This is a genomic window from Paenibacillus durus (genome assembly GCF_000756615.1).
Lineage (GTDB): Bacteria > Bacillota > Bacilli > Paenibacillales > Paenibacillaceae > Paenibacillus_AQ > Paenibacillus_AQ durus.
Genome location: NZ_CP009288.1, coordinates 173,015 through 288,357, shown reverse-complemented (window position 1 = coordinate 288,357; position 115,343 = coordinate 173,015). Strand labels below are relative to the sequence as shown.

Genomic DNA, 115,343 nt, shown 5'->3' with positions numbered 1-115,343 from the left:
CGGGTCCGCAGTCCGGGAAATACGCCGGTGCAGAGCAGAAGAATCTGGCGGATGCCTTCTGCCTCCATAATGTCAATCTTCTCTTGAAGGATGGGAAGCACCTTGTCGCGGGCAACGACGGCTGCACCGCCATCCGCCAGTCTGGACGTTAGAGCGTAATCCCCCGGGCCGGGCGCAAGCCTGTCCTTGATCTCCTCCTCGCTCCATCCGTCAAGCACTCCCGCCTGAATGAGCCTGGCTCTGCCTTCAAGCTGCCGCAACAGGTAGGGAGCGACATCGTTTCTTGGCGCCTGTCCAATCGTAATCATCCCCAGCGCGGCGGATGCTTCGAATCCCGTGCGTATCATCAGCCGACCTGCGTCCCTTCTCCCTGAGTCTGAAGCTTCTTCATGGAACCGTACAGCGCCGTAATGCGGCTGAACTCTTCCGGATTATAGAAGCTGCAAGTGCCGGACGTCACTTCCTTGGCCGTCTCCACCGCAAAACGTACGGCCGAGGCGATATCGACCTCATGGCTGGCGCCGGTTCCGCATCCCGGAACAACAGACTGCGCCGTAACAGCCACTCCAACCACTGGAGCATCCGTGGCAACCGCCGGCTGAAGAATCGAGTTGATATGATACAATCCGTTCCCGTAAGGCGTAATGTCCTGAGTCGTTACAGGGAAAGTGACGGGCGGAATGCCCGTGGTCATCTCCATAATACGCAAAAGATCCTCACTGACGCGAAGAATATAACCCTCCTTCACCGTCGGTGAGATGGCAATACCTTTATGATTGACGACCCGATTGCCTTTGGTCGTGTCAATGGACAAAATCGCTTCCATCTCCGGCATGATTTCATAGCGGTTCATCACAAGAATATCTACCGGAGAATCCATGAAATCAACGGGTTCATGCGGCAGCGTAGGGGCATCCGGACAAATATGCGTCGTGATGATTACATCTCCGGGCAGCGAATCTCCTTTAGCCTGCATGGCCGCTAGCTTCAAAGCGGACGCGACCGCCGCGACCGCGCCGTCCGCATCGGAGACAATACCAATCCGGCTCGGCCGCGCGCCGATTCCCCCGAGACGGCCCACAATACCGAATGTCGGGGCGCTGCCGCCCTTGCTTTTGCCATCCTTACCCGGAATCAATATTTTAATAAAATCGGTGCTGCCTTTGTCGCCTTTCACCGTGGTTACGCTAACGGAAACTCCCGGGAAACCGGCGAACAGTCTGCCCACCGCCTCCCCGTTCACGAATGCACTGTCGAGCGCTTCAAGCACAGTCAATGTCTGCATTAATGCCATGAGGGTTCCTCCTATGCTCCTGGTTAGTATCCCATTTTTTGTTCACCGTTATAGCAGTCGATTTCCATCTGAAAGCAACGGAATAATGAGTTTAACCCATGGTACCGCAGGAGAAAGAACCCGGACAATGTGCCCTCTTACCAAAAGCGAATGGGGTTTCTTGTCCTGTGAGGATAAAATCCGGCGATTTCCTCTCATTTCATTTCATATGATGTTAAATAATATACCACACAAAAAAACAGGGCCCTCCCTTTTACCTTGAAGGTTTCGGGAAGTCCCTGTTCGTTTGAGGATATGTCTGAGCCGGTGTTACGCTTTGCCAATCGGCGCCGCTTCCGGCTTCTCGATTACGACCGTCAGTTCTCCGTCCGACTCGCCGACCTTCAGTACGGAGCCTTCGCCCGCTTCGCCGGAGATCAGCGCCCGGGCGACCCGGGTCTCCAGGCTGCGCTGGATGAACCGCTTCAACGGTCTTGCGCCGTACACGGGATCGAAGCCCTCCTTCGCGATAAAGCGCACCGCTTCGTCCGTCAGGACAAGGCCGACCTGGCGCTCGGCCAGACGTCCCCGCAGGCCGTCCACCAGCTTGCCGACGATCTGCCGGATTTCATCAAGCGACAGCGGCTTAAACATGACGATGTCGTCCACCCGGTTCAGGAACTCGGGGCGGAAATGACCGCGCAGCTCGCGCATGACGCGCTCCTTGACCGCAGGCGTGAGATCGCCGTTGTCGTCGGTGCCCTGAATCAGATGAGGCGAGCCGATGTTCGAGGTCATGATGACAATCGTATTCTTGAAATCGACGATCCGCCCTTGCGAGTCGGTCAGGCGGCCGTCATCGAGCAACTGCAGCAGGATGTTGAACACGTCCGGGTGGGCCTTCTCCACTTCGTCCAGCAGGACGACCGTGTAAGGCTGGCGCCGCACCGCTTCCGTAAGCTGGCCGCCCTCCTCGTAGCCGACATATCCCGGAGGCGCGCCGACGAGACGGGACACGCTGTGCTTCTCCATGTACTCCGACATGTCGATGCGGATCATGCCGTCCTCGCGGTCGAACAGCGCCGCCGCCAGCGCCTTGGCCAGCTCGGTCTTGCCGACGCCGGTCGGGCCGAGGAACAGGAATGAACCGATCGGCCGGTTCGGGTCCTTGATGCCCGCTCTCGCCCGCAGCACGGCATCGGACACGAGCGACACCGCTTCGTCCTGGCCGACGACGCGCTGATGCAGCGTCTCTTCCAGCCGCAGCAGCTTATCTCGTTCGCCCTCGACGAGCCTGCTGACGGGAACGCCGGTCCAGCGCGAGACGATATCGGCGATTTCGTCCTCGGTTACCGCCTCGCGCAGCAGCCGTGACTCGCCGTCCTGCTGCGCCGCTTCCTCCGCCGCCTTTACCTGCCGCTCAAGACCCGGGATGATGCCGTAGCTCAGCTCGGCCGATTTGTTCAGGTCATATTCTTCCTGGGCACGCTCCAGATCCATGCGCGCCTGCTCCAGCTTTTTCTTCAGCTCGCGGACGCCGGAAATGGCCGACTTCTCCTTCTCCCAGCGGGCTGTCATTTCAAGGTGCTTCTCTTTGAGATCGGCCAGCTCCCGCTGGAGTGACTCCAGACGGCGCCCACTGGCGTCGTCGGTCTCTTTTTTGAGCGCCGCTTCTTCAATCTCCATCTGCATCAGCCGCCGCGTCACTTCATCCATTTCGCCCGGCATGGAGTCAATCTCCGTCCGGATCATCGCGCAGGCCTCGTCAACAAGGTCAATCGCCTTGTCGGGCAGGAAGCGGTCGGTAATGTAGCGGTTCGACAATACACCCGCCGCGACCAGCGCACTGTCGTGGATTTTGACGCCGTGATGCACCTCGAACCGCTCTTTCAGGCCGCGCAGTATTGAGATCGTATCCTCGACGTCTGGCTCGCTGACCATGACCTGCTGGAACCGGCGTTCCAGCGCCGGGTCCTTCTCGATGTACTTGCGGTATTCGTCGAGCGTCGTCGCGCCGATACAGTGCAGCTCGCCCCGGGCCAGCATCGGCTTCAGCATGTTGCCCGCATCCATCGCGCCTTCGGTCTTGCCCGCGCCGACAATCGTGTGCAGCTCGTCGATGAACAGGATGATCCGGCCGTCGCTTTCCTTGATCTCCTTCAAGACAGCCTGAAGCCGCTCCTCGAACTCGCCCCGGTACTTCGCTCCAGCGACAAGCGCGCTCATGTCGAGGGAGAAAATCGTCTTGTCCTTCAATCCCTCCGGCACGTCGCGGCGGACGATCCGGTGGGCCAGGCCTTCCACGATCGCCGTCTTGCCGACGCCCGGCTCGCCGATGAGCACCGGATTGTTCTTCGTCTTCCGGGAGAGAATCCGGATGACCCGGCGGATCTCGCCGTCACGGCCAATGACGGGATCAACCTTGCCCGCGCGCACTTCGGCCACGAGGTCGCGGCCGTATTTCTCCAGCACCTCGTAGGTCGCTTCCGGCTCCCGGCTCGTCACCCGCTGGTGGCCGCGAATTTCCGCCAGAACCTGAAGCAGCTTCTCGCGCGTCACGCCCTGGGCTTCGAATATACGGCGGATATCCGCATTCCCGCCGCTGCCGGATACCATCGCCAGCACGGCATGCTCCACCGCCACGAATTCATCCTGCATAGCCGCCGCTTCCTTCTCGGCCTGTTCCAGCGTGGCGATCAGCGCGGGTGAGGCGTACCGCCGCACCGTTCCGGCACCCGCGCCGCCGACAGAGGCCCTGCGCCGGAGCAGCTCATCCGTGCGGCGGAGCAGTTCGTTCACCGGCACGTTCATCTTTTGCAGCAGCCGGGGAAGAAGCCCCTCATGCTGTTCAAGCAGCTCTTTAAGCAGATGCGGGTTATCGATTTCCTGGTGACCTGCCCCCGCAGCCAACGACTGCGCAGAAGCGACCGCTTCCTGCAGCTTTTGCGTTAATTTATTGAAGTCCATTCTGCCTCATTCCCTTCTTGGATCGTTGTTCTTCAGTCCGCCTGCTGTATCCGTTCACCCGGCCGCTGTCCTTCCGCGCCTGGAATCCGTACTCCGCTTCTTGGCCCCTGCCTGAAAACCGGAGGTCTGCTCAAGCTGCCGGTACAGCTGCTTCTCCGCCTCGCTTACCGATTCGGGAACCGTGATCTCGATATCAAACAGCACATCGCCATTCGTTCCGTTCTCCCGCTTCAGCCCTTTACCCGGTATCCGCAGCGTCCTGCCGCTCCGGATGCCTGCCGGAATCTTCAGCTTAACCGCGCTTCCGTCCGGCAAAGATACCTTCGCTCCACCGCCAAGTACGGCCTGCCATGGAGCAATTTGCAGGATTCCCCGCAGGTCCCCGCCGCTTACTTCATAAGTGTCATGGGCGCGGATATGCAGGACGATCAGTATATCGGCTACTCCTTGGCGTTCGCGTTCTCCGCTTCCAGGTACAGGAACCGCTGAACCGTCACCCGAGCGCGGCGGGATGTTCACGGTCACCGTCCGCCCTCCGGCCTGAACGGTGACGCTGCCGCCTTTATAGGCCTGCTCCAGCGTAATGTCGAGCTGGGCTTCCATCATGCCGCCCATACCTTCCATAGCGCCCATGCCGCTGGCTCCCGGACCTCTTCCGCCCGAGAAAAAGTCGAAGCCCGCCCGGCTGTCCGCTCCCCTGCCGCCGAAGAACATCTCAAACAGATCGCCGCCCGGAATGTCCTCGCCGCTGAAAGAATAGCTGCCGTTCCAGCCCTCGCCGAACGGCGATTCCCACCCGGCTCCTCCGCCCGATGGTCCGCGCCCGAAGCCGTATTTTAGAGCTTCGTCGTAGGCTTTCCGCTTCTCCTCGTTCCCAAGCGTTTCATACGCCTCGGCTATTTTTTTGAACCGTTCCTCCGCTTTCGGGTCCTTGTTCACATCGGGATGCCACTGCTTGGCGAGCTTCTGGTACGCCTTTTTGATCTCCTGTTTGGGCGAATCCTTGCTGACGCCAAGCACACTATAGAAATCGGATTCCGCCATCCGGGCCCCCTCCCTTCTCCTCTATTCATTATTTCCCCGTTTTCCCGGCACTGTAATCCGAATCCGCGTCAATGCTCGAACCGCTTCCCAAGAAGAAACGGCGGCGCCGTCCTCGCAAGAGAGGAGGGCATCCGTTTCTCGTAGAAATATAAGACCAAACGATAGGCGCGGAGCTTATACAGTCTTATATTTTAAAAAAAGCGCATTATAGCCGGAAATCCATCTACAATGCGCTCCTCGTATATATTATTCAACACTTTACATGTCTTTCATTACCGCTTTCGGCATTATTCGCCGTCCTGAATCTCAATGTGTCTGCCCTGCGGTTTCTGCCGCTTCGGCACTTCAAGCATCAGCAATCCGTCCTTCAGCGAAGCGCGGATGCCCCCTTCTTCGATGTCCTGCACATAAAATCTACGCACATACTCGCCGTACCGGCGTTCTTTGCGGACAATCTGCCGTCCTTGATTTTCCTCGGAGGTTTCTTCCTTCCGCACAGCCTTAATCGTCATATACGGCGCTGTGTAATCAATCGCGATATCTTCTTTGGCAAAGCCCGGCAGCTCAGCTTCGATATGGTAGGCATTGTCGCTTTCGCGGATATCGGTACGGAAAGACAAAGTGGAATTCTTGAACGGAGCAAAAAAGTCATCCCCGAACATGTCATTCAAGGACTTGGTCAGTTGGCCAAAAGCCTCTTCACGCCGTTTACCAAAAGGAACCAAATCAAACATCTTTCATTCCCCTTTCTTGACTTTGACTTTATTTGACCTTATGCCTTTATTATAGACCCTGCCCCTCTGATGCTCAAAACCGATTTCAACGCAAAAAACGCCGAATTCCGGCGTCTTCAGGCATTTTTAATGCAAAATTTTAGTGTATTGATTGATTTGACCTTTTTTGACCTTTAGTGCGGAACTTCTTCCTGTATTCATCTTCCAGCAGGCTCATCGTAATGATGTCATGGTATTCATGATCATAATACAGAGCTTCTCGGCGCACGCCCTCTTTCGTAAAACCGAGTCTCTCGTACACATGGAGCACGCGTTCGTTGTACGAATATGCTTCAAGCTCAATCCGGTGCAGATTCAAAATGCCGAAGCCGTATTCCAGCATTAGCAGCAGCGCTTCCCTCCCATAGCCCTTGCCCTGCTGGTGCTCTTCGCTTACGGCAATGCGGATATTTGCGTTCCGGTTCATCCGGTCGATGTCCTGAATCGCGATATCGCCGATCGTCTTGTCATTTTCGTTCAGAGCGATGAGCAGCAGCACGGCGGAGGCATCATCCGCTTTTTCCAGAACATAGCGTTCGATCTGCTCCTTGGTGTACATCTTCTGCGTCCCCGTCAGTCTTCTCGTCTCACTGCCTTCTAGCTGATGATAGTACCACTCCGCGTCTTCCGCATTAATCGGGCGTAAATAAACCCGTTCTCCCGTCAAAAATCTGGCTGCCGCATGCATTAAGTTCATCTCCCATTTTCTAAGATAATGCTATGGTATTACATAACTGCATCCCTTAAAATGTACAAATCCGATAAATTTTAAAGGACAGATGAAGGAGAAAAAGATATGCTGATCTTCCCCAGCTTGAATGATCCTGGAAACGAACCCCTCTATATTCAGCTCTACGAATTCCTCAAGGGGGAAATTATGAACGGCAGCCTTCCCGGAGGCGCGCGGCTCCCCTCGATCCGGTCGGCCGCTGCCCAGCTTCATATCAGCGCCACGCCGATCGAAACCTCCTACCAGCAGCTCCTCGCCGAAGGCTTTATCACCAGCAGGCCTAAGAGCGGCTATTATGTGCGGGCCATGCACACCTATGATTCAGCGGAACCGCGAAGGGCCGCTCCGGTGTCCTATCGGGTCACAGCCCGGGATGACCGGGAGTATACCTATGATTTTCACCAATCCAAAAATGACTTTACCCTATTCCCGCATAAAATCTGGAGAAATCTGCTGCAGGAGCAGGTAGGGCGGGGAGATATTCTGCATTACGGCGATCCGCAGGGCGAACCCGCCCTGCGGGACAGCATCTCCTCTTATCTGCGCCAATTCCGCGGGCTTCGCTGCACTCCGGAACAAATTGTGATCGGCGGTGACCAGTATACGCTGTCCTCCCTGCTCGCCCTGATGCTTAGCGAGCGTTCGGACAGTCTAGGGTTCGAGGACCCCGGCTATCATCTGGTCCCTTCCACCTTTCAAAGACATGGGTTTCGCACCGTGCCGCTGCCGCTGGACAAGGACGGCTTGAATGTGGAGCACCTGATCGGGAGCGGAGCGCAAGTCCTGTATGTCTCGCCTTCTCATCAATTTCCCTGCGGGATGACGATGCCGATTGCGCGCCGGATGCAGCTGCTGGAGTGGGCGATGAACAGCGGCGGCATTCTGATCGAGGATGACTACGACGGTGAATTCCGCTATCATGGAAGGCCGGTTCCTTCCATGCAGGGACTGGCGGAGCACAGTCCCGTCGTTTATATGGGCAGCTTCGCGCAATCTGTGTCGCCTGCGCTCTGCCTGCATTATATGGTTCTGCCCGAAGCTCTCCTTCCGGCCTATTACCGCCTGAAGAACGAACTGTACCTGGAGCACTCGGCTTCCAGGCTGAATCAAATGGCGCTGCATGATTTTATGGAGCGGGGACATTTCGGCAGGCATCTGCGCCGGATGCGCCAGCTCTACGAGCGCAAGCACGACGCCGTCATCCGGTCGGTGAAACGCCATTTCGGAGAAACGGCGTCACTGTCCGGCAGGAACGCCGGGTTTCACCTGCTGCTTACCGTCAAGAGCAGCGGCGCAGAGGAGGAGCTTGCAGCGGCGGCGAGGGAGGCCAATGTCCGGATCGCTCCGATGGGCTATACCTGGTGGAACCAGCCAGCCTGTACGGAGCCATCGTTTATTCTTGGCTTCGGAGGAATACTTGAGGAGCGCATTGACGACGGCATCAAGGCGCTGAAAGAAGCGTGGCTGGAATGAACAGATCTGGTCACCCCCTCGTTATGAAAGCATTTAAATTAAGTTTAAATATGGTGTTGCATTATTTAATGGAGTATGATATGGTTAATTCATTGGAATTTTGACCTGAACTCACATATTGCAGAGGGTTATGATTTGAGTGCATAACCTTGCGCAATATGTGATTTTTTATTTTTAAGGAAATAATAAGGTCATGTTCAAAAATGAGGAGGTTTTCTACAATGGAAACAGGAACAGTTAAATGGTTTAACGCAGACAAAGGCTTTGGCTTTATCGAAGTTGAAGGCGGCAGCGACGTATTCGTGCATTTCAGCGCAATCGTAAGCGAAGGCTTCAAGACCCTTGATGAAGGTCAACGCGTCGAGTTCAATATTGTTCAAGGCAACCGCGGTCCGCAAGCCGAGAACGTAGTTAAGCTGTAAATCAGAAAACACGCCCCGAACCTAGCGTTTGGGGCGTTTGTTTTTTGGCTGCAATCATTCCGGGAGAGAAAGAGGGATGCTTCTTGTACTATTCACGGAAAAGGCCTCTGGATGATATTCCAGAAGAACTCACGGCTATATGGTCCTGTACGAACGAAAGCTGCAACGGTTGGATGAGAGACAATTTTGTCTTTTTAGTTCAGCCCACCTGCTCCTTGTGTAACTCACCGATGGAAAAAGGCGAGAAAATGCTCCCTGCGGTAGCCAATACCAGCCCCACACAGTCCAAACAGTGAAACAGAATATTACTCGGGCGCCCTCAAGCTTCGGCCTTTGCCGAAGTTTATTTGTCTTTTCCAGTTCCGCTCTCTTCCCCGCAGCACAGATAAGGCGCCTTTCCCTCTATCAATACAGCACCCGCCACAAATAAAAGGTCGCATATGCTTCCCAGCCCTGCCAGGCCGCGAACTGGTCCCGCAATTCGGGAAGCGTCGGCTTCCGGTCCATCCCAAGCGCGGACTTAACGGCATTGTGCAGGCCGACATCCCCGATGGGAAAAGAGGAGGCGTCGCGCAGGCAGCGCATCCTCACATATTGGGCGGTCCAGGGGCCGATGCCCCGCACCGCCGTAAGCCTCGCCTCGGCTTCCTCCGGCGAGCCGAGGGCCAGCAGCTCCTCCCGGCTCAGATCGCCCCCGGCGATGAGACCGGCGACGACAATAATCGTCCGCGCCTTGCTCCGGCTAAGCTGGAGAGCGCACAAATCCGCCTCCGCCGCTCCAAGCAGCGACTCCGGCGTCGGGAACAGATGATACCGGTGTCCGGCCCACTGGACGGAATCGCCGTAGCTCTCCGCAAGCCGCGCCTTCAGCTTGTACGCGAAGGCGAGGTTGACCTGCTGCCCGAGAATCGCCCAGCACAGGGCCTCGAACAAGTCGGGGATGCCGACTATGCGCAGGCCGCAAAAGCGTTCCGCTAGCGGACCAAGCAAGGGATCGCCCGCAGACAGCTTATAGAACGGCCGTAAGTCACGGTCCAGGTCGAACCAGTCGCGGATATAGCGCGTCAGGCTCACCTTTGCCGCTTCCACGGGATACTCTCCTTCCAGCAGCTCCGCCCGGAGCCGCCCTGGCTCCGGTGCCGTCAGCCGGACCAGCAGCTGATGCCCGTCCGCCCAAATCAGGCGGGTCACCCCTTCATTGTCCGTCCTGTACAGACATTCCAGCGGTGAGCGCGCCATATATTCCAGGCAGGCTTCCCAACTGAACAGCTCTGGAAGCGGCAGCTCAAAAAGCAAATCGTTCATGTCCGCCCGCCGCCACATGGGCGATTCCCTCCAGTTCGAGCAGCTCCTGCTTGAGCCGAAGCCCTCCGGCATAGCCCGTCAACGTACCGTTCGCCCCGATCACCCGATGGCAGGGAAGAAACACCGGCAGCGGGTTTCGGCCGTTCGCCGCGCCTACGGCGCGCATCGCTTTGGGCCTGCCGATCCTCTCGGCCAGCTCCGCATACGTGATGACCGCGCCATACGGGATATCTGCCAGCGCCGTCCATACCTGCCGCTGAAACGCCGTTCCCCTGAGATCGAGCGGCAGCTCCCGGAAGTCCGGCCGCCGCCCGGCAAAGTAGTCCTCCAGCCTGCGAATTACTCCCCATTCCTCAAACGGCCGCATATCGTCAGCCACGCCGCTGCCCGGAGCGTAGCGGTCCAGCCAGGCCTTCGCCGTCTGCTCCGTATCATGCTGAAAGGACAGGCGGCACAGCCCATCCGCGCCGCCCCACAGCGTCCATGTCCGGCCCCCAAAGCTAAGGGTGTGCCGGTATATTGTCTTCTGGCTCATCCGCCGTACCTCCTTGAACCCGTTCTCTGTATTCCGTGGGCGACGCTCCCGTATGCCGATGAAACCAGGCGGCAAAATGGGAAGCGCCGCGAAAGCCGACCGCCCTGCCGATTTCGGACACGGGCATCCGGCCACGCCGTAGAAGCCCGCGGGCCTTGTCCAGCCGCACCCGTTCCAGCTTGGCCGCCGGTGTGAGGCCTGTCACTTCCTTGTATACCCGGTGAAGATGGGAAGCGCTAACCTTCAGCCGCTCGGCCAGGCTGCTTAACGTCAGCCGCTCTCCGTACCCGGCGCTGATTACGGCATCGGCCTGAGCCGCCAGAACAGCGTCCGGGCGCAGCGGCCCGCCCTCTTCGGGACGGCATCTTTTGCATGGGCGGAAGCCCGCCTGAAGCGCCTCCTCCAGCGACGGATAGAACGTCACATTGTCCGGCTTGGGAGTTCTGGCCCGGCAGGATGGCCGGCATACGATGCCGGTGGTCCCGACCCCGGTATAGTAAACCCCGTCATACCGCGCATCGCGCTGGATGACAGCCTGATAGACAAGATTGAATAATGCCTGATCCATGATGCATCCCTCCACACCGCCATTATACCCGATTGCCCTTCCGCGGGGCAGGCTTGACGGATAAGAGAGCAAGAATACGACAGTGTCTTTTTCAAGAAGAGACGGCTGCGCCGTTCTCACAGGAGGAGGCAGCCGTTACCCTAAATAAACAAGACCAAGAATATTCATCCGTACTTAACCTGAATACCGGAGCGGGCAACCTCTTCCCATATACATCCCCAGACCGAGCGCAGAATCGGCCAGCGGACGGTTTGGGCTGTTTCGGCCCCGGCTTATAATAAAGTCGAAGTTTAGAGAGACGGAAGCTATCAGGAGGGGTACCGATGCCGCGACTCGCGGAGACGGCGGAGACTTCAAGGCGAAGGTGACGCCGATTGAGGGCTGCCGGCGGCCTTAGGAGATTCATCGGAAGCCGGTCTAAGGAAAGCTGTTTATATTCCGTTTAAAGTATTGCTGTAATTTGGCAGTAGCTTCATTAGGTGTAAGACCATTCTTTTCATTCGAGGTGAGTTCCCATTAATACCAATGTTCTTGGCAACAACAAGTATCTGGTGTTGGCCGCGCTGATGATCGGCCTGATCTTTACGGAGCTGGACGAGACGATTGTGGCGACGGCGATGCCCACGATTATCCGCCAGCTGCACGGCCTTGCCCTCTACGGCTGGGTGGCGGGCATCTATATGCTGGCCGTCACGATGTTCATGCCCATTCTCGGCAAGCTGGCCGATCTGTACGGACGCAAGCGGGTGTATTTAAGCTGCATGGCGCTCTTTATCGGCGGCTCCATCGTCAGCGGATTCGCGCAGTCCATGACGATGCTGCTTGTCGGCCGGGGCATTCAGGGCGTCGGCGCGGGCGGCCTGATGCCGCTTGCGCTTGTCATTATCGGCGAAATTTTCCCGCTGGAGCAGCGCGCCAAAATCCAGAGCCTGGCCGGCCCGATGATGATTATTCCGCAGCTGCTCGGCCCGACACTCGGCGGCTATATCGTCGGACACTTCAGCTGGCACTGGGTGTTCCTGATCAATCTCCCGGTCGGCGTCCTCTCCGCACTCCTGCTGGCCAAGGGGCTGAACGAATCGCGGAGCGAAGAGAAACGGGCCATCGACTGGGCCGGGGCCGGCACGCTAATGCTGGCGCTCTTGTCCCTGCTGCTTGCGCCTGTACTGATTGACAATCAGGGTTACGGGTGGTTCTCTCCCGTCATTATCGGGCTGCTTGCGGCCTCCGCCCTTCTGATCGCCCTGTTCATCAATATCGAGCGCCGGGCGGAAGAACCGGTCATTCCCATGCATTTATTTAAGAACCGGAATGTCGTCGTTCTCTCCATTCTTGTGTTCATCCTGATGCTGGGCATTATGGGCGGGATTGCCCTCTTCCCGTTCTTCTCGCAAAATGTCATGGGCCTGACGCCGACCGCCTCCGGCTATCTGTCGCTGGCGTTCATGGCGGGTGTGATCCCGGCCAGCATTGTGTTCGGTTCCCTGATCACGCGCGTCGCTTACCGGAACCTGTTTATCCTGTTCTTCACGCTGCCTATTGCCGGCTTTTTCCTGCTGTCGCGCATCAGTATTCATACAAGCGTTCTCTACATCATCGTCTGCTTTGTGATCCTGGGCGTCGGCATGGGGGCGATGTTCGGCGGAAATACGCTGATCGTTCAGGAATCGGTGGATAAAAAACACAGCGGCATCGCCTTGTCCACGGTTCAGCTGTTCCAATCGCTCGGGGCGACCATCGGGCTCAGCGTGTTCGGCAGCCTGCTCTCCGGCCACATTAGTAAAGGCGTTGAACCGCTTAGCAGTCAGCTGCCTCCCGGCACATCGGAGAATCTGGCAGCGGGCGGCATCCCGCCAGGCATCTCGCCGCAGCTGCTGACTGAAGTGAAAACGGTGTTCACGCAAGCCTTCCAGAATGTGTTCTCCATTTCGCTGGTTTTTGTAATTCTTACTTTCTTCATCTGCTGGTTCCTTAAAAAAGAGGTGCTCTCTCCAAAGAAAGAGGATTCCACCGAGACCATCGCAAAGACGATCCCCGAAACCCTGTAGTCTTCCCATAGCCATAGCATTGCGCAAAAAACGGCTGCGCCGCCCAAATGTTGGGGGCGCAGCCGTTTCGCGTAAAAACGTTCTCATCCTGAGGCTTCACAGGCAGCAAAATTCGATCCGATTCGACGGGGCACTGTGATAAAAATCTCGTTTTTCTTACAATCTAACAGGATTATTGTTCCATGCCGTCGAATACGTTCTTATGAAAGAACAAAGGATCAAACCTACTCTGGGAGAGATAACATGCAAAAAATACCATATTTGGAAATACAATCGGAGCTGCGGACGGGCGATTTGATTCTGTTCAGCGGACAATATGAAATCAGCAAGCTTGTCGAAAAACTGGAAGGCAGCCTCTGGTCCCATGTCGCCATGGTTGTGCGGATTCCCGAGCTTGAGGCTCCGCTCTTGTGGGAATCTACGGCTTTGACGAATCTGCCGGACGTCTTAATGAACGATCATCTCACGGGGCCGAAGCTGGTTGATTTGCAGAAAAGGCTGGAAACCTATGGAAGCGATGTCACCCCTTATGTTCCGCCCCGATACGCCGTAAGACCGCTCGAAGTTGAGCGGAGCGAAGAGATGATTTCGAGCCTGCTCGCCCTGTTTACGGAGCTGCATGGCATCCCGAACCCCGGCGAATGGGAAATGATACTGGAGGTCCTTGAAGGGCGGATCTTCAAGATTCGTTCCAAACTGGATAACTATACCTGCAGCGAGCTTGTTGCCGAGTCTTACATCAAGATGGGCCTGCTCGATCCAAATGCCGTTATCAACGGATTTATGCCGAGCGATTTCTCCTCGGACGGACATCTGCCGCTGCTTAAAGGCTCATTCAGGGAAGAAATCGAAATCGATCTCACCGGCATCAAATCGTCCACCTGACCGAAGAAAATGAAGGCCACATTAACTGCATCTTCGGCAGCTTCAAAATTCCGTATAGGCCGGATGGGATTGCTCGTGTTCGGACTGGTCATCGCTCTGCTTATGCTGAGCCAGACGGTGGAGTCGGCCCGTATGGAAGAGGTCGCCGGAACCGGCAGCCTCCGTACAAATACGGATCTTCAGGACGATTTAAAAATATGGGAGGACAAAGACGGACAGCTCACGATCAAGGATGTTGCAAGTCCGGCAATGGATTCGTTATTCATGCCGTACAAGACCAGCGGACTCAGCGGCTCGATTAAAGGTTCAACCTATTGGGTCAAGCTGGACCTGTTCAATGCCTCTTCCAAGGCAAGAGAGCTTCTGCTTGAACTCAGTAAACCCCAGCTCAGCCGGGTGACCCTGTACCAGTTCGATGATGAACGCCATTTTTTGCGCCAGACCCGAACAGGAAGAAGTCTGCCTTTTAATGAGCGAACCTTCAACCATCGAAATTTTATTTTCGAACTTTCGTTCCCCCCCGAATCCGGGCAGCGGCTGTATTTTCAGATTCAAACCGACAGTTATCTTCAGCTTCCAATGAAGCTGTGGGAGACACAGAGCTTTATCGAAAGGGAGCAGCGCTCGGGTCTTCTGCTTGGCATGTATTATGGGATTATGTTCGCAATGGCGCTTTACAACAGCTTTCTTTTTGTGTCGATTAGGGACAGGGTTTATCTGTACTATGTGCTCTTTATCGTTTCTTTTGCAATCATGCAGGCCGTTTGGGACGGATTCGCCTACCAATATTTATGGCCGGGGCATCCCGCTTGGGAGCTGAAGTCCAATCCCGTCTTTATCGTGTTGACCTGTCTGTTCACATGCGCGTTCTCACGAACCTTTCTGTCGGTTCCTAAATATTCGCCGCGAGTGGACAAAGTGATTTGCGCCTTTATTACCGGACTTGTTCTGACGCTGCCTAGTATGATATTTATGCCGCCGGGCTTATGCACCAAATTAGCCGTCTACCTTGCGTCCGCCAGCATTTTGCTCTGCCTGTCGGCGATAGCTGCCGTGCGGTTTCGGATGCGGTCTGTCTTTTTCTATATTTTTTCATGGCTGGTTCTGTTTGCGGGCTCCACACTAAATATTTTGGCTGCTTACAAGCTGCTTCCCTTGAACTTTCTGTCGCTGTATTCTGTACGGTTCGGCTCGGTGGCCGAGACCATTCTCCTGTCAGTAGCACTGGCGGACCGGTTTAACCTTATCAAGCAAGAAAAACTTCTGGAAGAGAAGCAGGGAATTCTGCTCAAGAGCCTGCATGAAACGACGAAAAAGCTGACTTCTACTTATGATTTAGACAAGCTTCTTCATTACACTCTGATCAGCCTTTCCGATATAACAGACTGCGAGAACGGCTTTATTCTGTTAAAGAACGGGGAGGGGTACGTACTGAATACCTCGGTTGGCAGCGGAATGTGGGAAGGTCTGCACCTGACGGAGCTTGAAACGGAACCGTTCTTCGGCGCGTTGATCCGTGAAAAAAGGCCGGTGCTCCACTCCGATCCGGGTGTATCCTCCCGCCGCCTGAGCCCAGGCTTCAAAACCTGTATCGGAATCCCGGTCCTGTACCGCGACCGTGTGCTGGGTCTGATCGTGCTGTACAGCTATTCCTTCAGGAACTTTGCTGAGAGCGAAAGAGAAATCCTCCGCGATTTTGCCGGGCAGGTCGGCATCTCCATTGAAAATGCCCGCCTGTTCTCGGAGATCAACCGGATGGCCTCAACGGACGGTCTGACAGGGGTGTATAACCGCAGCTATTTTATGAGTCTGGCCAACAGGCACTTGTCCCAATGCTGGAGCATGGACAAGCCTTTGTCGCTGATCATGGTCGATATCGACCACTTTAAGAGCATCAATGACCGGTATGGCCATTTTGCGGGTGACAAGGTTATTCAGGAAACGGCGAGACTGCTCGCCGAATTGGCTCAGCCCCGCGGCATTATCGGCCGGTACGGAGGCGAGGAATTCGTAATCCTGCTTCCCGGTACCGCAGCCGATCAGGCGTACCGCTTGGCAGAGATTATGCGGAAAAGCATCTCGGCGTCTCCCGTCCAGCTCGAGCAAGCGGGCAGCATCCGGTACACGATCAGCTTAGGCGTCGCATCGGCCTCACCGGACACAAGCGGCATTACATTGCTTATCGATCAGGCGGATCAAGCGCTGTACAAAGCCAAAGAGAGCGGCCGAAACTGTGTGAAGGAATTTGGAATCACGGAGAACTTCGCTTAGAGCTTTTTCGGGGCGGATATATATTTCAAACCAAGGACACCTTCGCGGGTGTCTTTTTGCCCAAATATAAGAATTTATAAGCTGAGCGCTTATTATTTTGTCTTATATTTCTACGAGAAATGGATGCCCTCCTCCTGCGGGGACGGCGAAGCCGTTTCTTCTTGGGTCTGACTCGCAGAAGCAGAAATGATATAATTAATTCACTATAGGCTTACAGGAGAATAACCGACATGCCATCGATACCTGCCCTCGATGACGCCGGGTGGGCTAGGCTCATCCAAGATACGGCGTATTATTTTGACGACCTGACCCTTAAACGGGGATTCCAATATTATAAGCAAAACCGGGTTTCCGGATTGACAGCCGCATCTCCCGGACTCGTCACGGCCTTCGTTGACGGAAAAGAACGTTACAGTGTCGAGATTATTCTCGGCGCTCTCCCGATCAGCAGCTGCAGCTGCCCCGTCCTCGGGCCTTGCAAGCATATGGCGGCCGTCCTGATGGACTACGCCGGAGCACAGGGCCGGCCAGTTCAACTGCTGGCTAACGCCAAGTCGTCCGCCCAGGTTAGGGCGGTAATGAACTCCGCTCGCGCCGTACCTGACGCCGGGAGCAGATCAAGCGGCATACAGCACGACAGCTCGGCTTCCGGTACCCTGGCCGCCGGAAACAGCGAGCCAGATAGCGGTGGCGGTTCAAAAAGCAGTAACGTGACGAACGCTGACGATAGAGGGGAAAGCTATCCTGATAGAGGGGAAGCAGGGTATCCCGGAGGATCGGTCCGTAGCGGAAGAATGGACAATAGAATGGGCGGTGACAGAAGCAGCGGCAGGCCTGGCAGCAGCGGAGCGGAAGGCGAAGCCCTGCGCAGCCGCCTGGATGCCTTGAAGGAGCAAGGCCGCCTCGTCCCGGTCATGAACGTCGCCGAGTGGCATGAACTGTTCGCCCGTTGTGTATCCCCTCTGGCCGGAGAGACCCGGAACCCGCAATATGCAGATGAAGCGCTCGCGGCAATCCTTCGTATCAAGCCGCCCTTGTCCCCAGAACTCGAGAAGCTGTTCGGCTTGCATGCCCGTCTCTTTGTTCTGGAAACGCTGACCGCCCGGGTGGCTGGAAAGACCGGGACGTTCACGCCTTCGCTCGGATACTACACCCACCTGGCCGTAACGGAGCTTCAGGATGATATCGAGCACTTCTTTAATACGGAACCGTCCCCCCCCTCCAAGCCGGAGCAGTGGAACCGCATATTGGACACGCTGGGGGTTCTCCGGCGGGCGCTGCTAGCAGAATCAAAGGAGCAGGCCTTCTATTCTACTCTTTATTATTTGCTGTGGAGAAAATGGATTATTCCAGAAATGCGCAATACTGCGCTGTTCGAAGAAGAACTGCGGCGGCTGGAAGGGGAGGAAGACAATCGGGCGGCGGCTCCGTCCCGGCAGCCCCTGCTGACCGCCCGGGCCTGGATGCATTTCTGCCTGTCCGAAGACGGCGAGGCCCTAAGCCTGCTTCGGGAAGCGGCTAAACGGCCGGGATTCCTTCCGGAAGGGCTGGATATTTTCTGGGAGCCTTTATCGGAAGCCGGGGAAGCGCAGCGGCTTGTGAGCTGGCTTACGGAGGCTGGCGAACTGCTGCAAGGACATCGCCGTCATAGCCTTGACAGCTACGCGCGGCACTGGGAGGAGGCTATCCGGCTTCTGCCGGGCGCCGAGCCGCAAATGTGGCGTGTACTGGCAGACATGCTTCCTTTAAGCGGCGGCATTTACGAAGAGATGCTGCTGGCTCACGGCCGCTGGCGCGAGTGGATGGATTACCAGCTCAGCTCCGGCAGGGACCCTGCGGACTTCCGGGTGCGGGAGCTTCAGCCGATAGAGAAGAATGCGCCGGAGCTGCTGCTTCCCTTCTATCATCAGGCGGTCGAGCGGCATGTCTCGGAGAAGAACAGAAGCAGCTACAAAGCGGCGGTAAAGCTGCTGAAGCGGCTAAACAAGCTGTATAAGAAAATGAAAGCAGAGGAGCGCTTTGAGCATTTTCTCGGCTCTTTCACTGCCCGCCACAGCCGGCTTAGAGCGCTGCAAGAAGAGCTTCGGAAAGGAAAGCTGACACCATGAACGGACAATTGCGGAATATTGCGGTCCGGATCGGACTGAGCGAATACGGAGACGCGCTGTTGTACGGCTTGACGGATGACGGATACGGCCTTCCTGGTATGACTTTGAAGCAGCTGCTCTTTGCCTGGCACGAGGAGTCGTTCTACGGTACCGAGCTGGCTATTCACAAAGCCGGAGAGATCGAACTGGTCGTTCTGCCCGCCGAACAGGTCCTGTCCTTCTTCGCCGACGGGCAGCTGCTGTCGCATATCGGCTGGTCATGGGACGGCGAAGCGGCACCGCTCGCCGATCTGGCCCCAAGTCTGGAATTTTGTCTCGAGGAAGGGCAGTATGTGCCAAGTCTTGCCGCATACCGTGAGGGGCGGCTGGAGTGGATCTGGGATGACCGAGCTCTTCGGGCTGCGGCGGAAGCGGCGGGCCGGAAAGCGTCCGCTCGGGAAACTGGAGTGCGGGAAGCGGCGGAAGTCATGCCGCAGGATACTGCTGACGACGCGGGCCGCGCCAGGGCGTGGAGCGGCGGAGCGGCTATTGCCACACCGGACGCGCTTGCCGCGCTTCACCTGCTGAAGAATGACACCGGCCTCATGGCAGGCGTCCGGGCGGCCTTCTCCGCCGCCGTATCCGCGCGCTGTTACGGCACGGAAGAACAGGCCGCCGATCTGCGGCGCGAGTACCCGATGCTCTTCGAGCATAAGCGCCTGGCGGCAGCCGGCATGGACGCGGAAGCCTGGCTTGTCTCCATCGGCTGGAAGGCCGATGTATCGCCGTTCCGCCCCGCGCTCCAGCTGCTGGAGCCGTGGAAAGCCGAATCCTCCTGGCGGATTCGGCTCGTCCTGCAGGACAAGGCCGACGCTTCGGCGCTTGTCCCTGTGAAGCTGGCGGCGGACGGCGCCGCCCATGGCGCCTGGCCCGCGGCGTGGTCGCCGCATGTAGCTGGCCGCTCTTCCGGCTGGCTGGAGCGCCTGCGCGCCTGCCTGCCGGAAGGGCGCTTTGACAGCGGCGGCGACGTGCTGGGCCGGCCGCTGGACAGCGCGGCCGCCTGGACCTTTCTGACGGCGGACAGCCGCCGTCTGCTGGATGCAGGCTGGCTTGTGCTGCTGCCGGCCTGGTGGGAAGCGGCGAGCCGCAGGAAGCCGCGCCTGCGGGCGAAGCTCCGCCCGGAGAGCGAGAACCGGAGCGGCCGCTCGCTGATGGGCCTGGATGCGATCATCGACTTCGATTGGCGCATCTCAATAGGGGACGCCGACCTCACGGAGGAAGAGTTCGCGGCACTGGTCGCCCGGGGCGAACGTCTGGTGCGTTTCCACGGCCAGTGGGTACCGCTTGATCCCGCGCTGCTCGCCCAAATCCGCAGGGCGATGGATGGCATGGACAAGCGTCAGGGATTGTCCTTCCAGGACGTCCTGCAGCTGCATCTGCTGAATACACAAGAGGAAGCCGGGGATGAAGCGTCGGACCCGGTTTCCGAAGAGGCGAACCGGTTGCAGCTTGAGGTCGAACTGAACGAGCAGTTCGTCAAGCTTATGGGGCAGCTTGGCGGCAGCGAGGCCCTGCCGCTGCCCGGACCGCCCGCCGGTCTGCACGCCGAGCTGCGCTCGTATCAGCTGGAGGGCTATGCCTGGCTCACCTTCCTGCGCCGCTTCGGGCTGGGCGCCTGCCTTGCCGACGATATGGGTCTTGGCAAGACCGTCCAACTGATCTCTTATTTGCTCCACGTGAAGGAGGAATTCATGGAGCGGCCGGAGGGCCTAAGGCCGTCGCTCATCGTCTGCCCAACCTCGGTGCTCGGCAACTGGCAGAAGGAACTGCAGCGGTTCGCCCCTTCTCTCTCGGTCATGCTCCATTACGGGAGCAGCCGCCCTGGCGGGGAAAGCTTCCAAGCCGCCGCAGCCGGGTCCGACGTTGTGCTCACGTCCTATGCAACGGCGGCGCTGGATCAGGAGCTGCTGGCAAGCTTCACCTGGTCGGCGTTATGCCTGGATGAAGCGCAGAACATCAAGAATGCCCAGACCAAGCAGTCGCTAGCCGTCCGCAGCTTTCCCGCCTTGCACCGGATCGCGCTCACCGGAACGCCGATCGAGAACCGGCTGGCGGAGCTGTGGTCGATATACGATTTCATAACGCCGGGCTTTCTCGGACCGCTGCGCGCATTTCAGGAGCGGTTCATCCATCCGATCGAGAAGGACGGCGACGCCAAGCGGACAGCCGATCTCAGGAAGCTGATCAAGCCGTTTATGCTGCGCCGCAAGAAGAAAGATCCGTCCATTCAGCTCGACCTGCCCGACAAGAACGAGATGAAGACTTATGTCCATCTGACAGCCGAGCAGGCCGCACTTTACGACCAGACGGTGAACGAGCTGATGGATAAAATCCGCAAGCTCGAGGGCATCGAGCGCAAAGGCGCCATTCTCGGCGCGCTTACCCGGCTCAAGCAGCTGTGCGATCACCCGCTGCTTATCACCAAGGAAGCGGCGCCGCACGAAGGAGCGGCTGACGAACCGGCGGATACCGGCCTGCTGATCGAGCGCTCCGCCAAGCTTGAACGGCTGCTCGCCATGGTCAGGGAGCTGCGCGAAGAGGGAGAGCGCTGCCTGATTTTCACCCAATATGTCGGCATGGGCCAGATGCTTCAGCGCGTGCTGCGGGAGGAACTGCGGGAGCCTGTGCTCTACCTGAACGGAAGCACCTCCAAAACAGCGCGGGACCGCATGATCGAAGACTTTCAGTCCGGACGCGAAACGCCTCTGATCCCGTCAGGCATAGCAACACCCGCTTCCGCAGGCGGAGATCAGCCGATCATGCGCGCGTCCTCTTCGCTGAACGGACAGCTGCAAGACACTTTTCCGGACGGCCCGCATCCGCCTTCTTCACTTACGGCGCAGCGGCCCGCCGTGTTTATCCTGTCCCTGAAGGCCGGCGGCGTCGGCCTGAATCTGACGGCAGCCAACCATGTGTTTCATTTTGACCGCTGGTGGAACCCCGCCGTGGAGAATCAGGCTACGGACCGCGCCTACCGGATGGGCCAGACTCGGGATGTTCAGGTGCATAAATTCATTGCCCTCGGAACATTGGAAGAGCGGATCGACGAGATGCTGGAGAGCAAGCAGCAGCTTAGCGACAGTATCATTACCAGCTCAGAGGGCTGGATTACCGAACTGTCCACCGAAGCCCTGAAGGATCTGTTCACCCTGCGGCGCGAATGGTCGGAAGCCTGACGGCTCCCGGCCCGAAGCGCCAGAAAGCCATCCTCCGCTTAAGTGCGGAAAGATGGCTTCTTTTTTAACCCTACCACTGCGCTGTAGCATTTGCCTGATTTCAAGCTCACTTCTAATGCTTCCATACATCCTCATATTCCGGATTTCTTCTAAACTGGACACCAACATATGAGCACTGGGGTATAATTTTGACCCCCTTCTCTCTCGCTTCCTCCGCAAGCCTATTTAACAGCCTTTTGGCTATATTTCCTCCCCGGTAATGAGGCGACACATACGTATGATCGGCTACCCAGGTATGCTCGTCTTTTGGCACGTAGGTAATTTCTCCGATCGGCCCCTCGTCCGTACGGACAACGAAGGCGTTGCGCTCCTTGTAGATAATGCCGATTTCATCGGTTTCCTTGTTACTCATAGCCTCTACCTCCTTATTGCTTTCCCTCGGGCTCCAATATTACTTTACCCACTCAGCCCATTTTTCTTCAAAATTCTGCAAAAGGATACACAATCGTCTACAGATTGACGATAAAAATCTAGTAGATTCATTCATTTTCACGCTGAACTTGCGTAAAAAATGAATTTTTCTCTGGATTTTCCAATTTACCGGTGGTAGAATCTTCTTAATCTTTTTCCCTACTAATCTAGGTGGAAATAAAGAGAGAATTACTAGGAAAGGAGAATTCTACATAAGCTTCACCCAAGCGGCAGGGGAAATCAACATTATACAGAACATTTGGGAGGGATTTTATTTGAAGTTGGTCAAATTAACACGCAAGCTGTCCATCGTTTCTCTGGCTTTGGGACTAACAGCCGGGACTATTCCGGGCGCGGCATTCGCGGCCGACAGCTTACAATCGCACTTATCGCAGTTATCTCCTAAAAGCACCTCTTTGCTTCAAAGCTCGAAAGGAACGTATATTTCACCCAAAATCAACACCAAATCATCTGCGGAAGTCCGCGTTATCGTACAGCTTAGCGGCCAACCGGCGGCCGTAGGCAAATACGCGGCGAAGCAGGGCATTTCCTCCCTGGCTAAATCCGCTACTGAAGCGGCTGTCGCGAGCGAGCAGTCGACAGTTCTGGACAAAGCCGAGGACGAGGGCCTGGACCTTGAAGTCAACTATCGATACAACACCGTATTTAATGGCTTCGAAGTAACTGTTCCCGCCAACGAGATTCCGGAGCTTGCCGAAATTCCCGGCGTCAAGTCGATCTATGAGAACAGCACCTGGTATCCGATTCCTGTTGATGAGGCTGACGCTACGATTAACGGAACGTTTCAGTACGGCGCAGCTCCTCTGCACCAAATCGGGGCGGATGCTGCTTGGGAAAAAGGGTACACCGGCAAGGGTCTTAAAGTAGGTGTAATCGATACTGGCGTCGATTATAAGCATCCCGATATCGCTCCCGCTTATAAAGGCGGCTGGAATTCCTTCTACAACAACGATGATCCTTATGAAGAAGCTCCCAATCCGGAAGCGGGTTATGAAGGTTCTTATCACGGCACTCACGTAGCCGGCACCATTATCGGCAGATTCGCCAATCCTACAAGCGAGATTGTGCAAAAAGGCGTTGCTTATGAAGCTGATCTGTATGCATACAAAGTACTCGGTTATAACGCCGACACCAATTCCGACAGCGGTTCTTCCGCTCAGGTTATCGACGGAATCGAGCATGCGGTCAAAGACGGCATGGACGTAATCAACCTCTCGCTCGGCTCCGACGCTGAGAAGGACGTTAATTCTCCGGACGCTATAGCGATCAATAACGCTGTCCTTTCAGGCGTCACTGCGGTTATTGCCAACGGCAATGCTGGACCGGGTGAATACACACTTGGCTCGCCCGCAACCTCACAATTAGGTATTTCGGTCGGTGCAGCTACAAGCCCGGCGAAGAACTTCCATGTTAATTTCCAACCGACATTTGACCCTGGAACGGTGACGAGCGTTACTTATACCACTTACAGTGACTTGAATGTCATGTCTTGGGAATTTGGAAAAAGCAATTTTAAGGACATCATCGGAACGGCGCCTGTAAAAGCGGGATTTGCGGGCTTGGGCACGGAAGCCGATTTTAACAACCTCCTTTCTCAACTCGACCTGCAAGAAAACGAGCCATACATTGCATTCGTTTCACGCGGTGAGCTCGCCTTTACCACCAAGATCGCCAACGCCAAAAAATATGGCGCCGCAGCGATTGTTATCTTTAACGGTATCGGTACAATTTCGGAAGATAACACATCCGTAGTCGATTTGAGCGAAAGCATTCCGGGTCGCGACGATTACATCAGCAACAATATCGGCGACGTCTATAACAGCATTCCAACGTTTGACATGAAAGGGACCGAGGGGCGGCTGCTCGCCAAAACAATCATTGCCAACCCCAATGTTACTTTTACCTTTGGAGATAACTACAATGAAACTGATTTTGCGGGAGACACTCTTGCCAGCTTCTCTTCCGAAGGACCTAACGTCGATGCGAATTTAAGCATTAAACCGGACTTCGTTGCTCCGGGCGTTGGCATTCTGTCAACCTGGCCTGCTTACCAAAAATACGATGAGTTTAATGGCGCTTCCTATGACTTTGCCTACAACCGCATCAGCGGAACAAGCATGGCTACGCCGCATGTGGCCGGTCTCGCTCTGCTTCTGAAGCAAGCCCATCCGACCTGGGGGCCGTTTGAGATTCGGGCGGCACTTGCCAACACGGCTGATGTACTTGGCCATTATAACGTTTATCAACAAGGAGCCGGCCGCGTAAATGTTGCCAGCGCCATTGATACACCGGCGGTCCTTGAATCTATTGAACCGATCACGATTCTCGACAAAAACTTCAATCCGCAAAATGTCATCAACTATAACGATTCCGCCAACTTTGGTGTCGTCGCTCCTGGCGCATCCAAGATTGAAAATCTGCAAATTAAAAACACGGACAGCTCCAGCTTAACTTATACCGCTGCCGTAAAATGGCATGGTGACGCTCCAGCCGGAATTACAGCCGATTTAAGTCAAACTGAATTGGCAGTTGTAGGGTACCAGACCAAAACATTCTCTTTGAATGTGAATGTCGGTAATGATGCAGAATCCGGCTTCTATGAAGGACAGGTTACTTTGACTCCTCCTAGCGGTTCTAATCTGCCTGCACTTCACCTTCCTTTCTCAGTATATGTAGGCACTGAGCTGCCTGACAGCCCAGTGGGCATTCAGGAAATCGCTCTGACGAAACCGGTGATTTATCCAAATCTGCCAACGCCGGTTACAAGCGATCTGAGCTATAAGCTGACAGCGGACAAAACAAATGTTTATGAGCTTGACGTTTACAACCTGGACGATGAGCTTATCGGATTCATGGATTACGACGACACAGTGACCAGCGCTACCTATCTTGAAACAGGCGTTCACACTGTCGAAGGCATTGATGGCTCCTACATCAAGTATGATGCCGACGGCCATGTCGTATTTGACGAAAATGGCGAACCGGTTATCGGGCATCTTACAGACGGAACTTACAAGCTGAACATCTTCTATGGATATTACGATGCATCGACCGAAAAATTAACAGACTATTACGACGGCTTTATCTCGCTGCGTGTTGACAACTCCACAAGCATCAGCAGCGGAGGCGGTTCGGCTGGCGGCGGTGGAGGCGGCGCAGTTACACCGACTACACCACCTGCACCAACGATTCCTGAAGCGGCTGCTATTTTGATCAATCAAGGCTCCAAGCAAGTGATCGTTACGCCAGCAACGACTGTGCAAAACGGCGTTACCACCATCACAGTATCGGATAGCGACCTGAAGGCTGCTTTGGCTAACATCACTGCTAACCAAAACGCTGTCATCATCTCGGCTCCTTCAGTTAGCGGTTCCGCCGCCAAGATCACCCTGACTGCGGATCAAGTGAAGCTGCTGGCAGCTCTCTCTTCCGCTACCAAGGTAATTCTTAGCACGAAAGATTCCGCGGTTTCCCTGCCGGTAACGCTGCTGAGCGGCGCTCCTGCAGGTGCAAGCTTCGATCTGTCGATTAAGCCGGCTTCGGAAGAAGCGGGCAAATTCACGGCAGGCGCAGCCGGTTCGTCTGTTATCGGAGCTCCGGTATCCTTTGAAGGAAGCTGGACAACGGTAACCGGCAGCACGTATCTGACCGTGCCAAGCAATACGTTCATCAAGAGATCCTTCACCGTTCCTGGAAGCATCGCCGCGAATACGGCCGGCGTTCTCTTCGAAGAGAACGGCAAGATCACTCCGGTATCTTCCGTATTCAAGACACAAGCGGGCGGAACAACACTCGTTACCGTTAACCGTCCGGGCTTCTCGACTTACGCCGCTGTAAGCCGTCCGGTAACGTTCACCGATATCGCGGGATCGCCTGCGGCATCGGACATTACAGCCCTCGCTAACAAGCTGATCTTCAAAGGCACTTCGGCAACGACCTTCTCGCCGAAGAGCAACCTGACCCGCGCCGAATTTACGGCATTGCTCGTACGTACGCTCGGTCTGCGCACCGACGCAGCGGCAACCTTCTCTGATGTGAAGGCGACCGATTGGTATGCAGCCGATGTTGCAGCCGCTACGAAGGCCGGATTGATTCTGGGTGTTGGTAATGGCAAGTTCGCACCGAAGGCCAAGGTCTCCCGTCAGGAAGTGGCCGTTATTCTGGATAGAGCCGTGAAGCTGGCCGGTATCGAACTGACCCCAGCCAATCCGTCCTTCACCGCCTATACCGATAACGCCAAGATCGCAGGCTATGCGAAGGACAGCGTACAGTCTCTGTCCGCCGCAGGCATCCTAACCAGCGATTCCGGTTCGGTATTCAATCCTACCGCACCGGCAACCCGCGAGACGATTGCTGTAACACTTCATCAATTGCTGGTCAAAGCTGGACTGGCTGAATAACACTTAATAATAGTAACGGGCCGGTCAAGGATTGCTCCTTGACCGGCCCGTTTTTTTTCACATAGCGGCACTGATTAAACTATCGTTCTCCGTTAGAGTTTAACGAGGCAAGTTATCCAACTTTAGTTCCCAATGTTCCTCCACAAGATCTAGCCCCCACATGAATTGCTCATTTGCTTTAGTTAGCTCAAATCCGAATTTACTATATAATCTTCGAGCTGTTTTCAGTTGACTTACCGTTTCTAAAGATATTTTTTCATATTGCGTTTTTTGGCAATAATTAATTAATGTTTGGATTAATTTCGTTCCTACACCTTTTCCACGAGCAGACGTATCAACAATGAACCATCTTAATTGAGCTGTTTTATCATCTTTTTTGACTAAACCTATGCATCCAGCAAATTCCCAATCTACTTCTGCAATCCATATCTTTTCGATTTCTGCTTCAAAAGTACTACGGAGATACTCTAAAAACTTTTCATCAAATCCATAGTTGTCTATAAAAAATTCTCTTTGTTTCTCAATCATTATTTCCTTATCATCATCTGTATAATGATCTCGTATAGTAACAACCGATTCATCTTCATTATGTTGTTTGGTTAATATATTTTCAATTGTCACCATTGATTCCAAAAGTTTTTGTTGATCTCTCAAACTAATATCTTCGAAAAGCTTCATTACTTGTTGATTAGCTTTATTTTCTAGACTCTGATAAATATCTTTTCCTTCTGAAGTCAAATGGAGGAAGAAAACACGACTATCATTTTCGCATTTTTCCTTATAGATAATATTTTTATTTTCAAAACTTTTTAATACTCTACTGACATATCCCTTATCTAATTTTAATTGTTCTTGTAGTACTCTTGCTGTACAAGTATTTATTTTATTAATTTCATATAACATTCTAATCTCTGTTAAAGATAAAGAGTCATCATATACATGTTGATTAAATAAAGATTGGTAGTTGAAATAAAAATGATTAAATTTTCTGATTCCTTTGATTATAGAAAGATTAGGTTGTGGCATGCTAAAAAAGCTCCTTCAAAATAAATTAGTTGCCAAAATCAACTTTTTTAAAATTATAGTTAAAATAGTTGTCAAAATCAACTGTTTTCTGAGCTTTTTTAAAATCACCGTCTAAAACGACGTCAGACGCGTCCGCGATCGGCATGGAATGGAGTTCTGGGTATTGCTTGGTAACCTCGCTAGTCTACCACAACCCAAACAAAAGGCTGTCCCGAGGGTCCCACAGACCCATAACGGAACAGCCTTCTACTATTTAACCTCACGCGTAAGCCGCGGTTTCTTTGAAACCTTACTCCCCGCCATCTCCCAGCAGCGTCAGCACCGTTTCCAGCATCACATTTACGCCTTTTTCGCAATCCTCGTACGAGGTCAGTTCTTCTTCGCAGTGGCTCTTGCCCTTCACACTCGGAACAAAAATCATCGCTGACGGCAGGTAGCTTGCGACGAACTGGGCGTCGTGTCCGGCGCCGCTGGCTATTTTTTTATGGGAATAGCCGAGCGACTTCACCGAGCTTTCAATCGCGCCGCATACCCGCTCGTCGAACCAGACGGTATCGCGTCCCCAAAGCTTCTTCTTGGAAACGGAGCAGCCCGCCTGCATCTCCGGAAGCGAGTTAATGACCGACACCACTTCGGCGATAACCTCTTCATTCTTATGCCGCGCCTCGACGGTGAAGACGACTTTATTAGGGATTACCGTGTGGATGTTTGGGTACACATTGACCCGTCCCATCGTATAGACCAGTTCAGGGTCCAGCTCGCCCAACTTGCTCCGCAGCTCCGCCACCAAATCGGTTGCGGCGAAAAAGGCGTCGTTCCGCATGCCCATCGGCGTCGTTCCGGCGTGATTGGATTCCCCAGTAACTTCAATTTCATAACAGACCATACCGACTACACAGTCTACGAGTCCGATCGTTAGGCCTTCTTTTTCAAGCACGGGACCTTGTTCGATATGCAGTTCCAAATAAGCGGACGCTTCCTTGATGCGGTTGTCGATTTCGCCTTCGTATCCGCTGGCCTTCAGCGCTTCCCCGAAGGTGACGCCTTTCGGGTCCTTGCTCTTCAGCATGACCTCTTTATCGAATTTGCCCGACAGCACGCCGGACGCCATCATCGAAGGCTCGAACCGAGCGCCTTCCTCATTCGTGAAGTTCATGACCGTTACCGGAATCCGCGGCTTAATGCCATGGTCCACAAGGGTTCGTACAACCTCAAGACCCGTGATTACGCCCAGAACGCCGTCGAAACGTCCGCCTTTCACTACGCTATCCAGGTGGGAGCCCATTACGATTGGGGGCTTATCCTCGGTGCCTTCCAGCGTCGCGTACATACAGCCCATATCGTCCACTTTGACGGTCATTCCCAGCTCTTCGCAGCAGGAACGGAAGTATTCCCGCACCTTAATGTCCTCTTCGCTTAAGCTCAGCCGGGTAACGCCATTCGCAGGCGTACGTCCGAAATCGGCGAATGCCTCGATGGTATCCTTCAGCCGGGCTCCGTTAACGAATATGTTTTGCGTCTGCATTCCTATCCCTCCGTCCATGATCTGGTCATTCCTAAACACTATGTTACGACCCGTATCCTCACTTTTCATTGTACAGAGTGTAATAAGATTGGCGCAGTAATACCCGGTTTATGTTACATCCATGTATATGTTTTCTGCCATTCAATTCGCTCAACCGCCATACCTTCCATCAATCTTCCGCAAACCACTGATTCAACTGCCGGGTCTCTTCCGTCAAAATATCCATATAGATCGAGAAGCGGTAATGGGTATCCTTTAGATTTTTCCCCGTAATTTCGGCAATCCGGTTCAATCTGTACATTAAGGTATTCGTATGAATATGCAAAAAAGCGGCCGACTCCTTCAGATTACCATTGAATGTAAGGTAGGCGGCAATGGTCTTGACAAAGTCGGTCTTGTGTACCCGGTCATGCTCCTTCAGCGGATTAAGCAATGGACTTCTGCGGCCCCGGCTTCGCTTCTGCTCGATAATCGCCGGAATATGCGCCCAAAACCCCATATCCTCGTAGAGCAGCAGCTCACGGGCTTGAAAAGGCAGCAGCCGCTTGATTTCGACAATGGACACCGCCTCCGTATAGGCAACGGCCGCAGAGAGATATTCCCCGTAATACAGACTGCATCCCCCCGATATCCGGCAGCCTTCGCTCTTGTTCAGCTGATCTGTGAGCAGCGTCATAAAGGAGGACAGCGTCTGCGTCCCTTCTATTGAATAGAGAAAAGAAAACAGGATAATAATCCGGTTATGCTCCGTGGTTAGGAACACTAACGAGACACCGGAATAGCTTTCGGCGGTCTGGCGGAATTTGAGCAGAAAATGGTCGTCCACCGTCCGGTCGGGTTCAAATACGCCGAGAAAATATCCAGGCGGCAGCATGATGTTATCCAGCTCCGCATCCCGCTTAATATCCTGCTCCGTCCCGTAATGCGAGGTCAGCAGCTTCCAGAAAAAATCCTCCTGCGCCCGCGTCTGCTTCGTCTTCCAGCCCCGCTGCTTGAGCAGATACCGCGCGGCGATTTGCGCCGCTTTTTCCACGACGCTTTCCGCGTATCCCTCCGACAGATTGCCCGCATCCACGACCCAAATATAGCCGAGAACTTCCTTCTGGTGCTTGATGCACATCGCCAGGCGGGGCCCCAGCCCCACCTCCATTACACCCGATATCCGGATAGGATGCGGTGTATTCTCCAACTGGCGCATGATGCCCTTTTTGCGCAAACCGATAATGACGGAGTCGGGCACACGCTTACCGATGATCGTTGAGATCCGGGCAGGATCGCTTTCAAATTGATGGGAACTGTAGCCGATGACATGATGCTTGTCATCTTCAATCGTCACTTGGGATTGCAGCGATTCGCTGATCGTATCCGCCAGAGACTCCATACTGTCAAAAAAACGGTCAAAGATCGATCCTGTTTCTACCATTTTTTCCACTCCAACCTTCAGAATAGCCGAGTCATACAAGTTTACAGGTTATTATTATTCATAAGGTTTTTTCATTATATTATGCTTCATCTTCGCTGACTATAGGTAGCGGAAAGTTATGACAGAAAACCTGCCATCAGAGACCCGCCTCGTAAGAACGGCACAGGAAAATTAAAGCTAAAAAAAGAACAGTCCCGTATTTAACGGGCACTGTTCCATCATTGGGGTTCCTCTTCTTCATTGGGAAACGTCGTATCTCTATCAGCCGACTTATCTTTTCTGTTTTCTTTCTATAATTTAGATCAGCGTAGACTCTTGGGACATGGCTTGGGCTACCGTGAAGTATTCTTCGCCGAGCGCTTCGGCCACAGCTTTGCAGGTGATTTTACCGTTTGCGATATTGACGCCGTTCAGCAGACCTTCATTTTCTTGTACGGCCTTCAGTGCGCCCTTGCCGGCGATTTGCAGCGCGTAAGGAACGGTAACGTTCGTCAGAGCAATCGTCGACGTTTTGGCGACAGCACCCGGCATGTTGGCTACGGAATAGTGCAGCACGCCGTGTTTTTCGAATACCGGATTGTCATGTGTCGTCACCTTGTCGATCGTCTCTACGATACCGCCTTGGTCGATGGCCACGTCAACGATTACAGAGCCCGGTTTCATCGTCTTCACCATTTCTTCCGTGACGAGCTTCGGAGCTTTCGCACCCGGGATGAGCACCGCGCCTACCAGCACGTCCGCTTCAGCAACGGCCTTGGCAATGTTGTACGGATTCGAGATCAGCGTGTTGATTTGTGCGCCAAAAATATCGTCAAGCTGGCGCAGTCTGTCAGCGCTCAGGTCGACAATCGTAACGTCCGCTCCGAGTCCGATGGCCATCTTGGCCGCATTCGTGCCGACAACGCCACCGCCGATGATGCTGACCTTGCCTCTGCTCACGCCGGGAACGCCAGCCAGCAGAATGCCTTGGCCGCCATAGTTTCTTTGCAGGAATTGAGCGCCCAATTGAACGGACATCCGGCCAGCCACTTCGCTCATCGGCGTCAGCAGCGGCAGTGTGCGGCCTTCGGTAACCGTCTCATAGCCGATGGCGAATACGCCTTTTTCTTGCAGCGCCTTTGCCAGGGCAGGCTCCGGAGCCAGATGCAGGTAAGTGAACAGTACAAGACCGGGACGGAAATAGCCGTATTCGCTCTCCAGCGGTTCTTTAACCTTCATTACCATTTCGGCGCTGCTCCACACCTCGGCGGCTCCGTCGATCAATTCCGCTCCGGCTTTCGCATATTCTTCATCCAGGAATCCGCTGCCCAGGCCCGCACCCTTCTCAATTAATACCGTGTGACCTTCTTTAACAAAGCTAACTACTCCGGCAGGGGTAATGGCTACACGATTTTCATTATTTTTGATTTCCTTTGGAATTCCGATGATCATTCTTAACATCTCCTGTCTGGTGAATGTTTTCTATGTAAAGAATGATAACATACATTGCAGGCTTGCCATTTGGTGAAAATTCAAAAGTTTATCTATCATGATTGTGTTTTATCACAATACAGCGGCCAGTTTTTCATCCAATATGGCAAACGCCCGGTGAAGCTCTTCCTTAGGAATAAGGGCATAGCGGTCGCCGACACTAATCTCGAAATAGCAGGAAGTTTCGCCAGTTTCCCTTAAATAATGCGTTAATCCGACGCCCGTTTCCTCATATAATTCGATCAGCAAAGGCTCCAGCCGTTCTTTAGACAGCGCCGCGTGAACATGGAACATATTCGAGACAGGCTCCGCCGGAAGAGTGGAGATTTGTTGGCATTTGTTAAACAGACCGGCCAGTTCCACCGCCTCCTCATAGTACCGCCCCATGTTAGGTAATCTCTCTTCAAAATAGTAATCGGCGGATAGAATGTACGGGTACAGGCTGATCAAATCCCCGCCGTGCCGTCTTTTCCATATCTTAGACTCTTCCGCAAGTCCGGCATCGCCTGCGAGAATCGCTCCGGCAATCCCGCCAATCCCTTTATAAAAAGAGATGTATACGCTATCAAATAACGCGCAGACTTCAGCCGCAGATTTCTGATAGTAGGGCAGAACCTCGAACAGTCTTGCTCCGTCCAGGTGAAGAGCAATTCCCCGCTCGCGGCAGCAGGCCGATATCGCTTCCAGCTCGCCGAAATCCGGCAGTTGCCCGCCGATCTCACGCTGGGGCAGTTCAAGCAGCAGGCATGCGACTTTGCCATACAGCTCCTGCACATCGCCGAGACTGATCAGCCTATCCTTGCCGCCAAGCAGCACCGGCTCAATTCCGTGAAGCTCGTGAAGCCCCCGCTGCTCGTGAATCTCCAGATGACATAGCGGGTGGTACGCCACTCTCTTGACGCCTTTCCGGTCACACCAGATCCGCAGCGCAATCTGCTGCGCCATCGTGCCGCTGGGGAAGAAGACGGCTTTATCTTTTCCGAGAATCCCGGCCATTTTGCCTTGAAAACCCTCGATTATGCTGCCCTCGCCGTATATGTCGCTGTCTAGATCGCCATCATACGCGTTCAGCGCATCCTTCAATACTCCAATATTCCGTTTGCCGTGGCCGGTTATCGGGTACGCGGTCCGGTTAAACGCCTCATGAAGCGGTTTGCCGTTCATATGATGTATTTCTCCTTTCAAATGGCTCTGGCCGCCGCTGTCCCTCGGGCCAATATTCTAGGATAACGTGATCACTTCATACTGCGCCGACAGCTCAATAAAATGTCCCATGCTCGATACTTCTCCCGCATACAGCTGATCGCCCACTCCGTAGTAGTTCACGCAAGTGGCACAGGCCAATACCGGAACACCGCGATCGGCCAGTTCTTTTAAGTGAAGGGAGGCCATCGATTTGCCCGTTAGTGCGAGCACGCCCCGATTGACGCAGAACACTGCGGCCGGAAGCTGCTCCTGCTGCTTCAAAAGCGTAAAGTAGGACTCCAATAGCTGTTCTCCAAGCCGAGTGTCCCCGTTGCCCATGCTGTCAGTCGTAAGAAAAATAATTTTTCGATTCATCTTCTTCATCCTTTCTTATTTGAGCATTATGTAAAATACTGGGTTGTACAGCGGAATGTATGCGCTTGTTGCGCTCTACGTTGGTATAAATAGTATATAACAATCTCTGAATTGGCCGATATGCATAATGGCATGAAACGGCCTAAGAGTTTTTCCGGACGGGACATGGTGAAAAATTAAGGCCGCTGTGCTACAATACTTGAATTGACAAAGGGAACACGTTAGGGAGGTTTACGAAAACGCTATGCTTATTATAGGAATTGCCGGCGGAACAGGCTCCGGCAAAACAACGGTGGCCCGCTCCGTCATCGACCGTCTCGGTCCGGGCAAAGTCACTTTTATCTCTCAGGACAATTATTACAAAGACCATTCGCATCTCAGCCTTGCCGAGCGCGAGGCGATCAATTATGACCATCCGTTCGCCTTCGATAACGAGCTCTTGATCGAGCATCTGAAGCTGCTGAGAACGGGGCAGCCCGCTCAGGCTCCGGTGTACGATTTTACCGTTCATACCCGCTCCACGGAACTGACGGTTGAGCTGCTGCCAAACAATATCGTCATTATCGAAGGGCTGCATGTGCTGTCCGACGAGAACCTGCGCGCGCTGCTCGACATCAAAGTGTTCGTTGACACTGACCCTGACGTCCGCATTCTGCGCCGGGTCCTGCGGGATATCGAGGAACGCGGCCGCACCATCCAGTCGATTCACCAGCAGTATTTAACGACAGTCAAACCGATGCATGAAGCGTTTATCGAGCCATCCAAGAAATACGCCGACCTGATTATTCCCGAAGGCGGGCAGAACGAGGTCGGCATTCAGCTGCTGTCCGTTCTGACCGAAAAATATTTGACCGGCGCTAACTGGACCGGCGCCTAGCGCTATCATGCAACAATCACGACACGAATGATTTGCCGCCCTGCGATTTCGCGGATACAAAAAGAAACGGCTGCCACACCCTGTTAAGGACGGCAGCCGTTTCTGTTAGCAACAACAGACTATTCTTCGGAATCCACGTTATGATACACCTGCTGCACGTCTTCCAAATCCTCCAAAACATCAATCAGCTTCTCGAACTGAGCCTCAGAATCCTCCGGAATCGCAACATAGTTCTGGGGAAGCATAGTCAGCTCGGCTACCGTAAATTCGGATACGCCTGCATTCTTGAACGCTTCCTGCACGGCATGGAACTGGTCCGGCTCGGCGTAGACGATGACGGCTTCGTCTTCTTCCAGAATATCGCGCGCGTCCACATCCGCTTCCATCAGAATTTCCAGCACATCATCCGCACTCTTGCCGACCAGACCGATGACCGCCGTCGAATCGAACATATAGCTGACCGATCCGCTAACGCCCAGGCTGCCGCCGTTCTTGCTGAATGCGGCGCGCACTTCGGAGGCGGTGCGGTTGACATTGTTGGTGAGCGCGTCGACGATAATCATCGAACCGTTCGGTCCGAAGCCCTCATAGCGAAGCTCATCGTAAGTCTCATCCGAATTGCCTTTCGCTTTCTCAAGCGCGCGGTCAATGATCGCTTTCGGCACATTGTAGGTCTTGGCGCGCTCCAGCACGACCTTCAGTGCCCGGTTCGATTCCGGATCAGGCTCGCCCTGCTTGGCCACTACATAAATCTCACGCCCGAATCTTGCATATATGCGACTTGTGTTGGCATCCTTGGACGCCTTCTTTTCCTTGATATTATTCCACTTACGGCCCATACTTTATCGCTCTCTTTCAACAGTGATTAAACGCAGTCCCTTATATTATACTCCTCTCATTATATCTATTAAAAGGGGGGCGGGGCAAATAAGCGGGCTTCCGGCTTGTTAAATTGAAAATCCTGTGAAATTGAAAATCCCGTGAATAAGCCGCCAAATTACAGCCGCACATATTTCCGGTATACGGAATCGGAGGGCAAGGCGCTCCCGATCCGGTGCATGCAGGCAAACAATTTCCAGGAATAGTAGAAAGGTTTCCCGGTCATCTGACGGGGGCGTTTGGCTTTTGACAGAAAATCGACAAGGAACCCCTCTTCCTTCTCAATGTACGTTCGGTTGATCTCGTCCAGCGGACAAATTCTCTGGATTTCAGTTTTCTCTGCACGTTTATCCGGCACGCAGCACAAAAAGGTATTCCAAAGCCGGAACCATAAAATACCTTCAAATTTGACAATAGCATAGCAAAACCACGATCCATAGATTAACTATATTAGAGGGCAGCGGTCTGACTACTGTTCCAACTCAATGATTGACGGTCCCAGTCACAAAAATACTCGTTTTCATCCAGCACATGATCATAGATCGGTTTGAGGAAGGTATGAATGAGTTCCATAACCTCCTGGAATGTTGGCGAATGATCCAGATATAAATTCCTAATAAATGCATCCCACATAGCAACTCTACGCCTGTCCGTATAGAACTCAGCTGTGAAAATGACATGCTCTCTTTCGGTATGGGTTGCCCTTCCCTTAAATGTCTCAGACACGGCCTCGTACAAGCGAAGCCCTTCAAATGGGGTTGTACAGGCCAATATGTAGATATCAAAAAAATCCTTCATCCGACTGTTCGCCAGGGAAAGAGATATCATGGCTTCAAATTTTTCTGCAATGACGGAATCGTTCGTGTATACCAAGATTTCCGGCCTCTCCATGCTAGATAAGAGAACAGGGAAGTCTATCGTTTGCGGACTTGGTGCTATCACATCTCCAAAACCAATATCGAGCTGCAACACTTCCCTCATTTTTCCAAGCGAGCAAGGTATCTTTATCCGTACGCCTTCATATTCTGCATCTTCTTTAATGATTTCGGAAACAATTTGATCCGTATGAAAAACAATGCCGTCCTCAGAGACGAATCTCGTCTTCGCTATGGGCATCACCATGCTCGCTGACAGGCTTCATCCCGAAACATGCGGATTGCTCGCCCCCTTTTCACACGCTTTTGTCAGTCGATAGCGTAATACTCTACAATTCTATCACGTGCTGTTACAGTGTATACTCCAGAGTAAGATTCGTGATGGAATAATATTTATAATCATGGAATTAATTGTACATTTAGTAAAATAATAAAAAATATTTGCTTATATATTCCAATTATTGAATATTAGTGTTATATTAAAAAAACCTTAATGGATCCTTAAGATTCTAAGTTTAATAATTGGCCAATTATTAATTTATGACATTAGGAGGAAATATGTTTAAAAAAATTATTAGTATTCCAATTGTATTTACAATAGTTACTTCCCTTTCCATGAGTGCGTATGCCTCAGGTAGTATTCCTCAAAATGATAAGACTGAAATTCAAAGTTTGAAAATTAACTATAACTTGGATAAGGGTCATAATAATAAGTCAAAACAAGAACTCATTGATGGAATGGTAAACGAAGGAGTTAATTCTGAAGATGCCGATTATTACGCAAAATTAGATATCCTTGCAGCAAAATTAGAAAAAGAGAGTAAAAAAATCAATTTCGATGAAATTTCATCTTATAGTGATGAAGATACAAATTTTAATATGTTTGAAATCAGAAGTAAGGCATTAAACTTAGATGAAAGAGCAATAAAAACCATTTTTGAACATAGTTCTGTTATTGCAAGAGGAACAAAAGACATGCAAGAGCTTCAAAAAAGTAACAAGTCAATAACTAGTTTAAATAATGCCACGATAAAATACCCCGACGGTAGTTCTGTTACAAGAACAGGCGAAGTTGTTAAAATTAAACCAGAAACTGATGAAAGCTATACTACAGATACTTGGTATCCTGGACCTTGGAGTGGTGCATTTGGTGAGGATGATATGTATCAAGAAGTAAATCTGACATCATCTGGATACTATTACGATACTAACGACATTAAATTTGAAAGTAGTTCGTATTGGGCAAAGGTAAATAACACATTTACCTATCAAATTAAGAATAACGGTTATACGGATCATCAGAAGTGGTCAGTACACTACATAAATAGTCAAGGTGCTTCATCTAGTAGTGGTTTTATTACTGTCACTGACTCTGCTACACATCAAGGAGAATCAGCTACTGGTGATGATTATATCCAAGGATATACTGCTGCAAAATTTACCATAAGCTCGTCAGTAGGTGGGGAGATTGGTTTTTATGGTATTGCACTAAACTTCAGTGTTAGCGGAGGTGACTCCTGGAACGAATACGCTATTGTTGAAGTATGTGGAGCCGCAGTGGTACTTTTCTGGGAAGCTTACTTCAAATAACTGTAATGAGAAGGGAGCACTTTTGCTTCCTTCTCTATTTAACAAGGGGTAAGAAATGAGAATTACTTTATTATTAATCGTGATGTGTTTAATTACTATAGCATTCCCACAAGAAAAGACGTTTGTATTAACGAGCGTCTATAACGGGTCACAACTTAAAATGCTCGGGACCAATTATTTAATTATACCGATAAAATCAAAAAAAATAAAAAAAATTAAGATAGGAATTATTGATGTTGGGATTACGAAACATCCAAACCTTAATATAATTAATTTATCCAACTCATGGAGTAAAGAAATTGGGCATGGTTCAATTGTATCTGCAATAATTGGTGCTAAACCGACGAAGACAAACAAATATAAAGGATTAATTCCCGGTATACAAATGTATTCGTACAACCTTGAGGAAAATTTTACCGCGGAAAAATTAATCAATGGCATAAAAGCAATGCTTAAAAAAGATGTCGATGTTATTAGTTTATCGGTAAGCACAAAAAAGTATAATCAAGAATTAAAAGATACTATAGAGTATGCCATCTCCCAAAATATTGTATTTGTTGCTTCAGCTGGAAACTCGGGGTTAGAGCAAGAATTATATCCGGCTTCATACAAAATTCCTGGAATAATCTCAGTTGGTTCATTAGATAATCATTATAATATATCGAGTTATTCGACCTTTAATAAAAATATTGACTTGTTCTTCCCTGGAGAAGATATTCTATCTATAGGAGAAGGTGAAAATCAAATTAGTTCTTACTCAGGATCGTCTGTTGCGGTTCCTTTTATAACATCTATCGTTGCCTTAACTAAGGCTATGTATCCAAATTTACCAAGCTCTGAGATAACTAAATATCTTTATGAACATACAGAAACATACATGGCGCATTGGAAAAATACCGATAGGCTTGTTCGCATCTTAGAATTAGATCAACTGTTTAAGGAGTAAAATAAATGAAAACAAATATTATTAAATGCTTTGTAATATTAACCGTGGTAGTTTTGCTTTCGAGTTGTGGCCTATTTAAAGATAATAGTTCCTCGAATCAAAATATCAACTTCCAAGGAAGTGGTAAAGGAACGGTATATAAAGCAGAAAATTACGCTGTGAGCGCTACGGATCTTAAAAAATTAGTCAAGGATGGGATTGAGAAAAGACTTAATAAAAATATTGATAGTAAGTATATCAATCTTGATTATCCATATTATAATAGTAATTCTATATTTTCTACTTTTTATATTACCGGTGAAAATAATGCAATTGGAGTTATTTATGCTGACTGGAAAGAGGATCAATATGTGTTACAATTTATTGATCTTTATCCCATCGATGAAAGTAAACCTTTTAGTGTAATTAATTTATCTAGTAAAATGTCAGATGGAAAGAGGAACTTTACTGCGTTTTTGGGATTTATAAACGACAAGTCTATTTCAGAAGTAAGATTGAATTATCAAGAAGATTTTAATGATATAACTAATTCAGTTAGATTAAAGTCTGACAACAAAACATTTTTAGATGTTGTAATAGGTGGAGAAATGAAAATTAGGAACATTGAAGGACGAGATTCAAAAGATCAGGTTATTTTTAAATATGATTACTAAGGTTTGGAGTAGAAGGAAATAATCAATCTTAGATTCCGGTCACATTCTTTTGATGCTTCTGGACGATGTCGGCTTATATTCGCCCATCAGATCCCCGGGAAAGGAGTCTCAAGGGCATTAGTCAGGTACCGCAAAGAAGCCTTTATTGAAGAGCGTGCTCGAGAAGTCAGCCGCATTCAAAAAGTGCTGGAAGGCGCTAATATCAAGCTCTCGTCGGTTGCCAGCAATATGCTTGGAAAGTCGGGACGCGCCATGATTAAAGTAATGATTTGACGGCGAAACGGATTCGGGCATCTTGTCCGAACTGGCGAAACGAAAGCTAAAAAGCAAGAAAGCGGATTTAAAGCGTGCACTGAACGGCTTGATGGGTCCTCATCAGAAGATTTTGCTGGGCGCCCAACTCCGGCACATTGATTATTTAGATGAAGAAATAAGTAGACTAGATGAAGAGATTAAGAAGCGCATGCACCCATTTGAGGAAGACCTGGAACTGCTTGACACTATTCCCGGCGTAGCAAGACGAACGGCAGAGACTATCGCGGCCGAAATCGGTCTGGATATGAATCAATATCCCTCTGCCGCTCAGTTATGCTCTTGGGCAGGGCTGTGCCCGGGTCAGAATGAAAGCGTCGGAAAACGAATCTCCGGAAAAACACGCAAAGGGAATAAAAATTTGCGAAGTACGCTCGTCGAAGCTACCAAAGCGTAGTTCGAACGAAGATATGCTTATCTATTCAGTCAAAACCGTCAACTTGCAGCACGCTGGGTAGCTAACCGTGCTACGGTTACCATAGCTCACAGCATTTTGTCTATGGCCTACTTATCCTCAAGCGAAAGCAACCTTACATTGAACTACATAAATACAAGGCCTTCCAAGGATATATGTCCCCATCCTCGACTACTCTACCCACTCACCCCACTCCGCAAGATACATAGATGTGGTAATATTAAGTAAATAGTCTGTATGTTTAAGGAGTGACCAACTTAATGCATGGCAGCTTAATTTATATCAGTTCGTTGCAGCACGAAGATATCATAAACGAGTTCGAGAATGTTCTGAAGAAGGAAAAATACGCCTGTTTCCCCGCGCCGGATATCAAGAATATTGGACGGATCTTTGGTTACTTGCGATACCATTTAATAAGCACATTCATTGGTTCATTGCTCAAGAGACTGCGAATGATGGTGAAATTGCGACCTTAACGACTATTGACAAGCATGTTCTCGACGGGACTCCCGTAAGTAAAGACATAACCTTACCAGTCAGGGAAAGAAGAATGCTCGATAACACTGCATATTCTTTTTATGGAGATGTAGATAGAGATAACAGTGACTTGAAGATGATCATTGCTATTCGCAAGAATTCGATGGGTGATTTATGATTTCCACTACTTACATGATAATATTTTCAAGATAATCCCTAGGAAATCTCATGCCATGTTCTGAGGAAAGACGACATAACAGCAAAATCAGTATGCCTGAATTGAATGGGGATTATTGAAAAAATCAGTGATATTCCTAAGTGAGACAAATATGAGCCTGACGTTCAGCACTACTATTCCTAACCGACAATTGTAACGGCATCAGCATCTAAGATAACAGATGTTTATCGTACATTTTGTACTGGAAGGGCAAGTTTTATTTATTACGATTGTGATGAATTATGAATTTGGACAGCTTGTTCCACACGAAAATAATAAGTAAGCTTTATTTTAGGTCAATTCTTATGTACAATGCTCTAAGCTCATCGCCAGGGTGCAACTGGCATATAGCAATAACGATATTGACCAATACTGAGGCATCATTGTTCATTCTACGGCCTGAGAAATCCATATCTCTCGTTGGCCTGGATTTGAACTGTGTTACGGAATATAAGTATAAGCCACCCTTAAGAATAAAATTATCCTTATAATTGGACAGCGATAATCGTTTTAGGAAACGCTCCTGGTAATAAAGGATGGAGATGACATTGAACGCTTTTTTATTAGCTCTGGCAACGTTCTTTAGTTTGTCAATGACTGAAGCAGCAACATTTGAAACCATCTATAACACCTCAAGGTAATTATTCAGGATAGACTTTACTCTCAACTTCTCTGCATATTTAAGCAGTTGGGTATAATTCCTCTTCCTGCTGTTAGAGAAGTTATTTAAACTTTCCTTAACGACATTGGCATCAAGTTTGTTCCTGTATTTTACAGTGTCACAAATTGTTCGCTCCATATCGTATACTTTTATAACATGACCATCCTTCTCTATCTTTTCAATCCCCATGTCAAAAGTATCGTCATCATAAGAAAATAACCGGATCGGCGGATAGTCTGGGAGAGCAGGTTTTCTCTCTTTTCGGGATACTGCAAAATGGTACTCACTCGGAGTATAAGTAGTTAGCTCATGATGGGCAAGGGCAGAGTATAGGCATAGGACACCTTTAGGCACAAAAAGAGCGGCTTCTACAATCTCATCAACCATGTAATTGATATCTTTAAGAGCATAGAGTCCACGTTTAAGTTTAACAATCTTACCCAATGCTTCAAGCTTGTTGAGCTGATAGTAATTTATCTGTTTTTCTTTAAGAATGTTCGTATTGACAATCCCATTATAGTCCCTAAACAGCTCTATGATATCCGGATAGATTGCCGCCTCTTTCTTACTTTCGCATTCAGTTTTAATAACTGCTATAAGATCGTCTAGTTTATTGATATTGGGATAACGACGAACCAGATTAAAAAATTCTTCTTCGTGCAAGCCTAACTGTTGAATAACATTCAAAAAACCCTTTTTTATATAATCAAAATCTAGATCCCCCAAGTTAAGACACCCCCCACCTATTTTAAAATATGTAATCATATACAGTTAAGTGTAGACGTTTACTTGAAAAATATACTTCAATTACTCGTTTGTTTTCAACAAAACATATACACTTACATAAAAATGATTACATTTTTTTAAAAAAACACCCTAGCTCCCGGATTTTGTACACTAGAAGCACGTTAAGCTAACGGGGAAACTATAGCTAAAAAACAGCGGAGTCTAAGACTTTCATTTTTTGAGTCCTAGTTCGCCGCTGTTTCCTTTTGAGGTCAGTCCATTATTTTATTTTCCCTGTACACATACACTCGCTTGCCGCGAACTCGCGGCAGCATGCAGTCGCCCGCTCACTCCCCGTCCGGCAGCAGCCGGACGCTCATATCGAGCGGCTTCGCGAAGAACAGGCTCGTGGTCACCAGCACATCCACGCCGGAAGCCGCGTAAGCTTCAGCATTATGCTCGTCGATGCCTCCTGCCGCCAGCAGCACCACATTCGGATTCGCGGCCCGAAGCTCCGCACTTCCCGCAAGCAGCACATCCGGCGGCAGCTTGTCGAACTGCAGGCAGTCCACCCCGGCGCGGCACAGACGGAGACCATATTCAATGGAATCCGTCTCGACGACCAGCTTCTTCTCCGGGACCTTGGACTTCAGCTCACTGATCCGCTCAACGAAAGCATCCGGTCCGCCGCAGAAGCTTGCATGCTCCTTGAAGACCAGCACCGTCTCAGACAGCCCCAGGCGATGGGGTGCTGCGCCGCCGCACAAAATCGCTTTGACGCTCATCGCCTTGGTTCCGGGAAAGCTTTTTCTCGTACTCACCACGGAAACGTTCGGATTGACCGACTTCACTTTGTCCACAATCCGTCTTGTCTTGGTTGCAATGCCGGAGCAGCATTCCAGCAAATTTTGCGTTACTTTCCAGGCCATATGCAGCGAACGGGCCGTGCCTTTACCTGACAGATATATCTGCCCGGGCTCAACCTTCGTTCCCGACGGAAGGCTGAATACCGGGGTTACCCCCAGTTTGGCGAACATGCGCAGCACCTCCTCGGTTCCACACAGCACCGCAGCTTCTCTCGAGAAGTACTCGATGGTTCCCGGCTTCTCGCCGATATCTAACGCCCAGGTCGTCAGATCGACGTACGGAACATCTTCCCCGATCATCCGGTCGATCGCTTCATCGGAAATGTAAATCATAGCTTCATCCTCCTGTTCAGACGAGAGCCCCTCATCTATGTCCGCCTATACTGCCTCGAACAGCTCATTCGCCAACCTTAATATTTTTAAATGAATATGGCGCTAATTGTATTCGTTATTCCGTATTGAACAAATGAAGAAACTCATAGGGGCGGCGCACTCTTTGTCATTTTACATAACACAACACAGGCGTATGAAGACTCTTTTTCTAAATTTTTCATCAAAATGTCAATTTACATATCAAAGAAACCTTAAAATTGTTTAAAATTTTTGTGAATATTCCTGTTTACTCCCTGTTTCTACTTCCCGTATAACATTTTTGTTGTCGCTAGATGATAGAGTTTATGCTACACTTTATAGACAACTAAATAAGCAAGAACTATGTCTCTACTGCTCTGTCGGAATGGACGCGCTGTCTTTATACACTTGCGCTGCATCTGTCACCTTGATCCTTTCACGAATGACATTAAAAGAGGGAGGCGGTAAGCATGACGTTCTTGGAAAAATTACTAACGTATCGGGACAAGGAGAATGATCTCTTCTGGGAAGGCTCCTTTCTCGATTACCTGCAGCTTGTTAGAGAGAATCCGCGAATCGCCGGGACAGCGCACGAACTGGTCTACCGGATGATCGAGGCGGCAGGTATAACCGAGCTGGGGGACGGCCGGCGGGAGTACGCTTTTTTCAGCGGAACCCTGTTCGGGCTTGAGGATGCCGTTCAGCTGCTCGTGGAAGAATATTTCCGTCCTTCGGCCCAGCGGCTTGATGTCCGCAAGCGTCTTTTGCTCCTCATGGGTCCGGTCAGCGGCGGTAAATCAACACTTGTCACCCTGCTGAAGAACGGTCTCGAATCTTTTACACGCACGCCCGAAGGCGCGCTCTACGCCATTAAAGGCTGCCCGATGCAGGAGGAGCCTCTCCATCTTATCCCCCGCGAGCTGCGCGAGGAATTCCGCAAGGAGTACGGGGTGCATATCGAAGGCGATCTCTGCCCGGTCTGCCGGATGAGGCTCGAAAGTGAATACGGAGGCCGGATTGAGGACATGCCCGTTATGAGGGTTCTGTTCTCGGAGAGCGACCGGACAGGAATCGGAACCTTCGCTCCGTCGGACCCCAAATCGCAGGATATTGCCGATCTGACGGGCAGCATTGATTTTTCAACCATTACCCGTTACGGTTCCGAATCCGACCCCAGGGCCTACCGTTTTGACGGCGAACTTAACAAGGCCAACCGCGGCCTGATGGAATTTCAAGAAATTCTGAAATGCGATGAAAAGTTTCTGTGGAATTTGCTTTCATTGACGCAGGAAGGCAATTTTAAAGCGGGACGATTTGCGCTCATCTCCGCCGACGAACTGATCATAGCCCATACGAACGAAACCGAATACCGCGCATTTATCTCCAATAAGAAGAATGAAGCCCTCCACTCCCGCATGATTGTCATGCGTATACCCTATAATCTGAAAGCCAGCCAGGAAGAACGGATTTACCGCAAGCTTGTTGACGCCTCGGGCCTGAACAATCAGGTGCATCTGGCACCCGGAGCACTCTTTGCCGCCTCTGTCTTCACCGTGATGTCCCGTCTCAAAGAACCAAGAAAGCCCGGCATTGATCTTGTCAAAAAAATGTACCTCTACGACGGCGTCGAAGTCGACGGCGTGAAGAAGGGCGATGTGGACGAGCTGCGGCGGGAGCATCCCGACGAGGGCATGTCCGGGGTCGACCCCCGTTATGTCATCAACCGCATTTCCAGCGCGCTGATCAAAGGCGGCAAGTCCTGCATCAACGCACTGGATGTGCTCCGCTCCCTCAAAGAGGGGCTCGACCAGCACCCTTCGATCTCCAAGGAAGAACGCGAGCGGCTGATGAATCTGATTACGCAGGCCCGCAAGGAGTACGATCATAAAGCGAAGACCGAGGTGCAGCGCGCTTTTGTCTACTCGTTCGAGGAATCGGCCCATACGATGCTCAACAATTATCTGGACAATGTCGAGGCGTACTGCAGCGGTCACAAGATAAAGGACCCGATCACCTCCGAAGAGCATGATCCGGACGAGAAGCTGATGCGCTCCATTGAGGAGCAGATTGGCGTGACCGAGAACCAGAAGCGGGCGTTCCGCGAAGAAATTCTGATCAAAATCTCGTCGTTCGCACGCCGCGGCCGGCAGTTCGAGTACACCTCGCATGAGCCGCTTAAAGATGCCATTGAGAAAAAATTGTTCGCCGATCTGAAAGACGTCATCAAAATTACAACCTCGACGATCAACCCGGACGAGAGCCAGCTCAAGCGCATGAACGAGGTCTCCCGGCGCCTGATCGACCATCACGGCTACTGCGCCACTTGCGCCAATGAGCTGATGAAATACGTCGGCAGTCTGCTGAATCGGTGACGAGGCGGGTTTGCCCGGTATCGTATTCAGATTGAAGAACCGGTTACGAGGCGGGTCCGCCTCAGAGCGTTGAAGTCTGCTGAATCGATAGTCAGGGGCAATTGCCCGTATCGTATTTAGCTTGCTGAAGCGGTAACGGGGAACAGACAAGCCTTGGCAGCGGACGTGTTCGCCGTTACAGCAGCGTTTCTCTTTAAAGAGCGGGAAGGAGCAGTCCTGCTGGAACTCCCTCCCGCATCAACCTGTGGGTGACGGCCATGAAGGCCGTACGCCCCTTTTCCTTGTTCCTCTTCTGTACGATTGCACGCCGGATCAACTGCATTTTCAGTGAAGAATCCATTTATTCCAGGAGGTGGGCGGCATGGACAAGCGATTGTTCGTGATCGCGCGCGACGACTGGTCGCTGCACCGCAAGGGAGAAATCGACCAGGAGCGTCACAAGCGCAAAGTAAAGGAAGCGATACGTGAAAATCTCGCCGACCTTGTCAGCGAAGAGTCGATTATAATGCCCCAGGGCGATAAAGTGATCAAAGTTCCGATCCGCAGCCTGGATGAGCCGAAGTTCCGCTACAATACCCAGGACAAGCCGCAGGTTGGACAGGGACAGGGCGGCACGCAAGTCGGTGATATTATCGGCAAGGCGGGAGACGGCGAGGCGGCGGGACCTGGCAAGGGACGCGAAGCGGGCGATCAGCCGGGCGCCGACTATTACGAGGCGGAGCTGACGATCGACGAGCTCGCCGAGCTCGTGTTCGAGGATTTGAAGCTGCCGAAGCTGAAGCCTAAGGCCGCTCCCGATCTGACTGTTGAAGACGTCCGGTTCGAGGACGTCCGCAAGCAGGGCATGATCTCGAACGTGGACAAAAAGCGCACGCTGTTCGAGGCGATCAAGCGTCAGGCGCTAAGCGGAGGACTGCCGGGAGCGGCAGGCGCGGCGGCGTGGTCGGAATCCACCGCCGATTATGGCGGCTATGACGCGGATGCCATGGGCGGAGCTGCCGGAGCCGTTCCAGCTCCGGGCACGAATGATCTCGCCGGAACGGCGGCGCGGCTCGGACTGACCCTTGGGCTGCACTCGGCGGAAAGCGCAGGGTATATTCCGGATTCCGGCGCGTCCGTTCCGGTCCTTGGCCCGATCATCGGCGACGATCTGCGGTTCAAGACATGGGAGGATATCCGGAAGCCGCAGTCCTCGGCCGTCGTGCTTGCCATGATGGATACGTCGGGATCGATGGGCAGCTTCGAGAAGTACGTGGCCCGCAGCTTTTTCTTCTGGATGGTCCGTTTCCTGCGGACCAAGTACGAGAATGTGCAGATCCGGTTCCTGTCTCACTGCACGGAGGCGAAAGAAGTGGACGAGGATTCCTTCTTCCGCAAAGGAGAGAGCGGCGGAACGAAATGTTCCTCGGTATATGAACTTGCGCATACGATTTTGGATGCGGACTATCCACCGGGCCAGTTCAACGCCTACGCCTTCCACTTCTCGGACGGGGATAATCTCGACAGCGATAATCCGGCAACCGTGAAGCTGGCGGGCGACCTGCTGGAGAAGGTCAACATGCTGGGCTATGGTGAAATCCGGCAGCATATCTACGGCAGCAAGCGGCTCTGGGAGTCGCTGGCGAGCTTGAATTCTCCCGCCTTTGTACAGGCGGTTCTGAAGGAAAAGGAAGATGTATTTAAGACGCTGAAGGCGTTCTTCGGCGACGAGGTGGCGGCAAGCTAAAGGCATGGCAATCTCTTACGTCAGGAGGAGGCGGCACTTATGATCGATCAAGAAGCGGAACAGCTGGAACAGGCGGCGGAGCGCCTGACGGAGCTTGCGCTGGAGCATGGGCTCGATTTCTTTCCGATGCGCTACCAGGTATGCCCGGCCGAGGTGCTGTACTCCATCGGCGCATACGGCATGCCAACCCGTTTTGCGCATTGGAGCTTCGGTAAAGCCTACCAGCGCATGAAGACGGAATACGACCATGGACTGAGCAAAATTTACGAGCTGGTGATTAACTCCGATCCCTGCTACGCGTTTCTGCTGGACAGCAATACACTGCTTCAGAATAAGCTGATTGTGGCGCATGTACTGGGGCACAGCGATTTCTTCAAAAATAACGCCATGTTCGCGGGCACCGACCGGCAGATGGTTGAACGCATGGCCGTATTCGCCGACCGCATCGAGCGGTTCAGCCATGAATACGGCTCGGACGAGGTCGAAGCCTTTCTGGACGCGGGCATCGCCATTCAGGAGCATGTTGATCCGTTCGTGCGGTTCGGCCGAGCCGAAGGCTTCCGGGAAGCGGACGGCGGAGTGAAGGATGTTATCGGCTATATCGCGGGCCATAGCCGGTATCTTGAGGAATGGCAGAGGGAAATTCTGTATATGCTCCGTGCCGAAATGCTCTATTTCTGGCCGCAGATGGAGACGAAGATTATGAACGAGGGCTGGGCCAGCTACTGGCATCTGAAGCTCGTCCGCGAGCTTGACCTCAGCGATTCGGAAATTGTCGAATTTGCCAAAATGAATGCAGGCGTCATCCAGCCTTCCCCGGGACGGATCAACCCGTACTATCTGGGCCTCATGATGCTGCGGCATATCGAGAAGAAGGAAGGACTTAAAGCGCTGTTTGAAATCCGGGAGACGGAATCGGACGTGTCGTTCATCCGCAACTATCTGACGAAAGAGCTGGCGGAAGAGATGGATCTGTTCGTCTTCAAGCAGGAGGAGCGGGTATACAAAGTAACGGCCAAGGACGTCGCCGAAATCAAGGATAATCTGATCCGTTCGCGGACCAACGGCGGCTTCCCCTACTTGACCGTCAAGGACGACGACCTGCACGGCCGGGGCGAGCTGCTGCTCGACAACCGGTATGAAGGACTGGAGCTCGACCGGAAATACGTCGAACGCACCCTTCCGCTCGTTCACCGGCTGTGGGGCCGGAACGTGCATTTGCGGACCATCGTGGACGGACAGGAAAAGACGTATATGTACGACGGCAAGCAGCTCGCTGGATAAGAGAAGCCGTTGACAAAATGAGGGTGCTCCAGAAGTGGATTTTAAGTCTCAAGGACACAACCATTATGTAAAAAAAGCAAGCCGGCCGGTCAAGGGATTCATCCTTGACCGGCCGGCTTGGCATTTGGGTCAACCGTATAATTCTTCAGTAAAAGTAGATGCGCCGGATATAGGCGTAGAGGATGATTTGTTGAGAAGTCTAGGGTGATAGCGGTGTCTTCATCCTATCTTTTTGTTTTCCCAGAGCTAAAAAATTGAGGCAGCCTCCCAGGTCACTTCATTACCTTTTGGGATACTCCCGTTCGGGACGCCCCGCTGTTGAGATGTACTGCTGCGGGCATGGTGCGTACTTCTTGACGCTCCAAAATCAAGGGATGAGGCCACGCGCTGTAATTGAAGTTCAGCGTCTGGCAAATGGGCTAAAAGTGCAGGTTTTTCAAATCCAAATCTTTCATACATAGAGAAATCCTGAATTTATGCAGGAATTTAAGGCCGTATCAGCTGAATACAAGACTGAACATAGGAAAAAACTGTATATCCGCAGGTGTGTGATACAACGGGTTTTCTCACGCGGCCAAAAGATGCATAATTTCAGGCTTTCTGCATGATCCGCTTCATGGTCGCACCTGGATTCTCTGAATAACGGTCGGTCCCCCGTCTCCCCCCCCCCCCGGCTACTATTTAATATCTTTGCATGGGAAACGCCATTATGTTACTTGATTCATAAATAGCCGAAAAATAAGGCATACTGCCGAAAAGACAGTACGCCTTAGAGAACAATCCATATGTACCAAAGTGCAAGGGGAGCAGCCGAACCTATTGGTTCGGCTGCCTCTTGGCTTTTATGTTCGCCCGGCCTCATGCCGGTATCATGATCCCTACTCCCTTATTCCTGCAAAAATCAGACAACCGAAGGTTCGCCCTTGAATACCGGCAGCCGCTCCTCCTCAATTTTGTAAATATCATTCCATAATCCGTCTGCAGAGGCGCTGGAATCATACAGCTGCTCATAGGTAAACCCGGCGCCGCGGAAAATATCGACGATTTTATACGCAACGTCCAGATGCCACTCCGGAAGCGGCGACCGATGGCCCTCATATTCCGAACCGAGATTCGGAATCCAGGCTCCGGCATAGGCGATTACCCCTTGGGAGGCAAGATATTTCACGCCTTCCAGCGTTGATTTCTTGGTCTCCATGCCGCCGACAAAATTGGAGCGGACACGGCCATGGCCGAAGACGACCGCAGCCCGTTCCAGCGCTTTCACCCAATGATCCCAGCCGCCGCAGTGAATCACCTTTCCGGGGCAGACCGAATTAAAAATATTTTTGTCCCATATCTCCAGATTCATGGCTATTGTACGGTAGCCGGCATCTTTGTAACGCTCAAGGATGCTAAGATCCAGCGGCGCGCCGATTACGGCTGTACCGTTGAAGTCCTCAAGCCCAGTATGCTCTTGAATCGCCTCGGCCACGTCGAAGTAGTAATCAATCTCCCGCCGCTCAGGGATAAATCCTCCGCTGATGGTAATATGCTTCGCTCCCTCTTGGTAAGCGACCGCAGCGGTTTCGCCAATCTGGCGCGGGTATTTCCAGCTTACGCCATGCTCTTCCCCATACGTATCATGCGTATAGTTGATGTTGCAATATTTGCAGTCATGCCCGGTTTCCTTCAGAAAGCACTCGTTGCTGTAGGAGACGAAGATGGCGCCTTCCCCGTTGTGAGTCGCAACCTGATTCATATTGGCGCCGTCCGACGTCTTCAGGCTGTAGTACTTGGGGCGCTTTTTCAAGCTTACCGGAAACAGTTCCTTGCGCTCATGGTACAGGATGAAATGGTTCCCCTCTTTGCGCAGCTTGTAAGGAGACCGGTCGTTCCAGCGGTAGCCCACCCGCAGTCCTCCTGGAGTATAGAAGCACACCGGCAGAACAACACCCGTATGATTATGCAGATTGTAATCGAACAGCGTTTGGATTTGTTCCTGGTATTGGTCACCCAGCCCTGCCCCTTCAAAAATGGCGGGATCGGCGTTTATCCCCTCAACCTGGCACGCATTCTTGATGGCAAGCTCCTCATGCAGCCGATTTTTCAAATCGCTCATTGTATGCATCTCCCTTATTTTTATTTAGCAGTCACTTTATCCGGAAAAGCTTCCTTTAATCCTTCCAGCGCCAGCTTGTCGTCAAGCTTGAAATCCTGCTCGATATAGCCGTTGTCAACGCTCCATTTCTTAATCTCTTCCAGTTGGTTCAAATCTTCCTGGGAGAAACGGATGTCGAATTCCCATTCATTCTTAATTTCCCGCAGCGCGTTATCCTTTGGAATTTTCACCTCTTTGAAGGCCAGCTCGGCGGCCTCTTCCGGATGATCGGCAATATACTGGGAAGCCTCCGCCAGCGCCTTGTTCAGTCCCTCCGAGATTTGAGGATTATCCTTGATCAGAGCTGCTTTTGCGACCAAAAATCCCTTTGTTCGGATGTTGATTGCGGATAGATCGTTAAGCGCTTTGGAGCCCTCTACCTTTTCCGCCTTGTCGAAGAACGCGGTGCCGAACCAGGCGGCCTGAATGTCGCCTCTGTCGTAAGCCGCCAGGATCTCTGCCGTGGATTGCAGCGGAACGAGAGTAACATCCTTCTTGTCGATATGGAACGTCTCAAAATACTTGCCCCAGATGTATTCGTTCACCGTCCCCTTTTGTACGCCCAGCTTCTTGCCGATCAGATCCTCGGGCTTACTGATTCCGTCTCTGGCGAACAGCTTCGAACTGGTCTCTTTCGGCGAGGAGAACAGGGACAGCACCTTTAAATCTCCCTTCGACAGCGCGCTGAGCGCCGCATAATCCATCGCTTCCCCGACATCCACCCGGTCGGTCAGTACCGCATTGAGTGTGTCAATACCGAAGGAAAATGTCGATATTTCAGCATCGATTCCATTTTTCTCGAACAGGCCCTGCTCTTTGGCTACCCGAAATTGCAGCGAGAACAAAGAGGAATCTCCCCCGATTCGCACTTTCTGCAGCTTGGCGCCATCCGCCGTCTCTTCCGACTTCGCCTTGGCGTCTCCGCAGCCTGACAATGAAATCACGATTCCCATTAACAAAACTGCTGCGGCGACTGCTTTCCATACCTGGCTTTGCTTGCTTTTCACTTGTCTTGTCCCCCCATGATTACAGTTCAAGTTTACTTCCCAAACCTTTTTACTTTCCAAATCTAGTCTCTTTGGCAATTCCATAGCGCCCCAGCGTCGTCTTCCCCATCCAGCGCAGCAGCTGGTCCCCGGCAAAGCCCATCAATCCCAGCAGCAGAAGGCCGACGAAAATCCAGTCCGTCTTGGAATACAGCCGCGAGGTCCAGATCAGATAACCGACTCCCTCATTGGCTGCTATCATCTCCGCCCCGACAATGGCCATGAATGAGTTCCCCATAGCCAGCCGGACCCCGTTGAAAAAGGCGGGAACGACAGCGGGAATAATCACATGAATCAAAATCTGCCGCTCCGAGGCTCCCAGCGACCGTGCCGACCGGATTTTGTCATCCTCCACATTCACTACACCCGCAGCCGTGTTCAACACGACAATGAACAGCGTCGCATACATGATAAGAATGACTTTTGACTGCTCTCCGATCCCAAACCACAGTATAAACAGGGTAATAAAGGCCAGCGCCGGAATGAACCGGAAGAAGTTCAGATAAGGCTCGACCAGTTCCCGCAGCCATCTGAACCTGCCGATCAAGAGGCCGGCCGGAATGCCCAGCAGACTGCCCAGCAGCCATCCGAGCACCACCCGCTTAAAGCTGATTAAGACGTAAGAGACCAGTGAATTGTCCGTGAACAGTTCCACCGCCCCCTGCAAAGTCTGGATCGGAGTGGGGAAATAGTCCGGATTTGAGTTCATGGCCACCAGCTGCCACACGATCAGGAACAGCAGCCAGGAAATAAGGCCGGCCTTCAATCCTTTCCGAACATAACGCATCGTATTTTTGCCTCCTTTCAGAGTGGCTTATAAATGAAAATACAGATCGTCCTGGAAGATGCTTTGGAGCTTTTTCTGCATTAAATTGAACTCCCGCGAGGTGATGTCACGGGGATACTCAAGACGGTTATCCATAATTTCGAACACGCGCGAGTCCGGACCTATGGACATAATGCCGATGCGGCCCCCGAGCAGCACCGCCTCCTGAATATCATGCGTTACAAAAATGACCGTCTTCTTGGTCTCCGTCCATATCCGCACCAGTTCATCCTGCATTATTCTGCGGGTGAACGCATCCAGGGCCCCCAGCGGTTCATCCATCAGCAAAAGCTCCGGGTCATTCGCGAGTACCCTTGCGATCTGAACCCGCTGCTTCATGCCGCCCGACAGCTCACGAGGAAATTTACGCTCATGCCCCGTTAGGCCCGCCAGTTCGATATACCGGTCGGAGACAGCCTTGCGTTCCCCGCGGCTCACCCCCTGCATACGCAGGCCGAATTCGATGTTCTCCCGGACATTCAGCCAAGGGAACAGGGAAGCATCCGGATGCTGGAAAACCATGGCCCGCTCTTTTCCAGGCCGGTCAATGGTCTGTCCGTCCACGAGCAATTCGCCTTCGGTCTGCTTCTCAAAACCGGCGATCAGGTTAAGCAATGTGGACTTGCCGCAACCGCTAGGACCCAGAAGGATAAAAAACTCCCCCCTCTGAATGTTCAGATCGACATCTTTCAGCACCTGATAGCGAACTGCCCCCTTGCCGCTGCCGGATACAAAAGATTTGCCGAGCTTCCGGATCGAAATGATCGACTGCTTAGTATTCTCCTCTGGGGAAGCATCGGTTATCGCGTCCGTGGAGATCAATGGATAGCGGGACATCTGCATTACTCCTCTCGTTAAATTAAGATAAAGCTGCGGCGCAGGCCTTTCGTTAAACACAAAAGGCCGCTTCTTTCTTCCGGGAGAAGAAAGAATACGGCCTGCGGCTGTCCGCTCGACTTTATTTAAGAATTGCCTTTGATTTCGCCAAAACTTACAATTCCGAGTTACTTGATAGGATTATATTGTTTTGCTTTTATTACGTCAATATTCTTGTTTAAAAATCCTGAATATTTCTATCACATTGTTACAATTTTGTGTTTCGGTTTGGCCTCGCAATCCGGCCGGCGTATCCGCCATTCACGCACTCATTCAAAAGGATGAATATAAGGTGAACTATTGAGGTATATACACTAGTTTAACTTTGGGATTAAACTAAACCTAAAACCTATTATTCTCTGGAATTATAAGAAGTGAAGCGTTAGACCCGGACAACTTAACATAGCGGTAACCGCCAAAAAAGAGGTGAACTAAACATTGACTGACAGCAAACGATTGTCCGTTGTGATTATCACACAGAACGAGGAAGAGAAGATTGAGCAGGCCATTCTCTCCTGCCGTCCCTTTGCGGACGATATCGTCGTCGTCGATGGAGGCAGCACCGACGGAACGGTCCTCATTGCGAAGCGGCTCGGCTGCACCGTCTACCATAATCCCTGGCCGGGATATGCCAAACAGCGAATATTCGGGGCGGATCATGCGCCCAGCAACTGGATCTTTTTTATCGACTCAGATGAGGAGGTAAGCGAAGAGCTCCAGAAGTCGCTGATGGACTGGAAAAAGGAGCCGGAGAATAAGGTGAAAGCCTATACAGTGTACCGGATCGGCGATTTTCTCGGCAAGTGGATGCCAAAGGGCGAGCATCTCGTGAGGCTGTACAAAAAAGATGAAGTGCGGATGAAGGACGTCCTCGTTCACGAAGGCCCGGATGTCGATCCCTCCGCAGTCCCTTGTTTGGATGGAACACTCTGGCATCACGGCTACCGCAGCATTCAGGACCATGTACAGCGCTTTAACAAGTACACCGATCTCGAAGCCCGAAAAGATTATGATCGAAGAAAAGCCTTCAGTCTGATGAGACTTCTGTTCAGACCCCCCGCCAAGCTGATCTATACCCTGTTCGTCCGCAAAATGATTACGAAAGGAGTTGCCGGTTTCAGCGTCGCCTTTTTCTGGATGTATTATGAGTTTCTCAAGGAAATCAAACTCTATGAACTTTACGGCCGGGAAAAAAAACGTGAGAAGCCGGTCTATGTCATCGAAAGCGAGAAACGCCCAGTTTAAAGGAGGGAACCTCGTGCGTATTCTTCATATCGCCAATCATGTGAAGGAAACGGGTAACGGAATCGTTAACGTTATGGTCGACCTGGCTTGCGAACAGGCAGCAAGAAATCATCAGGTGTGCATCGTATCGGCGGGCGGACAGTATGAAGAGCTTATTGCCAGGTACAACATCCGGCATTACTATCTGGACCAGACAAGAAGGCCCGCTCAGCTGATGCGGGCTGTTTTTAATTTCAGACGGGTAGTCGCAGACTTCTCACCCGATATCATTCATGCGCACATGATGACCGGAGCGATACTCGCCCGCTATCTGAAAGGCTTCCGTAAATATAAGGTCGTGACTCATGTTCATAACGAGTTTCAAAAAAGCGCGGACTACATGAAGGTTGGCGACAGAGTGATCGCCGTTAGCCAGGCAGTTTCCAAGGCCATGGCTGGCCGGGGTGTCGGCAAGGACAAGCTTCGCGTCATTCTGAACGGCACCATTGGAAGCCCGCGCGATTCTGATTCCGGTCCTATCCCCTTGGAAGGGCAGGCTATCATCACGGTTGCCGGTATGTACGAGCGTAAGGGGATCTCCGATCTCATCGACGCCTTCGATCTTCTTGCGGGCGACCATCCGCAAGCAAGGCTCTATATCGTAGGCGACGGGCCGGACCGTGCCAAGTTCGAGGAGCGGGCTGCGGCCTCGCCTTTTTCCGGCAGAATCCGGTTCGCAGGCTTCCAGGCCGAGAGCCGCCGCTGGATGAAAGCCGCAGATGTATTCGTCCTGGCTTCCCATAAGGAACCGTTCGGGCTTGTCCTGATCGAGGCCCGGGAATCGGGCTGCGCCATCGTAGCCACCGATGTGGACGGCATCCCCGAAGCACTGGATTATGGAGAAGCGGGAATTCTGGTTCCTCCCCGGGACGCCAAGGCGCTCTCCGCAGCAATTGGGGAGTTTCTCTCCAATGAGGCAAAGCGCCAGCACTACCGCACCCAGGCCGGGGCAGGACTGGACTATTACCGCGTGGGGCGCGTGGCGGAAGAAATGCTTGGGGTTTACGATGAACTGCTGTTTGGAACGTCTGTGCTCGCAGGGGCTGCGGGTAACAAGTGAGGAATGAGTTAGAGAGTGAAAAACAACCAACCCGCTGCTACAGCGGGTTGGTTTCGTTACTGACCAACTTTTTGATAGCATCCCAAGTGTATTGTTAACAGCTCCAGCAGCGAAGGATCAGGTGGTAATAAGCTTCTCCTGAGCATGCTTAAGCGAGATATAATCGGTGCTGAACGCTATCCCGCGCTCCTTAAGCTCCTCGCCGACCCCCATGCCGATCCGGCTGACAAGCACTGTGCTGCAATCGGATAAAAGGCCTATTATTTTGTTCAACTGCTCCTGGCTGTGTCTGCCGGTGAGGCCGTCATTTCCTGTCTTGCGGACTTCCGCCAGTGTCCACTCGCCCTCCGCGGATACATCATAAACCATAAACTGTTCGCAGCTGCCGAAATGCTGGTCAATCCATTGCCCATCGCTGCTGCCTATCGCAATCCTGCTCGACATTCGTATCCCCCTCCTACTGTAAGTGCCGGCATATTAACAACACTATACTGCCTGCCTGAAAGAATACCAAGGCTGTTCATTAAACATTTGGAAACTGCGGGAGCTAAGTTAACATTGGAATAGCAGGCTAGGCTACGGTAATGCAACGGGAATCAGGCGGCAAAACTAAAAAAGAGCGCCTGTTAAGGCACTCTACTCTCACCACAGCGTCACTATTAAATCCGGCAAAGCTTGTTCACGACCCGGAAGCGCAGGCGCCGCCCTGATCCTGGCTATGGCAGCCTGTATTGTAACCGGAGGGAACTTCACAGAGGCCAATCTCCTTCAGATGTTCCGCATCGAAACCTGCAAGAACCTGACCGCCGATATTCATGAGCGGGCGCTTAATCAGGATGGGATCGCTGCATAACAACTCCAGCGTCTCCTCCCGGGAAAGGGCTCCCGGAATGACCTGACCCGATTTGACCGCAGGGGCGTTCGGGTTGAACCAATCTTTCAGCTCCAAGTCTGCAAGATAGGGCTGCAGCGTCTCGGGTGTCCACTCCGTACTCAGCAGCGACCGTTCCTCCAGCGTATGACCGTAACTTTCCAGCAGCGACTTTTGGCGGACCGCTCCCATACAACCGGGCTTGGTATAGAAAATGATATGCGCCATTCATGTACCTCCTTAAGATGGAATGTTTAAATCCATAATAAGGCAATCCCTCTATGCTGGCAATGAATCTCTTTACAACATAAATAGAAGGGAACACCCAGCTGGCACCAGACCTGACAGTCTGCCTATTAGATAAGGCGGTGCTGGTACCATTTTTTTCCGAGGAACCGTTTGAGAAAAATCCCGCCCCGTACTGCCCATTCACAGTCCATCGCAAGCCAGACGCCAAGAACGCCTAAGTCCAGAACAATGCCCAAAATATAACCAAGCACGACGCGGAACAGCCACATGGACAGCATGGAAACGATCGAGGTAAACTTGGAGTCGCCCGCCGCCCGAAGCCCCGAAGGAACAATAAAGCTAATAGACCAGAGTGGAACTTGGAGAATCGTATTGATAAGTACAATCAAGAAAATATCGTCCACAATTTCTGCAGGAGGATGAAACAGCGAGACGAGCGGCTTGAAGAACGGCAAAATCAACAACCCCATGAGCACAAAGGACAGCGACGACGCCACAATAAAGGACTTGATGAACTTTCTCGCATCTTTAACATCCCCCCGCCCCATGCATTGACCGACCACCGTAATAATAGTCAAAGCCAGCGCATTCGCGGGAATTTGCATAACTCCGGCAAAAGCGGCGCCAATCGCATTGGCGGCAATCGCGTACGTGCCTATGCTTACGATAAAGATTTGGGTCAAAATCTTGCCCCCGTTAAAAAACATTTGCTCCGCCGCAAACGGAAAGCCGATGAACATAATTTTTTTCAACATGGATAGATTCAGTGACAGGATGTCGCGGAGCTTGATTTGCAGATTGCTGTCCAGCCGGAACAAATAGTACAGGGCGCAAAAAGCCGCTAAATACCGGGCTATATTAATGGATATGCTCATACCGAGAACGCCCATATTCAGCAAATTAATAAATACGAGATTTAAGAGGACGTAAATCAGATTCATGATCAGCGACAGAAAGAGCGAAGCCCGCGTACTGCCGATCCCCCGAAGGGCCCCGCACACCGCTTCCACAACCGCAATGCCTAAGAATGAGATGCTGCTGCCGATCAAATAGGTCCTGCCATTGGCCATAACATCCGGCGCCGCGGCGCCGAACAGCAGGTTAAGCAGAGGGCCGTGAAACAGCACCCCGAACAACCCGACGCAAAGCGCCAACAGAGACACGGAAGATACCGCACCGGCTGTCGCTTTCGAGACCATAGCATTGTTGCCGCTCCCTTTATACTGGGCTACTACAACCGTTCCGCCTGTCGCAACGGCGATAAATACACTAAGCAAAAAAATGTTAATGGAGTCGATCATATTCACCGCACTGATCGCCGCCACTCCAGCCGAGCTGATCATGGCCGTGTTCACGAGATTAAGCCCCACCACGAAGGCCTGGTCAATCAGAATCGGAATAAATAGCGCGATCATCTGGCGGTAGTCCATAGACTGCCCGGAGAAATATTTTTCAAGTAAGCCCTGCTTCACGTTCACATTAGGCTGTATCATATGTCTTCACTTCTCTTCCAAATAAAAACTTTGTCCCCAAAAAAAGAAAAAGGCTCTTCATAATTGAAGAGCTGTTGCTAAGTAACTTGGACTGCATCGTCATTTATCTATCTTGTATGCGGTCGAGAGGACTCGAACCTCCACGGGGGGTTAGCCCACACGGACCTGAACCGTGCGCGTCTGCCAATTCCGCCACGACCGCGTATGAATACAAAAATAATACAGCCACAAAAAGTAATATACCATGGATTGATTGAGAGGACAACCATAATTTTAAGATAACCTCCATTATCCCAAGAAACGCGGACAATGAAGGCTCGTTAGATCCGCCCCCTCATAAACGCACAAATTCAACAAGAGGTTACATTATTTAAAGCTTTATAGACTTAATCTCGTCTTCAGTGAGACCGGTTGCTTTGGCAATTGTAGCAATGTCCAAGCCCATAGCGAGCATATTTCGAGCTACTTGCATTTTGCCCTCGATAATACCCGCCGACTTCGCCCCCTCAACCATGGAAGCTTCATCATGTAAATATTTCTGTCTAGCCTCATACAATCGTCTGGCCTCCGAATCCTGGCTCAAATATTGCAGGGTGTCCATCGCCTTCTCCAACCCAGGCTCATTCATCTTCAGCACCTCCCAATAGGATGTATCGGCGTTCGCTTCTCATTATCGAATTTGAACTTCAGGCCCTACCTCTTCATTATTCTCATTAACAGGGATAAGCGAATAGGTCTCTTTCTCTAAATCAATCGGTACATAACGGGTATATGAAGTGTCTCCAATATCGCTAGAGCCATAGCCTTCACTAAAAGGAACTTCCTTGCCATCAGAGGAAATAAGTTTGAAACGAGTCGATTCCGATGCCTCTGTCGTATCATAATAGATTAATGTCGAAACGGGGGTGACAATCACCTTTTTAAGCGTTATTTTTTGTCCATTATTGAGTGTGATGGTCTTGTCGATAGTAAAGGTTTTTGTATCTTTCTCTAACTGACTTGTTGACACCGTTATATTAAATACCCACGGCTCTTCAATCGCAATCCTTTTACGTTTACTGATTGTATCATAAGTAATTTTGATTTGAAGCGGACCATCATTCGGTAAATGACTCATCTTTATATCCCCATAAATCGTATACATGCCATCATTTACTTTAATCGACTGTGCTCCTCCTGATTTTTGAAGGTCTTCTCCGTTGACAAGGACATGTGGAGACAGAAAAGTTTGATAATCAAAAGAGACACCTTTAGCCGGCTCAAATGTCGAGCTTATGAGGAGCCTGTCCGCATCGACTAGCACTTCATTCAGTGTCAGCTTGCCATATGCATTTTCAGCCGTTTCACCGATTGCTGTTTTATAGGCTGAATAATTGGCTGGTTTATCTCCATTAATAAAATGTTCGATGAGTCCCGCCACAAATGGCATCTGTGCGAGCGATACTTTTCCAAGAGGAATGGTTACACCTATTGCCAGAAGGAGGGCGGCAGCTAGCCCTATCCATTTTTTTGAGTAGTTATGTTTGCGTTTATGAAGCTTTATTAATACACGTTTTTCCCATTTTTTTCGTTCAATCTCTGTTAAAGGCATTTCCTCATATTCTGATACATCAAGCTGCAAATCATTTAACTCTGTATACATTGACATGGATTCACACCTCATTCTTAGGAATAAAAATCTGTTTCAGCTTCTTGCGCCCGCGTGAGAGCTTGTTATGAATCCAGGACGCCTTCACATTCATTTGCAGTGCTATTTCACGAGATGATACCCCCTCTAAATAGTACTTCTCAAAAATGGCCCGTTCTTTGGAAGATAAGTGAGCTAACACTTCCTCCACATCTTGTTTCGGGGATATCGGCTGCTTTTGGTATAGATGATCGGATATTTCCGCACTGATAAATTGCTGCCGGTTTCTCATCATTCTTCGCTGGTAATCAATTGCGCGGTACTTTGCAATGGCGGCAATCCACTGCTTAAATGTATTTTTCCTTTCATCGAATGCGTCGATATTATGCCAAATGGCCAGCAGCACATCATCTAAACATTCTTCATAATCCAGCTGACTGTTCTGTATATGACGTTTAATAATCGCCGTGAGTAATCCCCCGTAACTTTGAATGATGAATGCAATGGCCTTCTCGTTGCGGTTTTTAGTTTGTTGTACAACATTATCTTCTGTTATTTTCACAAATGCTGCCCTCCCTCACACTATTGTTCGGTACCTACTATGTAATACGAATCAAAAGGCATAAACCTATCAGAATGTTGCTTCTTAATTAGAAGGACCTTACCCTCTTATACTTTATTAATCAAATACTCATGACACTCCCTTACCATTGCCGTATCCAACCCGATCCGGAGTAACGCTCTTCCGCTTCACCTCGGCCATCAGCACCCCAAGTAGAATCAATGCGGCTCCAACGTAACCTCTCAGGGGCAGCAGTTCGTTCGCGAACAGGTAAGCGAATATCGCGGCAAAAACGGGCTCCAGCGAGAAAACAAGTCCCGTATGCGCTGGTGTGGTATATTTTTGCGCGATGGACTGAACGATATAGCCGATTGCGCTGCATACGACGCTTAGTATCAGGATCGATACCCATCCCCCAGTTGATTCAGGAAGGCGGGGATGTTCGAACATGAACGAGAATACCAAGCCGAAGCCGGCCGCGAATCCTAATTGCAGAATTCCCAGATTCAGAGTGTCCGCAGTCTTCGCCGCCGCTCCCGTCACCAGAATATGGGCAGCGTACAGCAGCGCAGCCAGGATGCACAATAAATCCCCAGGCTTTATGCTCATCGGACCGCTGATCGTGAGCAGCCCGATACCGATAAGCGCCGAGCAAGCGCCCGCGATCAGCTTCGCTTCCGGCTTCTGCTTCAGTACAATCGCAGACAATGCCGGAACGAAGATTACCGTCAAGCTGGCAAGAAATCCTGCATTGGACGTCGAAGTGCTTCCGAGACCGAAGATAATGGAGGCAGATACGGCAAACAGGATAAACCCTAGTACGAAGGCATACATTAGCGTCATTTTATCCGTCGAACGCAACCGTTTGAACCATATGGCCGCACATAGCACAAACGCCAAACCGAATCGAAGTGCGACCAGGTTGAACGGGGATACGGAATCCAGTCCGGTCTTCATAAATAGATAAGACGAGCCCCAGCTCATCGTTACGAGCATCATCAGCAAATCGGCGTTTCTGGCTTTCATTCATTCTCTCCCCTTTGTGTTCTGGTGAAATCGCGAGGGAAGTCCGCTTTCCTAAACCGGCACTGGACGTATCCCGGATCTAAGGTTAGTATATAACTGAACAAAGGATAAATAAAATGAATGTTTATAACTATATAGTTGAATAATATTCATGAAAAAGAGGCGGAAATTATGAGCTTGATCAAATACGAAGTCTTTCAGAAAATTGTTGAGCTTGGGAGTCTCACCCGTGCAGCTGAAGCGCTGGGACTTACTCAGTCCGCGGTCAGTCATGCCATCAGCAGCCTTGAAGATGAGTTCGGCTTCGTTCTGCTGATCCGCAATCGAACGGGCGTCCGATTGACATTGAACGGTGAGCGGGTGCTGAGGCATATTCGGAATCTGCTGAACTGTGACGAACAGCTTAAACAGGAGATCGATGCGATTAAGGGGGTGGAAGCCGGAACCATCCGCATCGGCACCTTCTCCAGCGTCTCTATCAACTGGCTGCCGGGAATCATCCGCAGCTTCCGGCAGGAGCATCCGCTCATCGAAGTAAAGCTTATTAACGGCGATTACGATGAGATCGAAGGCTGGCTAAAAAACGGGGAGATCGACTTCGGCTTCATGTCCTTGCCGACTTCGGACAGCTTCGAGGCCATTCCTCTGTGGATGGACCGAATGGTCTGTATCGTTCCCAAGCAGCATCCGCTTAGCGGATGCAAGCACATATCTTATGCTCAGATCGAGCAAGAGTCGTTCATCATGCCGACGAAGGGCTGCGACCAGGACGTCAGACGCGTATTACGCACACTGCCACATCAGCCGCGAGTTCAGTTCGAGGCAGGGGACGATTATGCCATTATCGCCATGGTGGAGAATGGACTCGGCATCAGTATTATCTCGGAGATGATTCTAAGCAGCCGGGACCACCAGGTCTCCATGCTGGAACTTGAGGCTCCCAACTCCCGGTCGCTCGGAATCGTCATCCCCTCCATGAAGCATGCTTCCCCTGCGACAAGCAAATTCATCGAACTAACTAAGCTATGGGTGGACAATTGGAGGCTCTCGCACGAGGAGTTTCCGCTGGGCGAACTCCATCCGTAGCGTACTTCAGGCTTCCCATTGCCTCAAAAGTTGAAGTTGTCGGGGTCCGGCCCCCAGCGGGCATTACGGTTTAACGCATCGATGGCTCTCATATCTTCCTCGGCAAGTTCAAAATCAAAAATGTCGGCATTCTCCCGAATCCGGCTGTCATGAACCGACTTGGGAATGGTGATGATTCCGTGCTGCAAATCCCAGCGGAGAACAATTTGCGCAGGCGTCTTGCCGTATTTTCTTCCCAGTTCCCACAGCACGGGGATGTTTAACTGCCCCCGGATCAGCGGGGCCCAGGCCTCGATTTGAATGCCGTTGTCCCGGCAAAAAGCGCGCAGCCGTTCCTGCGACAGCAGCGGATGCAACTCCACCTGATTGACCATCGGCACGGTCTCATAATTTTGCATAATCACGTTTAAATGCTGCTCATGGCAGTTGCACACCCCGATGGCGCGCACATAGCCTTCCCGGTATAATTTTTCAAAAGCCCTCCAGGCTTCCAGATACTTTCCTCTCGCGGGCCAGTGGATCAGATAGAGATCAATATACTCAAGACCGAGCCTTTTTCTGCTGTTCTCAAACGCTTGAAGCGTCGTTTCGTAGCCCTGGTTGGTATTCCAGACTTTTGTCGTGACGAATAGCTCTTCCCGAGGTACGCCGCTTGCCCTAATCGCTCTTCCCACTCCGTCTTCATTAAAATAGGCTTCTGCCGTGTCGATGCTTCGATAGCCCGCGCGCAGTGCGGACAGCACCGACTGCTCCACCTGGCGACCGTCCTCAACCTGATATACGCCAAACCCCAGCCGCGGCATTTTGACGCCGTTATGGAGCGTTACGGTATCCGTAATTTTGTTCATAGGATCGACATCCTTTCCATTGATATGTTCAAGTATGCTGGCTGGCCTGCTCCCGCCACAGATTTGGAAGATCCGGCTGATGGATCAGGGGCCGCGAGATGGCAAAATATTCGATGTCCGTCGTACCCAGTATTTCTTCCATCACGGCCGGTGTTCGGTTCAGCCCAACCAATATAACGGGAACCTGAACATCCTTAGCAATGAGCACCGCATCGTCTCGAAGCACGGATTCCTTGTAGGGAAACGCTCGGCCTGGCATGAACGGACCGTATCCCCCGCTGATTTCAATTCCGTCTATGCCTCGGTCAGCGAGCTGCTTGCACAAATATCGGCATGACGTGAACACCTCATCGTCACCATCCAAATCGGTACTGTTCAGCTTGATAAACACACCGAAGTCTTCGCCCGCCCGTCTCCTTATTTCATCGTAAATCTCTATAATCAGTCTCGATCTGTTCTCCAGGCTCCCGCCGTATTCATCCTGCCGACCGTTCTTGCTTGGACTAAGAAGCTGGCTTAGAAAATACCTGTGGCCTGCATGAATTTGCACACCGTCAAAGCCGGCCCGTTTCGCTCGCAGGGCACTCTCCCCAAAGGGCTCAACAATAGCTTTGATTTCTTCGTTCGACGGGGCATCCGCCGTCCACATTTCACCGTCTTTGGCGGCATACGCAAGCTGTATGATGATCGGGCAGTCATTGTCATGCGCGACATCCGTCATTTTCCGGTACTCCGGAATAAGAGAGTCATCGTAGAACCCCATCATTCCGTGCAAATACTTCGAGTCTTCGGTAATATAAGCAACCCCCGTAATAATCAGACCGACGCCTCCCTCGGCGAGATCTTGATATACCTTCAGGACTTCATCCGTCAGGTGACCGGACTTATCCGCCAACCCCTCATGAGTAGCGGACCGGATCAGCCGGTTTTTCAGTTTGATGCCGTTAATGCGGGTCTCATCGAACAGGGTTTTCATCGTCGATATTCGCTGCTCCTTCCGGATAATATTTGCCTGATGCTATATGATCTAAAACCTGCAACGTTTGTTCAGCGTCCAATTACACCTTAATTATAAAAGAAATAACCTCATGTTCCGTAGCATAATACTCGTTATTTATTGCCTATTCCTTCACGATTCAATATAATTGTATAAGTTTAATTCGAAAAAACGACATCAGGTTAAGGAGTAACGAAGGGGAAGTTTGGAACTGTAGGAGCGACAGCGATCGCCTTTGTCTCCGGATTTCATCCGCGAATAGCGGTTTCAATTAAGAAATCTGGAGACAACAGCGGCCGGAAGTCCAAACATTCCTCGAAGTTACGAACGATACCTAAATAGAAAAGAGGATGTGAATGAGCGTGCAGGAGACAGATAGCGAGGTAAAAGAGAAGCAGCAGGAACTGGCGAGATGCATCGATCGGCTGGTGCATACAGACGGAACGCATCCGACAGCCATTCCATCCTTGCGTTTGATTCGCACGTCGACCGTGTCCGAACCGCTGCATACCGTCCATGAGCCATCTTTATGCGTGATCGCGCAGGGGTCGAAATTTGTTGCACTGGCGCAGGAAACCTTTCAATACGATCCGGCATCCTACATGATTGCCTCCGTGCATCTTCCGGTGTGCGGCCAGATTATTCAGGCTTCCGAGGATTCTCCCTTTCTAGGCATCCAGCTTGGCATAAGCACCGATCAGGTTCTCGATATGATGAAAGAAACAAGCTCGGCATGGCGCGGAAAAATCAACTCCGGACGTGGAATTTCGGTCAGCAAAACCAAGCCGCTGCTGCTTGACGCCATTATAAGATTGGTTCGCCTGCTGGAAATGCCGCAGGATATTCCTGTGATTGCGCCGCTGATCATCCGTGAAATTCTGTATCGGGTTCTGCAGGATGAACAGGGTGATCTCGTCAGACAATTCGCCGTCATCGGCAGCCATGCGCAATGCGTGGCCAGAGTCATCCAGCTTATCCACTCCGGCTATGATCAGCCTCTGCGGATTGAAGATCTGGCCAAGGAGGTCAACATGAGTCCCTCTTCGCTTCATCAATATTTTAAAAAGGTGACGGCCATGAGTCCGATCCAATACCAGAAGCAGCTTCGCTTGCAGGAGGCCCGCCGCCTGCTCATCTCCGAATCCATGGATGCGACGCACGCCGCCTACAAAGTCGGTTACGAAAGCCCTTCCCAGTTCAGCCGCGAGTATACACGTATGTTCGGCCTGCCTCCTAAAAGCGATGTCAAGCAGCTCCAGGATTCGCTATATCAGGGAATATGAGCACACAGCAAACCCAGTACCATGACGGCACTGGGTTTGTTTTTATATTATCGGGATGGCTAGCCCGCCAATTGCCTGCGAGCTGCAGCCCGTTAAATAGGATTGGCAAAAGTTAAGTTGTCTTGGCGGCGCGCTGCCGCCGGTATTCCAGGGCGGGCAGCCCGCCCCATCCCCAATTCTCCGGCTCAACCTCTTCGATAATGACGTAGGTGGAGTCAAGCGGCTTGTTCAGCACATTAAGCAAAAGCTCGCTGGCGCCCTTGATGAGCGCGGCCTTTTCTTCGGCTGTAACCGACTGCCGGTCCGGCGCGGTACCCTCACGGGTCACCTGAATGGTCACGATAGGCATGTTCATTCTCCTCCTGTTTCAGATTTCACCAGTGTCCGGCGTTTTGGCCGCCATCGACGTGAAGAATCTCTCCGGTCACGAAGCTGGCCGAGTCCAGATACAGGATCGCTTCGACGATCTCTTGAACCTCGCCCATACGGCCCACAGGATGCAGCTTATTCAGAAAATCATGAGCTTCCACCGGATGCATCGGCGTTTTGATGACCCCCGGCGAGACCGCATTTACGCGAATGCCATTAGCCGCATACTCGATCGCCAGCTCTTTTGTCGCGGAGTTCAGACCGCCTTTGGTCAAGGAGGCGAGTACGGCCGGCACCCCAGCGATCGGCTGGTCAACCAGGCTGGTCGTAATGTTAACGATGTGGCCCGAGCCCTGCTTCAGCATCTCGGTTACCGCACTTTGAGTGACATGAAAGAAGCCTGCGACATTGATCGACATGACCGAGGCAAAATCCGCTTCGGAGTATTCCGTGAACGGCTTGGCCACAAAGACCCCGGCATTGTTGATCAGCGTGTCGATACGTCCAAAACGGGCCAACCCTTCGGCAATCACGCGCCCGGCCGTTTCAGGGTCCGCAATATCGCCAGCTACACTTAGCACATGCTTTCCGGTTGGGTCGATTTCCCTCGCAGCCTCAGCCAGCGCCTGTTCGCGGCGGCCATTGATGACGACGTTCGCTCCCTGTTTCACGAATTCTATGGCCGTTGCTTTCCCGATCCCGCTGCTGCCGCCCGTAATTACGACTACTTTTCCTGCTGCTTTTCCTTGAGCATTCATTGGTTAGTCCCCCTCTAGTTATTCATCAATCTTTCTTCCAAAAAATGCTTGATCAAGCTGACGCTGACATCCAAATCCTCTTCGAGCGGAAAATGCCCGGTATTGAGCAGATGAACTTCAACATCGTCCAAATCCTGTTGGTAAGCGAGTGCACCGTCCGGGCCGAAGAAAATATCGTTTTTCCCCCAGGCCACCAGCGCCGGCGGTTGATAGGTACGGAAAAATTCATGCCAGCTCGGATACTGCTTCAAATTGTTCTGGTAATCATAAAAGAGCGCCAGCTGGATGTCGCTGTTGCCGGGGCGATCCAGCACGAATTGATCTACATTCCACGTATCCGGGCTGATCGCCTCAGGATTCCGGGTGCCGTTCACATATTGATATTTCGTGATTTCAGGCGTCAGCAAGCCGAGGATGTTGTTTCGATTCGTCTCATCGGCGGGATTCTGCCAATAGGCCCGGATCGGGTCCCACGCGGACAATAGCCCTTCTTCATAGGCGTTGCCATTTTGCGAGATGATGGCCTCAATTCGTTCGGGATGCATTACCGCGAGCCGGAAGCCGACGGGCGCGCCGTAGTCGTGGACGTAGATGCTGTATTTTTGCAAGTTGAGCTGTTCCACAAAGGAATTCATCAACTTCGCAAGATTATCAAAGGTGTATTCAAACTCAGACACAGACGGCTGATCGCTGTTGCCAAAGCCGGGATAGTCAGGGGCAATGATGTGGTATTGATCCGCGAGCCGCACAATCAAGTTACGGTACATGTGGGACGAGGAAGGAAAGCCGTGAAGCAGCAGAATCGTCGGATGCTCCTCATCTCCAGCCTCACGATAAAAAATATTAATGCCATCAACCGCTGCATACCTGTGTTTAACACTCATTAATCTCACCTCATCATAAATTTTATACATACAGGTCTGTATATATTAAGTGCGGCAACATCTCTAACGATCCGCATCGACAATTGTTATTATACATACAGGTCTGTCTATTTTCAAGTCCTTTTTTTGATTTTTTTATTTATATAAGATGAACTTGAAAAAATGACATCAGGGTAAGGAGTAACGAAGGGGAAGTTTGGAACTGTAGGAGCGATAGCGATCGCCTTTGTCTCCAGATTTCAACCGCGAAGAGTGGATTGAATCAAGAAATCTGGAGACAACAGCGGCCGGAAGTCCAAACGTTCCTCGTAGTTGCGACTGGTATCTGATGGGAAAATCTTAAGTTCAGCTTATATAGTCATAAGTTTGCGAATCAGCATGAAACGGACTATAATTAGACTGACCTGTATAATTTGTATCAAATCCCAGAATGGAGGACACAGCAGCATGAGAAAAAGCAAAAAAGAACATATTCTCCAAGTTGCCTCCGACCTTTTCAATAAACAAGGAATCCGCGCAACCGGTGTAGACCAAGTCGTCGCCGAGTCGCAAGTAGCCAAAATGACACTGTATAACCATTTTCCATCCAAGGAAGAGCTGGTCTTGGCCTATCTGATGCGACAGGATGAGCAATGGCGGGAATGGTTCGAGCGCAGCGTCAACAAGCGGGGGGCAACTCCCATAGAAAAACTGCTCGCCGTATTCGACGTGCTGGGCGAATGGTTTGTGGAACCGAACTTCAACGGGTGCGCGTTTATCAAGACGGCCTCGGAGTATGCGGAACACTCCCACCCTTACTATGAGGCGGCTCAGCAGTATAAGACCTACATGCGGGATTTTCTCGGGACACTGGTAAAAGAGGCCGGAGCCGCAAAGCCCGACGCCTTGACCAACGGACTGTACTTGCTCGTGGAAGGCGCTATTACGATTGCCATGCTGCAGACCGATCTTCATGCGGCGCAGCATGCCCGCGAGACCGCTCAATTGCTAATTGAGCATACGGCGTGATCACATCGTTGCCTAACCTTTATTTGCGAAAAAGACACTCATCTCGGTGTCTTTTTCTGTTCCTTACTTAATAAAAGTTTCTCTGAGGTTCAATAGACTCATTGGATTTTTTTATTCTGCCTTTGCCATGAGGGATGCACATAGGCGATCCGTAAAGAGGATCCTGCACGATTTCACAATTTAATTGAAACACATCTTTGACCAGCGCTTCTGTAATCACATGTTCCGGCTGACCTTGTGCATACACTTGCTGATCCTTAATAGCTACAATGTTATGAGCATATCGGCAAGCCAGATTCAAGTCGTGTAGAACCATGATGATCGTCCGGTGTTCCTCCTCATTCAGATCATACAGCAGGTCTAAGATTTCGATTTGATGCGTCATATCCAAATAGGTTGTAGGCTCATCCAGCAAAATGATGTCGGTTTCTTGTGCAAGGGTCATCGCAATCCAGGCTCTCTGCCGCTGTCCCCCCGACAGCGAATCAACGGAACGATCGGCGAAGGCTGTTAAATTTGTATCCTCCAATGCCTTCTGTACTTTCTGCTCATCCTCTTGAGACCACTGTTTCAGCCAATTCTGATGCGGATACCGCCCTTGCCTAACGAGCTGATGCACGGTTAATCCCTCCGGCGCAATAGGCCCTTGGGGGAGAATAGCCAATCGCTTGGCCACTTCTTTGGTTGGCATGGAGGAGATCTTCTGTCCGTCCAACACGATCGCGCCCCTTAGCGGCTTCAATAAACGAGCCAAGGATCGAAGCAGCGTAGACTTGCCGCAACCGTTGCTGCCAACAAATACAGTGATTTCACCTTTGGGCAGTTTTAAATTCAAGTCGTTTATAATCGGTTTTTCTCTATATGCCAATGTTAAATCCTTCGTTTCCAAAGCAGTCATTTTCGTCTTCACTCCTTCTTAAACATGGCGATTGCGATACAGCAAAAATATAAAAAACGGAGCTCCTATCCCCGACACAAAAACTCCGGCAGGCAAATCGAGCGGGAGAAAAGCTGTTCTGGCAACAACATCGGCCAAAACCACGATGAGTCCTCCAATAAGAGCCGACACAGGCACCAAACTGGCAAATGACCGGCCCACCAGTTTTCTTGCGATATGAGGCGCAATCAATCCGACGAAGCCTATCCCGCCTGCAAATGCTACGGCAGAACCGGCTAAAGCTACACTAACAAAGAGCAATATAAAGCGATCCGTTTGCACCTTTGTCCCTAATCCAAGAGCCACTTCATCTCCCAGTTCCTGTACATTTACTTTTCGGGACAAGATCAATGAAAGCGGAACAAATACCAATACCCAAGGCAGCATTGATTTAACATTGTTCCAATTCGCTCCATAGACACTCCCGGTCATCCAAATATACGCTTCACTCGTAGAGTAGGAAGGGCTTAAAACGATCATCATCGTTACAATTCCACCCGTTGCCGCCTGGACTCCAATTCCAATCAGTACAAGCCGAATGGGGGTAACCCCCTTTTTCCAAGCCAAAAAATAAATCATGAGAGAAGTCAATCCAGCGCCTACTATTGCTGCTACCGGTATCCAATGAATACTTAGCTCTGAAAAGAAGGTAATCACCAAAATGGCAGCTACTGCCGCTCCGCCAGTTATTCCGATAATATCGGGAGATGCCAGCGGATTTCGTACAATCCCTTGTAAAATTAGTCCCGAAACACCCAAGGAAATTCCTACAAGAAATGAAAGAACGATTCTAGGGAGTCTAAGCGTCTCAATAACAAAAGCATGCTCCTCATTTCCCATCCCCAGAAGATGTTGAATGACTTCCAAAGGATTGATCAGGGTGCTCCCAACGGATAAACCTATAACAACTAATAACAGCCATACACAAAACAATCCGATGATAACCAGAACTGATTTATGATCAATTAAAAAAGAAATGGTACCTGAACGATTGCGTATCGTCGTATGTTTCTTCATTACTTAGTGCCCCCCCTCCGTGCCATATAGATGAAAAATGGAGCGCCAAGCATAGCTGTCATCACACCAATCGGCATTTCCTCAGGCATTATGACAAATCTTGCTCCTACATCAGCCAATAATAATAAGCTGGCACCGTAAATGGCACTGTAAGGGATAATCCATCGATAATCGATACCGACAAGAAAACGAACAATATGAGGAACAATTAAACCTATAAATCCGATGAAACCGCCCACCGCAACTGATCCTCCAGCTAACATCACAATAGCCGTTCCCATTAAAAGTTTAACTAATATCACCTGCTGTCCCAATCCTTTAGCTATGTCTTCCCCTGAAGTTAAAATATTAATGGAATTCCCCAGAAACAGAGACAAAACACCTGCCCCTATCATAAACGGCAAAACCGGCTGAAGCATATCCAGGGATCTCCCCGAAACAGAACCCCCCAGCCAGAATAGAATGCCCTCTAAGCTCTGTTCATTAAGAACCAATAAACCTTGAGTGAATGAACTAAATAGAGCAGTTAGTGCGGCTCCCGCCAATACAATCTTAATCGGTGATAACCCATCTCTTCCAAGAGAACCAAGCAAAAAAACCAGGATGCACGCCAGGCTTGCCCCCAGAAATGCCATCCACATTAAATGAATAAGAGAACTGACTGAGAACAAAACTGTAGCCAATACTACAAAAAATAAAGCACCCGCATTGATTCCAAATATACTTGGAGAAGCCAGCGGATTTCTTGTTAGCGCCTGCAGCAGCGCACCGGCAATGGCAAGACTGGCTCCAATGACTGCTGCAATGACTGCCCTGGAAAGACGAGTAGTCGTAATGATGATATGTTCCGTTGAGGTTTCATCAAATTGTGTAAATGCCTCGATTACCTTTTTAATAGGTGTCGGTGTCTGGCCAAATACCATACTGGACATAAAAGATAACATTAAGATACATAGTCCGATCCAAAGGCCAAGTATCTTAAGTGAAGTCCGGGGAAGTAACGGGTCCATAAAAGTCACTCTTTTCAAGATGAATTTAAATATGTAAAAATAGGGGGATATCCCCCTATTCCTTGAAGCTTATTTTTCCAATTTGTAATAATCGTAAATTTGATCCAGCATAGTATTCGCAGCTATATAGCCGCCGCCCATATTCCACGGCACTTCGTCAACGACCGTTACCTGACCCTTTTTAACGGCATCCAAGTTCTTCCACAAAGGATGATTTGTCCATTCGTCATAAGTTTTTTGTATCATCGCTGCATCAGGACTGTGCCCATCGGCATTAAAAACAAAGAATACATCCGCATTCATTGATGGAATGCTTTCCTTGTCCGTTAACTTGAGCACCACATTTCCTTCATCCGCTGCTTTTTGTTGAATTGCAGAACGTACAAAACCTAGTTCACTTAAAATATCGCCTGCAAAACCTGTAACATAGATTCTGGCATGATCGGATCTGAAGTTAAGCACAGAAGCTTCAACAGGCCATTCAGCGCCTAATTTTGCGGATATTTTAGCTTTAAAGTCGGCCGTTCTTTGATTCCATTGTTCAAGCAGTTCATCAGCCTTCTCTTCCTTATTGGCCGCTTGCCCGATCAACTTAACGGTATCCTTAAATTTATAAACCGTTTCATGCGTTACTGTAGGAGCGATTGCTGAAAGCTGTTGGTACACTTTTTCGTTACGAAGCTTGGAAGCGATAATCAAATCAGGTTTTAGCTTGGCAATCTCCTCCAAGTTTGGCTGAGTCTCCAAACCAACAATAGCCGCATCCTTCAACTCATCTCTTAAGTATTCATACATAGGCTGCTGGGTCCAAGATTCCACTGCACCCACAGGTACAATGCCTAAAGCTACTGCTGCATCTGTTGCGCCTTGGTATAAAGTCACGATTCGTTGAGGAGTGCCCTCGATCTTTGTTTCACCCATAGCATGTTTAATGATACGAACATCTGGCTTTGCAGCTTCCGGCTGATTACCGGCATTCTCCGATTGCCCTCCGCAACCGGCGACAAGAACCATTAATAACAAGAAACAACTTAATACAATTAACGACCTCTTCATTTTATCCAGTCTCCCCTATTCCACTGTATTTCTGAGATTATCTAAATGATAATCATTATCAATGTTGATGTAATGATAATCATTATCAATGAATGTGTCAATATGATTTATCATTAGAAATTCCATGCACATCGTTATGCGCATATTCCGTGAGATTCCTGCTTCTCCTAACACACGCTAAGCTTTGTTGTATGGGCAAAGACCAAAAAAGCTGGATTATTTTGGGGGACTAAAGGTTTTGACGTATAACTTAAAAAACCCGCTCCGGGAGCGGGTTTTTATATGGAGCTAAGCTCCCGTTAAGCGTTTTGCAGTTTGCTGTCAGTGTATCATTGTTGAATACCAATCCGTAGTTTGAAACAAACCTAGTCACCGCTTGCTTCCCGCCCACTGCTCTGCTGCCTCCGGAAAGTCGATAAACGGGTTGCGATTGCCCTGCAGCTCGAAAATCGCCAAATTCCGGTGCATTTCATAAAGCGAAACCGGAAACCTATGATGCCATTCCAGCAGTAGCGTTTCATCCACATGGCTGCTGCCGATAACACCCGGATAGCGCAGCAGGAAATAGAGCGTTGCGCGGGCAACAATGCCTTTGCCGTATTCAGGCTCAAACCGGTCGTCCTCCTGCTTGCCGCAGCCCGCAATTACATTCTGCGTCCTCACTTCCGGCGTATAATCCAAAAAATCATAATACGGATGATTCCCGCGCCGACTGTTACATCCCGGCTCGCAGGCAAACAGATGATGCAGGTCGCCCCGCATCGGTTCTTGCTTCCCGAACCATGACTGCGGCACGACATGCTCGCAGTTCAGCAGACCCTCGCCCGCCAGGCCCACATCATCCTCCGCTTCCGCAGCGGAAACATCCTGCTGTGCCCCAGACTGCCCTTTCTGCACAACGCCGTCAGGTTCCGAAGGTGTGTCGTTCGCACCCTTGCCCTGACGGGCCGCCGCTTCGAGCAGCCGGATATCCGCTTCAATTACTTTAAGAGGGGACATGCCCCGACCTGAATACAAGCTTTTCAGCTGTTCATCCTCTTGCAGATCGACCCACGGATATACATAGCGGTAAGGTTTGTAAGGCAGCCGATGGTCATGAGTCCGCTCCAGGAGCTGCTGGAGTTCATTTCTATTCATGGCGCCACTGCTGTAGTAGCTTTTTTTCAGCTCGTTATCCCGTATTTCGTCGTAGTAAGGACGCTCGCCGGCCATCGCGAGGTGTATTTTCCTGGCCGTGTCAAGCTCAAGCGCCAGCTTCTGCATCATTCGCGTCATGGACTTAATACCTTCGCGACGACAGCAGGCGTAAAGACTTTGGCCAGTTCCTCCTGAGCCGTTAAATACAGCAGTCCGTTGCCTTCCAGCCGCGGCGAGTTGCCAAGCGGGATCGTCCGCTTGATCAGCTGCGCATACAGCTCGGTTTCATTCAGGCCACGGCCGAAGCTCTCGTTCGCGATCCGCTTGATCAGTGCCATCGCACCCGATACGTGCGGCGTCGCCATGGAGGTGCCGCTGAGCGTCGCGTAGCTTTTATTCAGGTAGGTTGATAGAATTCCCGCGCCCGGCGCGACAAGGTCCACTTCATTGTTCGAATTCGTAAAATTGGCCGAGTTCCGCTGCAAATCGACGGCCCCCACGCTGATGACTTCGTTGTAGGAGCCGGGATAGCCGAATTCATCGGTAGCGTAATTGCCGTCGCCTTCATTCCCCGCCGCGCAAACTACCAAAATATTCGCCGCCACTGCCCGCTTGATCGCTGCATGCATTTCCGGCACATCTTCCGGTCCGCCGAGCGACATGGAGATGATATCCGCCTTTTGCTCAACTGCGTAATTGATCCCATTGATAATCCACTCATATTGGCCTGAGCCATCCTTGTTCAGCACCTTCAGGATCAGCAGATTTGCCTCCGGCGCCGCACCGACCACACCGGTACCATTGCTGACGGCCGCAATCGTGCCAGCTACATGCGTGCCATGCCCGTTGTAATCCACGAATACATCCGGGTTGCTGTTATCATCATCGGTAAAATTCCGCCCGCCTACGACCCGCCCCTTCAAATCCGGATGCGAAGCCTCGCAGCCCGTATCCAAAATGGCTACCGTAATGCCGTTGCCCTTTGTCTGGTTCCACATCGCCGGCGCCTGAATCATCTCGATACCTTTCGGAATTTCGCTTACCTGCTCAACCTGCGCATCGATCCGATAAGGAAATAGCTTAATTTTCCGTTGTTTCACTTCTTCTCTCCTCCTCAAGAGTAAAAATGAAATACATCAGTCAATTTAACCTTAATATATTAATTCTAGTATTTTTTGGAGCAATTTATTATAACATCCTTTCTTTGGAGCCCTCAACGGACAGGAACACTAGTTCTTAATTTATACACAGTTTAGCAGAATATTCAAACTAACGGATTCACATCGGCAGAAAATCGGCAAAGCCCACTTGTTGATCTCACTTTTTATACAATTTACTTAAAAAAACTAATAATCACTAATACGAGCAACAAAATAGGCACACCAATAACAAAGAAATACCCAAAATATCTTACCGGCTTAGGCATATTTTGCAAATAGACTTTCTTAGGTCCCCCGCCCCCTTCTATCTGCTGCATAGGTCTTAATTGTTCATCTACATAAAATTCATTTTTATCCTCATGACTCATTTCGTTCAACTCCTTTAAAGGACTTTCTGATAAGTGACCTCACACAGTTGAATCTCTATATTCATACGAGTCAATTTGCACCGTTTTGTCTTTTATCCCTGATGCATATTATGAAATCAAAAATTATTCAGTTTCTGATGCTAGCTTATATAGGTGGTTAGGGGTGTTAGAAAGAAACTTCGATACATTGGAAGGATATTCCTCCTAAGGGGGTGGATTTTTAAGGAAGGAAAGGAGAATGATAGTGCTGCCTTTAGAGGGATAGTAACTGTTTTGCACAACTTCGTTTAGCCTTTCTCGTGCACCTTTACGCAAGTAAAAAAGACACCAAGTTTCACGTTCTTCCGGTGCCCTTAACGGTAATTTTATGACTTATATCAAAGCATCTTCACCTTAACTTGTGTTCCTCTTGTTCACCAAGCCGGATCATTAGACCCAGCTAAGACTTCGATCATCATCGCCGCCCCAAGCTTGAACCCGCACGTAAACGAAGCGGCCATGTCCATCCCTTGAACCTGGTGATATAAATCCGCCAAAGCCTCAAGGTCTTTAAAATCATCTTCGGAGAGCTTCTTTTTCCAAGCTTCCATGGATTCGGATATTTGTCTGCTTAAAGAGCGATATTTTGGATCATTGGAAATAACCCTCTCGTCGGGAATGAGACTGCCGTATGAATAAGCCTATCATATTTAAAAGCAATAGGTGGTACGCCTATACGTATAGTTCAAGATAAAAAACAAAAAGTTGACCAGGCACATAAAATTTCCCTACGGGAGTTATCCAGACTCTCCGATGTCCGACATGCCGCACTGAGCGAGCTGGCTAACGGAAAAAGAGAAAGCATTAGCTTCAGCCATATTGAAAGAATTGTACAAGCCTTAAAAATTCGGGATATTCGCGAAATTATTGATTTGGTGGATGATCAGAAGTAAGAAGTATAGTAAAAGAGAGCACCGATTAAGGTACTCTCATATTTTTCCTATGGAGCCAAGGGGAATCGCACTCCTGTCCGAAGATAACGCCATATAAGCTTCTACGAGTGTAGTGACAGTTTTGATGTTATCCGATCAAGCCAAGTAGACGATTAACCTGTTCAAAGGAATCTCGCTTAACCATATCTATTTCTTCATCATCATACACTTCAAGAAAAGATACAATATCCACAGGACCTGCATGCTCAGGAGATTCAAATTTCTCCTTTAGCTTTTGCGGCTCAAAACCGAAATTAGCGGTTGACGAATCGATACGAACGTGAAACGAGGCTAAAAATGGAAAAACATCTGCAAATCCTGTATTGTTGTAAGTCCCACCAAACAACAAAAGGAAATGACAGATGCCACTCCAGTATATCAATGAGATGCTCGGATTACCAGAGCTACAACTTCATAAAATCGTCTATATGGACGCTCATCAAGTTCATCTGGAGGCATCGCCTGCGACCGACAAACAGCCCTGTCCCGTATGTCACTCGGAACAATATGTCAAGCGTGATGGCCGCAACAAACTGCGGAAGATTCGGCATTTGGCGGTCTTTGGCAGAAAGAGCTACTTGCATGTGCCCTCCCTTCGGTTAGCCTGCTCACGGTGCAGTGTCGGCTTCGTTTGGTCTTATGAATTTGTGGGTCCTAAGCAGCGTTACAGTCGCCTGTTCCGCTTGCAAACGGTAGAGCAGGCCCTGGGCTCTACTGCGGCGCATAGCGCAAGGATGCAAGAAGCGCCTGCCAGTACGGTACAGCGAATGCATCAGGAAGCCCTTCCTGCCGAGAGCGAACGCCTCACGGAGCAGGCTTGGCGCAAAGCCAAAACCACTGAGGGTCTGGTACTGGGTATCGACGACTTTGCAATTAAAAAGGGACACTCTTACAATACCGGCATTCACAATCTTAGGGGCGAAACCATGCTGGACTTGCTGCCTGGTCGCAAACTTGAAGCCTTGCGGACCTATGCCCGCCAGCATCCTGACTTTCTGGCACTGAACCCCAAAGCGGTGGTTATGGATCTAGCTCAGGCGTATCACACATGGATTAGCGAATGCTTTCCGCGTGCCATCCGCATTGCCGATCGTTTCCATGTTCACGGTTATATCATTGAAAGTGTCCAGGCGGTACGCAAGTCGGTTCAGTCCACCCTTGCGCCTCGGGCTAAAGCCATCCTGAAAAGTCATCATCGACTGCTCAATCCGCCAGCTGATCTTCTGCCTGAACAGAGCAAAGCCCAGTTAGACCTACTACTTAGCTTCTCTCCGCTACTACGCAAGGTTTGGGAATGGAAAGAAGCGTTCTCTCGCTGGTATGATTATTCACCAAATGTCCATGTCGCCAGCCTCGGCTTTAACCGTTGGTGTCAGCAAGGCGAGTGTATTGACCATGATGCGGTGCGAAGCACCTTGAAAACGGTGCGTAATTGGGAAGACGAAATCGTGAACTACCATCGATGCCGCTGGACCAATGCAACGGTCGAAGGCCGGCATAATCGGATCAAGGCTTATCAACGCCGACACTATTTTACACGCAATCGCAAGTGTTACAAAGATGGCATTTTAATCGAATGTAATCGTCACCGTTCGTCTGGTTGAAAAGTTCAACCGCTAATTTTTAGATTGAGCCGCTTTTGCAGCATATCTTTAACAAGTCTGTGATTAAGATAAGGATGAAAAAGCACTGCTAGGGAGTCCACTCCTCCTTCAAAGTTTTTAATACAAAAATAAATATCATAAGCATCTTTCGCCTTTCCTCGTCCTAAAGCCGCTGACTTCATGATAAGATAAGGTACAATTGAAATTACACTTCATAATTATTTGAAATTCCACCTCAAAACAACATTTCACCATTACGGTGAAACGGATAATTAGAATGCCTGATTGCCTTTTCCAAACGCTTTCAAACGCTAATTATTTCGTTCCCAATAATGCTAGGCCTCTGCGATAAACGCCGAAGGAATATGTAACCCAAAATTCACCTTCCAGCTATACCGCATAGTCCCTACGTATCTACCACTCAACCCGCAGTTGCAGAATATCAGCTACACTCATCTTTGGATAAATGGTATTGCCGTTTTCGAGCTACTATAATAAAAGCAACGACGTCGTAATCCAATCGTAGGAGATGTGATTAATGATAAGTGCTGACGCAGTCGGGAAACGGATTTCTATACTTCGCAAAGAAAAACAATTGTCGCAAGAACAATTGGCTGAACAATTAAATATCAGCGCCCAAGCCGTTTCCAAGTGGGAAACGGGAAAATCTTTGCCCGAAACCTCTACACTTCCTTTACTATCACATATATTGCGTCAATCGATCGACCGTATTTTGATGCCACAACAATTGGTTATTCTCCAAGCCATCTACACTGATGGTTGTGAAAGCTACGATGTCACTCATTTTGTAAACCAGTTCGTTATCGACAATCATTTGACATTTTTCCTGAATGATCAGGCCCTTCCCCATCGCATTCAAAGCAATCGGATAAAGCTGCTGCTTATCAAATACCAGATCCCTTCGGGCACCTATGCAACTTATGTTTTACAGGATAACCTGCTAGTTATCAATCTCGATAGCGAGGGCTGCAGCTTACCCTCTGGAGAACTGGAATTTGTATTTTCTGCATACGGCAATGAGCGAAAGCATCAAAATGTCATGAATAAAATGAAACATTATCAATATTTTAAGTGGGAGCGTTTCACCGTAACTCATGAGCTGTTCCCAAGCCTTATCGACAATCAGGGTGAAGATTATCTTTTGCTTGTTTATGTAAACGCCACCGGCATACACGCCATAAGCTGCCCGGAAGGAGATACGATCCATTACACCCCGGACCGGACGCAACTTTTTAGAAGTGACTCCGTGAATGATTGCTATATTGTTCAGGATGTCGGCCATCTGGGTTTTGGTCAAGGCATGGATTGTTCATGGGCAGGCGCTCTTTATCTTTCACTAAAAACCACGGGACAGGAAACCGCTTATGAAACCGTAATGGGCGTGTCCGGGGCGTGCTGGAGAGTCGCTTTTACCCCCGTTTGGGATTATAGCTCCGCGGATGCTCTGGTAGCTTACGACTATGCCGCTCCGGCATTTAAAGCCTATGGCCTTCAGGTCAGCTGGACAGACCGGATCGCACCCAAAGAACGCGAATTGGAAATGCAGCACATCAAGGAAAGCATCAAAAAACACCACTTGCCGATTGCCATTAATCTGCGGGTTGCTCCCGAGTGGGGAATCATCACAGGCTATCTAAACGGTGGAGAAACCTTGCTGTGCCGCAGTTATTTTGACGATGAGACCTTTGAAGATCATAAAGATGACCCGGAATTTCAAGAGTACATGAACATAAGCAAAGGATACCTGAATGTGGATCAATGGCCTTTCATCCTCATTCGTTTTAACGGCGAAGTCGCCAAACCATCCGCTCTGGACAATCTCTACGCTTCGCTTCAGGTCAAATTAGACTCGATGCATGCCGAGGAAAGTAGAGGATATAAGCTGGGTTATCAAGCCCTGCAAGCATGGCGGGAAGGATTGCTGGATGAACAATGGTATCAAATAGCGAACCAGCAGGATTTTGCCCGAAGACTCAGCGTCAACCACTTTTGCCTAATGGCTCTCACAGATTCCAGAAGAAGTGCGGCTATCTATTTAAAATATATGCTTTCATTCCCGGCGTCCTCCCTAACCGAATACCTAGGCGAAATGGCCGACGTCTACGAGCAAATGCATTCCCGGCTTCAACCTTTCTTCGCGAGTTTGACAGATGCGAAATCCTTGGACACCTACGACTCCCCCAAAAAAGCCTGGACGAAGGAGCAACGGCAGCAGCAAGCGGATTTACTGCATTCCATCGAGATCCTGGAACAGCGAGGGGATGAGTTGGCCAAGCGAATCTTGGCGGCTGCGGGAGAGGATTAAGACACTTAAGGAGGATGGGCTCCCTTTACAGAACAAAACAGATGGTAGAATGAAAAAGACACCCTTCCGCCCTTCCGGGTGTCTTTTTCTGTTTCTCCATATGGAGCCGAGGCTTGAACGTGCAGAGCCACAATTCGGGGCGAGCCGCTGCTGGTGGTGTACGCAAACGCTGTTTAGTAAACGCGTTTCAAATCCCCTTGCTTTGGCGTAATGGGCCCTGACCTGGACCATCTTATTACAGGGCTGGCCCCATTAGAATCAGTGTAAGTACAATTCCAAAGCTCCCCTAGCCCACGTAGGAATCTCTTGTCTGCAAAAGCTGATCTGTGAACGTTTTATCTCCGCCACAACCTCAGGTTCACTGGTGTTATCGATAATGGTAACTTCATCTGAAATCTCCAAAGCAGGCTTCAGGTTACTTAAAGATTGACCATATCTCCACCGGATATCTTTTTCGGCAATCCAGTGCCCTCCCTGTTCCACTCTTGAAGCTACCCGATCAATATGCATTTGTACATCCTGCAAACCAATATAATATATGACAACTTTATAGCCCTGTTCCTTAGCCGTCTTCATATGCCGCAAAGCGAAACTTCCTGAAAGGGTTGTTTCTATAGCGAAGTTGTCCTTACGCCTGATTAATTCCCGTATTTTCTTTACAGCCTCTCGTCCGGCAGACAAATCGGCGGATCTGGGATCGTCCGGGTTTATCTTTTTGGCAATCTGGTCAGGATCAATAATTGTTCTGACATAATCCCTCATTTGAAGGCTGATTGTGCTTTTCCCAGCTCCATTGGTGCCAGCGAAAACAGTCATTACAGACTCACGTTCAGTCATGACTTACAAACTCAGTGCGATTTCCGGCTATATCGTAAGTAATCTCAAATTTTTGCCCAGTGGCATCTTCACGTATTCGCTTGCCGTCTTTTATATAATAGATGGAGGCTCCAGCCTTTTTGGCCTCTGCGACTGCATGCTGATTGGCCTTTTTCAATAACCGTTGCAATTCTTCTCTTTGGGGCAGCATGATTATAGCACCTCACTCAGATTTCCGTTTTTATTTATAATATTATAACACATTCCTTACGGTTAATTAATTCGTCTGCATAGGCTACTCAAGGTCTTCTTCTTCATCCATGTGTCCCAAATAGTCATTATACAAATCCACCATATCAAATCCAAAACCCCAATCAATATCCTGACTGCTCAGCATTAATCGGTTGCATCGATCTATAAACTTGTCTTCTAATTGATTGTCTACAATATACTTTAAGGCTTGTTCATATATACTTGCTATAGTATGATAAAATTTTTGATCAATGTCTCCAAATGAAAGTGTGAAGTCCACTCCACATTCAACTTTCATTCTCAATAATTTTCTTGTACTTGGCTAAGACCTCCCCATTATCAGGAAATAACATTGCAAAAAAATGCTCCTGAATGATTGGGTGTTTCTTAGTCAAATTTAATATTTCAGCCTCTAGTTCCTCTCTCGTAAGATTCTTAGGGTTGAATTTTTTAATTTCAGCATTATTATCTCCTTGTTCGAGTAATAACTTCCAAGACTATAACTCTGTAGTTTACAAGGTATAATATAAGTAAAACACGAGGACCAATCAATGGACAATATCGAGGACAAATATAACGCGGCTCTGGAGCATATCGAAGAACTTAAGCAAGAAATTATCCGATTGAGACATCTGCTGAAGCTTCCCATAAACGATAATATAATTACGTATGATGAAATAGCGTCTCCTTCCAACCCTTTAGCAAGAATCAACAAAGAATCAGCCATCGGAGAATCTAATATTCATCAGTACTCTACCGTAGGGGACAAGCTTGCCCTGTATAAAAGTTATTTTCGCGGCAGAGAGGATGTATACCCGATTCGTTGGAGCAACAAACAAGGCAAATCCGGATACTCACCCGCCTGCGCCAATGAGTGGACATCCGTCTGCGAAAAACCCAAAGTGAAATGTTCCGCATGCAAACATCAGAGCTTCATGCCTCTTACAAATGAAGTCCTCTCAGCCCATTTAGATGCACGGCAAGACAGAACCATTGGCATATACCCAATGCTTCCGGACGAAACCTGCTGGTTTCTGGCTATGGATTTTGACAAACATGATTGGAAGCAAGACGTGACTGCCGTAATGCAGATATGCAAAAATCATGGGATACCGACCGCACTAGAAAGGTCACGTTCCGGCAATGGCGGTCACATCTGGATTTTCTTCAGTCACAATATTGAAGCTGCTACGGCCAGAAGATTTGGAATGACTTTGCTGAGCTTAACCATGAAAAAAAGATATCAAATCGGCCTCAAATCCTATGATCGTCTGTTTCCCAATCAAGACACGCTTCCAAAAGGCGGGTTCGGCAATCTAATTGCCCTTCCCCTCCAAGGTGGACCTCGTAAACATGGAAACAGCGCCTTTATTGATGAGCACTTCGAGCCTTACGCAGACCAATGGAGTATATTATCCGGGCTTGGCAAGATGACCGAAGACGAGGTAAAGCAATTTATATACAAGCACGGGGAACGCGGGCTTTTTAATAATGACGGTCTTATAGCAGCATCTAGCGATGAGGAGGGTGGATTAGCTTGGGTACAGGAGAACTGCGTTCAGGAGGAACAGATTTTGATGGAGTCTTTGCCTGCTGAAATACAGATTCTACATTCAGACCGCCTTTATATTCCTAAGCCTGGACTCCCTTCAAGTGCAATCTATGCTCTGATTAAATTGGCTTCGTTCTCCAATCCCGATTTTTATAGAACACAAGCTATGCGGCTCTCTACATATGGTAAACCCCGGGTTATCTCATGCGCAGAAGATCTGGAGAGTTACGTGGCTCTTCCAAGGGGATGCTTGCAGGCGTTGCTATCCTTTTTCGAGCGTAATCATGTCAAAGTATCCCTTGATGATCAACGTTCGTCTGGAACTTCGATAGAGGCAGAGTTCACCGGTACGCTGACCACTCTTCAGGATACAGCAGCCAGAGCGGTTCTAAACCGAGATATAGGCGTTCTCTCAGCGGCAACCGCATTCGGTAAAACCGTTGTAGCAGCCTGCATCATCGCTTCAAGAAAGACGAACACCCTTATTCTGGTGCATCGCCGGGAGCTTATGGAACAATGGCAGGAACGTTTGCAAACCTTTCTCGAAGTCCCTAAACATGCTATCGGTGTAATCGGCGGCGGCAAAAACAAAAGAACCGGTATCATCGATATTGCTGTCATTCAGAGTCTTAACTACAAAGGGACTGTTAAGCCCTTCGTAAGTGAGTACGGCCAAGTCATTGTCGATGAATGCCACCACGTGTCAGCCTATAGCTTCGAACAGGTTCTGAGAGAAGTAAAAGCAAAGTATGTATTTGGCTTAACTGCCACTCCGAAACGTCAGGACGGGCAAGAAGCAATCGTACGATTCCAGCTGGGACCGGTCCTAATGAAGATAGACACCAAAACCTTGAGCAGTTCCAGAGGATTCTCATTAAGGATAGTCCCCCGTTATACTTCATTTCAAATCAAGCCGGTGGAAGCAGCTTTGGGTATTCAAAACATCTATCAGCAGCTCGTAGATAACGAGGAGCGTAACACACTTATTTTTGACGATTTGCTTACCTGCCTGGATGAAGGCCGCTCTCCTCTGCTACTGGTTGAACGGACCGCTCATGCCGAATATTTTGCAGAAAGACTACAGTCTTTCGCCAAAAACGTGATTATGCTCAGCGGCAGAATGGGAAAAAAGCAAAGAGAGGCGATTCGCGCACAAATTGCATCTATCCCTGACCATCAAGAACGGGTAGTTATAGCAACCGGAAAACTGATTGGCGAAGGCTTTGATGATGCCAGATTGGATACTTTGTTTCTTGTCCATCCCATATCTTGGTCAGGCACCTTGCAGCAATACGCAGGTAGATTGCACCGAAGTCATGTGAATAAGGAAGAAGTGAAAATATATGATTATATTGACCTTCAGGTCCCTATGTTGATGACGATGTTCAAGAAAAGAGTGAAGGGTTATCGGAAGATGGGTTATAAGGGCGCGGAATTGTAACAAAGTTTATGTAAATTGCTATGGGCGTGTTGAACCCCTGTCCCTAAAAACAGTGGGTGCGTTTTCTCCATATACCATGTTTTATTTTTAGTTATGCCTTTATCCTGTGTATGGATTTTATGGACGAGCAGTCAGATGAAGCCCTTCAAGAATTTTGGTTTGATTTATGGGGGAGTAACTCTTATAAACTAAAATATACACTCAAAAATGAGGGGAGAACAGATAGCAGCATTTACTATGCGGAATATGGTACTTATAATTTTAAGCATTATGACTGGGAGGGATGCATGTATAGAATGTTCGAAGAACTTAGCCCATCCCATTTTAATCAATTCCATGTTGAGCCTAAAATAAAAGCTTATTTAGATCAACTGGGTTATGAAGATGATGACCGTAAAGTCCTGAACCATCTATCCTTTTGGGCAAACTCACCCCAAGGCTATTTCGCATTCAGCCTATTTTTCTGGAGTAACGCTTCGTTACCGATTTCTCTTGACTCAAATCAACAAAAAAGACACCCCTCAAGGTCAATGTCATTAAGTTAAGGCGCAGGGCCAAAAATCAAGAAAAAGAGCAGGTTATCGAAAAGATAGCCCCGCTCTTTTTTTGCACGAAAAAAGAAAAAAAGGATTGACATTCAGATGGAAATGTGTGGCGAAGCCCCTTGAACAAATGAGGAGGCTACGCCAATGAATGAGTACGCAAATTCGCTAAAAAACAAGCTGACATCCCTCATTCGAGAAATGTCAGCCACACCCGCACCTTATGTCAAAAACCCGGAAAAGGATTTTACTCGAAAGAAAAAGCTGCCTTTTGAAACGGTCATGCAGCTCCTGATTTCCATGGGAGGAAACAGCCTATATAAGGAACTCTTGGAATCGCAGGGCTATGACGTAAACACCGCTACTACTTCTGCTTTTGTCCAGCAGAGGAATAAAATTCTACCGTCTGCTGTAGAATTCTTGTTTCACGCATTTACGTAATCCTATACGGATATCAAGGACTACCGAGGGTATCGACTACTTGCCGTTGACGGTTCGGATTTGCATATCGCAACGGACTCTGCGGACACGGACACCTATTTTCAAAGTCAACCGAGCACGAAAGGCTATAACCTTCTGCATTTGAACGCAGCCTATGACTTGTACAACAGACTTTACGTGGATGCCCTTGTTCAGCCGCGAAGGTGGTGCAACGAGGGAAGGGCGCTGGCGACTATGGTTGATCGTTCGCCCATCCAAGGCAAAACCATTGTTATAGCCGATCGAGGTTACGAAAGTTACAACAATTTCGCGCATCTGGAACGCAAAGGGTGGAGCTATGTCATACGGGTTAAGGATTTAGATTCGAATGGTATTCTTTCGGGCCTGCGTCTGCCCTCTGGCGGAGCGTTTGATCGGGACGCTCATCTGACACTCACCAAAAAACAAACCAAAGAGGTCAAGGCTCATCCCGAGATGTACAAGTTCGTCCCTTCCACGTCTACCTTTGATTTTTTAGATTTGCAGGAGAACTTGTTTTACCCGATTTCCTTTCGGATTGTTCGTTTCGTCCTGCCCAGTGGCGCTTATGAAACCGTCATTACGAATCTTTCTGCTGCTGATTTCCCACCGGGTGAAATCAAGTCCATTTACAACATGCGATGGGGCATTGAAACCTCTTTCCGGGCATTAAAATACACCGTCGGTCTGACGAATTTTCACGCAAAGAGACAAGAGTCCATCACCCAAGAGATTTTCGCAAGAATGATCCTGTACAATTTCGCTGAAATGATGACCTCGCACGTCGTCATTTCCCAAATGGATAAACGGCACCCCTACCAAGTCAACTTTACGGTTGCCGTTCATGTGTGTAGACATTTCCTGCGCTCACGGGACGATGAACCCCCGCCCGATGTCGAAGCCCTGATTCGCAAAAACATTTTGCCGATTCGATCCCTTCGCCCAGGACAGAAGAATACGCGCAAAATCCGCTGGAAATCAGTCGTTAGCTTCGTCTACAGAGTAGCATAATTCGTTTCACATGAACACTTTTTTAAGCGGATATTCCCTCCGCTTTGTTTGCTGTGCACTTTTTTTGGCTTGCACCAAAAAACAAACGGCACAGGGCTTTTCCCCATGCCGTTTTGGATTCCATTTTTATTCCCAGTCTTATCTTTGAGCTTATCTTAATGACATTGCCCTCAAGGTGTCTTTTCATCTCCATATGGAGCTGAGGCGTGGACGTGCAGAGCCACAATTTGTCGCGGGCCGCTGTTAGAACTGTGCGCAGTGGCCGGTTAACAGCCACCGGTTTTTAGCTCTTTTTCCCCAATGTTCAATAATGTTTATCCTGGGCCTTATAATTTCCAGGTATTATTCCCGCTCCCCACTCTCATTCAACCCAATGTGCTACTTTAATACATTGGCAGAATCATCACAGCAGTGTAAGACCACCACCAGATCTTTGAAGCTCTTTTATGAAGCGATAACCTTCCAGAAATCCCATTATAAAACTTTCCTCATCTTCAAGTCCTCTCTCCGAATTAACCGCTTCCTCCATTTGTCCATACAATTTGCGTTGCTCATCGTTTAAGCTATTGTGCAGGTTTTCAATCGCGTAATGAGAGAGATCGTTAGCTTTCCTGATCCGGGGATTATCAGATAACATTCCACCGATTTCAAGGTGTCTCTTAGCTGCAACTTCAGTAAGCACTTCTTTCATCCCATCCAAATAAGCATTTTCTAGTGCTTCAAGCTCTGACAACGTCTCTCTTTTCTTGGGAAAATACTTCCCCAATGTATCCATTTTAACCATTGAAATACGAAAAACTCCCATTATTCTCCCCCTTTCGATTCTATTACAGTGTGTCCTTAATAGCTGAATTTATTGCACGATAATAATAGGAAATGATGAGCTTAAATTACAATGATTAACTGATAACATATGTTCTTTCTTCCCGGAAATATATTAAAGAATACTAATCGAAGGGAGGTTCATTATGGCGACCTATATAGATGAATACAAATACAAAAGAAGTTCACAAGACCGCTAAAGTAGAGTCTCGCTGAGGATTGATGAAATTAAACCTTATCAAGAATTGATACAGAAGATGGTGCATCCAGAAAAGAACACAGGCTAATCAATATCCCTTTAATAAAATGAACCCATGTTCTAAAAACGGTCTCGTTTTTAAGAACATGAGTTCATTTAGCAACTTACGCTCAGTCATGATTTACACGCTTAATATGATTTCGGCTACATCGTAAGTGATCTCATTTTGCTGCCACTAGCAACTCTTTAGAATCTATCACTAACCCAGCAGACTGGATAAAGTCAAAGCCAAGAATGCCATCAATCTCCATGCCGTAGTCCATTTCCCCAATTTCAACTTCAAAACCTTCTAGAGAAGCCTCTCCTGTACTCACAAAATCAAACTGCTTGGAATAGACGACCTCTACTCCACCTACACCTCTGATCTTGTTGAGGAAGTCACCTGGTTCAATTTTCACACCAATGGATCGACCACATCAGCGTTAAAAATTGTTCCTGCCGAACCTGTGTCCAGCAAAACATTTTTCAAATGAAGCTCTTCACCGCGGTAACAAATGATCACTTCGATAAAAGGCAGCCCGTACCTCACGTCAATCCTCATCTTAGCCCCCGTACCCCCGCCCATTTTTCCCGAAGCTTCAGTTCTTCGCGGGATGTATGAAAAAAGCCGTATTCGCGATATGGCTGTTCTCGATGCAATTCATAGTAGCGTTTCATGGCATCCGTTGAATCGTCGAATCGATCAATAAGTGCGACTTCATCAATGAGCCAGTATCCATTTTCCGAACGAGACTTTAATGCCTCACAGACCACCCACTCATCTGGGAACTGCTCGCGAACCTCTTCCCATCGCATCCTCATCACCTCGGATAATCTCACTTACACCTACTTCCAGTATAGCACAAAAGCCCAACCTCAGAATGAACAAGCTAGGCCTAAACGCACCGGATCTTGAAAGGGTCAGCCTGCTTGTCTTCTTCCTCTAGCCCCAGGTGGAGACTAGACAGCGTATCCCACAAAGCCCCGCCCTATTCCGCTACACCCCTCCATTTAATATGGGGTCTTGCTGTCGTCCAAACTATTTAATAACAACAATAATGTAATTAAAATCAATAATTATTTATTGTAAAACGATAAATAATGTGTTAAAGTCCTATTTGACAATAAACTAGTGAGGTGCTTTTTATGAAACGGGAAACACTCTTTTTAAAGCTAGCTGTGTTTCTTATTGGACTGCCTATTCTTGCTTTGTGCGTATGGGGACTGCCTGCCATAGCGAAGGAAGCGGTAGAAACTTATCCGGCTTATTGGGTATATCCCCTTTTAACCGTTATGTATGTATCGGCGATACCGTTTTTCATTGCATTGGTTCAGGCTTTAAGACTTTTAAGCTATATTGACAAGAACAAAGCTTTCTCGGAACGATCCGTAAGAGCTTTAAAGATTATCAAAACCTGTGCAATCACAATCAGCATCTTGTATGCGGCAGGCATGCCACTCTTATATCTCATAGCGGAGGAAGACGACGCTCCAGGTCTCATCGTACTCGGAATGGTTATTGTTTTTGCCTCCATTGTGGTTGCGGTCTTTGCTGCCGTTCTTCAAAAGCTTTTAACAAATGCCATAGATATAAAATCAGAAAATGATTTAACGGTCTGAGGTGAAAACAATGGCGATTATCATCAATATTGACGTGATGCTGGCTAAAAGGAAAATGAGCGTTACTGAACTTTCGGAGAGGGTTGGAATTACGATGGCTAACCTTTCGATATTGAAAAATGGAAAGGCGAAGGCGATTCGATTATCCACTTTAGAGGCGATTTGTGAGGCTTTGGCATGTCAACCCGGAGATCTTTTAGAATACAGAAGTGATGAAGACACCGAATAAGCTGAACTTACATGTATTCAGAAAAACCTTTGGAGGCACCAAAATGAGAGCATTAAAACAACTCGTTCGTTTTGGTTGGGAGCAGGCCCTATCTTGTTTGTTTCCTGTTGTTATTTTTTCCTCTTTGGCTTTGACCCAAATCCTACCGCTCCCCTTCCTGCCACGGTATGACTGGTTGCTCATTATCTGCCTTCTGATGCAGTGGTGGATGGTGCGCTCCGGGCTTGAAACACGGGATGAACTAAAGGTGATCACATTGTTCCACCTGATTGGACTCGCGCTTGAACTTTTCAAGGTACATATGGGCTCCTGGTCTTATCCGGAAGAAGGATACTTCAAAGTTTTTGGAGTGCCTTTGTACAGCGGATTCATGTACGCAAGCGTAGCGAGTTATCTTTGCCAGGCGTGGAGGAGGTTTAAAGTTGAACTGGTGAAGTGGCCACGGTTTTGGGTTGTTGTACCTCTTGCAGCAGCGATTTATTTGAACTTTTTTACCCACCATTATTGGATGGACGTCCGCTTTTGGTTATCTGGACTTGTGATTATCGTCTTTTGGCAATCATGGGTCACATATGAGGTTGGTGGAACCCGTTACCGTATGCCGCTTGCACTTTCTTTTGTGCTTATCGGATTTTTTATATGGATCGCCGAAAATATCGCAACGTTCTTTGGAGCTTGGCAATATCCAAACCAAACCGATGCATGGAGTCTCGTTCATCTAGGAAAGGTGAGTTCATGGCTTTTATTAGTGATTGTTAGTTTTCTTGCAGTGGCGGAGTTAAAGCAGGTTAAGGGGAGGAATCCATGATTGGTAAGCCTGCAACCATTCGGCTGTAATTTAAGGCCCTACATGTAAAAACCCCGCTCTGGGAGCGGGGTTTCGTATGGGGCGAGGTGGGGCTAACGTATGCGCGAAGGTAATGCCATATAAGCTGCTATGAGTGTAGTGACAGATTTGATGTCACCCGATCAAGCTCCCCGTCACCGGATCTCGAAAGGGTCAGCCTGGTTGTCTTCTTCTTGATCTTAATTAAGAATGATTTTATTTAAAATGACTTATTGAATACATTCCACACATTTAAACAACAATTCATTATCTTCATAGCTAAAATTCGCTTCATCGAATGAGATGGTTCTTCCGCATTTATCACAATCTAATGTGAGTTGGATTTGGTCTAAATTAGACGATATTTTCTCCTGTTCATCAATGTTTAGCTTCATGTCGTCAAGACTTTCAATAGCATTCTCTATATCACTTAAAATTTCATCAGCAAGCATTCTTAATTGCTCATATTCCTTCCTTGTTAATATTTTATTATGAGCTACAATATTTCTGTACTTAATTAAGTTGTTCCACTTTGTGTGTAGATTAGCATTATTAACAGTATCTTTAAAGTATTTGTTCCAATTAGAATTGGGTAGTTTTGCTTTTAGTTTATTTAAATCTGCTATATTATTACAACCTCTTATTTCACGAATAAGTTCTTCCTTATCTTTAAATTCATCAAATTCTTTAAATAAAAAATCCCCAAGTTCACGAAACTCTACATTAAAAAGAGAGGTGTTAAAACCAACGTAGGGGGTTTTTTGATTATTATTATCAATGCTCCCCTTAATTTCATTTGATAGCGTTTTCTGAAAGGCATGTTGTCCTATCTTTCTACATAAAAACTCCATTATGAAAGATCTCATACGATTTTCTACTTGATTGATATAATTATATGCTTGGGTACAGTAATATTGGGATATACCATCCCAAAGAAGATATTTGTTTTTAACTTCTTTTCTATTATGAACAAGGTCAATCATATGATTTGTGTAATCTTCAACCTCTTCCACATTGCTTCCATAGAGGATAATTTTATAAACTAGATCATGTTCTTCATTAGTTATATATCTGTTAATTTGTATATCGAGGCGAATGGATTTTCCATTTTTCAGCACCTCTCCCTTGAATTTATCTATATTTTGTTCATGAATTTGAATGATAAACTCATCATCAACATTTAAAAGATTGACTAAGGTATCGAATCTTGAAAGCCTGGTGCCGTTTTCTAGAACAAAGAGTAATTCGGTACTAAATATCGTTTGGCTTCTAGCAAACGTTTCTTTTAAGGAATCTTCATTGCTTAAACATTCAATTTTAATGTTCTCACTAAAAACCTCCTTAAGAACATCTTCGATAACTCTAACATTATTGGGCTTTTTTGTGGTCTCCATATGTATTGTGCTTTTAAACAAAAGATATAATATGTGGTTTTCAAACTTAAAAGGGCTACCATCCATAAGCCAAGCATGAACAGTAATCTTCTTTGCTTTTACAACGCCAAGAACTTGAGGCCACTTCATAACTATTTCATTGATATCAAGCATCGTTCAAAATCCTCCATAAAAAACATATTTCTTTGAATTTTATAACCTCAATCTCTGGTAGCCCTTAATTTAGTAATATCGAATTTACCATCTGCTTTAGATACAAACAGATCTGCTTGGTTTAATGTACTTAATGTAAAAATAAACAGACTTACCATGGTGCTAGCCCCTTTTTCCTGCATAATAAATCTTATAATATTAAATAAAACATACGGCGGCATACTTGTCTACTAATATATTCCACATTGGTCTTGCTCTGAAAAGGTTCCCGATAGTTGTAAAGAATTTAGTGTATCACCGTTAAGTCACCCTACAAAAAATTGCTACTCTCTGTCAATACGAAAAAAGACACCTTTTCAGGTGTCTTCTACTTTACTCCATATGGAGCCGAGGGGAGTCGAACCCCTGTCCGAGGATAACGGCACATAAGCTTCTACGAGTGTAGTGACAGGTTTGATGTCACCCTAGAGACTCCCTGTCACCGGCTATACGTTGGGTCAGCCTGATTGTCTTCTTCAGCTCACCGCAGGCGGAGATGAGACAGCGTATCCCACTACTTGTTAGCCCTAACCCACCTCATCTGGCCAGGCACCAGCCTTTCGTTCATAAGGTAGTTCTAGCGTATCCCAAACATAAAGTACTTTGTTGACCAATCCCTCTGAATCAGTATGGAAGGAAAACATGCTGTCGCAAACCTCACATGTAAAAACACAAAGGTTAGCGTCTTCAGAGACTAGTTTAATCGGGAATTTCTTTCTTTTTGATTCCTGAATGAAAAGTCGATCTACATTCAAACTTCCATTTTCAAAGCTAATGGTAAAAAACCACCCTGTTGGAGGAAAGTAATATTCTCCGGTAAAGTGTTTATATTTTGTATAATCCCTGACTTCTTGTATATCCGGTTTTATTATGACTTGTGGTTCTTGTAAGAACAAAATGCTCTTTATCCCTTGTACGATTCTACCCGTCGGTACTGCATCGTTATTGCTTAGCACAATAACGGTAAATTCACCGTTCATGTATCTTTGAGTACAACAGGTATAACCATAAATATTTCCATCCACAGACACCTCCTCTGCAGGATCGCCCTTTACGGAACAGCCATAACCTACCGAAGCCCCTATATACCACAAAAAACCGTACGGAGTAATCATCTTTTGATAAGATTCTTTGCTTATAATGGTACCATCAGTCAATGCTATAACCCATCTCAATAAGTCATCTGCATTGGAGTATAGAAAACCACTTCCATAAGCACCGGTCATCTCATAATATTCCGCTTGGACAACACCCTCCCCTGAATAAGAGTATCCATAAGCTTTATTAGAAATAACATCCTCGTTTCGGCATACTCCCGTGTATTCGAGTTGAGCCAGTTTAAATATATATTTCTTGTAGTATGCTTCGATTTCCATTCCCGAAACGATTTCAACAATTCTGGCAAGCAACAAAAAGTTTGAGTTGCTCTTCTGTACACTTTGGCCAGGTGTGAAATGCAGCGGTTTGCTATTTAGCCATTCGATAATCCTATCGACCGACAACCTATCTCTCGTATTATATTCCGACAGCTCCGTATAATCTGGTATGCCCGATGCAGATGACATCAGATGATGAATTGTAATATCACCGGCATGTTGATACTCTTTAATAAATGTCCCAACCCGATCATCCAGCCCCAAGTTTCCTTGTTCAACCTGCTGCAGTATTGCCGCGGCTGTAAACTGCTTTGTAATGCTACCTATGTTGTAAATTGTGGAGGCTGTGTTTGGTATTTGATACTCATGGTTCGCATAACCGTACCCTTTTCTCAAAATATGACGATCTCCTTGGGTTATAAGTACGGTTCCGCTAAATCGATTCGAATCCAACCATGCATCCATGTATTTCTCCAGCTTCCGTTGGATATTCTCCATCATATCCTCTCCTTTTTTATCTCCTCATGATACCATCCATGACACCATTCCGATTGTATAAAACAGACAAAATTAGTTTCTGAATTTGATATAGTCAGAAGGAAGAATGCCACAGAAGTCCTGAAATTCCCGGATACAATGGGCTTGATCATAATAACCACTTTGGATTGCAGCATCCGTCAAAGTCGTTTTCTCTCTACCATGCAGGATCGTAAGTAATTGTTGGAGCCTCATGATTCTTAAGAAAGTTTTTGTCCCTACGCCCGCTCGTTCATAGAATATTCTCGTAAGCTGCTTTTCACTAATTACCTCTTTTCTTGCAATCTCTTTCACAGAAAGATTCCCATTTGCTTGATAGATGTGCATTAGGGCGTTTTGAAACGTGTCTTCCCAGCCCAAGTCATTGGATAATTTAGAGAGAAGGTACTTATTAATACTGTAGACGGTATTGTTAAAGGAAGGTGATAAATAGAGCTGTTCCTTCAGCTCGCTTGAAAACCCCTTAATTACATCTTCAAAGTTAATGATTTGATTGGTAAATAAATAGGAAGGCTCCTTTATAAAAGGCTGCAATCCCCCCGGATAGAAACGAATGCCAAAAGTATCGATTCGATCATATTCCATATCAACGAAAATCGCCCGATCCGTTGTACCTACGACGAGGTTTTGGATATCAGGCAATGTTCTATCTATTCGAAATACCATATCGATACACCCATCGGGAACAATCATCTCGATGTTATCTGTAAGCTGACATTCCGGCTTGGGATGGTTGGTGAAGGGTGATACCCAGTAACAATAAATATATTTCCTAAGCTTATGGCTGGGCTTCCATTCGCAATACCGGCCGGATATGCTCATATATGGGGAATGTGCTTGCACAGGAATATATAGAGGTTGATTCATCTTCTTCACCTTCTGATTTAGGGTGGTTTATCATATGATTTTACAACAAAGGGGGTATGGTGAGTATAGAAATCCTGATTTAAATTGCTAATGAAGCGGAGACGACGAGCAAAATTTAGCGGTAGATTCGATGGCGTACTCCCTATACTCCGGTACAGCCCACGAGAACTGAACCCTTCTTCTACACACTTGGGGTCGCTCCCATTCTAGAAATAGCAAAAGACACCCTTTGAGGGTGTCTTTCACTGATACTCCATATGGAGCCGAGGGGAGTCGAACCCCTGTCCGAAGATAACGCCACATAAGCTTCTACGAGTGTAGTGACAGATTTGATGTCACCCTAGAGACTCCCTGTCACCGGATCCCCTTTGGGTCAGCCTGATTATCTTCTTCCGTTGACCCCAGGCGGAGACCAAGCGGCGTATCCCACTAAAGTTGAGCCCCTAGCCCGCCACATGGGCGATGGAAGGTAGGAGCTAGCTCACAGGTTATTAAGCTGCGAAAGCTAAGTTGTTGTTTTGTTTGCCGTTTAATTGGCTTTAGCGTTGATGAAGCGGACGCGTCCCCACTACTCGCTACCCATGCTCGAACTACCCCCGTCGAATCCAAAAACGGCCCCTCATTAAAAGGGCTTCCTGGATCAAGGGAACCGCCGGCAAGAGCGATCCGTATCCATTATCCTTCGCGCCATAAGGCGAAAAGATAATCTGAAGCATTAAGTCTTACATAAAAGAGTATATCACATTTTGCAGCTTAATCACATAGATCTTGCAGGAAACTTAGGCGAAGATTGCCACCGAAGCTGCCCGAACAATGAGAGCGCCCGAGGTTCCATTCCGCGTTGTATGCCAGAATAATGCCTCTGAGTGACAGCACCCGGTTAGCCGGGACGATTTTCCCAAATTCACCGTTTATCTTGCGACCTTCTGCTTCTCCCGCAGCGCCCGCTGGATATCGCGCTGTGCGTCGCGTTTGGCGGCGGAGTCGCGTTTGTCGTACTGTTTCTTCCCTTTGCCGATGCCGAGCAGCAGCTTGGCATAGCCGTTGCGGACGTATACTTTCAGAGGCACTATCGTGTAGCCTTCCTGCTTGGAATGCCCGAGCAGCTTGCTGATCTGTTCTTTATGCAGCAGCAGCTTGCGCGTGCGTGTCGGGTCGTCCGGGTTGGCGCGATTGCCCTGCTCGAATGGACTGATATGCATGTTATGCACAAAAATCTCGCCGCCGCGAATCGTGGCGAACGCATCCCCGATATTCGCACGGCCATTGCGCAGCGATTTGATCTCCGTTCCCGTCAGCACCATGCCCGCCTCGTAGGTGTCCTCGATAAAATAATCATGGGAAGCCTTTTTGTTCTGGGCGAGCACTTTCCCGTCTGCTTTTTTACCCATGACAATCACTCCTTAACTCGAATATTAAACAAGACACCACCGCATCCAGCCGCTTCTTGATGCGTTCAGGACCGTAGGCACTAGACTTATATTGTATCAAAAGCGTTCCCATAAACGCAAGGAAAGCCCTAGCCCGCTAGCGATATCCGGACAGCATCCGGATTACAGGGAGCATGGGCTTGCCTCGCCTCAGGTAATGGCAACATTTACTTCAGCATGAATGCCTCACCACAGCAAGCAGCGCCGGTTTATGGACTAAGGTTAAAGATCAGATCCGGCGTTCCCGGCGCCTTCGGGAAGTTCAGTCGGACCAACTTTGGCTTATCCATGGAAAAACGGCTGTCCATGACGAATTGGAATCCTTCCTCCGTCCAGCCTCCGACCGAGGACCCGATCTGCTGCTGCACTTCCCTACTCCCCTTATCTCGGGTATATATCGAGAACTGGAGCTCGTGTGAGAGCAGGAAGGACTGTTTGAAATCGGTATCCTCAAGCAGCGTGTCATCCATCAGGAAGGTCACCTTGGTGCTGATCGGATACGCCTCCAGTTTGACCCGGAGGGCGTGACCCTGAATGGTCACGGTTTGCTCCGACAGCGCCGTCACCGGCTCGGCCTGCCAGAACCTCGGATCGAGGTCGATCGCCACCTTCAGCCTCGGCGAGAATTTGACGATGGACATGTCCGAGTGGTTCCAGCCCTTTGTCCGTCCGGCCGGCACCGCCCCGATCTGAAAATCGGCCCAAATCCGGCTCGGCCGGTCGGCGATGGCGGCGGGATCGAGGCTGATTTTGCTAATGCCCCGGTAAGACTGCAGACTGCTCCGCTCCCGCTGATTGCTGTAAGAGCCATAGTTCCCGTTGTCCATCGCCGCTCCGGTAGAACTGCTGCTCAGCTTCAGATCAGAGATGCCGTAGATCTCCCGATTGGGCGCAGACATCGCCGTATACAGCAGCATGATCTGATTGCGGTCGGCAATCACACCATTCACGACAATGCCGTATCCGTCCCGACTGGCTTTTACGTCAAGCGGCTGAACATAGCGATGCCTCCAGGCATAATTCAGCGTATCCGGAAAGATATCCGGACTCCACGAGAAAAATGGCGCTAGCCCCTTCGGCACATCACTAACCGGACCGGCCTCCGTAGCCTGGAACACTGCGGGCATAAGGCTACCGGGCCCTGCGAACAGCCCAACCGCCACAGCTGCCGCGACGACCGCCGCCGCAACCCCCCCGGCACGCCTCCGTTTCCTCACTCTGCCTTCGGCACGCCCGATGGCTTCCTCGATGTCCCGCATCTGAATCGCGTCGTCCCCATGCGGCCTGCTTCCATGCAGGTCCGCCGCCTCCGCGAGCATCGCCCGCTCTTCCCGGCTCATCGTCATGCTCGTTCCTCCTCTTCCATAATCGCACGCAGCTGCTTCAGTCCTTTATGCTGCCAGGTCTTCACCGTTCCTTCCGGTTTCTGCAGAATCGCCGCTATATCCGGGATCGTCAGGTCATTATAATATTTGAGCAGCAGCACATGGCGGTACTTGGGCTTGATACGCTCCAGCACCGACAGCATCTCCAGCCGCCCGTGTCCGATATCCGTCACCTGTCCGGCCAGATCCTTGTCCTCCAGCGGAACCGTGCGCTTCCTACGCCGCTGCTCGTCGATGCAGACGTAGATTAGAATCCGAATGATCCATGATTTGAACGCCTTGGGATCTTTCAGCGTTGCCCGTTTGATCCAAGCCCGGCAGATCGCCTCCTGGACCGCTTCCAGCGTGTCGCTTCGGTTGCGCAGGTAGCTGCAGGCAATTCCATACAGCAGCTCCCGGTGCAGCCTGACCGCATCGCTAAACTGCACCTCGGTCCCCACGCCGGCCAAAGTGACCTTTGTCATCTCCGCACTGAACATAGCCTCCCCCTCTCCTCTCCAGCTTTCTACAGATAAGACGGAGCAGCGCCATAAAACGTTGTACATACTCTAAAAAACATCATGTTGTACGGCTGTCGTCCGCTATCCCACATCGGATGACAGCAAAAACAAAGACCCCATTGTCCATCTTGCGACGGCAATGGGGTCTTTCGCGGCCGATAACTCGCCCGCCTCCCTCGGCGGCGGTCATTATCCAAGAGGCGTGCAATCGTTCCGGGGTCTCATGCGGAGCTTGACGCTTCCGCTTTTATGTTCAGGTTACTTTTGCTTTTTCTTCTTTTTCTTCCGCTTCTCGCCGAGCGGAGCCGACAGCTCCACGTTGCCAGGGGCCACCGACTCGCCGATGAAGATGCCGCTTTTGGACTTTCTTTTCCGGCGGCCTTTGCTACCGGCGGCTTTACTGCCGCCGTAGTCGCCGCCAAGGTCCTCGCGGGCGCGGAACTTCGTGTCGCCGCCGACGCCGGTGTACACGTCGCCGCGCCCGTTCGGCCCGCTAGGCGGCGCGCCGTAGCCGCCCTTGCCGGAGCCGAAGCTGAAGCTGATGCCGCGTGAACCGCCGGCATCTCCGGCTTCGCCCTTCCGGCTGCGCGCGCCAGCGCCCGGCTCGCTACCGGCGGCGATAGCGCCATCGCCGCGGCCAGCCTTCGCGTCGTCGCTGCGCCCCCGGCCGCCACGCTCGGCGCCGCCGGATGCCGCGCCGCCTCCGGCCTGGCCGCCGCCGTGCACGCGCCCGCCGCGACCGCGCTTGCCGCGGCCTCCAGCACTGGCGGCGGCTCCGCCCTTACCGCCGCTGCGGCCCTTGCCGCCTCCGGCCGCCGCGCCATGGCCGCCTCTGCGATCGCGGCCGCCTTTACCGTTCCGGCCGCCGCCGCCAAAGCCCCCGCTGCGGCGCTCCCCTGCCGCGCGCGGCTTCATATCGACCAGCTCGAAGTCGATCGTATGGTCGTCCATATTCACCTTGGCGACTCGGATCTTCACCTCGTCGCCAATGCGGAATACCTTCGAGGTGCGCTCGCCGATGAGCGCCATATGACCCTCGTCGAAATGGTAATAATCATCCGTCAGATGGCTCAGACGGATCAGCCCTTCGACGGTATTTTCCAGCTCGACGAACATGCCGAAGCTGGTCACGCTGCTGACCATCGCCTCGAACTCCTCGCCGACCTTGTCCAACATATATTCCGCTTTTTTGAGCTGGTCCGTATCCCGTTCCGCTTCCACCGCGACACGTTCCCGCTCGGACGACTGCTGGGCGATGTCCGGCATTCGGCTCGCCAGATATTCATGACGCTTCTCGCTGAGCGCTCCGCCGCTCTCCAGCACCTCGCGGATGACCCGGTGAATAACCAGGTCGGGATACCGCCGGATCGGTGAAGTGAAGTGAGAATAATACTCCGCCGCCAGCCCAAAGTGGCCCGTGCTCTCCGCGTCGTATTTCGCCTGCTTCATGGAGCGGAGCATCATCGTGCTGATCACCGTCTGCTCCTTCGTTCCCTGGATATCCTCCAACAGCTTTTGCAGCGCGCGGGGATGCACGGAATTGCCCCGGCCCTTGACGTGGTAGCCAAAGTTGGCCGCGAATGCCATGAAATTTTGCAGCTTCTCGGGGTCCGGGTCCTCATGAATCCGGTACAGGAAAGGCACCTTCAGCCAGTGGAAATGCTCAGCCACCGTCTCGTTCGCCGCCAGCATGAATTCCTCAATGATCTGCTCGGCGATCGAACGCTCTCTTTTTACGATATCAACGGCTTTGCCGTTCTCGTCAACAATGATTTTGCTTTCCTGAAAATCGAAGTCAACGGCCCCCCGCTTCATCCGCGCATCCCGTAATTTCATCGCAATTTCGCGCATCAGCCGAAAGTCTTCAATCAGCGAAGCGTAGCGCTTCAGCAGCTCGGGCTCTTCATCCAGCAGAATTTTGCGGACGTTGGTGTAGGTCATCCGTTCCTTGGTACGAATTACACTGGTAAAAATATCATGCTTCACGACCTTCATATTCTCGTCGAATTCCATCTCACAGGACATCGTCAGCCTGTCCACCTGCGGATTCAAAGAACAGATGCCGTTCGACAGGCGGTGCGGCAGCATCGGAATAACCCGGTCGACAAGATAGACGCTGCACCCCCGGTCGTACGCTTCTTTATCCAGCGCCGAGTTCTCGCGCACATAATAGCTGACGTCGGCAATATGCACGCCAAGCTTGTAATGACCGTTCTCCAGACGGGCGACGTTGACCGCGTCATCCAAGTCTTTGGCATCTTCACCGTCGATGGTAACAATATTTAAGCCCCGCAGGTCGCGGCGGCCCTGCTTCACAATTTCCTCTTCCGTAATGGAGTCCGGCGCGCCGTTCGCTTCTTCCATGACTTCTTCGGGAAAAACCTCCGGCAGCTGATGCTTGCGGATGACAGACAAAATATCGACGCCGGGATCGTCTTTATGTCCCAGGATCTCGATAATCTCCCCTTCCGCCGCCGCGCGTCCCTCCGGATAGTTTACGATACGGACAACGACTTTTTCCCCGTCCACCGCACCGTTAAATGATTCCTTCGGGATAAAAATATCGCGGTTAATCCGCTTATCATCCGGCAGCACAAAGCCGTAAGCCTCCAGATTCTGAAACACGCCAACGGTCTGCAGCACGCCCCTCCGGACGATGCGCACGACTTCACCTTCCATCCGGCCCCCGCCATGGCTTCTCGAAGTCACGCGGACAAGCACGATGTCGCCGTTCATGGCGCTTTTGATATCGTTGGCATGGATATATACGTCGGGATGTTCCCGGTCATCGGGAATCAGAAAAGCAAAGCCCTTTGCATGAGCCTGCAGGCGGCCGCGCAGCAGGTCCATACGCTCCGGCACACCGTAGCGTCCGGTACGTGTCAGTACGATCCGCCCTTCCTGCTCCAGGGTGCTTAGCAGAACGCTATATGCTTTTAGCTCCTCTTCTCCCGTAAAATGAAAGTGATCAATCAGTTCCTCATAAGTCATGGGTTTATAAGCGGTTTCCCGCATGAAGTCCAGTAAGTTCTCTTGCGTTATCATCTTCGTCACCTCGGCCCACCGCGGCGCAGGCCGCCGGCTGATATGTATGCTGTCGTCTATAATACTTCATACCCTAGTATACACGAAATCAATCCTCGGCATCCCTTTCCGCCGATTACAAAAAAACCTCCGCTCCATCGGAAGAAGAGCGAAGGTTCGATTCGTCTATTTTAGTCAATCACAACTGCAACAATAATGGACAGAATAAAGAATCCCGCCGCGAGTCCTACCGTTACACGCTGGAGCACCAGCTCCATACCGCGCGCTTTCGTCTTACCGAACAGATGCTCAGCTCCGCCGGAGATGGCGCCCGCAAGGCCTGCGCTTTTGCCTTTTTGCAGCAGTACCACCGTAATCAGACCGATAGAAAAAATCAAAAGCAGCACCTTCAGAAAAATTTCCATTCATTCCACCTCCTACGCAAAGCATCACTATCTATAGAAAGTTAATACTCACGATTCATAAACAGCATTTTTATTGTATCATACAGAACCCTGCAATACAACTTAATTCAGCTGCAATACCCAGGCATACCCTATAGAAAAAGACTGCTCCCTCGATCATTTAATGACCGGGAAGCAGTCTCTATTCCCTAGCTGTTCATAAGATTCAAGCGAATCTCATTATCTTTTCAGGTTATAGAAGGATTTCAGGCCGTTGTATTGAGCCAGTTCGCCCAGTTCGTCTTCGATGCGAAGCAGTTGGTTGTACTTGGCGATACGGTCTGTACGGGAAGGTGCGCCCGTTTTGATTTGGCCGGCGTTGGTAGCTACGGCGATATCGGCGATCGTGCTGTCTTCGGACTCACCGGAACGGTGGGATACAACAGCAGTGTAGCCTGCGCGTTTTGCCATTTCGATCGCGTCGAAAGTTTCAGTCAGCGTACCGATTTGGTTAACTTTGATCAGGATGGAGTTGCCGATGCCTTCTTCGATACCTTTGCCCAGACGCTCGGTGTTGGTTACAAACAGGTCGTCGCCAACCAGTTGGATTTTGTTGCCCAGTTTCTCGGTGAGCAGCTTCCAACCTTCCCAGTCGTCTTCGGAGCAGCCGTCTTCGATTGTGATGATCGGGTATTTGTCAACCCAGGAAGAGAGCAGGTCTACGAATTCCGCAGGAGTGAAGGATTTTCCTTCGCCTTCCAGGTGGTATTTTCCATCTTTGAAGAACTCGGTAGAAGCAACGTCCATGCCCAGGAATACGTCAACGCCCGGTTTGTAGCCAGCTTTTTCAATGGCTTCCATGATGGAGGACAGTGCATCTTCGTTGGAAGTGAAGTTAGGAGCGAATCCGCCTTCGTCGCCAACCGCAGTGTTCAGGCCTTTGCCTTTCAGTACGGATTTCAGGTTGTGGAAGATTTCGGCGCCGGTACGCAGAGCTTCTTTGAAGCTTGGTGCGCCTACAGGCAGGACCATGAACTCTTGCACGTCAACGTTGTTGTCGGCATGAGCGCCGCCGTTTACGATGTTCATCATCGGAACCGGAAGCTGCTTAGCGTTGAATCCGCCAAGGTAAGTGTACAGAGGCACGTCCAGATCGTCAGCTGCAGCGCGGGCTACAGCCATGGAAACAGCCAGAATAGCGTTGGCGCCCAGTTTGCCCTTGTTATGCGTTCCGTCCAGAGCGATCATGGCTTTGTCGATGCCCAGTTGGTCCAGAGCGTCCATGCCGATCACTTCAGGAGCGATGATTTCGTTAACGTTCTTCACTGCGTTCAGAACGCCTTTGCCCAGGTAACGGGATTTGTCATCGTCGCGAAGCTCAACGGCTTCGTGAGCGCCGGTGGAAGCGCCGGAAGGAACGATAGCGCGGCCTTTAGCGCCGGATTCCAGGTAAACGTCAACCTCTACAGTAGGATTACCGCGGGAGTCAAGTACCTCGCGTGCATATACGTCGGAAATAATAGTCATTTGAGTTCATTCTCCTTTTTTAACAAAAATTTGGTCTTGCTTAACACTTTGATCTTGCACCATATAGTCTTGCCCAATTACTTGCGGCTTGCGATCATGGATTGTCCGGTCATTTCCGCAGGCTGCGGAATTCCCATCAGATCGAGAATCGTCGGCGCCACATCCGCGAGAATGCCTCCATCACGAAGGACAACGTTCTCAGCGGTTACAATGAACGGAACCGGATTGGTTGTATGGGCTGTAAACGGTTTGCCTTCTTCATCGAATACCATGTCCGCGTTGCCGTGGTCGGCAAGGATGATAGCTACCCCGCCTTTGGCCAGAACGGCGTCTACCACTTTGCCAACACATTCGTCTGTCACTTCAACCGCCTTGATCGTCGGTTCCAGTAAGCCGGAATGTCCAACCATATCGGGATTGGCGAAGTTCAGAATAATCGCATCGTGTTTGTCCGCTTCGATCTCGGCCACACAAGCCGCAGTCACCTCGTAAGCGCTCATCTCAGGCTGCAGGTCATAAGTCGCGACTTTCGGGGAGTTGATGAGAATACGGGTCTCTCCCGGCAGTTCCACGTCGCGTCCGCCGCTGAAGAAGAAGGTTACGTGCGGATATTTCTCGGTCTCCGCAATGCGCAGCTGCCTCTTGTTATTCTGTACGAGCACCTCGCCCAGCGTGTTATCCAGATTCTTCGGTTTGTAGGCGACATAGCCCTGAACCGTTTCACTGAATGTGGTCAGGCAGACGAAATACAGATCTTTCGGGAACAGCGGTCCGCGATCAAAGCCGCGGAAATCGGCGTTCGTGAACACCTGGGACAGCTGAATGGCACGGTCCGGGCGGAAGTTCAGGAACACGACGGAATCGCCGCTTTCAACGGTCGTTACCGGCTTGTCTTCACTGTCCACGATAACGCAAGGCTCAATGAATTCATCATACACGGAATTCTGGTACGAAGCTGTGATCGCCTGCAACGCGTCCGAAAACTTCGGTCCTTCGCCATAAACCATGGCGCGGTACGTCTTCTCCACGCGGTCCCAGCGTTTGTCGCGGTCCATCGCGAAGTAACGTCCGGACACCGTAGCAATCTTGCCTATGCCAATTTCCTCGATCTTGGCAAGAAGAACTTCGATGAATTTCTGACCGCTGCTTGGCGGTACGTCTCGGCCGTCCATGAAGGCGTGAATGAATACATCGTTCAGCCCTTCCTTTTTGGCCAGCTCCAGCATGGCGTACAGATGATTGATATGGCTGTGTACCCCTCCGTCGGATACCAGCGCGTACAGGTGAAGCTTCTTGCCGGTAGATTTGGCGTGTCTCACCGCTCCCACCAGCGTTTCATTCTCGAAGAAATCTCCTTCGCGAATGGATTTATCAATGCGGGTCAAGTCCTGATATACAACCCGGCCCGAACCAATGTTAAGATGTCCCACTTCGGAGTTGCCCATTTGGCCATCCGGAAGTCCTACGGCTTCTCCGGCAGCTCTAAGCGTCGTGTGCGGGTACTGCTTCAGGTAGCGGTCGATGTTAGGCTTCTTCGCCTGAGCAACGGCGTTGCCTTCCACGGTATCGCGCAGTCCGAAACCGTCCAGGATAATCAGTGCTACTGGTTTTGGTGCTGACATTACTTCGCCCCCTCAACAAGTTGAACGAAGGAACCAGGCTGCAGGCTTGCACCGCCGACGAGAGCACCGTCGATGTCGCTTTGGCCCATATATTCGGTAACGTTCTCCGGCTTAACGCTTCCGCCATATTGAATGCGGATGACCTCAGCAGTCGCTTCGTCATACAAGTCCTTGATCAGGCTGCGGATGTAAGCGATAACCTCATTGGCATCCGCCGAAGTGGAGGATTTGCCGGTACCGATCGCCCAGATTGGCTCATAGGCAATAACGGTTTGAGCTGCCTGCTCCGCACTGAGACCTTGGAACGCGCCTTCGGTTTGCACTTTGCAAACTTCTTTCGTTTGGTCGGCTTCACGCTCTTCGAGCTTCTCGCCTACGCATACGATTGGAGTGATGCCGTGGCGGAATGCCGCGTGCATTTTTTTGTTCACGATTTCATCCGTTTCGCCGAAATAAGCGCGGCGCTCGGAGTGTCCGAGAATGACATAATCTACACCGAGATCCTTCAGCATAACACCGCTGATTTCACCCGTATAAGCGCCGTTGTCCTCGAAGTGCAGGTTCTGTGCGCCGATTTTGATGCTTGTGCCTTGAGCGGCCTTTGTCAGAGCCGGCAGATTAGTGAATGGAGCGCAGATTACCGTTTCCACGCCATCCACTTCGGCCTTGCCTTTAACTTCGGCGAAAAAGCCTTCTGCTTCCGGAACAGTCTTGAACATCTTCCAGTTGCCAGCAATAATTGGTGTTCTACTCATTGCAAAGCTTGCCTCCCTCTATTGTCTTACTTGTCGTTCAGCGCTACTACGCCAGGAAGAGCTTTACCTTCCATGAATTCAAGCGATGCTCCGCCGCCGGTGGAGATATGGTCCATTTGGTCAGCGAGCTTGAATTTTTCGGCTGCAGCAGCGGAGTCGCCGCCACCGATAACGGTATATCCTTCAGTCTTCGCGCAGGCTTCAGCCACCGCTTTCGTACCTTCAGCGAAAATGTCGATTTCAAATACGCCCATCGGTCCATTCCATACAACAAGCTTGGAATTCTTGATAACGTCCGCATAGAGTGCAGCCGTTTTTGGACCGATATCCAGACCGAGCCAGTCCGCAGGGATTTCGCTAATGTCAACAGTCTTGGTGTTGGCGTCGGCGCCGAACTTATCGGCTACCACAGCGTCAACCGGCAGCAGGAAGTTCTTGCCGAGTTTTTTCGCTTTTTCGATAAAGCCAAGAGCAGTATCGATTTTTTCTTCGTCGAGCAGAGATTTTCCGACTTCGTAGCCTTGAGCTTTGGAGAACGTGTAAGACAAGCCTCCGCCGATCAGCACGTTGTCTGCCAGAGTCAGCAGGTTGTCGATAACGTCGATTTTGTCTTTAACCTTCGAACCGCCGATAATCGCGGTGAACGGACGCTCCGGATTGGAGAGGGCTTTGCCCAGTACGTTCAATTCCTTCTCCATCAGAAGTCCGGATACAGCCGGCAGATAATGAGCGATGCCTTCAGTCGAAGCATGCGCACGGTGCGCCGCACCGAATGCGTCGTTAACGAACAGATCGGCCAGCTCGGCGAACTGCTTCGCAAGCTCCGGATCGTTCTTCTCTTCGCCCGGATAGAAACGGACATTCTCAAGAACCAGAACGTCGCCGTCTTTCAGTTCGGCAATTTTTGCTTTGACAGCGTCGCCAACCGCTTCGTCTGCTTTGGCAACCGGTTTGCCGAGCAGTTGGGACAGGCGTTCTGCGGCTGGGGTCAGTCGCATGGAATCGACAAACTGGCCTTTCGGACGGCCCATATGGCTCGCCAGAATAATTTTGGCTCCATTTTCGATCAAATATTTAACCGTAGGAAGCGTTTCGCGAATACGCGTATCGTCGGTAATTTTGCCGTCTTCGAGCGGCACATTAAAATCCACGCGGACAAATACGCGTTTGCCTGTTACTTCTACATCACGGACACTCTTTTTGCTCATGACTATTTCCCTCCATACCCGAAATTGTTCCACTTTTGGAATTCTGGGCAAACACACAGAGTTTGCATTAAGAAGAAACGGCTGCGTCATTCTAGTAGGAACGGCATCCGTTTTTCCGAAAAGGCTTATATCATAGGAATTGTTAATAGCTGCGATCGTCTAATATTTCGGAAAAGAGCGGAAACAATAAACTGCTGTTTCCGCTCTATGGATGATGCTATATAAAATCCCGAATTATTATTTAGCCAGTTTTGCGAAGTGTTCGAGCGTACGAACGAGTTGAGCAGTGTAGGACATTTCATTGTCGTACCAAGCAACAGTCTTAACGAGCTGCTTGTCGCCAACAGTAAGTACTTTGGTCAGTGTAGCGTCGAACAGGGATCCGAAAGTCAGACCCTTGATATCGGAGGATACGATTTCGTCTTCAGTGTATCCGTAAGTATCCGGATCGGAAGCTTCTTTCATTGCCGCGTTGATTTCGTCAGCCGTTACAGTCTTGTTCAGAACAGTAACCAGCTCGGTCAGGGAACCAGTAGGAACCGGTACGCGTTGAGCAGCACCGTCGAGTTTGCCTTTCAGCTCAGGAATAACCAGACCGATCGCTTTAGCAGCGCCAGTCGTGTTAGGAACGATGTTCTCAGCAGCGGCGCGGGCGCGTCTGAAGTCGCCTTTAGCATGCGGAGCGTCCAGCGTGTTTTGGTCGCCAGTGTAAGCGTGGATTGTAGTCATCAGGCCTTCAACAATACCGAACTTGTCGTTCAGGACTTTAGCCATTGGAGCCAGGCAGTTCGTTGTGCAGGAAGCGCCGGAAATAACAGTTTCGGAGCCGTCGAGAATGTCATGGTTAACGTTGTAAACGACAGTCTTCATGTCGCCTGTAGCCGGAGCGGAGATAACGACTTTTTTCGCTCCGCCTTTCAGGTGAAGCTCAGCTTTTTCTTTGGAAGTGAAGAAGCCTGTGCACTCCAGAACGATATCTACGCCCAGGTCTCCCCAAGGCAGTTCTTCAGGGTTGCGGTTAGCCAGAACTTTAACTTCCTTGCCGTTCACTTTGAAGAATCCGTCGTGAACTTCAACGTCGCCTTGGAATTTGCCTTGCGATGTATCATATTTCAACAAGTGCGCCAGCATCTTGGCATCGGTAAGGTCATTGATCGCTACAACTTCGATTCCTTCCACGTCTTGAATACGGCGGAATGCGAGGCGGCCAATACGTCCAAATCCGTTAATACCTACTTTTACAGTCATTGAATAGTTCCTCCTAAAATTCGTTTTTATTTATTCAAGACAAACCATGGGGTTTGTCAAGACAACACTGTAAGTATGAAGCATAATCATGCTAGTGCCCGTCATAATGAGAAGATTGCTTGGCTGAGGCGTTCTGTTCGTCTATTTGCTTGACGATCTCAACCGCAGCGGCTTCATCTATGACAAGTATGTCCTCCTGGCCGAACCGCAGCACAGCGTGAATGGCCTTCGCCTTCCGCTTGCCTCCGGCTATGCCGATTACAATTTCCGTCCGCACGATATCCTCGAGGCGCAGCCCCATCGTAAGCATGGAATGCACCACTTCGCCCTGCTCGTTAAAGTAGTGGCCGAAGGATTCGGCAACAGCGCCCGCGTCCTTGATCTTGGACACAGTCCCCTCGTCGAGCATCCGGCGGCGGGTCATTTCCATGGCATCTCCGATACCATGCACGATAATTCGAGAACGGCGGATAATCTGTACGATCTCCGAAATGTTCGGTTCATGGGCCAAAGATTGATAGGCTTCCTCGCTGAGCAAATCCGGCACATGCAGCAGCCTATAGTGAGCTCCAATCCGCTTTGCCATCGTCGAAGCAATCGTATTAGCCTGAAACTCAACGCTTTCTCCAAGGCCCCCGCGAGCAGGCACAATCAAGGCATCGCGGTAGGACGCAGATAGAGGAGCGGTCATCTGCTCCGCTAATTCATACAGCGTCGAGCCGCCGGTGACGGCAACCGTATCATCTGCACTAAGTACGCTGAGAAGCGCTTTCGCTCCAGCCCTCCCAAGCTCTCTCTTGGCAAATGTCGAGGCTTCGCAATCGCCCGGAACCACGATGACTTTCTTTAAACCGTAGCTCGAACGGATTTCCTCTTCCAGGTCATCCAAGCCAAACAGGCTCTTGGCCACAGGCTCCAGCAAGTCAAGCAGTTTCCGTCCGGCATCGCTGATGCGCATGCCAACACTCTCGATCTCGATGAGCCCCTGCGATTTCAGTAGGTCCGTTTCCGCGCGCAGCACCCGTTCGGTCATATCAAGTGAAGCGGCGAGCGTTCTGCGGCCGATAATATCGGATAACAGGATCTGGTGAAGAATCGTATATCGTCGTTTGAGGGTTTCCATGAGATCAGGCAGAAGCTGCTTTTGGATTTCTAATAAGTCACGCATGCTTTCACTCCTGCAACTTCGTCTTTCTCTTCTAACCCCTTCTCTATGGTCTTAAAACGTCCCGGGATAACTTTTTAAGTCCCACTAAGTATTTTACCCAAATATTCCTCTAAACGCAAGGGCTCCGAAAGTAGAATTCGCCCTCTCTTTTCTTCTTATACATGATCCTGTACATTTCGGAGGCCAAGAGCAGGTCCCTATAACCTATATCATGAATAAGAGTTGCATTAGCCGAAATTTTATATTATAATAATTTCTGTTGCGCCCGTGGTCCAATGGATATGACGTAGGCCTCCGAAGCCTGAGATCCAAGTTCGATTCTTGGCGGGCGCGCCACATTATTTGTTTAACCAAACCTCGATTATTTAACACAGAGCGCCATGGATTGGCGCTTTTTTTTTATGATGAGTTTGACTTTCTTTGACTTTTCGTTTGACTTTCTTTGACTTTTTGTTTGAATTTGTTTATCATGTGGGTAATACGGTAACAGTTAAGTAAAAATGCTATAACGAAATCCATTTTTGAAGTTCTAATTTAAGGAGGTTTTCCACGTGAGTTATATTCCTATGGTCGTAGAACAAAGCAGCCGAGGCGAGCGGGCTTATGACATTTATTCCCGCTTGTTGAAGGACCGCATCATTTTCCTTGGAACTGAGGTTAATGACGTGGTAGCCAATTCCATCATCGCACAAATGCTCTTCCTGGCCGCCGAGGACCCGGAAAAAGATATTTCTTTGTACATTAACAGCCCGGGCGGGTCCATCACCGCCGGCATGGCGATTTTTGATACGATGCAGTTCATCAAACCGGATGTCTCCACGATTTGCGTCGGACTTGCCGCTTCCATGGGCGCCTTCCTGCTTAACGCCGGAGCGAAGGGCAAGCGCTATGCGCTGCCGAACAGTGAAATTATGATTCATCAACCGCTGGGCGGTGCCCAAGGGCAAGCTACGGATATTGAAATTCGTGCCCGCCGCATCCTGAAAATGCGCGACAAACTGAACCGTATTTTGGCAGACCGCACCGGTCAACCGCTTGAGCGCATCGAGAAGGACACGGACCGCGACTACTTCATGAGTGCCGCGGATGCCGCTGAATACGGACTCGTTGATAAAGTTATCGAAAAACCGCAGTCTGTCAGCGTATAACCTGCCTGGTAAACCTTCACAAACACACAAACACCCCTTGCCCATGATCGTGAGCAAGGGGTGTTTTTCGTCCTTAAGTCCGGATCAGATTGCCATATCCAAGCTTGTGCAGCCGCTCGGCTATAGTACGGTAGCCTTTTCCGTTCGGATGAAGATCATCGATAGAGAGCAGTTCCCGCTCATGTCCGGCAAACGCTCCGTAAATATCGGCAAAGCCGCATACCCGGTTATTATACTGAGCCATTTGACGGTTGAACTGCCGTACCCATACCGAAGCCTCTGCCATCTGAGGATACGGATTGTATAATCCGACGATCCGGATAATGTAAGGCTTGCCCGACCCGGCCTTCGCCTTATAAATCTGCCCCATGATGCCGGCAAAATGCTGCCTGGATTCCCTCAGGGCAGTCTGGAAAATGGAAGATGGCGGATTAGAGTGTCCAGCCGCCGCTTTGGCGGCATGGATCAAATCGTTGCCGCCGATTGAAATCGTAATAATATCCGCCTCGCGAAGCGACTGGCGAAAGAGCGCGTTATACCGGACACGCTGCTCCAGTTCGGCTGTAGTCATGCCGTTGATCCCCAGATTCGTATAGGCGACAAAATTACAGAGCGAAACCTCCGACATTCGCCTATACACGGGAACAAAGCCGCTTCCGGGCATCGCTCCGAAGCCGGTCGTCAGTGAATCGCCGATCGCCGTATAGTTGTAAACCATGGCATCCCCCCCTCTCGCGCTATATAGCTCGGTCACCATTCAGCATATGAACGGCATGTGGCGCGCGCAACGGGGAAATATCCGGTATCAGAAAACTATTTCATGCCGGCGAACGGGCTGCTTCCATTCGGGAGCAGTTCTTTAAAGGCGAAGGTGAACTCCGGGAAGCCTGCGGCATATGGCGTATATTCATATAACTGGAAGAAGAGCACTACCCGGCCATCTTTAAGATAGAAATATTTCTCGGTATTCAGGCCGTTAAAGCCGCCAAAATAACCTTCATCCGCCTTGAGCTGCTTGCCGATCTTCTCATTTAGCAGCTTTTTGTAGTTCGGATTGGCTCCGAACAAATCGCCGAGCAGCAGGCGCTTACCGTCCTTAATCGAGAAAGTAAACGCCTGGCGTACCGTCATTCCGTGGGCGCCTCCGGTATAGCCGTATTGGCTCATGACCAGGCTAAGTACGCCATCCTGGTTATAGGTCACCACGTAATTCGAGTCGAATTCGTACGGACGGTCCTGTTCGCTTTTTTCGGCAATCGCCCGTCCGGCGTCGGCTGCAAAGCTCATAGCGGCCTTTTTTAGCGTATCATTGATGCTCTGCTGCGCAGACGCGCTCACAAGTCCCGAAATTTGCGGGTAATCCAGCTTGATGGCTGCTCCGTCCGTCTCCTTGGCGTATGTCTCCGTCATTACCGTCAGCGGGTTCAGCGTCCTGTTCATTACGTTCAGTCTGCCGGATGAGGCGTTAAAGTCTCCACGGTAGCCCAAATAGTCGCTGAGCAGACCGAATGGAACGTAGAGATGATTATTAAAATTGCGGCCTTCATACTCGTTGATGTAATAGCCGTTAACTGCAAGAGAAATTCCGTATTCAGAGACCATCAGCTTCGTTTGACGCAGTCCCTGCCCAATCGTATAGGTGTTTTCCGCCTTGCTGTAAACGATCGGCTTACCCAGTACACTCTTCAGAAATGTTATAGGAATCCATACTCTTCCCTCTCGGTAAATGCCTTGCTGCGGGGTAACGGTTCCGTTCAATTTCAAAGTAACTAGGGAATAATCAGCCTGTGCCTTAACCGATGCCGCCAAACCCGTTCCTCCAGGAAGAAGCGTCCCTCCCAGCAGCAGTCCCAACGCGATCATTCCGGCTCCCCATTTATGTGCAAGTTTATTCTTCATTGCATGTTACTTCCTTTCTGCTCTAAAATGATCGGCTTACATTGTTCACGATTTCCATTATATAGTTGACAATAGTTGAAGAAAAAAGAGGCCTTCTCCGCCCGCAAGCTTGCGGGTAAAAGCCTCTCTGCATTCATCTTTGAGTACGCGTCCCTGCTAGTTTAATTGATACATAACACTAAGCTGCGTCGTAATCTTTACCTCTCCTGGCTGAACCGCGGTACCGCCTGCGTTGTCGGCTACGCTGGCCATCGCTTTGACGTTCTCTTCATAACGTACTGGGCTTATGCCCCCGTCGTTCTGGCTGACCGTCAGCACCTGTCCCAGTGTTCTCTTGGCAGCTTTGGCAATCGCGGCTGCTTTCACGTCGGCGTTGGCCATCGCTTTTTCAATGACTTGCGCTTCAAAGGCCGAGGTATCCTCTACCGCAAAACGGGCATTGCCGATATTATTGGCGCCTGCTTCAGAAGCTGCGTCCAGCAGCGCTCCTACCTTGGCCAGATCGCGGTAGCCGACCCGCAGAACATGATGCGCGTTATAGCCTTTTACCTGCTGGCCCTCCTTCTCGCTATACGTGTAATTCGGCTGGACGTAGAACTCAGCGGTTTGGATGTCCTTCTCACTAATGCTCCACGTATTCTTGAGCAGGGCCGTCAATTTTTGAATTTTCGCTCCATTGGTCTTCTGGGCTTCCTGGGCGGTTGACGCCGATGTATCGACTCCGATCGACAGATAGACGATATCCGGCTTCATCGACAATTCTCCCTTTCCTACGACACTGACTGTATTTTTCTGCACCTCTTCAGCATAGGCCTTCTGGGGCTTATCCAATGAACCGCTCAGCGTCATCCCTCCTGCCATTAAGCTTCCCGCAACGAACACCGCCATGGCCGGCTTGACCCATCCCTTCATTTGCTCCATCCTCCTCTATAGGTTTTGCATGATATCAATATACCTACTAGACGGGCCGGCATGGCAAATGTTGCATCGGTACCCAAAATAAAAAAGCCCTTAAGGGCTTTTTTGGCCATACCATAAATAGGGCTGTGCTGCGGATATTGTTATTGATTCTCCAGCTCTTCCTTGCTGACAAGACTCGTCAAAGCGGTTACGGCCTGATCGGCGTCCGCGCCTTCTGCGCTGATATAAATCTCCGTGCCGGAGCTGATTGCAAGGCTCATAATCCCCATGATGCTTTTGGCGTTAACCTTTTTATCGTCTTTTTCAACGAAAATCTCTGATGAGAATTTGTTCGCTTCCTGTACGAACAGTGCTGCCGGCCGAGCATGGAGCCCCGTCTTTAACCGGACGACTACCGGGTGCTTTGTCATGAAACGCTTACCCCCTAATTAAGATGTGCCAAAAAATTTCACAGTAAATTTTATCATATTATATCATTATAACCTAAACGACACTAGAAAAAAATATCATTCGCCGCGCAGCTTCTCCGCCAGCTCGTCGATTTTGCGGAGCCGATGGTTAACGCCGGATTTACTAACGTTTCCCTTTAGCATCTCGCCGACTTCCTTCAGATTGATATCGGGATGAGCAAGCCGGACTTCCGCTACTTCCCGCAGCTTGTCTGGCAGGTTGTCGAGGCCGATTTCCTTCTCCAGAAACTTGATGTTCTCAATCTGACGTACCGCCGCGCTGATTGTTTTGTTAAGATTGGCGGTCTCGCAGTTGACGATCCGATTGACGGAGTTCCGCATATCCCGCATAATCCGAACATCTTCAAATTTGAACAGCGCCTGATGGGCGCCGATCAGACTCAGGAACTCGATAATCTTCTCGCCTTCCTTGATGTAAAGGATGAACCCCTTCTTGCGCTCGATGCAGCGGGCGTTAAGATGAAACTCCCCGGCCAGCTCAACCAGTGCTTTGCAGTGCTCCTCATACATCGAGGCGATCTCCAGATGGTAGGACGAACCTTCCGGATTGTTCACCGACCCTCCCGCCATGAAGGCGCCGCGCAGGTACGCGCGTTTGCAGCAGTTCTTATGGACAATGCTCTCGTCAATTCCGTCTGTAAACATAAAGCCTTCCGAGACGATTTTGAGATCTTTCAGAATCTCTTCAACGCCAGCGGGGATTCGGACGATATATACGTTATTTTTCTTCAAACGCATTTTTTTACGCACGAGAAGCTCCGTATGAGCGTGGTAATATTTCTTAAGCAAGGAATAAATCCGCCTTGCAATCGCGGCATTCTCCGTTGAGATGTCGAGAACAATCCTTTTGTTAGAAAGCTGCACCGATCCGTTCATCCGAATCAGCGCCGACATTTCCGCCTTCTCGCAGCAGGGCCCGCTCTCGACCATCGTCAGTTCCTTTTTGGTTAGCGCCGCAAAAGACAAGGTTCTCACCTCTTTCGTGTTATCCGATCCTGAACCAACTGATAAATATGATGGCTCAGCTTATCCGTATCATGCCGCAAATAGGTGCGGAATAACACCAGCTTGTCGGCAATCAGCTTATAGCGCTGATCTTCTATGGCTTTCGTGTCCAGTTCGACTGGGCGCGCCCCTTGTTCGGCGTATTTGCGCTGCACTTCGGGCGGAATTTCACCATTATTAACGATGACATAATCGAACAAATGCATCCCGATATGATCGTACACCGCCTGCAAATGATCGCTTACCGTATAGTCGTCGGTTTCCCCAGGCTGGGTCATCACGTTGCAGATAAACATCTTGACCGCACAGGAGGCGACAACCGCCTGCGCCAGCTTCGGCACAAGCAGATTAGGCAGAATGCTGGTATACAGGCTGCCTGGACCGAGCAGTATCGCATCAGCAGACCTGATCGCCTCCAGCGCCTCAGGCAGCGGCTCAACTTCGGGCGGCTCCAGAAAGACCCGCTTAATCTTGCCGCCTGCTTCCGGAATTTTAGATTCTCCGGTCACAATGCGGCCATCCGTCATTTCCGCATTTAGCACGACCGCTTCCCCGGCCGCCGGAAGCACCCTACCCCTTACGGCGAATACCCGACTCAGCTCGCGGACGGCTGTGACGAAATCGCCCGATATATCGGTAAGCGCGGCCAAAATCAGATTGCCCAGACTGTGTCCGGCAAGACCCTCCCCGCTGCTGAAGCGATACCTCATAATGTCCGCCATCAACGGTTCGACATCGGCCATCGCCGTCAGCACGTTGCGGATATCACCCGGCGGCGGCATCTGCAGCTCGCTGCGGAGTATGCCTGAGCTTCCCCCATCATCGGCCACTGTTAC

At 50.0% G+C, this 115,343-nt stretch carries 104 protein-coding genes, 2 tRNA genes, 1 other RNA gene and 2 pseudogenes (2 of these 109 running past the window's edge); 34 read left to right on the top strand and 75 right to left on the bottom strand.

The features are described from left to right. The 6 genes from PDUR_RS28445 to PDUR_RS01350 all read right to left on the bottom strand — a co-directional run. On the bottom strand, positions 1-347 hold the 5' portion of the coding sequence (locus PDUR_RS28445; protein WP_042204752.1) for an AroM family protein. 352 nt of this gene lie to the left of the window's left edge; 347 of the gene's 699 nt are visible here — the first part of the coding sequence; its start codon is at positions 345-347; the stop codon falls past the left edge of the window. Then, entirely contained in the window at positions 347-1,294 is a 948-nt protein-coding gene (locus tag PDUR_RS01370; protein ID WP_042204751.1) for a DUF1177 domain-containing protein, read from the bottom strand. The genes PDUR_RS28445 and PDUR_RS01370 overlap by 1 nt, the downstream gene beginning before the upstream one ends. A gap of 309 nt (positions 1,295-1,603) precedes the next feature. Beyond that, positions 1,604-4,240: an ATP-dependent chaperone ClpB gene (gene clpB / locus PDUR_RS01365; protein ID WP_042204750.1), complete on the bottom strand. Its 2,637-nt coding sequence runs from the start codon at positions 4,238-4,240 to the stop codon at positions 1,604-1,606. Positions 4,241-4,294: 54 nt separating this feature from the next. Next, on the bottom strand, positions 4,295-5,284 hold the full coding sequence (locus tag PDUR_RS01360; RefSeq protein WP_052409896.1) for a DnaJ C-terminal domain-containing protein: 990 nt from the start codon (positions 5,282-5,284) through the stop codon (positions 4,295-4,297). Positions 5,285-5,571: 287 nt separating this feature from the next. Further along, positions 5,572-6,018, bottom strand: coding sequence for an Hsp20/alpha crystallin family protein (locus PDUR_RS01355; RefSeq protein WP_042204749.1), 447 nt, complete (start codon positions 6,016-6,018; stop codon positions 5,572-5,574). A gap of 139 nt (positions 6,019-6,157) precedes the next feature. Then, complete coding sequence (locus PDUR_RS01350) at positions 6,158-6,745, bottom strand: GNAT family N-acetyltransferase (RefSeq protein WP_233277456.1); 588 nt, start codon at positions 6,743-6,745, stop codon at positions 6,158-6,160. Positions 6,746-6,853: 108 nt separating this feature from the next. On the opposite strand from PDUR_RS01350, the gene pdxR reads away from it, so the two are divergent. The 3 genes from pdxR to PDUR_RS27675 all read left to right on the top strand — a co-directional run bounded on the left by pdxR (position 6,854) and on the right by PDUR_RS27675 (position 8,978). Then, positions 6,854-8,260 carry a MocR-like pyridoxine biosynthesis transcription factor PdxR gene (gene pdxR / locus PDUR_RS01345; RefSeq protein ID WP_042204746.1) on the top strand — a complete coding sequence of 469 codons (1,407 nt, stop codon included), beginning with the start codon at positions 6,854-6,856 and terminating at the stop codon, positions 8,258-8,260. 221 nt (positions 8,261-8,481) lie between these two features. Continuing rightward, positions 8,482-8,682, top strand: a complete 201-nt coding sequence (locus PDUR_RS01340; protein WP_025332779.1) for a cold-shock protein — start codon at positions 8,482-8,484, stop codon at positions 8,680-8,682. 83 nt (positions 8,683-8,765) lie between these two features. Next, positions 8,766-8,978: a cold-shock protein gene (locus PDUR_RS27675; protein ID WP_081949333.1), complete on the top strand. Its 213-nt coding sequence runs from the start codon at positions 8,766-8,768 to the stop codon at positions 8,976-8,978. A 109-nt stretch (positions 8,979-9,087) separates the two neighbouring features. Here the strand turns inward: PDUR_RS27675 and PDUR_RS01335 are convergent, their stop codons facing one another. The 3 genes from PDUR_RS01335 to PDUR_RS01325 are packed head-to-tail and all read right to left on the bottom strand — an operon-like array spanning position 9,088 to position 11,090. Beyond that, entirely contained in the window at positions 9,088-9,987 is a 900-nt protein-coding gene (locus tag PDUR_RS01335) for a DNA-3-methyladenine glycosylase family protein (protein WP_052409895.1), read from the bottom strand. Then, positions 9,968-10,522: a methylated-DNA--[protein]-cysteine S-methyltransferase gene (locus tag PDUR_RS01330; protein ID WP_042208949.1), complete on the bottom strand. Its 555-nt coding sequence runs from the start codon at positions 10,520-10,522 to the stop codon at positions 9,968-9,970. The genes PDUR_RS01335 and PDUR_RS01330 overlap by 20 nt, the downstream gene beginning before the upstream one ends. Next, the gene (locus PDUR_RS01325; protein ID WP_042204744.1) at positions 10,488-11,090 is read right to left on the bottom strand and encodes a bifunctional transcriptional activator/DNA repair enzyme AdaA; all 603 of its coding nucleotides are present in this window, start codon (positions 11,088-11,090) and stop codon (positions 10,488-10,490) included. The genes PDUR_RS01330 and PDUR_RS01325 overlap by 35 nt, the downstream gene beginning before the upstream one ends. Positions 11,091-11,656: 566 nt before the next feature. Between PDUR_RS01325 and PDUR_RS01320 the strand changes: the two genes are divergently transcribed. The 5 genes from PDUR_RS01320 (at position 11,657) to PDUR_RS29070 (ending at position 21,617) form a co-directional block, all read left to right on the top strand. After that, positions 11,657-13,138 carry an MDR family MFS transporter gene (locus PDUR_RS01320; protein ID WP_081949736.1) on the top strand — a complete coding sequence of 494 codons (1,482 nt, stop codon included), beginning with the start codon at positions 11,657-11,659 and terminating at the stop codon, positions 13,136-13,138. Between the two features lie 243 nt (positions 13,139-13,381). Then, positions 13,382-14,023, top strand: a complete 642-nt coding sequence (locus PDUR_RS01315; protein ID WP_042204742.1) for a hypothetical protein — start codon at positions 13,382-13,384, stop codon at positions 14,021-14,023. Between the two features lie 75 nt (positions 14,024-14,098). Continuing rightward, positions 14,099-16,294: a diguanylate cyclase gene (locus PDUR_RS01310; RefSeq protein ID WP_042204741.1), complete on the top strand. Its 2,196-nt coding sequence runs from the start codon at positions 14,099-14,101 to the stop codon at positions 16,292-16,294. A gap of 230 nt (positions 16,295-16,524) precedes the next feature. Continuing rightward, positions 16,525-18,402 (top strand): SWIM zinc finger family protein, encoded by a 1,878-nt coding sequence (locus PDUR_RS26960; protein WP_052409894.1) that lies wholly within the window; start codon positions 16,525-16,527, stop codon positions 18,400-18,402. After that, positions 18,399-21,617 carry a DEAD/DEAH box helicase gene (locus tag PDUR_RS29070; RefSeq protein WP_052409893.1) on the top strand — a complete coding sequence of 1,073 codons (3,219 nt, stop codon included), beginning with the start codon at positions 18,399-18,401 and terminating at the stop codon, positions 21,615-21,617. The genes PDUR_RS26960 and PDUR_RS29070 overlap by 4 nt, the downstream gene beginning before the upstream one ends. Before the next feature lie 112 nt (positions 21,618-21,729). Here PDUR_RS29070 and PDUR_RS01295 read toward each other — a convergent pair whose 3' ends face one another. Next, positions 21,730-22,029 carry a GNAT family N-acetyltransferase gene (locus tag PDUR_RS01295; RefSeq protein ID WP_042204740.1) on the bottom strand — a complete coding sequence of 100 codons (300 nt, stop codon included), beginning with the start codon at positions 22,027-22,029 and terminating at the stop codon, positions 21,730-21,732. A 334-nt stretch (positions 22,030-22,363) separates the two neighbouring features. On the opposite strand from PDUR_RS01295, the gene PDUR_RS01290 reads away from it, so the two are divergent. Further along, complete coding sequence (locus PDUR_RS01290) at positions 22,364-26,509, top strand: S8 family serine peptidase (RefSeq protein ID WP_042204739.1); 4,146 nt, start codon at positions 22,364-22,366, stop codon at positions 26,507-26,509. 99 nt (positions 26,510-26,608) lie between these two features. Here PDUR_RS01290 and PDUR_RS01285 read toward each other — a convergent pair whose 3' ends face one another. The 6 genes from PDUR_RS01285 to PDUR_RS01260 form a co-directional block, all read right to left on the bottom strand. Then, entirely contained in the window at positions 26,609-27,535 is a 927-nt protein-coding gene (locus tag PDUR_RS01285) for a bifunctional helix-turn-helix transcriptional regulator/GNAT family N-acetyltransferase (protein ID WP_042204738.1), read from the bottom strand. Between the two features lie 289 nt (positions 27,536-27,824). Then, positions 27,825-29,060 (bottom strand): Zn-dependent hydrolase, encoded by a 1,236-nt coding sequence (locus tag PDUR_RS01280; RefSeq protein ID WP_042204737.1) that lies wholly within the window; start codon positions 29,058-29,060, stop codon positions 27,825-27,827. 169 nt (positions 29,061-29,229) lie between these two features. Beyond that, positions 29,230-30,483: a PucR family transcriptional regulator gene (locus tag PDUR_RS01275; protein ID WP_042204736.1), complete on the bottom strand. Its 1,254-nt coding sequence runs from the start codon at positions 30,481-30,483 to the stop codon at positions 29,230-29,232. A 297-nt stretch (positions 30,484-30,780) separates the two neighbouring features. Next, entirely contained in the window at positions 30,781-31,914 is a 1,134-nt protein-coding gene (ald, locus tag PDUR_RS01270; protein WP_042204735.1) for an alanine dehydrogenase, read from the bottom strand. Positions 31,915-32,025: 111 nt separating this feature from the next. After that, the gene (locus PDUR_RS01265; protein ID WP_042204734.1) at positions 32,026-33,117 is read right to left on the bottom strand and encodes a threonine aldolase family protein; all 1,092 of its coding nucleotides are present in this window, start codon (positions 33,115-33,117) and stop codon (positions 32,026-32,028) included. A 57-nt stretch (positions 33,118-33,174) separates the two neighbouring features. After that, positions 33,175-33,513: a DsrE family protein gene (locus PDUR_RS01260; RefSeq protein WP_042204733.1), complete on the bottom strand. Its 339-nt coding sequence runs from the start codon at positions 33,511-33,513 to the stop codon at positions 33,175-33,177. A gap of 244 nt (positions 33,514-33,757) precedes the next feature. On the opposite strand from PDUR_RS01260, the gene udk reads away from it, so the two are divergent. Then, positions 33,758-34,390: a uridine kinase gene (gene udk / locus PDUR_RS01255; RefSeq protein WP_042204732.1), complete on the top strand. Its 633-nt coding sequence runs from the start codon at positions 33,758-33,760 to the stop codon at positions 34,388-34,390. A gap of 119 nt (positions 34,391-34,509) precedes the next feature. Here the strand turns inward: udk and PDUR_RS01250 are convergent, their stop codons facing one another. Both PDUR_RS01250 and PDUR_RS01240 read right to left on the bottom strand, forming a co-directional pair. Continuing rightward, entirely contained in the window at positions 34,510-35,229 is a 720-nt protein-coding gene (locus tag PDUR_RS01250) for a YebC/PmpR family DNA-binding transcriptional regulator (protein WP_042204731.1), read from the bottom strand. Positions 35,230-35,719: 490 nt separating this feature from the next. Beyond that, a complete protein-coding gene (locus PDUR_RS01240) occupies positions 35,720-36,385 on the bottom strand; it encodes a nucleotidyl transferase AbiEii/AbiGii toxin family protein (protein WP_179945176.1) in 666 nt (221 codons plus the stop codon). A gap of 317 nt (positions 36,386-36,702) precedes the next feature. Here PDUR_RS01240 and PDUR_RS01235 point away from each other — a divergent pair, with 317 nt between their 5' ends. The 4 genes and pseudogenes from PDUR_RS01235 to PDUR_RS01220 form a co-directional block, all read left to right on the top strand. Next, entirely contained in the window at positions 36,703-37,734 is a 1,032-nt protein-coding gene (locus PDUR_RS01235) for a hypothetical protein (RefSeq protein ID WP_042204729.1), read from the top strand. A 55-nt stretch (positions 37,735-37,789) separates the two neighbouring features. Continuing rightward, a complete protein-coding gene (locus PDUR_RS01230) occupies positions 37,790-38,680 on the top strand; it encodes a S8 family peptidase (protein WP_042204728.1) in 891 nt (296 codons plus the stop codon). A 5-nt stretch (positions 38,681-38,685) separates the two neighbouring features. Continuing rightward, positions 38,686-39,333 carry a hypothetical protein gene (locus PDUR_RS01225; RefSeq protein ID WP_042204727.1) on the top strand — a complete coding sequence of 216 codons (648 nt, stop codon included), beginning with the start codon at positions 38,686-38,688 and terminating at the stop codon, positions 39,331-39,333. Positions 39,334-39,444: 111 nt separating this feature from the next. Further along, positions 39,445-40,188 (top strand): annotated as a pseudogene (locus PDUR_RS01220) (transposase); the annotation flags it as partial. Between the two features lie 852 nt (positions 40,189-41,040). Here the strand turns inward: PDUR_RS01220 and PDUR_RS30235 are convergent. From PDUR_RS30235 to modD, 3 genes are all read right to left on the bottom strand, one after another. Continuing rightward, positions 41,041-41,376, bottom strand: coding sequence for a nucleotidyl transferase AbiEii/AbiGii toxin family protein (locus PDUR_RS30235; RefSeq protein ID WP_081949331.1), 336 nt, complete (start codon positions 41,374-41,376; stop codon positions 41,041-41,043). Beyond that, a complete protein-coding gene (locus tag PDUR_RS01205; protein ID WP_052409891.1) occupies positions 41,377-42,141 on the bottom strand; it encodes a type IV toxin-antitoxin system AbiEi family antitoxin domain-containing protein in 765 nt (254 codons plus the stop codon). A gap of 347 nt (positions 42,142-42,488) precedes the next feature. Beyond that, entirely contained in the window at positions 42,489-43,340 is an 852-nt protein-coding gene (modD, locus tag PDUR_RS01200; protein ID WP_042204725.1) for a ModD protein, read from the bottom strand. Between the two features lie 488 nt (positions 43,341-43,828). Between modD and PDUR_RS01195 the strand changes: the two genes are divergently transcribed. From PDUR_RS01195 to PDUR_RS01185, 3 genes are all read left to right on the top strand, one after another. Further along, a complete protein-coding gene (locus tag PDUR_RS01195) occupies positions 43,829-45,730 on the top strand; it encodes a PrkA family serine protein kinase (protein WP_042204724.1) in 1,902 nt (633 codons plus the stop codon). 361 nt (positions 45,731-46,091) lie between these two features. Next, positions 46,092-47,456: a YeaH/YhbH family protein gene (locus PDUR_RS01190; RefSeq protein WP_042204723.1), complete on the top strand. Its 1,365-nt coding sequence runs from the start codon at positions 46,092-46,094 to the stop codon at positions 47,454-47,456. Positions 47,457-47,495: 39 nt separating this feature from the next. Continuing rightward, the gene (locus PDUR_RS01185) at positions 47,496-48,740 is read left to right on the top strand and encodes a SpoVR family protein (RefSeq protein WP_042204721.1); all 1,245 of its coding nucleotides are present in this window, start codon (positions 47,496-47,498) and stop codon (positions 48,738-48,740) included. Positions 48,741-49,641: 901 nt separating this feature from the next. Here the strand turns inward: PDUR_RS01185 and PDUR_RS01180 are convergent. Genes PDUR_RS01180 through PDUR_RS01165 form a run of 4 tightly spaced genes read right to left on the bottom strand, consistent with a single transcriptional unit; the run spans position 49,642 to position 53,589 of the window. Further along, entirely contained in the window at positions 49,642-50,841 is a 1,200-nt protein-coding gene (locus PDUR_RS01180; RefSeq protein WP_179945175.1) for a radical SAM protein, read from the bottom strand. A 20-nt stretch (positions 50,842-50,861) separates the two neighbouring features. Further along, a complete protein-coding gene (locus PDUR_RS01175; RefSeq protein WP_042204718.1) occupies positions 50,862-51,887 on the bottom strand; it encodes an ABC transporter substrate-binding protein in 1,026 nt (341 codons plus the stop codon). A 49-nt stretch (positions 51,888-51,936) separates the two neighbouring features. Next, positions 51,937-52,713 carry an ABC transporter permease gene (locus tag PDUR_RS01170; RefSeq protein ID WP_042204717.1) on the bottom strand — a complete coding sequence of 259 codons (777 nt, stop codon included), beginning with the start codon at positions 52,711-52,713 and terminating at the stop codon, positions 51,937-51,939. A 27-nt stretch (positions 52,714-52,740) separates the two neighbouring features. Further along, positions 52,741-53,589, bottom strand: coding sequence for an ABC transporter ATP-binding protein (locus tag PDUR_RS01165; protein ID WP_042204716.1), 849 nt, complete (start codon positions 53,587-53,589; stop codon positions 52,741-52,743). A gap of 477 nt (positions 53,590-54,066) precedes the next feature. Between PDUR_RS01165 and PDUR_RS01160 the strand changes: the two genes are divergently transcribed. Continuing rightward, positions 54,067-54,873, top strand: coding sequence for a glycosyltransferase family 2 protein (locus PDUR_RS01160; RefSeq protein ID WP_042204715.1), 807 nt, complete (start codon positions 54,067-54,069; stop codon positions 54,871-54,873). 13 nt (positions 54,874-54,886) lie between these two features. Beyond that, the gene (locus PDUR_RS01155; RefSeq protein WP_042204714.1) at positions 54,887-55,972 is read left to right on the top strand and encodes a glycosyltransferase family 4 protein; all 1,086 of its coding nucleotides are present in this window, start codon (positions 54,887-54,889) and stop codon (positions 55,970-55,972) included. 117 nt (positions 55,973-56,089) lie between these two features. On the opposite strand, the gene PDUR_RS01150 is transcribed toward PDUR_RS01155, so the two are convergent. The 8 genes and pseudogenes from PDUR_RS01150 to PDUR_RS01115 all read right to left on the bottom strand — a co-directional run bounded on the left by PDUR_RS01150 (position 56,090) and on the right by PDUR_RS01115 (position 61,800). Next, positions 56,090-56,416 carry a NifB/NifX family molybdenum-iron cluster-binding protein gene (locus PDUR_RS01150; RefSeq protein WP_042204713.1) on the bottom strand — a complete coding sequence of 109 codons (327 nt, stop codon included), beginning with the start codon at positions 56,414-56,416 and terminating at the stop codon, positions 56,090-56,092. A gap of 235 nt (positions 56,417-56,651) precedes the next feature. After that, positions 56,652-57,071 (bottom strand): ArsC/Spx/MgsR family protein, encoded by a 420-nt coding sequence (locus tag PDUR_RS01145; protein ID WP_042204712.1) that lies wholly within the window; start codon positions 57,069-57,071, stop codon positions 56,652-56,654. Positions 57,072-57,199: 128 nt separating this feature from the next. Next, positions 57,200-58,585, bottom strand: coding sequence for an MATE family efflux transporter (locus PDUR_RS01140; RefSeq protein ID WP_042204711.1), 1,386 nt, complete (start codon positions 58,583-58,585; stop codon positions 57,200-57,202). Positions 58,586-58,702: 117 nt separating this feature from the next. After that, a tRNA-Leu gene (locus PDUR_RS01135) sits at positions 58,703-58,787 on the bottom strand. Between the two features lie 168 nt (positions 58,788-58,955). After that, positions 58,956-59,243, bottom strand: a pseudogene (locus PDUR_RS01130) (Rpn family recombination-promoting nuclease/putative transposase); the annotation flags it as partial. A 12-nt stretch (positions 59,244-59,255) separates the two neighbouring features. Continuing rightward, the gene (locus tag PDUR_RS01125; RefSeq protein WP_042204709.1) at positions 59,256-60,233 is read right to left on the bottom strand and encodes a DUF4179 domain-containing protein; all 978 of its coding nucleotides are present in this window, start codon (positions 60,231-60,233) and stop codon (positions 59,256-59,258) included. A 4-nt stretch (positions 60,234-60,237) separates the two neighbouring features. After that, entirely contained in the window at positions 60,238-60,774 is a 537-nt protein-coding gene (locus PDUR_RS01120; RefSeq protein ID WP_042204708.1) for a sigma-70 family RNA polymerase sigma factor, read from the bottom strand. Between the two features lie 129 nt (positions 60,775-60,903). Continuing rightward, on the bottom strand, positions 60,904-61,800 hold the full coding sequence (locus tag PDUR_RS01115; protein ID WP_042204707.1) for a DMT family transporter: 897 nt from the start codon (positions 61,798-61,800) through the stop codon (positions 60,904-60,906). Between the two features lie 171 nt (positions 61,801-61,971). On the opposite strand from PDUR_RS01115, the gene PDUR_RS01110 reads away from it, so the two are divergent. Continuing rightward, positions 61,972-62,886 (top strand): LysR family transcriptional regulator, encoded by a 915-nt coding sequence (locus PDUR_RS01110; protein ID WP_042204705.1) that lies wholly within the window; start codon positions 61,972-61,974, stop codon positions 62,884-62,886. Between the two features lie 23 nt (positions 62,887-62,909). Here PDUR_RS01110 and PDUR_RS01105 read toward each other — a convergent pair whose 3' ends face one another. Both PDUR_RS01105 and PDUR_RS01100 read right to left on the bottom strand, forming a co-directional pair. Next, positions 62,910-63,734: an aldo/keto reductase gene (locus PDUR_RS01105; protein WP_042204704.1), complete on the bottom strand. Its 825-nt coding sequence runs from the start codon at positions 63,732-63,734 to the stop codon at positions 62,910-62,912. Positions 63,735-63,762: 28 nt separating this feature from the next. Next, on the bottom strand, positions 63,763-64,710 hold the full coding sequence (locus PDUR_RS01100) for an NADH:flavin oxidoreductase (protein WP_042204703.1): 948 nt from the start codon (positions 64,708-64,710) through the stop codon (positions 63,763-63,765). A 377-nt stretch (positions 64,711-65,087) separates the two neighbouring features. Here PDUR_RS01100 and PDUR_RS01095 point away from each other — a divergent pair, with 377 nt between their 5' ends. After that, the gene (locus tag PDUR_RS01095; protein ID WP_042204702.1) at positions 65,088-66,014 is read left to right on the top strand and encodes an AraC family transcriptional regulator; all 927 of its coding nucleotides are present in this window, start codon (positions 65,088-65,090) and stop codon (positions 66,012-66,014) included. 112 nt (positions 66,015-66,126) lie between these two features. Here PDUR_RS01095 and PDUR_RS01090 read toward each other — a convergent pair whose 3' ends face one another. Genes PDUR_RS01090 through PDUR_RS01080 form a run of 3 tightly spaced genes read right to left on the bottom strand, consistent with a single transcriptional unit; the run spans position 66,127 to position 68,025 of the window. Next, the gene (locus tag PDUR_RS01090) at positions 66,127-66,363 is read right to left on the bottom strand and encodes a tautomerase family protein (protein WP_025697470.1); all 237 of its coding nucleotides are present in this window, start codon (positions 66,361-66,363) and stop codon (positions 66,127-66,129) included. Between the two features lie 25 nt (positions 66,364-66,388). Then, the gene (locus PDUR_RS01085; protein WP_042204700.1) at positions 66,389-67,141 is read right to left on the bottom strand and encodes an SDR family NAD(P)-dependent oxidoreductase; all 753 of its coding nucleotides are present in this window, start codon (positions 67,139-67,141) and stop codon (positions 66,389-66,391) included. A 14-nt stretch (positions 67,142-67,155) separates the two neighbouring features. After that, complete coding sequence (locus tag PDUR_RS01080; RefSeq protein ID WP_042204699.1) at positions 67,156-68,025, bottom strand: alpha/beta fold hydrolase; 870 nt, start codon at positions 68,023-68,025, stop codon at positions 67,156-67,158. Positions 68,026-68,472: 447 nt separating this feature from the next. Between PDUR_RS01080 and PDUR_RS01075 the strand changes: the two genes are divergently transcribed. Then, the gene (locus PDUR_RS01075) at positions 68,473-69,033 is read left to right on the top strand and encodes a TetR/AcrR family transcriptional regulator (protein ID WP_042204698.1); all 561 of its coding nucleotides are present in this window, start codon (positions 68,473-68,475) and stop codon (positions 69,031-69,033) included. Positions 69,034-69,100: 67 nt separating this feature from the next. Here the strand turns inward: PDUR_RS01075 and PDUR_RS01070 are convergent, their stop codons facing one another. The 8 genes from PDUR_RS01070 to PDUR_RS01035 form a co-directional block, all read right to left on the bottom strand. Next, positions 69,101-69,931, bottom strand: a complete 831-nt coding sequence (locus PDUR_RS01070; RefSeq protein WP_042204697.1) for an ABC transporter ATP-binding protein — start codon at positions 69,929-69,931, stop codon at positions 69,101-69,103. Between the two features lie 18 nt (positions 69,932-69,949). Beyond that, a complete protein-coding gene (locus PDUR_RS01065) occupies positions 69,950-70,987 on the bottom strand; it encodes a FecCD family ABC transporter permease (RefSeq protein WP_042204696.1) in 1,038 nt (345 codons plus the stop codon). Continuing rightward, positions 70,987-71,997: a FecCD family ABC transporter permease gene (locus PDUR_RS01060; RefSeq protein ID WP_042204695.1), complete on the bottom strand. Its 1,011-nt coding sequence runs from the start codon at positions 71,995-71,997 to the stop codon at positions 70,987-70,989. The genes PDUR_RS01065 and PDUR_RS01060 overlap by 1 nt, the downstream gene beginning before the upstream one ends. Before the next feature lie 69 nt (positions 71,998-72,066). Beyond that, a complete protein-coding gene (locus tag PDUR_RS01055) occupies positions 72,067-73,062 on the bottom strand; it encodes an ABC transporter substrate-binding protein (protein ID WP_179945189.1) in 996 nt (331 codons plus the stop codon). Positions 73,063-73,422: 360 nt separating this feature from the next. Further along, a complete protein-coding gene (locus tag PDUR_RS01050; protein ID WP_233277455.1) occupies positions 73,423-74,328 on the bottom strand; it encodes an endonuclease I family protein in 906 nt (301 codons plus the stop codon). Beyond that, positions 74,325-75,290 (bottom strand): S8 family peptidase, encoded by a 966-nt coding sequence (locus tag PDUR_RS01045; protein ID WP_042204693.1) that lies wholly within the window; start codon positions 75,288-75,290, stop codon positions 74,325-74,327. The genes PDUR_RS01050 and PDUR_RS01045 overlap by 4 nt, the downstream gene beginning before the upstream one ends. A 233-nt stretch (positions 75,291-75,523) precedes the next feature. Further along, on the bottom strand, positions 75,524-75,718 hold the full coding sequence (locus PDUR_RS01040; RefSeq protein WP_052409890.1) for a hypothetical protein: 195 nt from the start codon (positions 75,716-75,718) through the stop codon (positions 75,524-75,526). A gap of 413 nt (positions 75,719-76,131) precedes the next feature. After that, positions 76,132-76,377, bottom strand: a complete 246-nt coding sequence (locus PDUR_RS01035) for a DUF6809 family protein (RefSeq protein WP_042204692.1) — start codon at positions 76,375-76,377, stop codon at positions 76,132-76,134. A 54-nt stretch (positions 76,378-76,431) separates the two neighbouring features. Here PDUR_RS01035 and PDUR_RS27665 point away from each other — a divergent pair, with 54 nt between their 5' ends. Continuing rightward, positions 76,432-76,650, top strand: a complete 219-nt coding sequence (locus PDUR_RS27665; protein WP_081949728.1) for a helix-turn-helix domain-containing protein — start codon at positions 76,432-76,434, stop codon at positions 76,648-76,650. 127 nt (positions 76,651-76,777) lie between these two features. Here the strand turns inward: PDUR_RS27665 and PDUR_RS01030 are convergent, their stop codons facing one another. After that, the gene (locus PDUR_RS01030) at positions 76,778-77,071 is read right to left on the bottom strand and encodes a hypothetical protein (RefSeq protein ID WP_156130232.1); all 294 of its coding nucleotides are present in this window, start codon (positions 77,069-77,071) and stop codon (positions 76,778-76,780) included. Between PDUR_RS01030 and PDUR_RS01025 the strand changes: the two genes are divergently transcribed. Together PDUR_RS01025 and PDUR_RS26955 are read left to right on the top strand one after the other, a co-directional pair. After that, complete coding sequence (locus PDUR_RS01025) at positions 77,052-78,293, top strand: ISL3 family transposase (RefSeq protein WP_042204690.1); 1,242 nt, start codon at positions 77,052-77,054, stop codon at positions 78,291-78,293. The two genes, PDUR_RS01030 and PDUR_RS01025, sit on opposite strands and share 20 nt — an antisense overlap. Before the next feature lie 538 nt (positions 78,294-78,831). Beyond that, positions 78,832-80,619 carry a helix-turn-helix domain-containing protein gene (locus PDUR_RS26955; protein ID WP_052409889.1) on the top strand — a complete coding sequence of 596 codons (1,788 nt, stop codon included), beginning with the start codon at positions 78,832-78,834 and terminating at the stop codon, positions 80,617-80,619. Between the two features lie 258 nt (positions 80,620-80,877). On the opposite strand, the gene PDUR_RS01015 is transcribed toward PDUR_RS26955, so the two are convergent. From PDUR_RS01015 to PDUR_RS01005, 3 genes are all read right to left on the bottom strand, one after another. Continuing rightward, positions 80,878-81,456, bottom strand: a complete 579-nt coding sequence (locus PDUR_RS01015; RefSeq protein ID WP_042204689.1) for an ATPase — start codon at positions 81,454-81,456, stop codon at positions 80,878-80,880. Beyond that, positions 81,449-81,646, bottom strand: a complete 198-nt coding sequence (locus PDUR_RS01010; RefSeq protein WP_042204688.1) for a hypothetical protein — start codon at positions 81,644-81,646, stop codon at positions 81,449-81,451. The genes PDUR_RS01015 and PDUR_RS01010 overlap by 8 nt, the downstream gene beginning before the upstream one ends. A gap of 84 nt (positions 81,647-81,730) precedes the next feature. Beyond that, positions 81,731-81,985, bottom strand: a complete 255-nt coding sequence (locus PDUR_RS01005) for a hypothetical protein (RefSeq protein ID WP_052409888.1) — start codon at positions 81,983-81,985, stop codon at positions 81,731-81,733. Between the two features lie 253 nt (positions 81,986-82,238). Here PDUR_RS01005 and PDUR_RS01000 point away from each other — a divergent pair, with 253 nt between their 5' ends. From PDUR_RS01000 to PDUR_RS00995, 4 genes are all read left to right on the top strand, one after another. Continuing rightward, positions 82,239-84,680, top strand: a complete 2,442-nt coding sequence (locus tag PDUR_RS01000; RefSeq protein WP_042204687.1) for a TOTE conflict system archaeo-eukaryotic primase domain-containing protein — start codon at positions 82,239-82,241, stop codon at positions 84,678-84,680. Positions 84,681-84,799: 119 nt separating this feature from the next. Further along, positions 84,800-85,225 (top strand): hypothetical protein, encoded by a 426-nt coding sequence (locus PDUR_RS28435; protein WP_156130231.1) that lies wholly within the window; start codon positions 84,800-84,802, stop codon positions 85,223-85,225. A 144-nt stretch (positions 85,226-85,369) separates the two neighbouring features. After that, entirely contained in the window at positions 85,370-85,663 is a 294-nt protein-coding gene (locus tag PDUR_RS29430; RefSeq protein WP_218918431.1) for a hypothetical protein, read from the top strand. A gap of 12 nt (positions 85,664-85,675) precedes the next feature. Further along, positions 85,676-86,692, top strand: coding sequence for an IS4 family transposase (locus PDUR_RS00995; protein WP_218918460.1), 1,017 nt, complete (start codon positions 85,676-85,678; stop codon positions 86,690-86,692). Positions 86,693-87,095: 403 nt separating this feature from the next. Here the strand turns inward: PDUR_RS00995 and PDUR_RS00985 are convergent, their stop codons facing one another. From PDUR_RS00985 to PDUR_RS00975, 4 genes are all read right to left on the bottom strand, one after another. After that, positions 87,096-87,497: a DUF6809 family protein gene (locus tag PDUR_RS00985; protein ID WP_042204685.1), complete on the bottom strand. Its 402-nt coding sequence runs from the start codon at positions 87,495-87,497 to the stop codon at positions 87,096-87,098. Positions 87,498-87,934: 437 nt separating this feature from the next. Further along, the gene (locus PDUR_RS29575; RefSeq protein WP_233277452.1) at positions 87,935-88,171 is read right to left on the bottom strand and encodes a retropepsin-like domain-containing protein; all 237 of its coding nucleotides are present in this window, start codon (positions 88,169-88,171) and stop codon (positions 87,935-87,937) included. Next, a complete protein-coding gene (locus PDUR_RS29570) occupies positions 88,168-88,314 on the bottom strand; it encodes a hypothetical protein (RefSeq protein WP_233277451.1) in 147 nt (48 codons plus the stop codon). The genes PDUR_RS29575 and PDUR_RS29570 overlap by 4 nt, the downstream gene beginning before the upstream one ends. Then, on the bottom strand, positions 88,311-88,568 hold the full coding sequence (locus tag PDUR_RS00975; protein ID WP_042208939.1) for a hypothetical protein: 258 nt from the start codon (positions 88,566-88,568) through the stop codon (positions 88,311-88,313). Before PDUR_RS00975 ends, PDUR_RS29570 begins: the two co-directional genes overlap by 4 nt. Before the next feature lie 330 nt (positions 88,569-88,898). Here PDUR_RS00975 and PDUR_RS00970 point away from each other — a divergent pair, with 330 nt between their 5' ends. From PDUR_RS00970 to PDUR_RS00960, 3 genes are read left to right on the top strand one after another with little or no spacing between them, the layout of a single operon-like run. Next, positions 88,899-89,372, top strand: coding sequence for a DUF2975 domain-containing protein (locus PDUR_RS00970; RefSeq protein ID WP_042204684.1), 474 nt, complete (start codon positions 88,899-88,901; stop codon positions 89,370-89,372). A 10-nt stretch (positions 89,373-89,382) separates the two neighbouring features. Continuing rightward, a complete protein-coding gene (locus tag PDUR_RS00965; protein ID WP_042204683.1) occupies positions 89,383-89,601 on the top strand; it encodes a helix-turn-helix domain-containing protein in 219 nt (72 codons plus the stop codon). 43 nt (positions 89,602-89,644) lie between these two features. Continuing rightward, positions 89,645-90,409, top strand: coding sequence for a DUF817 domain-containing protein (locus PDUR_RS00960; RefSeq protein ID WP_042204682.1), 765 nt, complete (start codon positions 89,645-89,647; stop codon positions 90,407-90,409). A gap of 248 nt (positions 90,410-90,657) precedes the next feature. Here PDUR_RS00960 and PDUR_RS00955 read toward each other — a convergent pair whose 3' ends face one another. From PDUR_RS00955 to PDUR_RS00890, 15 genes are all read right to left on the bottom strand, one after another. Further along, entirely contained in the window at positions 90,658-91,974 is a 1,317-nt protein-coding gene (locus PDUR_RS00955) for a HEPN domain-containing protein (RefSeq protein ID WP_042204681.1), read from the bottom strand. 566 nt (positions 91,975-92,540) lie between these two features. After that, positions 92,541-93,890, bottom strand: a complete 1,350-nt coding sequence (locus PDUR_RS00950) for a serine hydrolase domain-containing protein (RefSeq protein WP_081949329.1) — start codon at positions 93,888-93,890, stop codon at positions 92,541-92,543. Positions 93,891-93,959: 69 nt separating this feature from the next. Beyond that, positions 93,960-94,793 carry a helix-turn-helix domain-containing protein gene (locus tag PDUR_RS26950; protein WP_052409887.1) on the bottom strand — a complete coding sequence of 278 codons (834 nt, stop codon included), beginning with the start codon at positions 94,791-94,793 and terminating at the stop codon, positions 93,960-93,962. 255 nt (positions 94,794-95,048) lie between these two features. Continuing rightward, positions 95,049-95,412: a transfer-messenger RNA gene (gene ssrA / locus PDUR_RS27660) on the bottom strand. Between the two features lie 292 nt (positions 95,413-95,704). Further along, entirely contained in the window at positions 95,705-96,184 is a 480-nt protein-coding gene (smpB, locus tag PDUR_RS00940) for an SsrA-binding protein SmpB (protein ID WP_025699468.1), read from the bottom strand. A 248-nt stretch (positions 96,185-96,432) separates the two neighbouring features. After that, positions 96,433-97,569 (bottom strand): DUF4179 domain-containing protein, encoded by a 1,137-nt coding sequence (locus PDUR_RS00935; protein WP_042204679.1) that lies wholly within the window; start codon positions 97,567-97,569, stop codon positions 96,433-96,435. Continuing rightward, complete coding sequence (locus PDUR_RS00930; protein ID WP_052409886.1) at positions 97,566-98,087, bottom strand: sigma-70 family RNA polymerase sigma factor; 522 nt, start codon at positions 98,085-98,087, stop codon at positions 97,566-97,568. The genes PDUR_RS00935 and PDUR_RS00930 overlap by 4 nt, the downstream gene beginning before the upstream one ends. Before the next feature lie 279 nt (positions 98,088-98,366). Further along, the gene (gene rnr, locus PDUR_RS00925) at positions 98,367-101,153 is read right to left on the bottom strand and encodes a ribonuclease R (protein WP_042204678.1); all 2,787 of its coding nucleotides are present in this window, start codon (positions 101,151-101,153) and stop codon (positions 98,367-98,369) included. Positions 101,154-101,323: 170 nt separating this feature from the next. Next, positions 101,324-101,557 (bottom strand): preprotein translocase subunit SecG, encoded by a 234-nt coding sequence (gene secG, locus PDUR_RS00920; protein ID WP_042204677.1) that lies wholly within the window; start codon positions 101,555-101,557, stop codon positions 101,324-101,326. 219 nt (positions 101,558-101,776) lie between these two features. Then, complete coding sequence (eno, locus tag PDUR_RS00915; RefSeq protein ID WP_042204676.1) at positions 101,777-103,063, bottom strand: phosphopyruvate hydratase; 1,287 nt, start codon at positions 103,061-103,063, stop codon at positions 101,777-101,779. 77 nt (positions 103,064-103,140) lie between these two features. Next, positions 103,141-104,685 (bottom strand): 2,3-bisphosphoglycerate-independent phosphoglycerate mutase, encoded by a 1,545-nt coding sequence (gene gpmI / locus PDUR_RS00910; RefSeq protein ID WP_042204675.1) that lies wholly within the window; start codon positions 104,683-104,685, stop codon positions 103,141-103,143. Beyond that, positions 104,685-105,440, bottom strand: coding sequence for a triose-phosphate isomerase (tpiA, locus tag PDUR_RS00905; RefSeq protein WP_042204674.1), 756 nt, complete (start codon positions 105,438-105,440; stop codon positions 104,685-104,687). The genes gpmI and tpiA overlap by 1 nt, the downstream gene beginning before the upstream one ends. A 26-nt stretch (positions 105,441-105,466) precedes the next feature. Continuing rightward, positions 105,467-106,648 carry a phosphoglycerate kinase gene (locus tag PDUR_RS00900; protein ID WP_042204673.1) on the bottom strand — a complete coding sequence of 394 codons (1,182 nt, stop codon included), beginning with the start codon at positions 106,646-106,648 and terminating at the stop codon, positions 105,467-105,469. 237 nt (positions 106,649-106,885) lie between these two features. Further along, positions 106,886-107,896 (bottom strand): type I glyceraldehyde-3-phosphate dehydrogenase, encoded by a 1,011-nt coding sequence (gene gap, locus PDUR_RS00895; RefSeq protein WP_042204672.1) that lies wholly within the window; start codon positions 107,894-107,896, stop codon positions 106,886-106,888. Positions 107,897-107,987: 91 nt separating this feature from the next. Next, complete coding sequence (locus tag PDUR_RS00890) at positions 107,988-109,064, bottom strand: sugar-binding transcriptional regulator (RefSeq protein ID WP_042204671.1); 1,077 nt, start codon at positions 109,062-109,064, stop codon at positions 107,988-107,990. 261 nt (positions 109,065-109,325) lie between these two features. Between PDUR_RS00890 and PDUR_RS00885 the strand changes: the two genes are divergently transcribed. Then, positions 109,326-109,400: transfer RNA gene (locus tag PDUR_RS00885), tRNA-Arg, on the top strand. Positions 109,401-109,615: 215 nt separating this feature from the next. Further along, entirely contained in the window at positions 109,616-110,212 is a 597-nt protein-coding gene (clpP, locus tag PDUR_RS00880; protein ID WP_042204670.1) for an ATP-dependent Clp endopeptidase proteolytic subunit ClpP, read from the top strand. A 73-nt stretch (positions 110,213-110,285) separates the two neighbouring features. Here clpP and PDUR_RS00875 read toward each other — a convergent pair whose 3' ends face one another. The 6 genes from PDUR_RS00875 to PDUR_RS00850 all read right to left on the bottom strand — a co-directional run. Continuing rightward, positions 110,286-110,930 carry a GDSL-type esterase/lipase family protein gene (locus PDUR_RS00875; protein ID WP_042204669.1) on the bottom strand — a complete coding sequence of 215 codons (645 nt, stop codon included), beginning with the start codon at positions 110,928-110,930 and terminating at the stop codon, positions 110,286-110,288. Between the two features lie 95 nt (positions 110,931-111,025). After that, positions 111,026-112,111, bottom strand: coding sequence for a DUF3298 and DUF4163 domain-containing protein (locus PDUR_RS00870; protein WP_042204668.1), 1,086 nt, complete (start codon positions 112,109-112,111; stop codon positions 111,026-111,028). Between the two features lie 156 nt (positions 112,112-112,267). Continuing rightward, positions 112,268-113,023, bottom strand: a complete 756-nt coding sequence (locus PDUR_RS00865) for an SIMPL domain-containing protein (RefSeq protein WP_042204666.1) — start codon at positions 113,021-113,023, stop codon at positions 112,268-112,270. 149 nt (positions 113,024-113,172) lie between these two features. Further along, positions 113,173-113,442, bottom strand: coding sequence for an HPr family phosphocarrier protein (locus tag PDUR_RS00860; protein WP_025332700.1), 270 nt, complete (start codon positions 113,440-113,442; stop codon positions 113,173-113,175). 96 nt (positions 113,443-113,538) lie between these two features. Continuing rightward, positions 113,539-114,468 (bottom strand): DNA-binding protein WhiA, encoded by a 930-nt coding sequence (whiA, locus tag PDUR_RS00855; protein WP_042204665.1) that lies wholly within the window; start codon positions 114,466-114,468, stop codon positions 113,539-113,541. Between the two features lie 5 nt (positions 114,469-114,473). Continuing rightward, positions 114,474-115,343: the 3' portion of a gluconeogenesis factor YvcK family protein gene (locus PDUR_RS00850; RefSeq protein ID WP_156130651.1), read on the bottom strand. It continues 72 nt past the right edge of the window; only the last 870 of its 942 coding nucleotides appear in the window; its start codon lies beyond the right edge, outside the window — the gene reads right to left on this strand; the stop codon is at positions 114,474-114,476.

What these genes read in the sequence shown, in the direction of transcription:
- PDUR_RS01370 (WP_042204751.1), bottom strand. Translation starts at nt 1,294, where the DNA reads ATGGCATTAATGCAGACATTGACTGTGCTTGAAGCGCTCGACAGTGCA.
- clpB (WP_042204750.1), bottom strand. Translation starts at nt 4,240, where the DNA reads ATGGACTTCAATAAATTAACGCAAAAGCTGCAGGAAGCGGTCGCTTCT.
- PDUR_RS01360 (WP_052409896.1), bottom strand. Translation starts at nt 5,284, where the DNA reads ATGGCGGAATCCGATTTCTATAGTGTGCTTGGCGTCAGCAAGGATTCG.
- PDUR_RS01355 (WP_042204749.1), bottom strand. Translation starts at nt 6,018, where the DNA reads ATGTTTGATTTGGTTCCTTTTGGTAAACGGCGTGAAGAGGCTTTTGGC.
- PDUR_RS01350 (WP_233277456.1), bottom strand. Translation starts at nt 6,745, where the DNA reads ATGCATGCGGCAGCCAGATTTTTGACGGGAGAACGGGTTTATTTACGC.
- pdxR (WP_042204746.1), top strand. Translation starts at nt 6,854, where the DNA reads ATGCTGATCTTCCCCAGCTTGAATGATCCTGGAAACGAACCCCTCTAT.
- PDUR_RS01340 (WP_025332779.1), top strand. Translation starts at nt 8,482, where the DNA reads ATGGAAACAGGAACAGTTAAATGGTTTAACGCAGACAAAGGCTTTGGC.
- PDUR_RS01335 (WP_052409895.1), bottom strand. Translation starts at nt 9,987, where the DNA reads ATGAACGATTTGCTTTTTGAGCTGCCGCTTCCAGAGCTGTTCAGTTGG.
- PDUR_RS01330 (WP_042208949.1), bottom strand. Translation starts at nt 10,522, where the DNA reads ATGAGCCAGAAGACAATATACCGGCACACCCTTAGCTTTGGGGGCCGG.
- PDUR_RS01325 (WP_042204744.1), bottom strand. Translation starts at nt 11,090, where the DNA reads ATGGATCAGGCATTATTCAATCTTGTCTATCAGGCTGTCATCCAGCGC.
- PDUR_RS01320 (WP_081949736.1), top strand. Translation starts at nt 11,657, where the DNA reads ATGATCGGCCTGATCTTTACGGAGCTGGACGAGACGATTGTGGCGACG.
- PDUR_RS01315 (WP_042204742.1), top strand. Translation starts at nt 13,382, where the DNA reads ATGCAAAAAATACCATATTTGGAAATACAATCGGAGCTGCGGACGGGC.
- PDUR_RS26960 (WP_052409894.1), top strand. Translation starts at nt 16,525, where the DNA reads ATGCCATCGATACCTGCCCTCGATGACGCCGGGTGGGCTAGGCTCATC.
- PDUR_RS29070 (WP_052409893.1), top strand. Translation starts at nt 18,399, where the DNA reads ATGAACGGACAATTGCGGAATATTGCGGTCCGGATCGGACTGAGCGAA.
- PDUR_RS01295 (WP_042204740.1), bottom strand. Translation starts at nt 22,029, where the DNA reads ATGAGTAACAAGGAAACCGATGAAATCGGCATTATCTACAAGGAGCGC.
- PDUR_RS01285 (WP_042204738.1), bottom strand. Translation starts at nt 27,535, where the DNA reads ATGCCACAACCTAATCTTTCTATAATCAAAGGAATCAGAAAATTTAAT.
- PDUR_RS01280 (WP_042204737.1), bottom strand. Translation starts at nt 29,060, where the DNA reads ATGCAGACGCAAAACATATTCGTTAACGGAGCCCGGCTGAAGGATACC.
- PDUR_RS01275 (WP_042204736.1), bottom strand. Translation starts at nt 30,483, where the DNA reads ATGGTAGAAACAGGATCGATCTTTGACCGTTTTTTTGACAGTATGGAG.
- ald (WP_042204735.1), bottom strand. Translation starts at nt 31,914, where the DNA reads ATGATCATCGGAATTCCAAAGGAAATCAAAAATAATGAAAATCGTGTA.
- PDUR_RS01265 (WP_042204734.1), bottom strand. Translation starts at nt 33,117, where the DNA reads ATGAACGGCAAACCGCTTCATGAGGCGTTTAACCGGACCGCGTACCCG.
- PDUR_RS01260 (WP_042204733.1), bottom strand. Translation starts at nt 33,513, where the DNA reads ATGAATCGAAAAATTATTTTTCTTACGACTGACAGCATGGGCAACGGG.
- udk (WP_042204732.1), top strand. Translation starts at nt 33,758, where the DNA reads ATGCTTATTATAGGAATTGCCGGCGGAACAGGCTCCGGCAAAACAACG.
- PDUR_RS01250 (WP_042204731.1), bottom strand. Translation starts at nt 35,229, where the DNA reads ATGGGCCGTAAGTGGAATAATATCAAGGAAAAGAAGGCGTCCAAGGAT.
- PDUR_RS01240 (WP_179945176.1), bottom strand. Translation starts at nt 36,385, where the DNA reads ATGCCCATAGCGAAGACGAGATTCGTCTCTGAGGACGGCATTGTTTTT.
- PDUR_RS01235 (WP_042204729.1), top strand. Translation starts at nt 36,703, where the DNA reads ATGTTTAAAAAAATTATTAGTATTCCAATTGTATTTACAATAGTTACT.
- PDUR_RS01230 (WP_042204728.1), top strand. Translation starts at nt 37,790, where the DNA reads ATGAGAATTACTTTATTATTAATCGTGATGTGTTTAATTACTATAGCA.
- PDUR_RS01225 (WP_042204727.1), top strand. Translation starts at nt 38,686, where the DNA reads ATGAAAACAAATATTATTAAATGCTTTGTAATATTAACCGTGGTAGTT.
- PDUR_RS30235 (WP_081949331.1), bottom strand. Translation starts at nt 41,376, where the DNA reads ATGGTTTCAAATGTTGCTGCTTCAGTCATTGACAAACTAAAGAACGTT.
- modD (WP_042204725.1), bottom strand. Translation starts at nt 43,340, where the DNA reads ATGATTTACATTTCCGATGAAGCGATCGACCGGATGATCGGGGAAGAT.
- PDUR_RS01195 (WP_042204724.1), top strand. Translation starts at nt 43,829, where the DNA reads ATGACGTTCTTGGAAAAATTACTAACGTATCGGGACAAGGAGAATGAT.
- PDUR_RS01190 (WP_042204723.1), top strand. Translation starts at nt 46,092, where the DNA reads ATGGACAAGCGATTGTTCGTGATCGCGCGCGACGACTGGTCGCTGCAC.
- PDUR_RS01185 (WP_042204721.1), top strand. Translation starts at nt 47,496, where the DNA reads ATGATCGATCAAGAAGCGGAACAGCTGGAACAGGCGGCGGAGCGCCTG.
- PDUR_RS01180 (WP_179945175.1), bottom strand. Translation starts at nt 50,841, where the DNA reads ATGAGCGATTTGAAAAATCGGCTGCATGAGGAGCTTGCCATCAAGAAT.
- PDUR_RS01170 (WP_042204717.1), bottom strand. Translation starts at nt 52,713, where the DNA reads ATGCGTTATGTTCGGAAAGGATTGAAGGCCGGCCTTATTTCCTGGCTG.
- PDUR_RS01165 (WP_042204716.1), bottom strand. Translation starts at nt 53,589, where the DNA reads ATGTCCCGCTATCCATTGATCTCCACGGACGCGATAACCGATGCTTCC.
- PDUR_RS01150 (WP_042204713.1), bottom strand. Translation starts at nt 56,416, where the DNA reads ATGTCGAGCAGGATTGCGATAGGCAGCAGCGATGGGCAATGGATTGAC.
- PDUR_RS01145 (WP_042204712.1), bottom strand. Translation starts at nt 57,071, where the DNA reads ATGGCGCATATCATTTTCTATACCAAGCCCGGTTGTATGGGAGCGGTC.
- PDUR_RS01140 (WP_042204711.1), bottom strand. Translation starts at nt 58,585, where the DNA reads ATGATACAGCCTAATGTGAACGTGAAGCAGGGCTTACTTGAAAAATAT.
- PDUR_RS01125 (WP_042204709.1), bottom strand. Translation starts at nt 60,233, where the DNA reads ATGTCAATGTATACAGAGTTAAATGATTTGCAGCTTGATGTATCAGAA.
- PDUR_RS01115 (WP_042204707.1), bottom strand. Translation starts at nt 61,800, where the DNA reads ATGAAAGCCAGAAACGCCGATTTGCTGATGATGCTCGTAACGATGAGC.
- PDUR_RS01110 (WP_042204705.1), top strand. Translation starts at nt 61,972, where the DNA reads ATGAGCTTGATCAAATACGAAGTCTTTCAGAAAATTGTTGAGCTTGGG.
- PDUR_RS01105 (WP_042204704.1), bottom strand. Translation starts at nt 63,734, where the DNA reads ATGAACAAAATTACGGATACCGTAACGCTCCATAACGGCGTCAAAATG.
- PDUR_RS01100 (WP_042204703.1), bottom strand. Translation starts at nt 64,710, where the DNA reads ATGAAAACCCTGTTCGATGAGACCCGCATTAACGGCATCAAACTGAAA.
- PDUR_RS01095 (WP_042204702.1), top strand. Translation starts at nt 65,088, where the DNA reads ATGAGCGTGCAGGAGACAGATAGCGAGGTAAAAGAGAAGCAGCAGGAA.
- PDUR_RS01090 (WP_025697470.1), bottom strand. Translation starts at nt 66,363, where the DNA reads ATGCCTATCGTGACCATTCAGGTGACCCGTGAGGGTACCGCGCCGGAC.
- PDUR_RS01085 (WP_042204700.1), bottom strand. Translation starts at nt 67,141, where the DNA reads ATGAATGCTCAAGGAAAAGCAGCAGGAAAAGTAGTCGTAATTACGGGC.
- PDUR_RS01080 (WP_042204699.1), bottom strand. Translation starts at nt 68,025, where the DNA reads ATGAGTGTTAAACACAGGTATGCAGCGGTTGATGGCATTAATATTTTT.
- PDUR_RS01075 (WP_042204698.1), top strand. Translation starts at nt 68,473, where the DNA reads ATGAGAAAAAGCAAAAAAGAACATATTCTCCAAGTTGCCTCCGACCTT.
- PDUR_RS01070 (WP_042204697.1), bottom strand. Translation starts at nt 69,931, where the DNA reads ATGACTGCTTTGGAAACGAAGGATTTAACATTGGCATATAGAGAAAAA.
- PDUR_RS01065 (WP_042204696.1), bottom strand. Translation starts at nt 70,987, where the DNA reads ATGAAGAAACATACGACGATACGCAATCGTTCAGGTACCATTTCTTTT.
- PDUR_RS01060 (WP_042204695.1), bottom strand. Translation starts at nt 71,997, where the DNA reads ATGGACCCGTTACTTCCCCGGACTTCACTTAAGATACTTGGCCTTTGG.
- PDUR_RS01050 (WP_233277455.1), bottom strand. Translation starts at nt 74,328, where the DNA reads ATGACGCGAATGATGCAGAAGCTGGCGCTTGAGCTTGACACGGCCAGG.
- PDUR_RS01040 (WP_052409890.1), bottom strand. Translation starts at nt 75,718, where the DNA reads ATGAGTCATGAGGATAAAAATGAATTTTATGTAGATGAACAATTAAGA.
- PDUR_RS01025 (WP_042204690.1), top strand. Translation starts at nt 77,052, where the DNA reads ATGCCACTCCAGTATATCAATGAGATGCTCGGATTACCAGAGCTACAA.
- PDUR_RS26955 (WP_052409889.1), top strand. Translation starts at nt 78,832, where the DNA reads ATGATAAGTGCTGACGCAGTCGGGAAACGGATTTCTATACTTCGCAAA.
- PDUR_RS01015 (WP_042204689.1), bottom strand. Translation starts at nt 81,456, where the DNA reads ATGACTGAACGTGAGTCTGTAATGACTGTTTTCGCTGGCACCAATGGA.
- PDUR_RS01010 (WP_042204688.1), bottom strand. Translation starts at nt 81,646, where the DNA reads ATGCTGCCCCAAAGAGAAGAATTGCAACGGTTATTGAAAAAGGCCAAT.
- PDUR_RS01005 (WP_052409888.1), bottom strand. Translation starts at nt 81,985, where the DNA reads ATGAAAGTTGAATGTGGAGTGGACTTCACACTTTCATTTGGAGACATT.
- PDUR_RS01000 (WP_042204687.1), top strand. Translation starts at nt 82,239, where the DNA reads ATGGACAATATCGAGGACAAATATAACGCGGCTCTGGAGCATATCGAA.
- PDUR_RS28435 (WP_156130231.1), top strand. Translation starts at nt 84,800, where the DNA reads ATGGACGAGCAGTCAGATGAAGCCCTTCAAGAATTTTGGTTTGATTTA.
- PDUR_RS29430 (WP_218918431.1), top strand. Translation starts at nt 85,370, where the DNA reads ATGAATGAGTACGCAAATTCGCTAAAAAACAAGCTGACATCCCTCATT.
- PDUR_RS00985 (WP_042204685.1), bottom strand. Translation starts at nt 87,497, where the DNA reads ATGGGAGTTTTTCGTATTTCAATGGTTAAAATGGATACATTGGGGAAG.
- PDUR_RS29570 (WP_233277451.1), bottom strand. Translation starts at nt 88,314, where the DNA reads ATGAGGATTGACGTGAGGTACGGGCTGCCTTTTATCGAAGTGATCATT.
- PDUR_RS00975 (WP_042208939.1), bottom strand. Translation starts at nt 88,568, where the DNA reads ATGCGATGGGAAGAGGTTCGCGAGCAGTTCCCAGATGAGTGGGTGGTC.
- PDUR_RS00970 (WP_042204684.1), top strand. Translation starts at nt 88,899, where the DNA reads ATGAAACGGGAAACACTCTTTTTAAAGCTAGCTGTGTTTCTTATTGGA.
- PDUR_RS00965 (WP_042204683.1), top strand. Translation starts at nt 89,383, where the DNA reads ATGGCGATTATCATCAATATTGACGTGATGCTGGCTAAAAGGAAAATG.
- PDUR_RS00960 (WP_042204682.1), top strand. Translation starts at nt 89,645, where the DNA reads ATGAGAGCATTAAAACAACTCGTTCGTTTTGGTTGGGAGCAGGCCCTA.
- PDUR_RS00955 (WP_042204681.1), bottom strand. Translation starts at nt 91,974, where the DNA reads ATGCTTGATATCAATGAAATAGTTATGAAGTGGCCTCAAGTTCTTGGC.
- PDUR_RS00950 (WP_081949329.1), bottom strand. Translation starts at nt 93,890, where the DNA reads ATGATGGAGAATATCCAACGGAAGCTGGAGAAATACATGGATGCATGG.
- PDUR_RS26950 (WP_052409887.1), bottom strand. Translation starts at nt 94,793, where the DNA reads ATGAATCAACCTCTATATATTCCTGTGCAAGCACATTCCCCATATATG.
- smpB (WP_025699468.1), bottom strand. Translation starts at nt 96,184, where the DNA reads ATGGGTAAAAAAGCAGACGGGAAAGTGCTCGCCCAGAACAAAAAGGCT.
- PDUR_RS00935 (WP_042204679.1), bottom strand. Translation starts at nt 97,569, where the DNA reads ATGACGATGAGCCGGGAAGAGCGGGCGATGCTCGCGGAGGCGGCGGAC.
- PDUR_RS00930 (WP_052409886.1), bottom strand. Translation starts at nt 98,087, where the DNA reads ATGTTCAGTGCGGAGATGACAAAGGTCACTTTGGCCGGCGTGGGGACC.
- rnr (WP_042204678.1), bottom strand. Translation starts at nt 101,153, where the DNA reads ATGATAACGCAAGAGAACTTACTGGACTTCATGCGGGAAACCGCTTAT.
- secG (WP_042204677.1), bottom strand. Translation starts at nt 101,557, where the DNA reads ATGGAAATTTTTCTGAAGGTGCTGCTTTTGATTTTTTCTATCGGTCTG.
- eno (WP_042204676.1), bottom strand. Translation starts at nt 103,063, where the DNA reads ATGACTATTATTTCCGACGTATATGCACGCGAGGTACTTGACTCCCGC.
- gpmI (WP_042204675.1), bottom strand. Translation starts at nt 104,685, where the DNA reads ATGTCAGCACCAAAACCAGTAGCACTGATTATCCTGGACGGTTTCGGA.
- tpiA (WP_042204674.1), bottom strand. Translation starts at nt 105,440, where the DNA reads ATGAGTAGAACACCAATTATTGCTGGCAACTGGAAGATGTTCAAGACT.
- PDUR_RS00900 (WP_042204673.1), bottom strand. Translation starts at nt 106,648, where the DNA reads ATGAGCAAAAAGAGTGTCCGTGATGTAGAAGTAACAGGCAAACGCGTA.
- gap (WP_042204672.1), bottom strand. Translation starts at nt 107,896, where the DNA reads ATGACTGTAAAAGTAGGTATTAACGGATTTGGACGTATTGGCCGCCTC.
- PDUR_RS00890 (WP_042204671.1), bottom strand. Translation starts at nt 109,064, where the DNA reads ATGCGTGACTTATTAGAAATCCAAAAGCAGCTTCTGCCTGATCTCATG.
- PDUR_RS00875 (WP_042204669.1), bottom strand. Translation starts at nt 110,930, where the DNA reads ATGGTTTACAACTATACGGCGATCGGCGATTCACTGACGACCGGCTTC.
- PDUR_RS00870 (WP_042204668.1), bottom strand. Translation starts at nt 112,111, where the DNA reads ATGAAGAATAAACTTGCACATAAATGGGGAGCCGGAATGATCGCGTTG.
- PDUR_RS00865 (WP_042204666.1), bottom strand. Translation starts at nt 113,023, where the DNA reads ATGAAGGGATGGGTCAAGCCGGCCATGGCGGTGTTCGTTGCGGGAAGC.
- PDUR_RS00860 (WP_025332700.1), bottom strand. Translation starts at nt 113,442, where the DNA reads ATGACAAAGCACCCGGTAGTCGTCCGGTTAAAGACGGGGCTCCATGCT.